The organism is Microcoleus sp. B3-A4 (genome assembly GCF_036705385.1).
Lineage (GTDB): Bacteria > Cyanobacteriota > Cyanobacteriia > Cyanobacteriales > Microcoleaceae > Microcoleus.
The window spans coordinates 1-85,284 of the sequence record NZ_JAUBUI010000020.1 but is presented as its reverse complement, the minus strand read 5'-3'; the positions used below and the strand labels follow the sequence as shown (position 1 = coordinate 85,284).

Sequence of the window (85,284 nt, the reverse complement as noted above, 5' to 3'; positions counted from 1 at the left end):
TATCCTCGAATGCAGGAACCTCGCTCTGTCTTGAAATCTAAACGGAGGGCGTGATTGAGACTTTTTCAGTGCCATTGGACTTCAGTCCTTATTGCATTGCCTTTACGAAAAATTTTTGCTCAATTCTGCATAAAGCCGCCAAAACCTGCGATATCAGAGTATCAACACGCAAAAACTGGACTATGACGAGACATGATACCCCCGTCGAACCCTTAGCAGGTTTAGTTCCTGTAGGGGCAAGTTTCAACTTGTTGCTTCCACCCACGGGTTGGGAACTCAAACCGATTTCCTTGACTTTGTTACTGTTGGCAGGTTACAGCGCTATTTTCCCTGGGATAATCGAATTATCTCGATGTCATCCGAACGTGCCAGTGAACACCGACGAACAGTTACGCCAACTTCTACAACTCTTGAAAGACTCGCCAGAGGCGAGTAAGGAACAAGAAAGACTCAAAAATAAATTGTGCCAACTCATTCCCCATTTGCCCGGAATTCGCAAGAATCGCGATGCCAATCCTAATATTGATTTTGACGGCGCAGTGAATGAGGCCTATGGGGGTTTTTTCAAAACGCTGCCGAGATTTTTTCGGGAAATTGACCTCGATAATATCGCTGATGATGCGTTGCAAACCAGAGTGGTTAAGCGGTTCAATACAATTGTTAAACGCAAAGTATATGACCAATACAGCAAGTTAGAGCGGCAGCCTTTTACGTTTAGTTTGGATGCTCCAACTAAGAGCAAAACAGGTGAAGAATTTGATTCTGAAGGAGCGGCTGATGATACTACGGTCATAGGAATTGAGCAACTGATTGAGCAAGAACAAGTTAAAAATAAGGATCGCATCGGCCGCAAACTATGGCAGTGTATTGAAGACGATCCGACGGGAGAACTGCGAAACAGTTATCCCAATGAAAAAATAGATAAGACTCAGCCAAACACTCCCGAAAATCGTCGCCCTCGACCGGATGCCAATTGTCACATATTGGCAGTGCGATTGCTGCTGAAAGACCCTCCTGATAAATTATCGGTAATTGCCAGAGAGTTAAATATTGACTATCAAACTCTCAACTCTCACTGGAAAAGAACAGGTTTTGAACTCGTCAAAGAGATTGGCAATAGAATTGCTAAAGAATGTGGATATCAACCGGAGGAATAATGGTGAATAGCATGGATACTTATTTGTTACAAATTCCTCTGGAGCAAACTGCCCGCAATTTAGCTCTGCAATTTGCTTCAGAGCAAGCTAATCCGCAAAAAGGCAAGCGGGTTTATTTCAATACCCTGGCGGTTTGGGCAGTTAACTATTTTTTGGAATGGATGGAAATGGAAACCGATATTGATGGCGGTGATAGTTGGAATCCAGCTATGCGGGCGGTTTTGGATGTCGGCGATTTGGTTTTGCCGGGGATTGGCAAGATAGAATGCTGTCCGATTCAGCTTGGAGAATCGGCGATTTCTCTGCCGGAAGTGCGAGGAAACCGCATTGCATATATCGTCGTTCAGTTTGCCGAACCTTTCGATAAGGTGAAACTTTTGGGCTTTATTCCGGCTGTGGAAATTCATGATGAAATTCAAGAGATTTCTCTAACTAATCTCAAACCCTTTGAGGAATTGTGGGATTATTTGGATCGAATTGAGTTGGCAATTCCGCTGTTGCAAGGTGAAATTGAAGAGTTGCTATCTGATTTGGGAGAAGATGACCCCGTACAAGCACAAGTTCGGGAGAATTTGCAAAACAAATCTATTTCGGAAATTGTGGCAATTTTGAATAAAGTTTTGCACAGTAGTGAGAAATCTGACTGGGGATATGAAGGAGGGAAGGCTTTAGCGGGAAGTGGTTCTAGCAGTGGAGGTTTGGGAAATAGAGATATATCTTTCTCTCGTGATAAATCTTCACCTGTTGAGAAAGCTTCAGATATTGAGGAGGATGTGAAAGCGGAACTGAATCTGATTGCTGAAGATTTGTTGGAGAAGTTAGCTGAGATTTGGGGAGATGATGATGACTTGTAGGGGTTCCCATCGACTGAATAAACCGGGTTTTTGACCACATCTGCGGGTTGAAACGAAATATTTTCGTCCATCAAATCCGGTTTCTGAGTTCCCACCGACTGAATAAACCGGGTTTTTGGCCACCTCTGCGGGTTGAAACGAAATATTTTCGTCCATCAAACCCGGTTTCTGGGCCCCCACAACTCAGCCCTAAAATTCATTACAATGAATCAATGGAAAATATCTAATTAAAAAGACATGACTCAAAATAATTTACTGTCTCGCATCTCAATAGACTCGCGCGTTGCTGATTTATGGTATGAAAGGCTAAATATGCCAGTCATGGAAACCAGTATCCACAAAGCTTGGGGATTTTCAACTTATTTTTTTCATACCCGGATAAGCAACGCCTCGATTACTACTCAAACCCCGATTTCAAGATTTGAGCTAACGCCTCCTTAGTCCCGATCGGATTGAGTGCAGCGCTGTTGATAAATTTGAGCCACTTTATCTGTAGGATTGCGGCGTAGGCACTCAGCAAATAATCGCTCAGCATCTCTAAGCTTTTGCCGATGATAGAGTACCAAAGCTTCTTCAAATAGCGTTCTCGTGGCTACCTTGCCCTCATAAGTCTCAGGCGGATCGGCATCGAAAACTTCAAACATCGATACCGCTTTTGATTTTCCCTTAACTTTTACGCGATCGATAAGACGGATAGCATACTGGTTAGAATCTGGCAAAGACTGGAAAGTGTGGTGACTAATTAACATCGAAATCCCATATTGTTTAGTCAAGCTTTCTATCCGCGAGGCTAAATTCACTGCATCGCTAATCACCGTGCTATCCATCCGGTTTTTTCCCCCAACCGTACCGAGTATTAAAGAACCTGTATTGATGCCAATGCCAATCTTAATCGGCACGTATCCAGAAGCGGTGCGATGTTGATTATATTCGGTAAGACGATGCAGCATATCAATTCCTGCTTTCACTGCATTATCTGCCTCACCACTAAATAGAGCCATAATTGCATCGCCAATATATTTATCAATAAACCCTTGATTTTCAGTAATAGCTGGCTCCATATGAGACAAATAGGAATTAATAAATGTGAAATTGTCTTGAGGGGTCATACTTTCCGATAAAGTTGTGAAGTCGCGAATATCGGAAAATAGTACCGACATTTCTTGTTGAACTTGGTCGCCTAATTTAACATCAATAATACTTTCTTTATCCAAGAATTGGAGGAATTGACGGGGGACAAAGCGCTCAAAAGCTTGGTTGAGTTCGGTGAGATTATTGTAGAAACGGGCATTTTCAATGGAAATTGCTGCCTGAGAGGAAAGCAGATTTAAGAGTTCTACGCGATCTGAAGTAAAAGCCTCTGTGGTTAGATTATTTTCTAAATAGATAATTCCTGCCAGTTTACCTTGATGTTGGAGAGGGAAGCACAAAATTGATTTAGGCTTATGTACTTTGATGTAGGGGGAATTAGCAAATTTAGAGTCATTAGCAGCATCGCTCAAGACTACACTTTCCCGCGTGCGAGCTACATAGTTAACAATTATATGAGAAATTAAAAGTTTATCCCCAGGTTCCCCTACAGACTTGATAGGGATTGACTGGAACACAGTCACGCTATCTTTATCTACAGATCCTTCAGCTTCAATTAGCAATTTCCCCTTAGTTTCCAGAATCAAAAAGCCCTTTTGCGCTCCGGCATTCTCAATAATAATCCGCATCAATTTTGCCAGTAATTTATCTAGCACAATTTCCTCAGATAGGGTTTGTGAAGCTTTCAATACTGTGGTAAAATCCAGCTCAAAAGAAGTGCTCCTTCCTGTTGTGGTAGGCGGCGTAGATAGCTTTGTGCTAAGTGTTCCCCTGTTCGAGGGCTTTCTTTGTAATAACTGAGGATAGCGCGTATCTAAATCGTTAACTTTAGCTGTTGCACCCCAGCGTTGGTAGCCATAGTGGGCTTCACTCATGTAGACTTTAGCAATCTTCTCTTTACCTTTAGCTAACCAAAACTTAGCTGCTAGTTCCGACGCTAGCGCTTCATTCTGCAAAAATTTATTTTCTCGGGCTGACTCGATCGCTTGGTCATACAAATCCTGCGCTTCCAGAGTATTGCCTGTAATACGCGCCAACTCAGCTTCGATTAGCAGACGTTGATGAAGGTAGGTACTCGGACAATGTTTACTCCAGAGTTTGAATTTCTCAAGATTGGATTTAATCTTCTCTACGTACTGTGCCTGTTTTTCACCATCAGCATAGTCATACCCAACTGATAAGGCTAGACATTGATGAAAATGGAAAGCCGGATTAATAAAAATCCCCGTCGCGCCTATCAAATATTTTTCGGCAGAGTTAGCATAGTCTATCGCTTTCTCGGAATCTGAATACCAGTTGGCTAAAGACAATTTACAGGCTAATTCTAAAAATACCGTGAATAAATCATTTTTTTCAAGGCAAGACTTAATGATCTCCTTGGCATTCGGCCATAAGGATTCATCAAGAACACTCCACTCCTCAACGGGTTCAGTCAAATTATAAATGGTCGCTTTAATCGCATAATAATATTGCACCATGTTGGGATCGACTTTTTTCAAGCCGGGTATAATCTTATCAATTTTTTCTGATAATTCTTTTAACGAATCAGTCCCCCAAAAACACATAAACAAAAAATTGATTGCACAATATCCTGCCCATTGATAGGCACCATTTTCTACACCGCTATAATAACCTCTCATTAAATGCTCTTTAGAGCGATCGAGATGTTCAGTGTAATGGGAAACAAATCCTCCCCACATATTCAAAATTAATGCTTCATAACGCTTCATTTGATACTTGTCATCGTTCAATCTCAAGGCTAAACTTCCAAATTTATAGGCGGCTTCAAAATCTTGCGCTACAAAGGCAAGAGTTAACGAATAATATACATACCCAACTGAAGAGTGAGGATTGTTCCCATAGGTGAGCGATAGCTCAATCATTTTTATGCCTAGTATGAACAGCAATCTAGACCCTAAAAAGTAAGATGGAGGTACACATTCTCTGAGGAGTACCATAGCAGCAAGTTTTTCAGGGTCTTGCATTTCAGGAAGGTCTATAAAATTTTCAATTTTCCTGGCAGCGATTGTCTCATTAGCATGATTCACTTCTGCTATAAGTTCATCTTCTTCAGGAAAAGCTTTCAAGGTGATTCCCAATAAATCGAGTGTCTGTACTCCCAGATATAAGGAGGATTCCAAATCATTTTTCATTCGATATAACGTCACTTTATATTCATTGACTTTACACCGACCCAACAAACTATTGATATGCTCAAGGGCTTCATCAAAAGTTGATAAAGCTTCGTCCCAGCTAGCATTCAAATATTCTATTTCACCTTTTTCAAGGTGATATGAAAATGTCAGGTGATAGTCTTCTTCCCAGCTATTAGGGGAGAAAAATTTCATCCCGTTCGTTATGTATAGTAATGCGGGTTGATAGGCTGAAGAGAATTTAGCTTTTCTTCCAGCGATTAGATTCAATCTAGCTAATTGTTCTTTTTCCGATTGGTCACTGAGCAATGATTCTCCTTGGTTGAGGTGATTGACTATATCAAAGATTCGTTCTTCTAACTCATCTTTTTCAAAAATTTTCAACAGAATGCCACCAATTTTTAAGTGAATTTCTTGTTTATCTTTTTCGTCAATCAGCGAGTAAGCTGCTTGCTGTACCCGGTCATGCAGGAATTTATAATCTTGAATTAACAGTTCTTCATCCAACTCGGATGTGGGCAAGATTAACCCGGACTGAACTGCTGCTGTTAGGTCTTTATAAACTTCCGATGTAGATCTTTCACTGATGATAGAAAGGGTGCTTAAGTCGAAATCAGCACCTACACAAGCTGCTAAGCGTAAAACTTGCTGTGTAACTGGAGGCAGTTTCTTCACCTTACCAATCATCAACTCCACCACATTGTCAGTAATGCCCTTAGCTTCAATGTTTGAAATATCCCACTGCCAGCCGTGACGTTCAAAATCAAAAGTTATCAGGTTTTCGGTATGTAGGGTTTTGAGAAACTCATAGACAAAGAAAGGATTGCCTCCAGTTTTATGCACTACCAACTCGGCCAAGGGTTTTACTGAAGAGGCATCACTGTGCAAAGTATCGGCAATTAACTGGCAAATATGCTTGCTATCTAAGGGAGCTAAGGTAATAAAGTTGATAGTTGCCCCAACATTCCGTAGCCCATCAAGAGTCATCATCAACGGATGAGTGGGGTTGACTTCGTTATCCCGATACGCCCCAATGAGAAACAGGTATTGCGTATCCGCATCCGTCATCATCAGTTCGATTAACTTGAGCGTTGCGGAGTCTGCCCACTGCAAATCGTCCAGAAAGATGACCAAGGGATGCTCTTTTGCACAAAATGCCCGAATGAAGTTTTGGAAAACCAGATTAAAGCGATTATGGGACTCAGCGGGGCTTAATTCCGGCACGAGTGGTTGCTTGCCTATAATCAATTCCACTTCGGGAATCACTTCAATAATCACTTGTCCATTGGAACCAAAAGCAGCAAGGAGTTTTTCTCGCCAAAGGTTTAGTTGTGCTTCGCTTTCGGTTAACAGTTGGCGCATCAATCCCTGAAAGGCACTGACAAAAGCTGAGTAGGGAATATTACGCTGAAACTGGTCAAATTTTCCCCAGATGAAATAGCCGCGCTTTTGAGTGATGGGTTTATGAACTTCTGCCACCAATACTGATTTACCGATGCCGGAATAACCTGCCACTAGCATCATTTCAGTTGTGCCTTGACTCACTCGGTCAAACGCTGTTAGTAAAGTTTTAACTTCTGAGTCTCGTCCGTAAAGCTTTTGGGGAATTTGAAACTTGTCGGAAATATCCTTAGAACCGAGAGGGAAATCTGCTATAGTCCCATGAGCTTGTAACTGAAAGAGACATTCTTCTAAATCAGCTTTGAGTCCCCAAGCACTTTGATATCGTTCCTCTGCCATTTTTGCCATCAGCTTCATGACAATATCCGAAACCGCTTTAGGACAAGGTTCTCCCCCTCTCCCTCTCTCCCCCTCTCCTCCTCCTAAAAGATGAGGGGGTATTGGCTGTTTGGCGATATGACAATGCACCAGTTCCAACGCATCGGTACTTTCAAAAGGTAACTGTCCCGTAAGTAGTTCGTAGAAGGTAACGCCGAGAGAGTAAAAGTCAGTGCGGTAATCTAAAGAACGATTCATTCGTCCCGTTTGCTCCGGTGATATATAGGCTAAAGTGCCTTCTAAAACATTGGGATTTTTCAGCGTAGGATTTTCGCGGGTTAATTGAGTGGAGATACCAAAGTCAATGATTTTGATAATTCCTGTTTCTGGGTTAAAGACAATGTTGGCAGGATTAATATCTTTGTGGATGACATTGGCAGCGTGAATAGTACCTAAAATCTCAGCCGTTCTGATAGCGATGTTGAAAAATTCTGGTAGGGGTGCAAAGCCATTCCTCTCTACACGGTAATTCATCAATTTTTTTAAGGATGATGCGCCAAAATCCTCTAAGATAATAACCAAAGTTCTTTGATACGGTTCTAAGGCATAAGGTTTAACCACACCATCTATGTCCAGATTGCGGGTGATTTCATATTCCTGCTTATATCGGGTTAGCTCAAAGGGCGTGGGATAGTCTTGTTTCAGAACTTTGAGAATTACTGTTTTGTGATCTTGTTCTCTAATTCCCCGATACACCAGGGAATTGGCACTTTCGTAAATTTGGGCTAAAACTTTAATTCCAGGAAGTCTAATCATGTTTGGCTCTCGATTTTTGGCAGTTATGAACATTACAGGCGATGGTCAACGACTGCTGATGGTACTCAATCGCCTTGGCCGAGTTGCCCAGGGAAGCGTAAACATTTCGCAGATTACCCAATGCTGACCCCTCACTTTAGCGGTTTTTAATCTGTCGCTAGATAATCAAGATCTGTTTACAAGACTCAAGGCTTCTTGAAATTGACTTGTCTGACCCTACTGAATTCGCTCCAACAACTTAGTATCGCAGGCAACAGGCTAGTATTTTTTCTAATATTCATCTAAGGATAGCCGAGCCCCCTGCCGATAGTATGGAGACTGACTCCTTCATTAACCAGTTCGGCCGCGTGCGCGTGTCTGTGTTCATGGATGGTACAGCTTAACTAGGTAGGCGGTGTAAAACCCAACTATGTAAACGATGGTAAAGTATCCTTAGCCCTAAGCGTGGCTGACTGAGCAATGTTTACATAAAGTTACATCGTTCAGTTTAATCCCGCCTACTTACTTATTCTGGGATTGTGTTACTGCGTCTGCCTTCTCAAGCGAAACCGCAAGATTGGCAAGGGGCAGTAGAAATATTAATTCGCGGATTGGATGCGGCAGAAGTTACGGGTAAATTGTGGATTATCCGAGGGCAACAGCTTTTGGAGTATCAAGCAATATCGGAAAATGAATCTGACTCAAAAATTTAAATAAAGGAGTGATGCAAAGTAACCCGGTTTGTACGCAAAGAATGTCCATGTTGATTCTGCGTTTGGTAATGAGAAAGGGGGTAGCCAACCCTGGTTTAGTATCATGAGTTTAACACTCATCATACCGAGGAGTTTTGCTAGAATACAGCGAATTAATTCCCTATCGGACTTTCGGCAAAACGCGCTATTTCATCCACATTAATCCGAGTTTATCTCCGGTTAAAAATCGGGTTCCGCAGCCAAAAGCTCGATCGACAAATCCATCTGTTCCTTCCCCCGCGCCAAAAAGCTTTCGCACTGCTGCCAACACTCCACAGCCACCCCAAACTGCTCGAAAACCTTCTCTAGAGGCAACTCTCCCGATTCCACCCGATCGATAATCGCTTCAATTCGATCGACCGTTTCCTCATAATTCCAGTCAGACTGGCGCAACTGCGAATCAATCATAACTTTTCTTCCGCATCCAATACTTCTACAATCTTAACTTTCAGCACGCCCCGACTCAACCTCACAGTCAATTCCTCTCCCAATTCCAAACCGTCAGTTGTGCGAACGATCGTACCATCACTTTGGATTACCGCCGCATAACCCCTTTGCAAAACGGCAGCCGGATTCAGTGCGGATAACTTTTCTTGCAATATTTCCAGTTTACCAGTTGCTTGCCGCAAAGTTCGGGATGTCGCAGGTAAGCGTTTTAATCGGTTTTGTAACAGTTGCAAATGCTCTTCTTCAGCCTGAAATCTGGCCCGCACAGCACTTGCTAAATTGACCATTCGCTGCTTGTGTTCAAAGTAAAGATCTGCTAAAATTGGTACAGCTTGAGCGGCCGCAGCAGTCGGAGTGTGGGCTCGTTTATCTGCTACTAAATCGGCGAGAGATTCATCTCTTTCGTGCCCGATACCAGTGATAATTGGAATCGCACAATTGGCGATCGCCCTGACAACTCTCTCATCATTAAAACAAGCCAAACTATCCGCAGAACCGCCACCACGGGCTAAAATTATCACATCAGCCCTACCGTCCCATTCTACACGGGCGATCGCCCGGACAATTTCCGCAACAGCCGATTCTCCCTCCACCTTTGTGTGCGACAGCAACACCCGCAAACCCGGATATCTTTGAGCTAGGGTGCGCTGAATGTCCCCCCAAGCAGCGCTGCTATCGGAAGCTACAACGGCGACAATTTGCGGGTGTGCGGGAATTTCGCGCTTTCTGGCGGGATCGAAGAAACCCTCCGCATCCAAGCGCGATCGTAACTGCTGTAACCGCAAAGCCTGCAATCCTTCCCCAGCCGGTAGCAATTCCACTACATTCAACTGGTACTCACCACGCTTGTTGTAAACCCGGATGCTTCCCAAAACGAGCAACTGTTCCCCTTTTACTGGGATTTGCACCAATTTTTGCCCCTGATTGTTCCAAGCCACGCAGCGAATCGCAGCACTTTTGTCAGGATCGGACAGAGTAAAATAGCAGGCTGTCGGGTATGGCGAAACGTTAGTCACCTCCCCTGTCAGCCAAACTGATCGCAAATAGCGATCGCCCTGCAACAAGTCTTGCAGGTATGATGTTAGTCCGGCAACAGATAAAGTTGTATCGGGAAGAATTGAACTCATCCAATTTTAGATTTTAGATTTTAGATTTTAGATTTAGGCTACTATCAATACTTCGGACAGTCTGTGATTGCCAAGCGTAAAATAAGGGTTTCAGGGCGATTGCAGAATCGACTTCGTAACGGAAAATCAAGGGTTTCCGACTAGGATCTCAAAATAGTCCGGACTATTGTAGTATATCTAAGGTAATTTATTTGTAGGCTGAGTCGGCGATCGTAAATTTAACTGCAAACAAACTCATGATATCAGATACAATGACTTCCATGAATGTGCTGCGCCAAGAGGCTGCGGCGATCGGCATTACTGAGGAAGAAGCCAGAAAATACGGCGACCTCCGACATAAAAGAACGTGGTCTTTGGCGATCGAACATCACCTCTCAATGCAAGATTTTGCCGATCAAATAGAAACCTCCTTCACAACTTCCGAACCCGATTCCTCCAGCGCACTCAACCACTCTCAGACTGCGGAGTCGAAAGACTATGGTATTCAGCTAACTGCGAACCTAGGCGAATCTAGAGTAACCAAGGAGAACCAAACAGCCTCTCTTGCTTCGCCACAACAGCAAGCAGTAGCAAGCGGGCGATCGCACGGTAATTCCGACCAGCGCAGCAACCTAAACCGAGGTTTTAAACAAGTAGTTCAAAATCATATTAAAGCATTAACAATTGCATCCGCCTCCCGCACAAATCTGCCCCATTCACAACTGGGCAATTGGGTTTGTCCTGAGTGTGGGGCGGAGGGCGAATTGGGTTGTTACCTTTGCGCCGGAGAAGGCGCTATAGGGGACATTGCAGCTATTGGCTGGACGCTAGCTTATATGGAAATGTTAGGCTGTTCTGCTCGCGAAATTGAACCTTTGAGAAAATTTTCGCCTTCATTGAATATTCTGGAATTGAACTTAAAAGTTTGTGTTGCTATCAAACAAAGTAGCGAAGTTTTAGCCAGGACGGAGAAATGGGTAATTAGTCATTAGTTATTAGTCATTAGTGATTAGTCATTAGTTATTAGTCATTGGTCATTAGTTATCAGTCATTAATTTCCTGAAAGCTCAACCAAATTAAGTATTGATTCTAGCTTTTTCAAAGCAACTTCCAACTCGTCATTAACAACTTGGAAATCGAATTCCCCTGCAGCTTCAATTTCCTCTTTAGCCCGCAGCAACCGACGGGCGATCGCACTTTCGGAATCTTGACCCCGACTCCGCAAGCGCCGTTCCAATTCTTCCCAAGAAGGAGGTAAAATAAAAATTCGCAGCGCCTCTGGAAAATTATTCCTAATTTGCCTAGCCCCTTCCAACTCTATTTCGAGGATTACCCATTTTCCCTCACCAATTCCTTGCTTGAGACCAAAATAAGGAGTACCGTAAAAATTACCGGCAAACTCGGCCCATTCCGCCAACTCTCCAGCCTCAACCATTTGTTCAAAGCGGCTGCGGCTGACAAAATAGTAGTGCTGTCCCTCAATTTCTCCCTCACGGGGCGATCGAGTTGTCACCGATACCGAAAGATACAATTCGGGATGGCGATTGAGGAGCGATCGTACTAAGGTGCCTTTCCCCACACCGCTAGGCCCTGTCAGAACAATTAATTTACCAGATTTCATCTTTAGAATAGAAACGTGTAACAATTTAAGTTTCCGCTTACTTTAGACTGTAAACGCTCAAATTGCAACTGACAAACCTCAATCATCCCGACCTTGACCGTCTTTGCTCACCACAAAACGATTAGCAACCGTTTCCGGCTGAATCGCCGAGAGGATGACGTGACTCGAATCTGTAATAATTACCGCTCTCGTGCGGCGGCCGTAAGTTGCGTCAACCAGTTGTCCCCGCTCCCGCGCATCAGTAATAATCCGCTTAATTGGCGCTGACTCGGGACTGACAATGGCAATCACTCGATTAGCAGACACAATGTTACCAAAACCGATATTAATTAATTGAATATCCATGAAAATCTTAATCTGTAGGTGAACGATTGACTATTAATCCTTACTTTTTATCATATAATATACAAAAATTTTTTTTGATAATTCTCAAATTAATCCCAAATAAGTTTTTTAGTTTTTACCTAAAAATTTTACCCTTTTGACGCCGAGTACCCCGTTCTTTATCAAAAATTTAAAAAAGACTCGCTGTTGCCACTCTATCTTAAAGATTCCGTAAAAGCATCGATTTTTAGTTGCAAATAAAAGCATTAGCTGTATCGAGAAAACAACCCGTAAATGTTGCGAAATATAAATTTAATCTCCGGAAGAGGGAATATTAAATATAATCAGTGATAAATGACAGTAAATATTCGCAAATCGAAGTCTATACTAACAGTATTAAGACTGATGCTGCTTTGATGAGCTTTCCAACCTAAACTAAAAGCTGCTGGCGATCGCACTTTCTGCCCGATTTTTCACCAAAAAATTGGGGATGATGTGCCAAACTACAGATGTTTATTGCATGATGTTCTACAATAAAATGGGTTTGTACTGAAAATTTTAGTTCTTTTAATACAAATAAAAAAAGTGTGGCTCCAATTATCAATTTTATAACAATAAAACTTACGCAAAAAGTTGTTTTACGCATGAATTATAGCGTGTTCCAGGTTTATGAAGTGTAGGGACAAAGGCTTTCGCGATGCCCCTACGGGTATCGAACGCTCTGTGGTGTAATTCATAAACCTGGAATCTTCTGGATAGCGGTAAGACTTCAGCCATACCGCACCCTAAACATACAGGAGATGCCTAAATATTGTCCAACAAAAAACAGGGATTAATGCAGATAAATTCACCCGCCTTAATCCCCACTTATTCCACACTAGATTAAGCCAGATTAAGCAGCAACTAAACCGCTGTGTCTCAACAAAGCTTTAGTGCTCGGTTCGCGTCCACGGAAAGTTTTAAACACTTCCATCGGGTGCAAACTGCCGCCCAATCCTAACACTGTATCTCGGAAGCGCTTACCTGTAGAGGCGATCGCACTTTCATCTTCCAAACCCGCTTCCTCAAACGCCGCAAAAGCATCAGCGCTGAGCACTTCCGCCCATTTATAACTGTAATACCCCGCCGCATAGCCACCCGCAAAAATGTGTCCGAAAGCGCACAAAAATGCGTCTTCTTCCAGAGGAGGCAAAACAGTGGTAGTTTTAGCGATGCGGTTGCGGACATCGGCTACAGTTTCGCTGCCGCCCGATCGATAGCGGTGGTGCAATTCGATGTCAACGCTGCTAAAATGTACTTGCCTGAGCATGACGCTGCCGCTCATGTAGTGGCGCGCTGCTAGCAGTTTTTGGTAGTAGTGTTCCGGCAAAGTTTCCCCGGTTTCGTAATGCTTTGCCATCCCGAACAAAGTGGCGCGATCGTAACACCAATTTTCCATAAATTGACTGGGCAATTCCACCGCATCCCACTCAACATTATTGATGCCCGAAGCCCCGGGATAGTCTACTGTTGTCAGCATATGCTGCAAACCGTGACCGAATTCGTGAAACAAAGTTTCGACTTCCAAGAAAGTCATTAAACTCGGTTTGCCGTCAACCGGAGGACTTTGGTTGCACACCAAATAAGCCACCGGCAACCGCGTAGTTGTTTTTCCTGCTTCCACAAATTTAGCGCGCACCACGCACTCGTCCATCCAAGCACCGCCGCGCTTTTCCTCGGGGCGGCTGTAGGGGTCTAAATAGAAATTGGCGATCGTATTTCCTGCTTCATCATCTATTTGGAAATAGCGCACATCTTTGTGCCAGACAGGAGTTTGACCGTCCGCCGCAGTTACTGTCACGCCGAACAGCCGCTTTACTAATCCAAATAAACCCTCTAATACCTGTGGCAAAGCAAAATAAGGCCGCAATTCTTCTGCACTAAAAGCAAACTTTTCTTCCCGGCGCCGTTCCGACCAAAAACCTACATCCCAGTGCTTCAAATCTCCAGCTTCCGCCGCGCCTTTTTCTGCCGCAAAATCTTTCAAATCTTTTAAATCTTTGACAGCAGCATCATAACTAGCCTGGCGCAATTCTTCTAATAAAGCTTCCACTGCTGCAACGTCGGGAGCCATTTTGCTCGCCAAGCTCAATTCGGCATAACTGCTAAACCCGAGCAAAGCAGCTTTTTCCTGGCGCAAAGCCAAAATGCGATCGGTCAACGGCCAGTTATTCAATTCTCCGCTACTTGCTCTGCCGATAAAAGCTTTGTACAACTTTTCGCGCAAGTCGCGGCGGGTGCTGTGCTGCATGAAAGGGCCGTAACTCGGAAAGTCTAAAGTAATCCGCCAAGGGCCGTTTTCGGCATCCGCATTTTCTTCGCCGGCGCTGCGAGCGGCTTGAGCTGCTAAACTCAACAAACTCGGCGGTAAACCGTCAATTTCGTCTTTGTTTGTGAGGGTGATGCTGAATGCTTTGGTAGCGTCGAGGACGTGATTGGAAAATTGGGTAGTAATTTCCGCCAATTCTAATTGAATGGCATTAAAACGCTCTTTTTGCTCGCCTTCTAAACCGACGCCGGAGAGTTGGGCGTCTCGGAGAGCGGCTTCGACAATTCGCTTTTGAGCTGACTCTAAGCTATCCCAATTTTCGCTGGCCCGCAGCGCTTTAAAAGCTTCATAAAGCGGTTTGCTTTGACTGAGCTTGCTCCAAAATTTTACTACTTCCGGCTGCACTGTTTCGTGAGCCGATCGCAGTTCCGGGCTATTTTTTACGCCCATCAAATGTCCGACAATGCTCCAGCTCCAATTTAAACGCTCTCCGAGTCGCTGCAATGGTTCTACTAAGCCGCTCCAAGTCGGCTCTACAGATGATTCTAAGTCAGCTAGCGAGGCTTCTAGTTCGGTCAGCAGTTGAGTAACAGCGGGGACTACGTGTTCTGGTTCGATCGCGTCAAATGGAGGCAATCCTTGACCGATTAGTAACGGGTTATCAGCAATAGTTACGGTTGCAGTCATTGATTTTTCTTGTAACAGGTTGAAAACAGGTGAAATAGACAGATTAGCTTTTCATTTTGTAACACAGTTGTCGAAAAATTTGGACTCGATCGGGCGTGAGTCGCAGAATCTCTGAGTCGAAAAATCTTCCTTCTGACTGATGACTAATGATTGCTTACTAATGACTAATGACTACTCTCTTGTATATGCTGCAACTCCTTGACAACCGAGATTAAGCGCTTGAGGTGAGGTTTGACAACTTCTTGCTGCTCGTGTTCCAAACGGTGGATTTGAGCTTGGACGATAGACAAATCCGCCGTTGATTGGTGCGCGGGAGCTTGCAGTTGGCTTTGCAAATTGGCCATGACTTTCTGGATTTCCAAAAATCGAGTATTTACTACTTCCCAGTCGTCTCGGGTGATAGAAGTTTCTGTCAAGCCTTGCGTCGCACTTTGCAGTTGCTCTATAGCCTGTTCCACAGCTTGGAGATTCGCCCGTTGATCGATCGATAAATCTTGCAGTTGTTCGCTCACCTGCTGGCGGACATCGAGCACAGCAGACGCCACGATTTCTTGCAAAGAAGCTACCGACTCTCCTAAACTCAGCAACTGTCGCTGAATGTCGAGAGAATCCTCAAAGCCTTCTGCCCTAGGCATTGCCGCCATTTGCTGGCGCAGCGCTGCAATATCTGCAGACAACTGCCTGCGTAATTTAACAATTACCGTCACCGCCGTTTTTTCGACTTTATTGACAGACTTTTGGACTTGGGCCATTTCCGAATGTTGATGCACCCGCACTTGCTGCTCGAAGCGATACCGGTTAGCAACATTCAGCGACAAAGCCAAAGTTAGGGGAGCCACCCCGTAAAAAGCTTGGCCCGACACTGCCACCGCCAGGGAACCCACACCAGAGGCCGCCAGAGAGGCGTACTCTGCCAGCTCCAGCCAGTGCCTTTGAGGAAAACTTGGTCTCAAGCGGTTTGCAACAGAGGGTTTTGGCTTCCGCACGGCTCTTTGGGTCATAGTATTTGCTCGTTGTGGGTAAGGTTGCGAGACTGGGTGGAGCATCGATTTCTATCCTTATTTTCAGTTATATGTTTTAGATTATTTCTCGGCACTCTTCTATTTTTACCTTTGTGAGTAAGTTAAGGATGACTGCCATATTATTATGTATTTGGGAGCCTGTGACGATCGCGCCCAATTCCGGCTGTTAAAAGGTTCGCCCCAACGCGCCCTCTATTTTACAGGAGTTAGGGTCATCGGGTTCGGGCGATCGACAATAGCTGTCCGGGCTAACTGAAAAATGCCTAAGACTATTTTAGATTTTAGATTTTAGATTAAAAGTTAACAAAAGGCGACCTACTGAGGACGATCGTCGTTTGGAGATTGTCGGGAGTTGCCTTTTTGTTCGCGCATTGGTATAATTCACTATTTCTCAATGGCCCGGAGCAAATTTACTGTAAAAATTGACCAATGAACTCAGAAAAACCCGGAATTGGCGATCGGCTAAAGTCTATTTTCAGTATCGCCATTTTTATCCTTCTCGTACTTGCAGTAGGCTTTTTAAGCCTTAATTTTATTTCAGCTCTCTATGCAAAACTTTCTTAAAATTAGTCCTGGACGCATGGGGTTCAGAAACCGGATTTTTTTACAAGAATACTTCGTCGCAGCCTGCTGACTCGGTAAAAAACCCGGTTTCTTTGGTATTTATGCGTCCAGGACTAATTTGGTTACAACCCTTTGATATATTGCTTCAGTACAGGTGGCAAAGTGTAAAGACTTTCCTGTTGTTCGATCAAGCAGCGCCGCGATAGAGATTGCAATGCGTTTAGCAAATCTGATGATGATATGTGTCCGTTTTGTACCAATTTCGCGAAGTTGACTGGCTGGTTTTCTGTCGCCAACAATGACATGACTTGTTTTTCGAGTTCGGAAGTGCGATCGAACTGCTGTTGTAAAACATCTTTCAAATCTTCGGGTAAGAATATGGTATCATCTATTAATAACTCTGTCGCGCCGATTCCCAACTCTTGAATCAAATTCGCCACGCTTTTTAACCATAACGGGTTGCCTTGGTAGCGGTGAATGAGCGCTTCGCAGTTATCGATTTCTGCTAATCCTTTATCTCGGAAAAATTCGGCGTTGCTGATTCACGGTATGAATCAACTTTTATGGGAAGTTACAAAACTAACCCTCCGAAGGTTTATAGCAATTGGGAAATCTGAATTCCTAGCTGTATTCAGCAACGCCAAAATCCCATCTCTTTTTCTCATCACAATCTTATCAATAGCCCCCCTTCCACTGCGACGATTTTACTGACAGGGATCGCCCATCACGCATCAAGAGCGATCGCCCCTAACACTAAATACCAAACACTGCAATGATTGTACTGGTACCGATGGCCCATCAAAACTCATAGCGATCGACACTCGTTACAATCAAAGTATCAATCATCGTGAGATGCCGCGATGACGATCAAAGAACTCCTCATCCAAGAAATCGATAGCACCCCTGACGAACTGCTTGCGGATCTTCTGAGTTTGGTACGATCGCTAAAATCCACTCCAAACCCCCAACTTAATACCTACGAACACCTGCTAGAGCGTATCGACTACCTCGAAGCTATCATCGGCATCCGCAAAGGACTCGAAAGCTTTGATCGAGGTGAAGGTATTCCAGCCGAGAGAGCCATGACAGCGCTACAGCACCAGTTCAACATCCCTCCTCGTCTATGAGTTCCTAGAAGTCAGTCACATTGACATTTTTGATTTTCGCCATTTTGCCCTAAATAGTAAAATAGACCAGTAAGCTAGGCAATTGCCAACCTCCCTCTTCTGCTTGAGAGTAGAATAGATATATGAAGTTTCAGTGGGACTCAAACAAAGCGATTAGTAATGCCAAAAAGCATGGTGTGTCTTTTGAAGAAGCTGTCACTGTCTTCGGAGATCCACTGGCTATTACAATTTCTGACCCTAACCACTCTGTAGGTGAGTTCCGTCTTTTAACGATCGGTCAGTCAAATTTACAGCGCCTTTTTGTTGTGTCCCATACAGAACGAGAAGGTGAAGTGCGTTTAATCAGCGCCCGTTTAGCCACCCGACAAGAGAGAAAAAGCTATGAGTCAGGAACCTGAAGTAACAATTAATGACGAGATGAGGCCTGAATACGATTTTTCAGGTGGTGTCCGTGGCAAATACTATGAAGCCTATATGAAATCAAGTAATGTTGTGATTCTCGATCCAGACGTAGCAGAAATATTTCGAGACTCAGCTTCTGTCAATGAAGCGTTGCGATTGCTGGCAAAAATTGCCAAGTCTGTCACTGTCTAGGTAGCGCACACAGCACAACAAATCAGATCCGAAAGTTTCCAGGTTATCTGTGGTTGCATAGGTGGAAAGCAAGGGGTGGTGCGATCGCCTCTAACACCAAATACCCAACACTGCGATGATTCTACCAAGATGGATCGCCCTTCACACCAAATACCCAATCGATGTCTGCGGTACAATCAAGGTAAAACTTATGATTAATCTTTCAAAAATTAACACCATCAACTGACTGCTGACTAACTAATGCAAAAACTTGCGGACTTGATATTCGCGACTTTCCGCGATCGCAATTTGCAAATCGCCCATTTTGGCATCCAACTCCTCGATTGTGCTTTGTGGTACAGACTTCCACTTCTCCCTAGTTTCCCAGCGAATCAACATCACCACCTCATTTTCCACCGGATCTACCCAAACTTCTTTGCCTAAAAAACCGTCGCAACTTTTTAGTCCCGCCGTCCAAACTTCCTGATCTCGCTGAATAAACGGCTCCCACTTTTCTTGAGGTACTTTAAATTTGAGCCACTCAATAACCATATTATTTCCTATTTGTAAACAGCTAATTAATCGTTGCCGATTGCAATTCTAATGATCAACTCTGTTCCCTCTCCCGGACGCGAAACACAGTGCAACTTACCGCCGTGCTTTTCTACTACTAAATGCTGGGATATTGCTAGACCCAAACCAGTGCTCGTGTCTGGAGATTTAGTGGTAAACAAAGGGTCAAAGATGCAGTCGAGGACTTCTTCAGTCATGCCAGGGCCGTTGTCACTAATGGCGATCGCAATTTCGTTTTCCCCTACCACGGAGGTCCGAATCCGAATTTCGGGATTGAATTTTTCAGAGTTCGACCTGCCTGAAGACAAGTAAGACTGATTTTGATTTTTACCATACTTTTCGTGATGTCTCCCCCCTTCTTCCAAAGCGTCGATCGCATTTGTCAACAAGTGCATGAACACTTGGTTTAAGTGTCCCGCATAGCAGTGAACTTGCGGCAAATCTCCGTACTCTTTAACTAGAGAAATCCCCGGCCGTCCCCCTTTAGCTTGCAGGCGATTTTGCAAGATCAGCAAAGTGCTGTCCAAACCTTCATGGATATCAGCAGGCTTCATTTGGGCTTCGTCGGTACGCGAGAACAACCGGAGCGATCGCACGACATCGCGAATCCTTTCCGAACCGACTTTCATTGAATTTAGCAGTTTTGGCAAGTCTTTTTTGATGAAGTCTAAGTCTAATTCTTCCATCAAGTCTTGAATTTCCGGCACGGGATGGGGATAATACTTTTGGTAAACGTCGATCGCTCGCAGCAGTTCTTGAATGTAGCCGGTGGCGTGGCTGACATTGCCGGAAATAAAACTAACTGGATTATTAATTTCGTGCGCTATTCCTGCTACCAACTGCCCCAGGGATGACATTTTTTCTGTTTGAATCAGTTGAGTTTGAGTTCGCTGCAAAATTAACAGCGTCTGCTCTAATTTAGCCGCTTGTTGTCGCAGGCGTTCTTCGGATTCTTGCAAAGCTAAAAGAGACTGTTTGCTGTCTGTAATATCCAATCCGACAAATACCGCCGCCGTACTGTTATGGTATTTTTGAGCGACAATTAGATAAGTTTTATTTTCTCCTCTGATGCTCGCTGTTACTTCTTGAGATGTCTTCTTTTTATGGTTGGCAAAAAAATCGTATACTAAATCGTTAAATTTGGGACTTGTATCTAAAAAACCTACTTTTTGACCGATAAATAGTTCGGCAGGCATTTTGTAAGCGCTAGCTAAATGTCGGTTTACTCCCAAGTAGCGCAAATCTGAACTTACCCAAGAAACTAATCCCGGCACGGCGTCCAAAACCGCTTGAAGTTGCTCTTTCGCCTCTAAAAGCGCTGATTCTGCTACTCGGCGAGCCGAAATGTCGCGGGCGATCGCGCAGCGGTATTCGCAGCCGCCGTATTCTATATAATTGACTTTAACTTCAACGGGAAAACTGGGGCCGTCTTTGGTTTTGTAACTGGTTTCAAAAGTGAGGTTGGTTTGCTGCTTCAGTTGAGCCCAGTGTTCTCGCCAATCCGATGCTGGCAACTGCGAATCGATGTCGCTAACCCTCATGTTTAGCAGTTCCGATTCCGAGTAGCCGAAAAGATGGCAAGCGGCTTTGTTTGCGTAGCAAATTTGACCGTCGGACGTAGTAAAAAAGATTGTATCAGCAGCATTTTCGAGGGCAATTTGAGTTAGTTGCGGTATAGTTTCTAACTGCTTGCTCTTGAGCTCGGACTGAAATTTATGAAAGCAATTAGTTTGAGCGGGAGCCTCAGCTATCTTAGACGCAAACAAAATCAAACCGCCGATCGCACCGTTGCTATTTGTCCAAGGCTGAAATACCCATTTTACCGACTCGCTGACAGAGCCGCTTGCGATTTTTCCTGATACAGATGCGATCGATCGCCCTGCCACAAACTCGCTGTATTGCAAAACTCCCGTCAAACAAGCCTGGGCATTTTGCTCCCAATATTCCGGGAGATTCGGGAAGAGTTCCCAATGAGATCGGCCGATGGCCTCGCCGTCGCCCAACCCGCAATCTGTTTCCCAGCGACGAGAAACCGACAGATAGCGCATTTCACAATCTACCATTGCCACGGCCTCGGCGGAGCGCTCCACAAACCGCCGAAATCGGTCTTTACTCTCGGACACGGCTGCCTCTGCGGGTTGTTGGGCGAGCGGGACAGTCCCGTCAACGTACCTTCCCAGTCCCTGACTTTTTTGCTGAACTGGCTTAGTGTGCACGGTTTGGGATTTCCTCCATAGCTGTCAAGTCTGAAAAATTCTGTTTGAGACCAAAAATGCTGTTTTCCCCTGATGTGCTCTCTCGGTAGATATCCCTAGAGGGTCTCACCCATCATTGATATCATTTTTGATGGGGATATGTCTATAGGCATTGCTATCAACTTAAGACCAAAGCTAGTGCCCGCTTGCTGTTTGACCATTAGGCATAGATCGCGCCCGCGCCCCCGAATAGTCGCAGGAGACTGGAGCGATCTCTTGCCTGCCCCGACTGTGCGGGGGCGCAAGAGGGCAGCGACACTAGGCCAAAAACGAGAGAGACAAAGGGTTTTAGGCGATTGTTGACACCCATGGTCTATAGGTACTCAAGAAAGTTTCCCCCAAACTTTGATATTCAGAAGATTTCCTGGTGATTGTTCGGTATTTTATACAAGTTCCCAAAAGAATGCAACTGTAGGCCCGCGCTCCAAATCATGAGCTTCCTCAGTCATTCCAAATTCTTTAATTGAAAATCCCACATCGAACATGGTTGAGATCGTGTAGCCAGTGCGATCGCCAGATAGCTTGAGAATGCAAGAGAGCGCTCAAACAAATTTGTGCGTAAATTCACTGGTAAAATCCACTCTCCCTTTGCGTAACATTGCAGGATCTAATCTTTCAGTGGTGTTGCAAGTCATCAAAATTACGAGTTTTTGCTGAAATTGAATGCCGTGTTCGTCGATGACGCTTTGATACAAAGTTCCATCCAGCAAACTCAAAATGTGTTCAGTTTTGTTAGTGCGTTGGGCTTCAGCAGTCGATCGATCTTGAGCCAAATTATCAGCCTCGTTGATAATAATACAAATCCGCTCTAAATAACTCGGAGGCACAAAATTTTCCACCGCATCGTGGTCTAAGATAAAAATCACATAACCCAGCGGCACTAAAATTTCCTTTGCTACCGCTTGCGTCCAAGCAGTTTTGCCCGTCCCCGGTTCGCCACTGACCAAAACAGCCAACTGATTTTGATCCAAAATTGCCTGCTGAACTGTATCGGTAAAACTTTGAACCTCCGCAGAAAAAGTGCGAATTGGGAACTGGCTGTGAACCTGTCCGACGCGGCTTTTGTACCCGCCCAGAATCACCGCTAAATTATAAGTTGCCTTGCTAACGAGCGGCGCCATATCTTGGCAAATTAGAGTGTAGCAGCGTCTTCCCCTGTCGTAGCTGTCAATTTGCAGCCAGCAGCCGAAGCGGGCCCAAGAAGCATACACAGTACCCAAAACTTCCAAGCGTTCCCAGCTAACAAACCGCTCCGGAGGATAAGAAAAATGTCGCTCCATAAAAGACTGGGTAATTGCATCCGGTTTTCCCAGCAAATCGAGAACTTTAAAAACAGTAATCTCTTGGAGTTTGTTGAGAACGTAGTCGATGGGAATGCTAGCGCGGCTGACAAATTGCACCACAGGCGTTTCGGTAACTAAAACGTCTTTGTAGCGGTAATCCGGGTAAACTGGCTGCGGAGTAATGTAATCCCAAAATTCATCAATTTCGTAGCGCGTATTTTCCGAGAATACATTTAACATATTTGCCCACCAAGTATATTGGTGTCGTCCCATTGCGTCGGCAATGTCGCTAGCTGCCCCTAAAGTTTTTTGAGCTAGTTCTAAGGGATCGCTAGATGCTAAATGTACCAGGTGTTCCCAATCTAATTGACGGTAAAAAGGTCGCCAACCCGATCCTAGCAGGCCTCTATTTGGAGAATTGTTTTGATGAAAATTGTTTTCGCGATCGCCCATATCTTCCGCACTCATTTTGCAAAACTCCTAGTTACTCTTATTTTACAGTTTTTGCGGTACACATTCTACAAAAAAAGTGAAAATTATCAACTTATTTTGAGATAAGCGGGCGGCACAAAATCTACTAACCAAACTTTGTTTGCCGAGCAGTAAAATGTATGACCGTCGCGTTGCATGGCTGCGGCATCTACAGTAAAGACTGCCGGGATGCCATGTCTTGCACCTACTTGGCGCGCCGTCTGGATATTCACGGACAAATGAACGTGATGCCGCGACATTTTCCTAATTCCTTGACTGAGAATAGACTCGACAACAGTGCTACCTGTTCCGTGATATAAAATATCTGGGGGAACAGCGGGTTCTAACTGCAAGTCAACCTCTACGCTGTGTCCTTGGTTAGCACGAATTAGAGTACCCGTTTCGTCAAATGAAAAGCGCTGCTTGTCGTTTTGTGCGACTACTTTTTTGAGTTCTACAAGCTGAACAGGAAAGTTATTTTTTTGGCACGCATCGAGGAGTTCGCTAACAGAAACCCAGCCACCGGAAGCGAGTTCAATGCCGATGCGCGATGGCGCGTGGCGCAGGTGTTTGCTGAGATATCGGCTGATTTTTACTAATCGAAAATCGTTCATAATTTTACTTTATTTATTGAGCTTTTAAATCCCCTATTACAAAATGTCACTAGCGGGTTGTATCGTTGAGTGGATGCGGGTTTGTTGAATCTGTTCGCACTGCCAGAGGGCGCTTGAGTGAACCCGCCTCTACAGGTTTTCGTAAAATGATTACCGGATGTAAAAAATGGTTTTACGCGCTAATTATGGCGGTAATCTGCGCCCTTCAGCACCTACATAATTAGGTTCTGCGTCCGGGAAAAAAAGTATTTGGTGTGCCATTTTTTAGGAGCTTTATCTTGTGATAATTATCAAAAACTTTGCCTTTTGCCGAATGCCTTCTACCTGGGAATAACTCCGCCAAAAATAGCAAAATTTAGATAGCGCCAGTGACATCCAGCGTCGGCAAAACCTGCTTCTGCAAGCCACTTTGTCTGCTCTTCCACAGAGGAGGGGATATCTTCTTCTCGATATTTTTTAAACCAGGCTGCATCGTCTTCTCCGTTAGCTTTCATGTACTGCCGCCACAACTGTTCGTATTGCTCAGTCAGCCGGGGAGTAGCACCTGTCACAATATCTCGAATTAGCAAGACTCCCCCTGGATTCATCGAGTGGAAAAGTTTGTGAAATAGCTGTTGTTTGCCTGCGCTGTCGAGGTGGTGGATTGCCAAGCCTGAAACTACTAAATCGTAACCGCTGCCGAAATCATCTTCGGCAAAGTTTCCTTGCTGCAAGGTCAGCCGTTCTCGGAAAGCGGACAAGTTAGCTTGGCAAGCTTTTAGCATATTTTGGGCGATGTCAAAGGCGAGGACTTTTGCTTGAGGAAATGCTTGCAGAATCATAGCCGACAGTATGCCAGTTCCCGCGCCTAAATCCAGAACTTTTATGTTACCATTAGTTTCAGAAGGGATTAACTGCAATATTACATCGTGTTGCTCGCGATAACGCGGAATAAGGCGAGGAATTAAGCCGTCATAATCAAAGGCTCTTTGTTCAAATTGCTCGCGTACAGCGTCTAAATTCACAGACTATTTTCCTCAAATTGTTAATAGTTGAGTGCGTCAATGCAGTTTGGCGGTTCTCTTCTCTGAAGGTATATTACATTTGATAATACAAAAAATATACAGAGCTGTCAAGATGTTGACGAAAATAATTGAAAATAAGTTATGGACGATCGCCAGACAGGGACTTTGTGCGCCCAAACCAGCCCCCCATTTGGGAACTGTCTAGCCCTGCACATATATCTCCTTCAGTGCAGATGAGGCAGAATGCCACAGACTCGAAAGCCTGCCGAAGACGAGACTTTGTGCCAGATACGAGGAGTAATTGTGAGAAAAAAGTTGACGGTTAAGATACCCGTTTCAAACAAGAATGCAACTGTCGGTGTGTGCTCCACACCCTAAATTTCTCAGTGATTACCCCTAGTAAAATATAAAAGATAAAAACGAATGAGCTAGCAGCCGACGATCGGCTAGATCTAAAAAATCAGTCCTCAGATTGACAAACTTTAGCCAACTATAAACAAAAATTGAGTTGACTCCCGAGTGGATGTGGTACCTGCCAATTTTTCAGGAATAAGAAGAGATACAAAATATTACACCCGTCGGTGCGGGAAAGAAAATTGTGATAATGAATCAGGATGCGAGTAGATTAGGTGTCAGCCGTCAGGGGAAAATAGAAGCCATGGAAATCCAACAACGGAGTAAGGATAAGCCCGATCGCCAGCAAAAAAACGTGTCCGATCGGCTCGATCAATTTTCTACCACAAAAGAGGTAGATTCATTGCTGCAAGAATGTTTAGATTTTAAAAGAGCGATCGGCCGATCGGCACTTGCGGTGAGAACTGACGCGCGAGGAATTATCAACTATGTCAGCGAACGAGTTTGCTCCATCTCCAACTATTCCCAGGCAGAACTAATCGGCAGCCACTTCGGCATCCTCCATTCGGAATATAAATCTTCGGAAATAATCAAAAATCTCCTATCAACTGTTGCCAAAGGTGAAGTTTGGCAAGGAGACATTAAGAATAAAGCCAAGAATGGAACTGATTATTGGGTGTACGCAGCAGTAGTTCCACTGTTGGACTGTAAGGGAAAACACTCTCAGTATTTGGCGATCGGATTCGACATCACCGATCGCAAAGCGGTTGAAGCAGCCCAAGCCGAAGCCAACCGGGCAAAAGACGAATTTCTGGCGATCGCCTCCCACGAACTGCGATCGCCCCTGAGCGCGATTTTGGGATGGACGCAGCTAGCTCGATCGCGCAATTTCAACGAAGCCACCACCCACCGCGCTTTGGAAATCATCGAGCGCAACGCCAAATTACAAAACCGGCAAATAGACAATCTCCTCGACCTCTCGCGGCTGCTGCGGGGGAAAGTGTGCCTGAACATCAGCCAAGTTGACCTCCCGTCGATCGTAGAATCTGTAATCGATACCCTCCGTCCCGAGGCCGAGGCTAAAAACATCCGCCTAGAAAAACATTTCGACCCCGCCGTAGACTACATTTTTGCAGATTCAGAACGCTTGCAACAAGTAGTCGCGAACCTCGTTAGCAACGCCATCAAATTCACCCCAGAATCGACATTAAACCCAGTTCAAGTGCGGCTCGAACCTAGTCCGTCCGGCGTCTTGATTCGGGTCAGCGACAGCGGTTGCGGCATCGACCCCAAATTTCTGCCGCACATCTTTGACTACTTCCGCCCCGCAGACAGCTTCCACAGCAAGGAACAGCACCGGCTTGGGCTGGGGCTCTCAATTGTGCGGCAGTTAGTGGAACTGCACGGGGGAAGTGTTTGGGCTTCGAGTCCCGGCCTCGGTCAGGGGGCGACCTTTGGGGTGTTGCTACCGAGCCCCAACAAAAATGCACCCGACGATCGCACTGCTGCGATCGCCCAAAGGGAAAGCAGACCCGGATCGGTTTCCAAACCCCTAGCGGGAAAGCAAGTCTTGGTAGTGGAAAGCAGCGCCGAGATCCGCCAATTTCTCAAAACAGGTCTCGAAGCATTTGGAGCCAAGGTAACAGCAGTGGGTAGCGCCGCCGAAGCGATGGCCGAGTTGCAACAGTCGCGGCCCGACGTGTTGGTGAGCGATATGGAGGTGTCGGGAGCCGACGGCTGCGATTTGATCCGCCGCATCAGAGCAATGGAAATGTCCGAGCACAGGGAACTGCTGCCGGCGGTGGCGCTGACGGGAGGCATCGAGGAAGAAGATTCGGCATCGGCGCTGGAGGCGGGGTTTCAGAGGCATTTGTCGAAGCCGGTGGAAGCGAATCAGTTGGTGAGCGCGATCGCCCAATTGGCTGGACTGACTGGATTCAGCTCCGGAGAGTGCGGCTCGGGAAATGTCCGGGGGAGCGCAACCGTGACCCCGCTGCCGGAACTTAAAAGTTCTGAGGACAAAAATAATGGGGAACAATTAACAACTGACAACAGAGAATTACCGCTGTTGCTGGTAGTAGAAGACAACAATTTTCTGGTGGCTTACCTCCAAACTTTATTAACTCCGTACTATCGAGTCGCCGTCGCGAGTGACGGAGTTGAAGGTTTAGAAAAAGCCAAAAGTTTGCAGCCTAATTTGATTGTGAGCGACCAAATCATGCCCAGGCAAAACGGGCTGGATTTGCTTAAGGAGATTCGGAACACGCCAGAATTGAAATCGACTCCGGTAATCTTTTTGACCGCGCGAGCTGGGATGGAATCTCGGATCGAAAGTTTGGATGCGGGTGCTGACGATTATATTTCAAAGCCTTTTGACGAGAGGGAATTGCTGGCAAGGGTGAGAAATTTGTTGCGATCGCATTCAGCCGAACAGCAGTTGGCGGAACTCAACCGTCAGTTGCTGCAGCAGAAAAAGCAGTTAGAAACTGTGAATCGAGCCTTGCATTATTTGGCAAATTACGACAGTTTGACTGAGGTAAGAAACCGCCACTCTTTTAATGAATACCTCGATACGGAATGGCGACGTTTGGCGAGGGAAGAAGCACCGCTGTCTTTAATTATGTGCGACATTGATTATTTCAAACTTTACAACGACACTTACGGTCACCAAGCGGGGGATGAATGTTTGCGGCAAGTGGCGGCGGTGATCCAGCATTCGGTAAAGCGAGCGGCAGATTTAGTAGCGCGTTACGGTGGAGAAGAATTTGTAGTAGTTTTGCCGAATACCGATATTGAAGGTGCCACTTGCGTAGCTGAAATGATCGCACAACAGGTGCGGGGTTTGCACATAGCTCACGCTAAGTCGGCTGTCAGCGAATATGTGACGCTGAGTTTGGGTGTAGCTTGCTGCATTCCGGAGGTGAGGTCGCAGCCGGGGGAACTAATTGCGATCGCCGATGAGTCGCTTTATCGGGCGAAAGAAGCAGGGCGCGATCGGGTTTCGGTTGCCACATTTCAAGGATAATATAATAGTTAAATCAACTTGTATGGTGTGTCAGAGAGCGATCGTTTCGATTTAAACAAGTTTTTTGGTTCAGACGCACCATACAAATGTGCTTGCAAAGTTGTGCGAATTCAAATTGCTATAAAATAGTTAAAGGAGGCCGTGCCATGACAGCAACCTTAGACAAACCAAAAAAAGACCAGCGCCTAATTCACTCCGGGATTGATTGGCAACAATTCAAGCTAATCGAGCAGGGATTTTGTGACTCCCCCGGCATCCGACTTTTTTATTTCAAAGGTCAGGTAGAAATCTTGGCTGTTTCGCAAGAACACGAATCTTTCAGCAGGACGATCGCAAGTTTGCTGATGGACTACTTTGTGGAAAAAGACATTGAATTTAACCCGTTGGGTAGCTTTACCCAAGAGAAGGGACAGGAAGTCTCAGTACAAGCTGATGAATCTTTTTTAATTGGCAAGTCAACAGGTATTACCCCCGATCTTGCCATCGAAGTAGTGTTTACCAGTGGGGGAGAAAGCAAATTGAATCGCTACCAAGCATTAGGAGTCCCCGAAGTTTGGTTTTGGGAAGACGGAGTATTTGGCCTGTATCATTTGCGATCGCACGGATATGAAAAAATTGACCAAAGCGAAGTTCTGCCCGGTTTAGACATCAACCTGCTGTCTCGCTGCTTGCTGATGGCTTCTAGGGTTGAAGCAGTTAAGGAGTTTCGGCGCGGGATTTCTGGGGTTTAGAAGAAAAGTGGCTTGGGCGATCGCTCCCCCATTTATAAATATATTGTTAGGATACAAGACTAATCTTTGTGTTCTTTCATTTGCTGGCGAATGGCTGCCTCAATCTTAGTATCGAAATCCGAATCTCCCACTTTTGTTATGATTGAATTAGACCGCTTTTTCCGCCTGTCTAAGTAGGCTTGCAGTGCAGCTTTATCCCCGCGATTTTTAAGAAAATAACGCTTCAATTCTCCATCAGACATTGCAGTATAATCTACTTTGCTCATTAAAATACCTCCCCATTTGGAGCAATTTCAATCTCAATTTCCTCGTCATATCCAGCCAATACGAACAAGTTTTTGCTTCTCTCGTCAACACAGACGAGGTGAATAGGTTGCAATGCCAAATAGGTTAAGTAATAACTGATTCGATACAAACCCTCTAGCTGCGCGTAGGTAGGCATCCAAACCTAAAACTTTCTCGAAACAGGCATCTATTGTAGCATTTCTGTTTCCTATCGCACTTTCACCTTCCAAGATAACGTCTGTAAGTGCAGCAAAGAGTTATGGAATTTTGTTTGTGGCTCTTGACAGCAATGTATTACGTATGTAGTATAAAGTGGCAGTAGAAAAGCTCGATCGATCGACACCAGCCAACAAAATTTAGAAAAAACCTATGCAACCCATCCGACAAGGCGACGTAATTCTCACCCCCGTACCGAAAATCGAAGGAGAAAAAAAATCTCACCTAACTCTCGCCGAAGGTGAAGTCACGGGACATTCTCACCAGATTATTGAGGGACAAGCTGAACTGTACGAAAAAGACGGCACTCTGTACTTGCGGGTGCTTTCACCGACAGCTTTATTGAGTCACGAAGAACACCATGCGATCGCAATTCCCGAAGGTAATTGGATGGTGCGAATTCAGCGCGAATATGAGCCGCAAGGTTGGAGGTATGTCGCAGACTAAGGTTAAAAAACTGACGCCTGAACAAGCAGCTTTGATTCCAGTTTATCGGGAAAAGTGGAGAGCCATCGCGCTTTCCACTGGCCCGATAAATCGCTCGCAAGCTGCGGAAACAATTAAAGCGACTTACCGTGCGATCGGCAAAAAAGCACCGGAAATCATTTTTGTCGATCGCCCCTACGAAGCTGCCGATCTAATCGTCAGTCGATTGGACAATCCCAGCAGCAAACTGCGGAGCGAATTTGAGAGAAAACTTCGCAGCCAGCTAGAAAAACAACTGCGACGTTATTTGGGGAGCCAACTAGAAATCGAACTGCAAAGCCAACTGCAAACTCAACTTTCAGCTCGACTTTATACTCAACTGCAAACGCAAATGTGGGAGGCGCACCGGAATTATTTAGCTGGCTTCATAGCAAGCCAATTGCCACCGGAAGAGGTGTTCAATGAGCCGAGTCGAGACTTTTACTGGCAAAGATTAGGAAGAGAACTATTCAGTAATTGCATTCAACCAGTATTGTGGGCTGCTTATGGCAGTTTGTTGGATTTTTGCATTTCGGTTCTAAATTTACCTCATTCCTACGCCAGAAATTGGATAGTTTTTCAATCGATAGTCCGGGATTGCGGCTTGATTTATCCCTATGACAAAGTTTGCATTGTCTGCTCCAAGCCGATCGTACTTTCCGTTGACAGCAACCACCGCTTGCACGCCGAAGGAACACCAGCGGTACAATTTGCCGACGGTGTTTCGATTTATGCCTATCACGGCGTGATTTTGCCCGAATGGTACGGCAGCCTGCACCCGCACCAGTGGCAGTCTAAGTGGGTGTTGAAGGAACAGAATGCGGAAGTTCGGCGCGCTTTAATTCAGGGAATTACTTACGATCGCATTTGTCAAGAATTAGCGGTTACAGAATTAGATATTTGGCAGGAATACACTCTATTAAGCATCGAGTTTGACGATGATTTTGATTGGGTGGGTAATGCAAAGCCAGTTTATTTGTTAAAAATGACTTGTCCAAGTACGGGACACATTCACGCTTTGCGAGTGCCGCCAAATGTGCGATCGGCTAAAGAAGCCATTCGCTGGGTAAATTGGGACATTGAGCCAGAGGAGTTTTCCGTACAAACATGAATTACTGAAATTTTACCAAACTGGAGTCTAAATTTATTATGCCAGAACAACCAGCATACCAACCAATTAATTTCACCCGCTTTGCCGACTGGTGCCGGCACAAAGATAGCCTTTCAGAATCGGCAAGGCATACAGTTGAGATGCTGTTAAAACGGGCAGGTACTTCTGACTACAATGAAGCGGACAAGGTACTTTCACGCCTCAGTAAATTGAATCTCAACAGTAATCAAATTAGTGATATAAATCCGCTGTCGGCACTCACCAATTTGACAGATCTGAATTTAGACAGCAATGAAATTACCGATATCACTGGGCTGTCGGCACTCACTAACCTGACAGAGCTGAATCTCTACAACAATCAAATTACAGACATTACTGGGCTGTCGGCACTCACCAATTTGACAGCTCTGAATTTGGGCCACAATCAAATTACCGATCTCACTGGGCTGTCGGCACTCACCCACCTGACATCTTTGAAGCTTGGCCACAATCAAATTACCGATCTCACTGGGCTGTCAACACTCACCAACCTGACCGAACTTTGGCTCTACAACAATCAAATTACAGACATTACTCTCCTGTCGGAACTAATCAATCTGACAAATCTGCATTTGGGCAACAATCAAATTACCGATATCACTGTGCTGTCGGCATTCACCAACCTGAACAAACTGGAACTCCACGATAATGAAATTACCGACATTACTTCGCTGTCGCGACTCACCAACCTGTACCAACTGCATTTGGGCAACAATCAAATTACCGAGATTACTTCGCTGTCGGGACTCACCAACCTGACAAACCTGGGTCTCTACAAAAATCCAATTACTGACTTAAATCTGTCGAGCGAACTTACACAGAAGTACCTGACCCTATCAACGGCGCCAATTGATTCTCAGAAAGCTACAGAAAGCGTGAAGAAAATCTATGCCGCTATTGGCCGATCAGCACCCCAAGTTATTGTTTGCAGCAGTCCGCAGATAGCTTCTTTAAAACTACTTCAACTCCTCAAAATCACCAGTCGATCGCACTATCAAACATTACTCTTAACGCCTGGTAATTTAGTATTGGGAAAGTCGGTGTTAGAGGATATATTTCAGGTGGAGGTAAAATTTTCTGGAGGGGGGTTGTGGGATGGTCTGGGGGACTTAATAAAAATACGAGAGCAGTCAGCAGATCGCATACTCAGGTCAGGATTTCCGCTAATGCGAAAAAATTACCGAGAACTGTGGAGAGCTAATTTCCGTCGTTCACCTCTTAACTATCTAGAGCCACTAACCTCTACGCATCTGGTGAAGGAAATCCATTTGACTGAATTTTTTATCTCGAAAGGTGGTGTCACTCTCGACCAGAAAGCACAAGAACTATTTCACTGCCAAAAACAGTTGTTGGAGCATTGCGGTTGGATCGTGCCGTTTGAGAAAATTTGCTTAGTTTGCGATCGCCCTCTGCACATCCGCTTTGACAGCGCCAACGAGCTACACGCTGAAGGAGAACCGGCGATCGCATTTGCGGACGGCTACAGTTTATACTTTCACCACGGCGTTAAGTTACCCAAAAAATACGGAAAAGTACACTCCGATTTGTGGCAAGCAGAATGGCTTTTATCGGAATCAAATGCCGAACTGCGTCGAGTATTAATTGAGAGGATTGGTTACGATCGCATTTGCCAACAATTGCAAGCAGTAAAATTAGATACTTGGCAAGAATACACGCTATTAAAAATCGATAACGCCGATGTCGAGCCGATTTATTTGTTAAAAATGACTTGTCCGAGTACGGGACACATTCACGCCTTACGAGTGCCGCCTGATGTGCGATCGGCTAAAGAAGCAATTCGCTGGGTAAATTGGGATATTGACCCAGAGGAGTTTTCCGTGCAAACCTGAGCAATACCAATTGTTAAAAGTCACAGATCCCCGCGCCGGACTTAGGATCAGTCGTTTCCCTACCCGATCATCTGTACTTCACTCAACGGAAAACCGCTATTTTGACAAAAACCTTAATTCATCCAACACTAATCAACGTCCCACTGTGTGCCAGTTGAAAGGGTGGAATGCACAAACCAGCGATCGCCCAAAAACGGTTAATAACATGAAGAAGAAGCCCACCCTCTATCCAAGGGTGGGCTCTGTTCATGCCAGCTTACCGACAGCTAGGCAATCGGGTCTCTTCGCTGGTAGACGTAAAAGCTCGGAAAAAGATCCGAACGTCCGAAAAAACTTCTCGCCCACCATAAAGCTTCAGCTTACCCAACCGGATCGGGAAAATTGCGCCCGCAGCGATGTTCCCCTGAAATTGGGGAAATGCTGAAGCTTTAATTTTTCCGCATTCCCCTGTTCAATCCCCCATCCCAAACCGATTAGGCATCGTGATCGTGTGCAAAGCGACGGAACAGGAAATCTAGGGCGTAGTTCCGCAAATTGTAGTATTCCGGATCTTCCATCATTTGAACCCGATCGCGCGGACGCGGAAAAGGAATCTCCAAAACTTCGCCAATTGTCGCCGATGGGCCATTAGTCATCATCACCAGTCGATCGGCCAAAAACAGCGCTTCATCAATATCGTGAGTAATCATCAACACCGTACAGCGGTGATCGTTCCAGATTTTCAGCAATTCTTCCTGCAATTCCTCCTTAGTAATTGCGTCCAGAGCACCAAAAGGTTCGTCTAAAATCAGCACTTTCGGGCGAATTGCCAAAGCGCGGGCGATCGAAACCCGCTGCTTCATCCCCCCCGAAATTTGCGGCGGTCTTTTCTCAGCAGCTTCTGTCAATCCCACCATCGCCAAATGCTCTTTGACGATCGCATTTTTTTCGACCTTCGACTTATTCGGAAATACAGAATTAACCGCCAAATAAACATTTTCAAACACCGTCCGCCAAGGCAGCAAAGCGTAACCCTGAAACACCACCATGCGATCGGGGCCTGGCTTCGTAATCCGCTGCCCGTTAATCGTCACACTACCGGAGCTTGGATGGCTAAAACCCGACACCATATTTAACAGTGTTGATTTGCCGCAGCCCGAGTGTCCGATCAGAGTAATAAACTCTCCCTCAGCTACATTCAGATTGACGTTTTCTAAAGCCCTGTAACCGTTTGGATATTCTTTGTAAACATTGTCCATCACCAAAAAAGGCTGGCGGCGATCGTTCTTAGACTTGATTTGGGTTTTGGTATTCGTCTGGTTGAGAGAAGTATTAAGCATAGGTTTGGGAAATTGTGAGTGGGTGATTGGCGAAGGAAGAATGAAGAGGCAATAGGGAAGAATGAAGAGGCAATTACTAACTATAATTAGCCGTTAACAATTAACAACTAACAATTAGCAATTACCATATTTTTATCCAACTAAAAACCGCTTTAAGCAGCTCGGCGGCCGGAATCGAGTACAACTTCAGCCATCGTGAAATCGCGTTTAATCGCCAGATTGTTGAGATAGCCGATCGGATCGTCAGCATTAAACACCGAGCCGTCAAACAAGCTGAGAGAACCGCGAGTGTAAGTAATATCAGCCATCCCCAGCTCTCGCGCCGCCGTGCTGAACGCACCGACTCGCACCACCCGCTCCAGAATTTCCACCCAGTTGCGCGGGAACACAGTATCACCCCAGCGCGCCATCTGCACCATGTGCCAGAGTTGTTCGGTGCGGCTTGGGCGATTCACCCCCTCTCCAGAAAACAAGTGGTGGGCGTATTCCCGCATCGGAGTATCGAGGTTGCAAGCAACAGATTTCGGGTCGCCGAGTTGGATGTAATTCTTGTCGGTGGCGACGTACTCCCTTCCCGCGACAATTTCCGAAACCTCGGCGGCGTGATTTGGATCGGCGCAATAGTTGCAAGCTTCCAGCAAAGCTTTGACTAGAGCAATGTGAGTGTTGGGATAAGCATTTGCCCAGTCTTCCCGCACCCCCAAAATTTTTCCCGGGTGCCCCGGCCACAGTTCCAAATCTGTCGCCACCGTAAAGCCGACTCCTTCCATCGAGGCCCGCAAGTTCCAAGGTTCGCCCACGCAGAAACCGTCAATCGTGCCACCCTGCAAGTCAACGATCATTTGAGCCGGTGGGATATTTTTCAGCAAGACATCGCGATCCGGGTCAATGCCGCCGGAAGCCAGCCAGTAACGCAGCAACAGGTTGTGCATCGAAGAAGGGTGCACGATCGCCATACGGTGCGTTTGCGCGGGCGTTCTCTGGAGCATTTGTTTAAAGTCTGCCAGAGTGTAGATCCCTTGGTCGTAAAAGCGCCTCGCGAGGGTAATTCCGTTGCCATTGCGGCTCATGGTGAGGGCTGTAACCGTCGGAATCGGCTTTTCTTGGTGGCCCCCCAAGCTCAACCACACCGCCATCCCAGAGGGCATTTGAGCTGCGTCTAAGTAACCTGCGGCGATGCCGTCTACGATGCCGCGCCAGCTTGTTTCCCGCACGAGGTGGACTTCATCGAGGCCGTGCTTGGCAAAAAAGCCTTTTTCTTTGGCGACAGCGAGGGGAGCGCAGGCTGCGAGGGGGACGAAGCCGAGTTCGAGGTTGACTTTTTCTAGGCCGTGGCGGGCGATCGCGGGTACTTTCCGCGCCCGCAGTTTTTTGACGCGCTTCTGCTGGTTGAGGAAGTAAATCATTTCGCTACGTAGAGCGTAGTAGCTGGGGTGTGAGACGACTTCCATGCGCTGGCGGGGGCGGGGGATGTCTACTTCGAGAATCCCGCCAATCTTCGATTCTGGGCCGTTGGTGAGCATGACGATGCGATCGCTCAGCAACACGGCCTCATCCACATCGTGCGTTACCATAAGGGCGCTGATTTGGTACTCTTGGCAAATTTCCATCAACTTTTCTTGCAAGTTGCCGCGAGTCAAAGCATCCAAAGCGCCGAAGGGTTCGTCTAAGAGTAAGAGTTTGGGGCGCAGGGCCAGAGCACGGGCGATCGCCACGCGCTGTTTTTGTCCGCCAGACAGCAGTGCGGGTTGCTTATCGGCGTGGGGCGTCAAGCCCACCATGTCGATGTGTTTTTGAATGATGTCGAGGCGTTCCGCCTTGGGTAAGCCTTTCATCACCGAATCTACGGCTAGGGTAATGTTTTCTCTGACCGTCCGCCACGGTAGCAGCGAATAGTTTTGGAATACTACCATGCGATCGGGGCCTGGCTGGGTGATTCTTTGCCCTTCAATTGTCACCAATCCTTCAGTGGGCAAATCCAAACCGGCCACCATATTTAGCAGGGTAGATTTGCCGCAGCCGGAGTGTCCAACTAATGAGATAAATTCGCCTTTTTTAATTTCCAGATCGATGCCTTTGAGAGCAACGTATGTGCCACCATCTGATAAATTAAATACTTTTTCGACTTGTTCTACTGCAATCAAAACAGACATGATTTTCTTGCCTTTTGTGTAGGTTTGCTATTTCGATAGATAATGTCGCTTTTAATCGAATCTAGATCCCCCTAAATCCCCCTTAAGAAGGGGGACTTTGATCCATTTCCGGTTCCCCCCTTCTTAAGGGGGGTTAGGGGGGATCTAGACTTGGATACAAACAAGAGAGACGGTCGGTTTTACGCGCTTGTTGTCACGCCTTGGGCAGAGCCTGGGAACGAGTAACTCACAAATCAAAACTACTTTCCTTGAGGGGGAGCTATTTTTTGCTGCAACCAAGCCATCATGCGATCGAGCAACAAACCAACAGCCCCAATGTAGAACACCGCTAACAAAATTTCGCTGATGTAGTTTTGCTGGTAAGCATTCCAAATAAAGAAGCCGATACCCGTAATCCCCGACATCACAATTTCCGCTGCAATAATCGCCAGCCAAGCCAAACCGATCGCAATTCTCAATCCTGTGAAGATATAAGGAAGCGCCGACGGAAACAAAATATTCATGTAATATTCCTGACGAGAAAGCTGCAGCACTTTCGCCACGTTGTTGTAGTCGTCGGGAATTTGGCGAACACCTTCAGCCGTGTTGATTAAAATCGGCCAAACTGAAGTGATAAAAATCACGAACAAAGCAGCAGGTTCGTTTTGTTGCAGTGCAGCCAGGGCTATCGGCACCCAAGCCAAAGGCGCGACCATCCGCAAAAACTGGAAAATCGGATCTAAAGCCCTGTTCAAGAAGGGATTCGTACCTACCACAACTCCCATGCTGATTCCCACAGCCGCCGCGAGAGTGTAGCCTTTTGCCACCCGTTCCAAACTAGCCAAAGTCTGCCAAAATAAGCCGACTCCGTAAGTTTTGGAGTTCATAAAAGGATACATCAACAATATCCGCGTCCGTTCGTCAGTCCAAACGCTGAGCGGCCCGGGCAGTTTGATCAGTCCCGTACTTGACAAGAACTGCCAAACTAACAAAAATCCAATTACTCCCAAAATTGGCGGCAAAATATTTGGGGAATTCTTCTTCCAAAATTCGCCCAATGCTCCTTGGGCATCGACTCCGCCTCTCCGATTTGTACTGACAGCCATCTTGTTAATCTCCTATGTTTCTGCTGTTTTTTCCGAGACTCAATTATGCGAAGCTAAGACCCCATCAGACTTTTTTAATTGCCAAGCTCTTAAGGTAAGCTTCGGGATTTTGCGGGTTAAACTCTTTGCCGTCAAAGAACTTCTCAATGCCGCGAGACGTACTTTTCGGAATGTCAGCATCAGCAACTCCGGCTAATTTAGCTGCTTTCTTCCAGATATCTTCGCGGTTGACTTTATCGATGAGTGTCTTTTTGTCTGCCAAGGTTTTTGTCGGCAGGAAACCCCAGCGAACGCTTTCGGTTAAGAACCACAAATCGTGACTCTTGTAGGGATAGGAAACGTTGCCGATGTCGTCTTTCCAGTACAGCGGACTGCTCTTGAAGTCGTTGATGTCTGGTTTGCCGTCGCCCATGACATACTTGCCTTGATAGGGAGGTGTCAAAACGGTGGGAGATACGTCAAAGAAGTTTCTTCCAGAAACAATGGCGACCAATTCGGCTCGGTGTTCGGGCTTGTCGCACCACTGCTGTGCCTCAATTAGTCCTGCGAGTAGGGCTTCGGTGGCTTTCGGGTGTTTTTCTACCCAGTCGCCACGAATTGCGAGATATTCCTCTGGATGTGCTTTCCAGATTTCGGAGGTGAGGGCCGACATGAAGCCGATGTTTTCTTTGACAATCCGCAGGGGCCAGGGGTCGCCGGTGCTGAAACCGTCCATGCTTCCGGTTTTCATGTTGGCCACGGTTTGGGCGGCCGGTACTGTTAGCAGTTCGACATCTGTGTCGGGATTGATGCCGTTAGCTGCTAGCCAATAGCGAATCCACAAGTCTTGGTTAACTTTGGGAAAAGTGTAGGCTGCTTTGAAGGGAGTACCTGCTTGTTTGAGGCCTTTGATGTAGTCTTGGGCCGCTTGATCTAGTTTAAGTCCGAGACCTTTGCCTTGGTGTTTGGTCGCGATCGCAATTCCATTTCCCTGAGTGTTCAATTGGGCCAGAACATACATCGGGATTCCGTCTCTGTTCTTGGTAATCAGGCCTTTACTAATTAGATAAGGCATCGGCATTTGCCACTGACCGCCGTCAATGCCACCGCCTGCAGATCCGATTTCTACGTTATCTCTTGCCGAACCCCAGTTTGCTTGCTTGGCAATCGTGACTTCGGTCATGCCGTATTTGGCAAAAAAGCCTTTTTCTTGGGCAATGATTAAAGGTGCTGCTTCGACGATCGGGATGTATCCCAATGTGATTTTAGTGCTTTCAATTCCTTCGACTCTTTTCTCGTTGGCAACAGCCACTACTGAGGTAGCTGCGGGTATCGCGCCGTCAGCACCGGCTGTTGCACCGGGTTCTGGGGGATTTCCCAAACAACCTTTGAGCAGTATTGAACCCAGGGCAGATGCACCTGCTTTGAGGATAAATTTACGCCGAGAAAGCGCAGAAAATTCATCGGAAAATCTTGTCATAGCCTAGCCTCGCTGCAATTCATAATCTTCTGTAACAACATTCACTGAAGGTTATCAACGCGCTTTTTTGCTGTTCGCTAATTGGGTTTAGCTAACTGTTTTGAGCGCTGGTTGGCAGGAGGGAGCAAAAGATTTATCGCTAGTATAAGTCTTTAAACTATCCCTGCTGATTTGACTTGTTTGATTAATATCGATATTTCGATCGGCCGAGTTATGTGAACTCACTTTTTGCAAGCCGCACGTTTCCTTGACTTGATAATTAACTCTACCGTACTCTTGCGGAAATTATAAAACAATTATTAAATTTGATTGATAAGCAAATCTTTTAGGAGCGCGCTATCGATAAGCAGGGCTGTTTCATTCTCTTGTAGGGCTGCCCCCCGTGGCTGCCCCAATCCCACCCAATGCTTAATATATCGTGGATAGGGAGGGTCGGCACGGAGGCACGACAAGAGTCAAAACGCTGGTTTTCCTGAGAATGAAACAGCTCTGTATCGATAAGGATGCGTTGGGAAGAGCGATCGGGTTTGCTTATCAAAACTGGTTCAAACCAAGACCTGCTGGGTGAAAGTTGTAACGAATGGCGATCGGGGGTCATTCCAATCTATTGTCAATAAGCGGCAAATATCGCCACCACCACACATTTACTTTGTTAATATATCTTTACTTTTTTTGAGTTGTTAATTGTAGTGAATAATACAGAAATAATTATTATTTTACGGTTGTGCTGTTTTCACACGGTTAACTGGTTTTCAGTGGTGGACTAAAATTGGCGCTTAATCGTAAGTGATTTACCGGATCTGATATGACGTGGGCTTTTAGGTTCGATTTCTGTAAAACAGAGAAACCGGGTTTCTTCAAGAAACCCGGTTTCTAAACACCCGAAATTACTAATCGATCGCAGTACCTACAAATTCGATTAGTTGGGCGGGTCAAAGCGGTTGACGGAGAGAGCAACACCGATCATCGGTAGGGCTACGCCGAAGCAAATCAGCCACTGATCCAGATTCATCGGAGCCGTCTCAAATATGCGATTGACAAACGGAGAGTTAGCAAAGATGATCTGCAAAATTATCGCCAGGACAATTCCCACACCGAGGGCGGGAGCGCCACTAACTTCTTCCTTAGAACCGCTAAATTTAGCAATCAAAGAAGGCAACAACTGGCTGAGACTCAACAGGTAAAAAATTCTCCCCATTACCAAAGCTTGAATCGCCATCGTGCGCGCCAGTTCCAAGGTTCCCCAAGGAGCTTGGCGTACCCATTCAAACATTCCGAAAATCAGAGTCCAGTTGTAAAGAGAAATAGCGATGATCCGCTTGATCCGATTTCCCGTGAGGAAAGCTTCGTTTACCGGTCGGGGCTGCTGTTTCATGACTCCCGCTGACTTGGGCTCGAAAGCCAGAGGCACAGTCATGGTGATCGAGTTGAGCATATTCAGCCAGAGAATTTGTAGCGACAAAATCGGCAATTCTCGACCGAGGAGCGTGCTGAGCAAAATTGTCATCGATTCTCCGCCGTTGACTGGGAGAATGAAGCTAATTGCTTTGAGCAGATTTTTGTAAACCGATCGCCCTTCTTCGACAGCAGATTCGATCGACGCAAAGTTATCATCGGTAAGAATCATGTCGGCGGCTTCCTTAGAAACCTCAGTACCGCTGCCCATCGCAATACCGATATCCGCTTGTTTGAGGGCTGGCGCGTCGTTAACGCCGTCTCCCGTCATCGCCACTATTTCGCCTTTTTGCTGCAAAGCTTCTACCAGGCGGAGTTTTTGTTCTGGGGCGACGCGGGCAAAAACTGAGCCGGCTTCTACGGCTTCGCCGAGTTCCTGCTTGCTCATTTCGGCGAGTTGAGCGCCGGTGTAGGCTACAAGTTCTCTGTGGTGTTTAGTTTTGCGGAATCCCATGCGACGGGCGATCGCCTTGGCTGTAGCGATGTGGTCGCCGGTAATCATTTTGACTTGGATGCCGGCGGTTTGACAAGCTTGGACGGCTGCGATCGCTTCTGCCCGCGGCGGGTCAATCATGCCTTGCAGTCCCAAGAAAATCAGCCCTGACTCCAAATCCGAGTGATCGACGGAATTTTGGCTTTGGGGTACTGGCTTTTTCGCTAAAGCCAAGACGCGCAAGCCTTGCTTTGCCATTTCATCCACTTGATGGTGAATTTGTGCGCGATCGACTTCTACCGGATTTCCTTGGGTATCGAGACTGGAACTGCAGCGGCCGAGAATTGATTCTACGGAACCTTTGACGTACAAAATTTTGCCACTGGGAGTTCGGTGCAGCGTCGCCATGTATTGAAACTGAGATTCAAAGGGAATTGAATCCAGCCGCTGCATTGACTTGGACAAAATTTGCTGGCTCAAATCAGCTTTTTTGCCCGCAGCAATTAACGCTCCTTCTGTCGGATCTCCGACGACAATCCAATTATCGTCTTTGAATTCCAACTGAGAGTCGTTGCAAAGGAGTCCAGCTTGCAAACATTCTTGCAAAGTTGGAGCTTGGCTGACAGTAATTGGCAGTTGGTTGAGTTGAATTTCACCTTCGGGGCTGTATCCCGTACCCGTAACCGAGTAGGATTCGCCGCCAGAATAGATTTCTTGCACCGTCATTTGGTTTTCCGTCAAAGTTCCGGTTTTGTCGGAACAGATGACTGTAGCGCCGCCGAGGGTTTCCACTGCGGGCAATTTGCGGACGATCGCGTGGCGATTTGCCATCCGGGAAACGCCTACGGCTAGGGTGACGGTAATGACGGCGGGTAAGCCTTCGGGAATTGCACCGACAATCAGGGCGACAGCGGGTTCGACTGCTTCTTTAAAGGCTGAAACTCCCGCAGGGACTGGCCGCCCCAATCTGACGGCGAAGGTCAAGGTTGCCATTCCCAACACGAATAGCAGCCAGTTTTGACTAAATTGGTTGAATTTGCGGGTTAAGGGGGTGGTGAGATCGATGTGCCGATCTAATAGTTGGGAGATTTTGCCGGTTTCGGTTTTATTGGCGATCGCAATTACGATGCCGCTAGCTTGGCCAAAAGTGACAAAACTGCCGGCATAGGCCATGTTATCCCGTTCTGCTAGTGGCGTTTCTTTTGGCAGAACTATATCTCCAGACTGTCCTAATTCTTTTTCGACAGCAACAGATTCCCCGGTGAGTCCCGATTCGTCGATTTGCAAGTCGCGGACTTTCACTAAGCGCAAGTCTGCCGGTACTTTGTCGCCGGAAGTCAGGATTACTAAGTCACCGACAACGAGTTCTTTGGAGGGAATTCTTAATTTTTTGCCACCCCGAATTACTGTGGCTTCGGTGGTGACAGCTTGGGCTAGGGCTTCAATTTTTTTCTCGGCTCCAGCTTCTTGGATGAAACTAATAGTAGCGTTGGTGGTTGTTACGCCCCAAATTACGCTAGCGTTTAGCCATTCTCCGATCACTGCTTTGATTAAACCTGCACTCAGCAAGATGATCAGGAGGGGTTGGTTAAATTGCAGGATAAATTTTAACCAGGCTGGTTTCGCTGCTTTAACCGTTAGTTCGTTGGGCCCGAATTTCTGTTGGCGATGGTTGGCTTCTGTCGGTTCTAAACCGCTTTCCAGGTTGGTTTCTAAGATAGTTGCAACCTTGGATATTTCTAGGTAGTGCCAATATTGCTCTGCTACGTCTACATCGTTGGCGGATCTTGATGGCATGATTCTTCCTGAATATTTGGGGTGTCTGACGAGCTTTGATCGCTCCTTAATAGGCACGCTCAATACAATTCATCGCTCGTTGGAGCGTGAATATATTGAGCGGCTTAATTGTTGGTTGATTACTTTAACGGGCTGTGACTTACATCTATATTACAACCGATGTGGCCGTTTGTGGCAAGAAATTTGGGGGATTTTTTCCGGCGCTAAATCTTGTTTGGGACTTGGTGGCTAAGGTGGGGAAAAGTCGATCGACTCCCTTGACATTTTGCAACTTTTAGGTTGGGTTGAAGACAGAGGGAAGAAGGCAGGAGGCAAAAGAAAAATCCTCCCACTCCCCCACTCTCTCCTCCTCCTCCGCTGCCCCACGGACGATCGCAGAGCGTGTTAAAACCTAGTTAAGCGACCATATTCTCAACTTATGGAAATAGTAGTGGCGCTGGTGCTGGGATCGGTGCTGTTAGTCTAGGAAATGCGGTTCGGGCGGGTGTTAGTTCGATCGTCCGTTACTGCTAAGGATTTGTTTAACGGGAGAAATTCGATCGCGCTGGCTGTAGCAATGCGATCGCCTGCGACCCTTTTAATTTGGATGCCGCAGGTTTGACAAGCTTGGACGGCTGCGAGATCAATTCATGACTCAAGGCTATCAATTGCTAGTTTGCTAGCCCAAAAGACTGAGCGCCACTTAGACAATTGAATTGAGATGTTGGACAGCATCATTCAATTGTTGAGTGGCTAATTTGGTTTGAGTAATACCACTAGCGGTTTCTTTTGCCGATTGGTTGAGGCTATTCATAGCATCGACTACTTGTTGAATAGCAACTGCTTGTTGTTGAGCAGTTAGAGAAATTTGTTGATTGTTCAATACGACATTATTAACAGCATTTGCCACTTCCGAGAAAGCTGCTGCGGTTTCTTGACTGATTTTGCTTCCTTCTTCTACTGTTTTAGTACCTTCCTTTGTCACCGTTACAGTGGAACTTATCGCATTCTTGATATCATCGACTATGCGGTTAATTTTCTCGGCTGATTTCTTACTTTTATCTGCTAGTTTGCGGATTTCTGTGGCTATGACAGTAAAACCTTTAGCGTTTTCACGCGCCCGGACTGCTTCTACTGAGGCATTAAGTGCCAGCATATTTGTTTGATTGGCTAAATCTGTGACATCAGTAGAGATATTGCCAATCTGATGGGTTTGTTGGCTCAATTGCAGAATTTGTGCCGCGATCGCCCCGACATTTTCTTTCAATATTATCATCGATTCCAGGGTTTGCTCCACTGCTAGGGTTCCCTTTTCAGCGATCTTTAAAGCTTGCCGTGCAGATTCAGCACCAGCTTGGGCTTGGTGGGCTGATTGTTGGGAAGCCGCGCCCAACTCATCCATTGTGATTGTAGTTTGATTTACAGAGCTAGATTGCTGTGCGGCTGTGCGTTCCTGCTGTTCAACTATGGCAGCAATCTCTGTGGAAGAACTGGCGATCGTATTTGCTACCTGATTGATTGGTCGGATAATTTTATTTGAAATGAATAATACAATAAATGAACCCAATACTACAGCAATAACCGTACCTCCTATAGAAACAATCGTCGCTAATTGCTCGGACTGTTTTGCTAATTTTGTTCGTTGAACCAGTAGAGTATCTTCTACCTTAAGCATTTCTGCCAGCTTATCCCTAATTTCATCCATAAATATCTTGCCTTTACCTGAAATCACCAAGGCTCTTAGCTCTGGTTCTTTCCCAGCCCTTTTCAGGGATATAGTTTGCGCTAATTCATCTAGTTTTTGCTGACCCAAGTTTTCAACTTGCTCCAACTTTTTAACTTGTTCAGGGTTATCTTTTATTAACTCTTTTGTATCATTTACTGTTTTATAAAAGGCGACTGTACCCTTTTTGTAAGGTTCTAAAAATTCCTCCTTACCACCGAAGATAAAGCCCCGCTGTCCTGTTTCAGCATCCAATAAATCTTTTTCTATGGCTTGCAAATTTGTCTTGACTACATAAGTGTGCGTTTGCCACTCAATCGCTTCGGCTAAATTATCCATACTCAATTTAGTGGCAAATCCGATGCTAATCATTAACAAAAAAATCGACCCGAAGCCCAACGGAACTACTTTACTCAGCCGAAAAATATTTTCTGACATTTCTATTTTTACTCCTTGATTAGTTATTTACTTTGGCAAAACAGATAGTGTGAAAAATGATTCCTTGCGTAAGTCATATTAAAATAAGTTGCTAATTATGTCCTATAGATTGATTCACCCTCTCCCCAACCCCTCTCCCACCTCCCCCTGCCCCTCCTAAAAGAGGAGGGGGGAAAAGGAAAAAATTTTATAGAGGGGCGAGAAGCTTTAATCCTGCTCTTGCTCCCCTTATCCCCTAGTGCACAGTTGCGAGCTGGGGGATGAGGGGGAATAACTAGCAACTTGCGTTATTAGTCTATTTCTTTACGCAGATCTCCGTCGATGTTAGTAGGGTTTTTCACTAGCGACTCTAGGGGCGGGTTTAATGGGGAATATAATAAATATTATTACTTGAGATCCACAGAAAACCAGCCTCTACCCACTAACTTAGACAATTGAATTGAGATTTTGGGCTGCATCGTTCAATTGTTGAGTGCCTAATTTGGTTTGAGTAATACCACTAGCGGTTTCTTTTGCCGCTAGGTTGAGGCTGTTCATCGCCTCCACTACTTGTTGAATAGCAACTGCTTGTTGTTGAGCAGTTAGAGAAATTTGTTGATTGTTCAATACCACATTATTAACAGCAGTTGCTACTTCCGAGAAAGCTGCTGCTGTTTGTTGACTGATTTTGGTTCCTTCTTCTACTGTTTTAGTACCTTCCTGTGTCACCGTTACGGTGGAATTGATCGCATTCTTGATATCATCGACTAGGCGGTTAATTTTCTCGGCTGATTTCTTACTTTTATCTGCTAGTTTGCGGATTTCTGTGGCTATGACAGTAAAACCTTTGGCGTTTTCGCCCGCCCGGACTGCTTCTACTGAGGCATTAAGTGCCAGCATATTTGTTTGATTGGCTAAATCTGTGACATCAGTAGAGATATTGCCAATCTGATGGGTTTGTTGGCTCAATTGCAGAATTTGTGCCGCGATCGCCCCGACATTTTCTTTCAATATTGTCATCGATTCGATGGTTTGCTCCACTGCTAGGGTTCCCTTTTCAGTGATCTTTAAAGCTTGCCGTGCAGATTCAGCACCCGCTTGGGCTTGGTGGGCTGATTGTTGGGAAGCCGCGCCCAACTCATCCATTGTGATTGTAGTTTGATTTACAGAGCTAGATTGCTGTGCGGCTGTGCGTTCCTGCTGTTCAACTGTGGCCGCAATCTGTGTGGAAGAATTAACAATCATATTGACTGACTGATTCATTTTCTCTGCAATGCCTGAAGCAATCCACCGAGCGATCGCAAGTGCCGTAAGTGCAGCTAAAGCAGTGCTTAAAATCACGACCGTAGTCAGGAACTGCAAAGCTTGAATTTGCTGTTTTTGTCTGTCAAGCAAAATCTCTTGTTGGGTGCTTTCAAAATCCTTAGCTATAGCATCAACCTGACGAAGCTTTGGTACAATTTGTGTCTTCCACAAGTTAAGTCCATCGTCTCGCTTACCTTGATCGACCAAAGAAAAGGCTTGTCTATAGCCTTGGTCTATCTGATCTTGTAATACATTCATTTCATCTAGCCGCTGGAGCTGCTTCGGGTTTTGAACCCGCTTAAGTAGATCCTGATAGAAGTAGTCAAAGCTGTTTACCTGTTCATTGTATTCAGTAAAGAAACCACTCTCTTGTGCCAAAAAATAGCCACGAGCAGCTTTCTGCATACCTGAAAATCCCAGTTCAAGATCTTTTAAACCTATAACAATAGCATGAGAATTATTTAAAATTTTTGCTTTGTTTTCTACTTTTTTAGCATTAAAAAAAACCAAAGTAGCTGCTCCAACTGAGAGCAAAATCGGTATGGAATATCCCCACAGAATACGCTCTTTTAATTTTGTGGCTTTGAAGTTAATCATCTTAAATTTTTCCTATTATTACAAAAAAAATAAATTAATCGCCTTCAAAGCAAGGGGAACTGCATATCCGAGTAACATTCGGTTTCTCAAATTTAAATTGGCAAACATGGCAAAATCTCCTGTTGGGTTAGGTAGCTGAACTATCTGATTGTCAACCATTGATTCACACTCATCAAGAAAAATCTGGTAAAACTTAATATAGAGCAAGCTATGCAGATCAAATTCTTTAGAATTGATGGTTGTTTCGCCTGCTTCGATTTTGGATAAATCCTGTTTATTCGATTGTAGCCGGAATTCAGGAACCCAACCCAAACATCGTCAAATTCTCTCTCCCACTCTTCCTCTGTCCCACTCTTCCTCTCTCCTACTATTGATTGGGGTTCAAGTCGAGCGCATAAATGTTACAACCTAGTTAAGCAACAAAATTTTGAGTTCATGGAAATAGTAGTGACGCTGGTGCTGGGTTCGGTGCTGTTTGTCTGGGGAATGGGGTTCGGGCGGGTGTTAGTTCGATCTGGAGTGACGGCTAATGATTTGTTTAAGGGCAGAAATTCGATCGCCCTGCTGTTTTTGGGTTTTTATATTGCTTTGCTGCTACTGGCTCTAAATATGCCTCAAATGCCTGTTTTGCCGATCGAGTGGCGCTTTCACGGGATGCGAGTTACTTGGACTTTGCTACGAGTGATGTTGATGGGAGTCTGCGGTATTGGCTTTAGTATAAGTTGGTTGACAGCGCGAGCGCAAGTAATCGCAGTAATTTTAATTTGCTTGTTGGGATTGGGAGGATTTACTAGCGCTGAAAACTATTTTATGGCGCCAATTTACGGTGATTTAATAGATAATTTGCAGCCAAACGGTGTGTATCGACAAACATCTAACAGCAGTTGCGCCCCGGCGGCGCTAGCAACAGTGTTAAGGCGTTGGGGAATCGATGCGACGGAATCGAGTGTAGCGCGTTTTGCCGGGACGAGTCGCTTGGGAACTTCCATGCCCCAGTTAATTATAGCAGCAAGAGCTTTGGGCGTAAATGCGATCGAACTAACGCCAACTTGGGAGCAAATTCAGCAAATTAATCGCCCCGGAGTGCTAGCAGTTTGGCTGTTCGACGGCCCTCGGAAGCTACCCCACGCGGTCGCTTTGCTGGGAATGAATGACAGTGTAGCTGCCATTGGCGACCCGGCGCGGGGCAGGATTTTCTATTTAGATAGGGAAACTTTTGCCTACATTTGGCGAGAGGAATACGTGCCGATTTTCCGGTCTGCAAATATCTTGTTAAGCGATCGGCAAGCTATTGACTATTTGAGTAAATTAGGATATAATAGCGGCGATTTAAAAGCAGATATCGAGCGCTTTCAAACAGATAAAAAATTAAAAGTCAGCGGCAACTTAGACCGGATGACTGAGTTAATGTTGAGCGGCAATTTTTTGGAAGGAGTCCCCCGATTGGATGGAAAATAGTTATGGGAAATCATCAAGCCCAGAGGCACTACCCTATTTTTAGAGTCGATCGCACCTTGGTCACGCCTCACCGTTTTTGACAATTGGGAACAGTTGAACCGCTCTTTTTAGCAGGGTAAGAGCATCTCAATCATGCTTGACAAAAGCATTTGAGAATCTGCATCATATAGTCATTGTTCATCGCAGCCCGTTTTCTTTTTTGTCGCAAGCTACGCTGGAGAGTTGTTTCTTTGTTGACAGCATTCAACGCCATCCGTCTGACCAGAGCCAAGTTTTGAGGGCTATTTAACGAACGAATACGGCATTTATCTTCATTGAACGTCACATCTAAACTCCAATGAACTTGATTCTCAATGCCCCAATGTTTACGAATAGCACGACCATTTAGCTGGGCATCTACTGGTAACGAACTTAGGTAAAACTGTACCTCATAAGTGGTTTTATTCCAAAGATGACGAACTCTTTCGACAATTACAATAGTGCGTAGATTTGCCCACTGTTCTTGTTTGTAAAGTCCTCCGAGTTGGGCAACTGGTACTGCCCAAACTTTTCGGCTTTCGACGCGATGATGTCCCTTTTCGGTTCGGGAGTCATAACTGATTTCAATTCCCACGAATTGCTGAGTTCTTGCGGTCTCAAACCAGTTTTTTACTTGAGTGTAAAGAGTGGGATGATTGCTTTTTAATGCTACGACATAATCAGCTTTTTTCTGGCTAATAAGTCGGATAATTTCGGTTTGAGTTCCCATCGCATCGATGGTGATAATCGCTCCCGCAATGTCGATTAATTCCAGTAAGGCAGGAATCGCGGTGATTTCATTGGAATGGTCTTCAACTTTGACTTGCCCCAGTACCAAACGTTGTTCGCTTGCCCAAGCTGTGACTAAATGTAGGTTTTTTAAACCTTTTTCAGGCGTCATAAGAACCTCGCAAACTTTTGCCATCAATCGGGATGATTTCTTGGAAAACTGCACCCATGATTTGCTGAAGCCATTGGGATAACTTCTGTTCTAAAGCTTTCGGGTTTAGCTTTTCAAAGACCCGACGAAATGTATCATCGCTGGGGATTCCATTGGGTAACTCTAAAAATTCCTCCAACCATTTCTGCTTGCTAACCCCATAATTTTCTATGTCTTCCCACCCATCAGCTCCGGCGATGACAGCTAATATGGTAATTACAAGAATGTCTTTGAGTAGGTGTTGTTTGGTTCGCTCAACTCTCGGGTCTGGTAAGTCATCAAAATATGTTGAGAAGCTCGCTTGTAAGTCTTGGACGGAGATGGGTTGGGACCCGTTTGGCCCCGGTTCTGATTTTTTCGTACATACCACAGAAGCGAATCCTTTTTCCATTGACTTATCCTCACCAGTCGTGACGAAAGATGCAGCAACATTATAGAACCGCTGCTGACTGAATGCCTATGTCTAGATATTGCGCTTTTTGTCAAGTACAATATATACCTAATTAGATGAGCTTACCCTGCTCTTTTTAGGCTCAGACAGCTTGACTTCCCATCCAGGTAAATTCCACCAATTAACTCGCTTATTCGGCTGAATCCAGAAGTTTAGTTGCACGATCTTGCCATCCTCAAATCTGAGTATGGGAAACGTAGGATAACTGGTATCATCGGTTTCGCGATAAGTGCGTCCCAGGTAATTTAGGCAGGTCGTTAATCCCTCAGTAATTCCCAATTCTTCCACTCCCGTTCCCTTCAATTTGGCATCATCGTAGCTGAAAGAACCGTTGAATGAATTGCCCGCTAACCCGCCTTTGGTAACAGTGATGGTGAAATCGTAGGTTACGGGAACTGCGTAGGCTTGGGTTGCAGTTACAACTGTGCTCAGAAGAGTCGTGGCGATCGCCACCGAGAGTTTTGAAATTGCTTGCACACTCGCCTCCCGAAAAAGAACAACACTATAAATTTCGCTTTCAGTCATCGGGAAACTCCTTGATTACACTTCTCTAGTAAGTGATTTTTCGGATATGATATCATACGTAATCCGTTAAATGCGATCGCAGCCGACTTCCAAGCGAACAAAAATTACCGCCTCTGCTTGATCGTATATACTTTTTTTCACTGAAAACCCCAAGAGAAAACACTCGTCTTTAATCGCCCAGAATTAACTCGGTAGATTGAACAATATTCATTCCCGCCGCCGCAAATCTTTGAAAAGCTGCATCTGCTTGTTCCGTAAAATCCACAACACCCGGAACAACCACAGGCGAAGTGCAATCTTCCAGCAAATAAACCTTCTTTGCCAAATTCGGATCTCTCGCCAAAATTTCCGTTAACAAATCATCAATTGTCCAAGCAACGCAGTGACTTTTGGCTTGTCCGGCAATAATTACTGCATCAAAATCGAGTAATTTATCAATAAACTTAGCATTCTTTTCCGCAATCGGATTGCCGTCGAATCCATCTAAAACTTCCGGCCGCAAAACCGAATAGTTTTCTGTCAGTGGATTCCCGCCTTTGATTTCAAAAAGTGCTTGGCTGTCGCGGGCTATAGTATGAAAAAATATTGCTTCTTCCACCGCAGAAACCAGCGCGTGTCCGATGCCACCCAGCATCGAGTGATAGGGCCAAATTGTCAGGGGATATTTTCCATCGTCGCTGAGTTTTTTGACGTAGTGGCACGCCTGTTTTTCCAGTGCTGAAAAATTGCCCCCGATGATGCTGTGGGCGACGGCTGGATTGACTTTCCAAATGCCTTTTTGGACATCTTCGAGTGTAATAGAAGTGGCGGCTGGTAGGGGGTGCTCGCCTGCTTCGTCGATCCAAAAGATTGGATGAAAAATTTGCATGGCGGTGTGGGTGTCCATTGTCGGCGCAATGGTTGTAATTGCATTTAAATTGCGGTAAATAAATTCGCACAGCCGCAGGTTGTCATCAACTGCACCGCTACCGGAACGTCCGCCGACAAATAATTCAAATTCGGGCAAACAAAAAGTATTTTGGGCATCGATTATCAGCAAACAAATGCGGTTTGTGTCCCTTGCCGCTGGCTGGATGTTGTGCTGTTTTGCCCAATCTTTGGCTTGGGCGGCGCGTTCTCGGTAGGGGACTCGCCAGACTTCGCCTACTTTTTTCTGGTCGAAATGTTCGGGGATTGGGAGTTGGGCTTTGGGTGTCATGACCTCTCGCTTGTAGGGTAGTTTACAGTAATAATTTAAGTTCGGAGTATAATGCTGATAAATATTTGCAGGTGAATCATGGCTAAAGAACGAATCCAAGATTATGCTAGGGTAAAATTTAAACGCATAGTGTTGTTTTTGTCGATCGCACTTTTGCTCGCTCTCTTAATTGTAGCAACTAGATCTGCCTACGTTCAAGATGTTTTGAGAACTCTGTTAATGCGGATCGAAGATTTAGGGTGGTGGGGGCCAGTGGCTTTTGTAGCTACTTACAACTTGGCTACTGTGCTGTTTGTACCGGGTTCGGTACTGACGCTGGGAGGGGGGGCGATTTTTGGTTTGTGGTGGGGTTCTGTTTACGTTTTTGCGGCGTCCACTTTAGGTGCTGTATTTGCTTTTGCGATCGGGCGCTATTTGTGTCGCGATCGCGTGGTAAAATATATGGAATCTTACCCCAAGTTTAAAGCTCTCGATCGCGCAGTTTCCCAACAAGGATTAAAAATAGTTTTTTTGACTCGTCTTTGTCCTTTATTTCCTTTCAATTTATTGAATTACGCTCTGGGAATTACTCAGGTTTCTTTGAAAGATTACGTGCTGGGTTCCTTGGGCATGATACCGGGTACAATTATGTACGTTTACTCCGGTTCTTTGGTGGGTAATATTGCGGCGATAGGCGCGATATGTCAGTCAACAAATCCCCAAACAGAAGCAGCAAAATGGTCGCTCAATATCCTCGGTTTTCTGGCTACTGTTGCGGTAACTGTTTTTCTCACTAGGATAGCCAGCAAAGCTTTGGAAGAAAGTATTTAATTAGGAGGATTTGCGAATGCCGGAGTCAAAAGTCGAGCGCGTAACTGTCCCCCCGATGGACGAACACAACCAGAAATTAGTCTCCTATTTGCATCCGCCCGATTGGGTAAATCCGCAGCCGGCTAGCAGTTATAATTTAGTAGTAATTGGCGCTGGGCCCGCCGGATTAATTGTGGCTGCGGGTGCTGCAGGTTTGGGCGCGAAAGTTGCTTTGATTGAAAAACATTTAATGGGCGGCGACTGTTTGAATGTCGGTTGCGTACCCTCAAAAGCTTTAATTCGATCGTCTCGTATTGTCGGCGATATCTCGGAAGCAAGTAAATTTGGTGTTAACGTTTCTGACAGTGTAGAAGTGGATTTTGCTGCTGTGATGGAACGGCTGCGCCGCATCAGGGCCGGAATTAGCGATGTTGATTCGGTTCAACGATATCAGCACAAATTAGGAGTTGATGTTTTTTTAGGTTCCGGTCGTTTTACTAGCAATAATACAGTAGAAGTTGCAGGTCAAACTCTCCGCTTTAAAAAAGCAGTAATTGCCACAGGTGCAAGGGCGCTACAACCACAAATTCCCGGCTTGCAGGAAGCTGGATATCTGACAAATGAAACGGTCTTTAACCTCACAGAAAGACCTCAGCGTTTGGCAGTAATTGGGGCAGGGCCGATCGGCTGCGAATTGGCTCAAGCCTTTCGGCGGCTGGGTTCGGAAGTCGTATTGCTGCACAAAAATGCTCAGATTTTAGATAAGGAAGATGCGGATGCTGCTAAAATCGTGCAGGAGGCTTTTATACGCGAAGAAATTCAACTAATACTAGAATCCCAAATAGAGCGCGTTGAGAAAACAAATGCAGGCAAAGTAATTTATTATAAATCTCAAGGTAAGGAAGCATCGGTAACAGTAGATGAAATTATTGTGAGTACAGGGCGATCGCCCAACGTCGAAGGATTGAATCTGGAGGCTGTCGGCGTCGAATACGATACACAAACAGGCGTATTTGTCAACGACAATTTGCAAACTACTAATCCCCGCATTTATGCCGCTGGCGATATTTGCATGAAACATAAATTTACTCACGCTGCTGATTTTGCCGCAAGGATGGTGATTCAAAACACTCTATTTTTCGGACGCAAAAAGCTCAGCGCTTTGACGATACCTTGGTGTACTTACACAAACCCGGAAATTGCCCGCGTCGGAATTGGGGAACACGAGGCTAAGGAAAAAGGCATTGATATCGATACATTTTTAATTCCTTTCAGTCAAGTCGATCGGGCAATTATTGACGGCGAAGAGGAAGGATTTGTGAAAATTCACGTCAAGAAAGGCAGCGAAAAAATATTAGGTGCAACTATTGTAGCGCGACACGCTGGAGATATGATCGGCGAGATTACTTTGGCAATGGTTAACAATATTGGTTTGGGAAAAATTGCTAGCACAATTCACCCGTATCCGACACAAGCTGATGCAATTCGGAAAGCGGGAGATGCTTACAATCGCACTCGTTTGACTCCGTTTGTGAAAAATTTGTTTAACCGCTGGCTGGCTTGGACGCGATAAGTAAATAATCTCAAATCTGTTGTTAGCATCGGAGTTATTCCTATCTCTCTTCTCTTTATCTGCGTGAATCAGCGTCTATCCCTTGTCATCTGCGGTTAATACATTCTCTTTTTTTTACCGCAGATGAGGGCAGATAAACACAGATTAACGCAGATGAATTAGATAAATTCCGGGTTACTTTGAGTGTAGCATTAGGAGTTGGGAGAGCGCCCGCGCCAACAAACCCTGCCTTAAAAATCCCCTTCATCTACTTGGAATACCGTCAATCCCAAGCTTCTCCACATATCAACAACTTGCTGGCGATCGTCCAACACAAACTTAACATTATATTTTCCTTGAATATGTTGCCGATAGAACTCCTCTTTAATAATCGAATCCTTCCTCATATCTCCGGTTTTCCGCATATAAAGACTGGCATAATTAACCTCATACTGCTGCAACCATTTTTCAGTTTGAGGCTGACAGTCATCCGTCCTGCCCGACACTACAATGATATTAACGCTGGACTGCCACTTGCGAACGGTATCTAAGACGGGCTGATTGGGCAAATCGCGATCGCACGTTGAAGCATCAAAAGGATTTCTGCCATTGAGAAGTGCCAGCGTACCGTCCATATCCACAATAATTGCATCCGGCAAATCCGGGTTATATTCCGGCGGCGCAACGGGAACACGCACGTACTTATTGTACATCTTCATAATCACATCTTTGCCCACCGAATTAAGCCTTTTCAAATCCCGTTTAATACATTCCTCTACCGGAACTTGGAGAAAAGAATCATTAACTTCCACAACAGCTTTACCTTTAACCAACTCCTTGATATGCTCGATGTGAGGGCCAAAATTAGTATCATCAACAATGACGTGTTTGCCACTTTCCAAAGCCATCAAAATAATCGTATCTCTCAATTTCACAATAAACTTTTCATTTGACGGCGACCAATGAGAAGCGTGAGCCATTTCTCTGAGCAAATCTTTATTGCTACGCACCCACTTTGCAGGTTCAGACAGCAGCAATTCCCTAGCAAATTGAGATTTTCCCGAAGCAGGCAAACCAACAAGTACAATAACTCTTTTCATGGTAAGTAGAAGGAAGAAGGAAGTTCGGCAACGGATTCTGTAACGGATGTCAGGAAGAAGGAAGAAGGAATAATGCTCATACAGCAAGCTTTTTAGCCACCTGTATCTTAGGTTTAATTAGGTGCATTTACTTCTTTATTCTGTCACCTAAATATAATGTTAATTTTCGTTTGTAGTGAGGATTTGAGTCCTCATTCAAGAAACGACTGTAGTCGTTACTACAAACCTAGATGGATGTAATCTAAACCCAATAGCTCCTCTATTTTATGGATCGTAACATCACGGAGAGCTTCTTTCACTCCCGCAACTCTTCGGGCCCGCAAAGAAAACAAAATCCCGGAATACGGCAAATGTTTCACAGCTAATGCAAAATCTTTCTGAACTTCGATATGTTCGTGCTGTCGGTAAGCTTCCTCGATTTCTTCAACCAAAGATTGATATTTGTCTTTAACTTTTTGATACAACTCACTCCACTCAGGAAAATAAGCTAAAAACTCTTCTCCTTCATTAGTTAAAACAATTTCTATCAGGCGGCGGGTCGAAAACCCTTCGCGGAGATGGGAAATCGCGACATATTGCGGAGACTTAACTTTAACTCTGTTGAAGTTAGCATCGCAGATAATATACCCTTCCGAATCCATCGGATCTAAATGTTGAGCCGCTTCTATAACTTCTTTCCAGCTAGTTAAAGGATAGGAAGCGACCAATTCCCAGCCATATTTATTGGCCCACAGACTCGGGTCTGTTTCTACCAGCGTTTGAGTGTTGCGAACCCCGTGCAGCACGATTTGATTGTTTTGTTGCTGGACAACTATTCTATTGTAAGGCGTCATCAACTCAAATATAAAACACTGGTCGGTTTCTTTTGGCAATTGATATCCCAATTCTTGCCAGACTTTCCCAAAAAGTTCCGCAAAGCTGAACCCAAAACCATTAACTTCGCCGGCGGCGTCGGGAGTGCCGCTAGATTGCACTCTCCATTCTCCTTTATAAAAATACATTACAGTCAGAGAACCGTCTAGTTTTTGATAAACTTTGGCATTTCTCCAATCAATTGCAGCGGCGTGAATTTCTCCGTAATTAAAAAATTTGTTGTAGGGATAAGAAACTATCTGCCAATTTTGAGATGAATCTAAAATAATGCCTCGGCACTGCTGGACTATCTTTTCGCCTAGAGGAGATTCTATCTGGGAGTATTTCAGACAGACTAAATCGGGATATTGGCGGTGGCGGGTAACTTTGATATGATAAGTTTCGGACAAAGTTTCCAATCCGTGCTGGCGCAAATACTCTTGCAGTTCCACGATCGACTCCTAAATTGCTCGCTTTCTCTATATTATATATGACTTCATATTCTGGCAACCTTGTCAAGATAGTAAAAAAACATTTTTCCCGGAAAAGCGAGTGTTAATTTGGTATTTTGAATTAGGGTTGTACATAGGTGAATGCGGTTTGCCGCCCAACTAAACTCTTGGAATATTAAGGAAAAAGACCGTGAAGAAGAAATTATTACTTTTGGCTACTTCTGCTTGTGTATTGACTGCTTTAGTACCTCCCTCGGTTGTTTTTGGATCTTCGCCATTGTCGATGCGACAATCGGGAACAACACAAATTGCTCAAGGAGGTGCTGCGTTTCCGGTAAATGAAATTTTGCGAAAGTTAAAAGGAAAAACGCAAGTGCCTATTTTTATCCCCAACAGGATTCCGGTTCCGCAAAAAATGTACTATCCCACTACAGCAGAAGCAAACAGCTATAGTATTTCAATCGAGTATAAAGCAGATTGCGGCGGTACGACAGTTTGCACTTTTGGGTCAATTCAAGGTGAAAAAGGCGGGGAGTTTCCTACAAAACTAGAAGGGGTAACTAAGACGTTAAAAAATGTCAAACTTGCGGGCGGAGTGAAAGGAGTTTATCATAACGGTTGCGGGGCTTACTGCACAGCAACTCTGCAGTGGAAAACTCAGGGTTTTATGTATACCGTCGCCATTAAGAACGGACGAGAATCTGATTTAATTTTAATAGGAAATTCTGCTATTCAAGCTGGGAAGCGTTAAGTTTAGCAGTCGGAGAGGCACAACTTCTATATGTAGGGTGCGTAAGGGCGCACCTTACCGTTATTACATGATATATCTTAACTCGCACTCGCCCCTTAGAAGATGCTATTGTTTTTTTTGCGCTGAGCTACTTAGGGGGAAATCAGGATGAGGGGAAGATGGCTATTTGCGGCGATTTTTGCTTGTGTGGTGACTGCTTTTACGATTCCCTTCGGGATAGCTTCGCTTCACGCACCTTTGACACCAAACTCAGCGTTAGCAAGGACTGAACTCCCGATTACAGAAATCCGCTGGTTTAATTATTCCCCTGAAGATAGCTGGCAACCGATACAATTTATTGTGCCCGATCGCAACACTGCAAAATCTGCCGGCAGCCGCAAGTTGCGGTTGTACGATGTTCATATTGCCAAGATGTTTGAGATTTCTCATTTTCTGTGCAATCGCGATCGTGCTTCTGAAGGTTATAATTGGTCTTATCAAGCGGAAAATGGCAATATTGAGATGGGACGCTTCAAAATTAGCTGCAATCTCGCCCGTTCCATAGCGCCAGCTTACGGCTTAGGGAAACCACAAATTACAGTGATTCGCCGCCACTTCAACCTGAAAAACGGTCGCCCTTCTTTTGCGGTAGAGAAATACTCGATTCCCACTTTTAACATTGCTAAAAATAGAGTTGTGCAGTGGAGGGATTTTGTGCAAAAGTTTCCCCCAATTCCCGATAAGTCAGCAAACCAAGCTAACAGTATTTTTCCTGCGAGTAACATTTCTAGGCAAATCAAAGGCAAAACGCGAGTGCCTGTTTTTCTTCCGAGCATACTTCCTTTATCTAACACTCAGCAAGTTGATTTTGATGTGCAAGCAGGTTCCCACGGTTACATTGTGGGAATGTATTTAGGCAAAGGATGCCGCGCAGGAGCCTGTTATTTCGGCACAATCGAAGCTAAAAGAAATCAACCGTTTTCCCCTCCTTCGCAATTGCCACAGGATACTTACAGAAGCGTTGAATTGGCCGGCGGATTCAGGGGGATTTATTTCAATAATTGCGGTGCTTACTGCACTGCTTTTGTTGAGTGGCAAAGGCTGGGGGTGCTGTACCGAGTCACAAGGAAAAACGCACGGCAGCAAGAAGTTGTCCAGATAGCAAATTCTGCACTTCAAGCAGGGCAACGTTAAATTTTGCTGGGAAATGGAAAAGGTACGCGCGATCGAAGCTATCTTCCCGCAGGAGTTCCCGAAGGGTAGGGAATCGCCCTTTTTCACTCCTCATAAACTTTATTCTGGACAAACTGAATGGTCGCGGTCAAACCAAATGATGTAGTAAACAGACTGAACGCGGAACCCAAAGATCCGTTTTTTCTCATCAATTCGCATTTCGGATAACCTCTCATCTTCAGGAATATTGTCAGGCAAAGTCGGATGAATGTTAATCAACTTATAACCAGTTCCCACTGATTCACCTCGTTTTTTTGATCCGTGACCTTTGATTTGACCCCAAGTATATTTCTAAATTTTCTTGAGTCCTTCAATTAGGTCAGTGATTTCTGATGATGTCCAGTCAGACAAAAGCCAACGATTCTTATCTGCATAGGTAAATCTGAAGCTAGGATGCTCATCATCTGTACTGCTTGGTCGATTTAAGTGAGTTGCTTGCTCTGGAATTCTACTTTGTTGCTTTTTTTGAGATGGCTTCGGTATTTGACTTTTTTTCCCCACTTACGCCTCCACCAAAGGTGCATAGCAGGATTTCATATCCTCGTGGAAGATGATTTTAGTTGATGTTTCGGCGGGTTCTAATCCCTTGCGGGCGTTGAGCCAAGGTGTCTCTGATTGCGTCAATTCTGCAAGATGTTTAGCACTTAATTCTCCATAAGCATTCCAAACTTCTTCGAGTACCTCGATTTCATCTTCATCAAATTCTTCTTCAAAATTATCTGGAGCTGGAATATCGCTATATTTGTAAGCTTTGTACTCATCCCAAACATCGCGGACAATGGGGCCGGAAACCCAAGCTTCAATATCTTGATCAAATAGCGGCTGGCTTCTAAAGACTAAACTCCAAGCTTGTGCATAATACACGAGCTTTTGCAGTTTCAGAGGAGAAATGGTATCGCCTGCTTCTCGATCGACACGAGATAAAAAGTAACGAGCTACCTCAAGAGCACTTTTCATAGTTTTAGGATTTGAGTAATTTGACAAATTGACTTTTGATGCTAAGCTATTTGGTGGCTTTAGAAGTACGATCGCAACTTCGATCGCCCTTTTCCCCTCGCCACTACATTTTTCTATCCAAATATCGCAACTTTTGAGCTAATTTTTTCTCGCTGCAGCTAAGCTAACTCCTCATGTCAACCAGGTTCATCCGGCTTGACCCTAGGTAAATCTTACATCGCCGGCAGCCTTTGCTTCGGAATGTCGATCGCCCCCGTGCAAGCGACGCCCAATGCTGGATGGGAAACATCATCAAGGCTTACGGCTACTGGCGGTCATACGATTTTAGATTTTAGATTGGCAATGGCTTATTATGTAAAGGTTTGGAGCTTGCCTACCGTTGCATCCTTTTTTCACACAGGCGGTCAAAACCTGGTATTTCTATTTTATCGCCCGAATTATCCCAACCAGCAATTAAAGTCCCCACCTGCGGTACGCTAGATCAGGTGAATATATTGGCTGATTTCAAGCTATCCTCCGATCGATCTTATGTCCCCAACCACATCTGCCCCTTCCCGAACCGTTCGCATCGGTTCCCGCAAAAGCCAACTCGCTCTCGTGCAAACCCACTGGGTGCAAGAACAGCTACAGAAACACTTCCCGGAACACACTTTTGAAGTCCACACCATGTCCACCCAAGGGGACATAATTCTTGATGTCGCCCTCGCTAAAATTGGCGATAAAGGACTTTTCACCAAAGAATTAGAAACGGGGATGATTAACAATGAAACGGACTTTGCCGTTCATTCCCTCAAAGATTTGCCTACCAATTTGCCCGAAGGTTTAATTTTAGGATGCGTCACCGAACGGGAAAATCCCGCTGACGCCTTGGTAGTTCACTCCAAGCACAAAGACAAGCAACTCGACACCCTCCCAGAAGGTGCAGTAATCGGCACTTCTTCCCTGCGGCGGCTAGCTCAACTGCGGCACCATTTCCCTCATTTTGAATTTAAAGATATTCGCGGCAATCTCAATACTAGACTCGCTAAATTAGATGAGGGCGGTTACGACGCGATTATTTTAGCAGTTGCCGGCCTCGAAAGATTGGGAATGGGCGATCGCATCCACCAAATTATCCCTGCTGAAATCTCCCTTCACGCCGTCGGACAAGGTGCTTTGGGCATCGAATGCCGCGCTGGAGATACAGAAATCATGGCCGTGATTAAAGCTCTCGAACACTCGGAAACTGCCCAAAGATGTTATGCCGAACGCGCATTTCTGCGGGAATTAGAAGGTGGCTGTCAAGTGCCGATCGGCGTCAATACCAAAATAGAAAACGGTCAATTAACCTTAACCGGAATGGTATCGAGTCTCGACGGCAAGCGATTCGTCAAAGATAGTGTTTCCGGCGCCGCCGAGACTGCTGAAATGATCGGAATTGACCTCGCTCACCGACTGCGCCAACAGGGAGCTAGTGAAATTTTGGAGGAAATATTTGTTCAAGTTCAACGTGGTTCCTAAAACCGATCCGCATCTCTGTGTCAATGCTTTTAGACGCGATATATCGCCTTTTGTAAAATAAAAATAACAGGCGGTTTGCTTTGGCAAAACAGGTAGAGTAGCAGTCTGGTTGTAGATTTTTGATGGGATTTTAGGTAAGACTTGCGCGGTAGATTTCAAAAATATCTGACTAATTTAGGACACTCCGCACGGGTGTTAAGCAACCCGGTTTCTGGTGTAAGTCTCGCTGTATAGCCCAAGATTTATAGTAAAAACCGGTTTTTTTTCGTAAGTCGTATAATTCTTAACCTACCCATCCACAATCTACAATCAAACATCCAAAATTAATCAGCAATTTATTTCAGGTAAAAGCCCAATATGAGCGCTAGAGAAATTCAATTAAAGCTGGAATTGAAAAAGGTTCAGCAACTGTATAGCAAAATGCAGGCAGACCAACAAGCTTTGCAGAAGCAAGTGAAAGAGTTCAAAACTCAAGCAGGAAATTTGTCGGATGTAGTCGAGCAAGTCTTGCCGTCGGTAGTGTCAATTTACGTCATGGATTGGGATACAGAAGAAGAGATTTCTTCTGGAAGCGGGTTCTTTGTATCGCCGGACATAATTGTCACGAACTATCACGTTGTAGAAGATATTGCCGATCAAGATTACTTCTATGAAGAAGATGAAATCGAACAGGTTTTAGTCGAAACTCACGACGGAAAATTGAGATTGGCCGAGGTGGTGTTTACTGGTAATGCTGAAGAAGATTTAGCATTACTCTTAATTAGCGATTTTACCTTCGACCCGAAAACAGGGGAACAAGTGGATTCTCCCCAAGAATATCCTCCCCTAGAGTTGTCTTTTGATGTGAAAGTGGGAGATAGAGTAATTGCTGTGGGCAATCCTTTGGGGCAGTATGCTTCAACTGTAACTCAAGGTATTGTGAGTGCAATTCGCGAACCCGAGGAATATGAAGAAGGCGACGACGAAGATGATGTTGCTGAGGTGAAGGTGTTGCAAACTGATGCGGCGATTAATCCGGGCAATTCCGGCGGGCCGCTGATTAATATGGCAGGTCAAGTGGTTGGGGTGAATACGTGGGGATGGGAAGATGCTGATAATATTAATTTGGCGATCGCCTCTGAAGCTTTGGATGATTTTCTAGCGGGATTTGAGGAGACTTTTGAGGACAATTCTCAGAATTAGTCGGGAGTTATCGGGAGAGCATATCATATTTGTAAAAACACTTCTTGTGGCTCCTTCCTTCTTCTTCTTTCTTCCTGCCTCCTGTCTCCTGTCTCCTGCCTCAAAACTGCAATTTCTAGCTTGGCTGCTTTCATTGAGATGCTCCCGTTGTCCGTAATATGTGATTCGGGCGTTGGCGAAGCCCTCGAAGAGGATCGCTCTTTTTATCAGAGGGGAGGAAAAAGGCGATCGCTATTTCCTTAATTACATACTGATGGCTTTGCGTGCAGTTTTACTAATGCGTAAAGGTGAGCAGAGTGCATACAATTTTTGATGTTTACCGTCCCTCAGAAAGTGACAGATAAATTTGATTAGATCGTGAAAATTCTCGCGGGAAGAGAGTACGGGCGATTGCTCTTTTTTTCACCGCACAGCGACGCGGATGGAAAAAGGGCGATCGCATACTTGAGTAAACTGCGATCGCTACAGCAACTTAGATTTATACTTGTTTTTGGACGGCGCGTTAATATTGTGTCGCTCGCCATTTAAACTTAATCTAGACTAACAATTTCAAGGAACACAAAAAAATAATGCGTATTTTATTTGTATCCGCCGAAGCAGCACCCCTCGCCAAAGTTGGCGGTATGGGCGATGTCGTCGGCGCTTTGCCTAAATTTTTGCGGCGCATGGGACACGATGTCCGCATCTTCATGCCCTACTACGGTTTCATCCCCGACAAAATGGACGTTCCCAAAAAACCTGTTTGGGATGGGTCTGCCATGTTCCAAAGCTTCTCGGTCTTTGAAAGTGTTTTGCCGGGAACCGATGTACCTTTATACTTATTACAACATCCATCTTTCTTGCCGCGCCGCGTTTACGGCGGTTTAGATGAAGATTGGAGGTTCACTTTCTTTGCCAATGCTGCGGCTGAATTTGCCTGGAATCATTGGAAGCCCCAAATTATCCACTGTCATGACTGGCATACGGGGATGATACCTGTTTGGATGAGCCAAGACCCGGATATCAGCACGGTTTTTACTATTCACAATTTAGCTTATCAAGGGCCGTGGCGCTGGCGTTTGGAGCAGATGACTTGGTGTCCTTGGTATATGCAAGGTCACAATACAATGGCTGCCGCAGTACAGTTTGCCGATCGAGTAAATACTGTTTCGCCGACTTACGCCGAACAAATCAAAACCCCAGCTTATGGGGAAACTTTGGAAGGTTTGCTGTCTTACATCGGCGGTAAAGTATCGGGCATTTTGAACGGAATTGATACAGAATCTTACAACCCCGCCACTGACAAGTACCTCCATCAACAATTTAGTGTTGATACTATTGAAAAGCGCCCCGCTAATAAAATTGCGCTGCAAGAAGAAGTCGGTTTGGAAGTGAATAAAAATGCTTTTTTGATCGGCATGGTGACAAGGCTGGTAGAACAGAAGGGATTAGATTTGATAATTCAAATGCTCGATCTGTTCATGGCCTATACCGACGCTCAATTTATTGTACTCGGAACGGGCGATCGCTACTACGAAACCCAACTCTGGCAAATGACAGCCCGCTATCCCGGCCGGATGTCCACCCAACTACTTTACAACGAGGCCCTCTCCCGGCGCGTTTACGCAGGCTGCGACAGCTTCCTGATGCCGAGCCGTTTCGAGCCTTGCGGCATCAGCCAAATGCTCGCCCTCCGCTACGGGTGCGTGCCAATGGTTCGCCGCACCGGCGGTTTAGTCGATACCGTTTCCCACAACAACCCGATCGACAATACTGGTACAGGTTACTGTTTCGATCGCTACGAACCCCTTGATTTGTTCACCTGCATGATCAGAACTTGGGAAGGTTTCCGCTACAAAGATAAGTGGAGAGAACTGCAACAGCGCGGCATGAGAGAAGATTTTAGCTGGGATATTTCGGCCCGGAAATACATCAACTTGTACAGCGATATTTTGGGACTGCCACCCGAAGAAACCGCACCGCAACAAGAGCCGGAATTGAGCGTTGGCAAGGGTTAATTTTAGTAAGGTGCGTCAGTCGGTGTTTGATTCAAATGAATCGAAGGGCGATCGGCTGACACAGCTTACAGCTTAGTAAGGTGCATCAGTCGGTGTTTAATTCAATTTAATCGATCGACTGACTACTGACAAATTAATCAACAAATAAATCGAGAGGTAAATGACCGTAAGTTCCGCTAACTCCACCTTCTGAGGAAGATTGGCACGACACCAAAACGCCCCGGTAAGTTCCGGGATAGCCGTCAACATAATACGAACCCTTCAAAGTATTGAACTTAATATAAACCGAACCAGCAAAGGCCGAGACAGCATTGGGATCTAAAACAGCTTGATATCCCAAAGCTTTTAAATAAGCTTCTAAAGCTAAAAATCCCTCATCCGTCGAAGAAGCACACACTCCCAACATTTGATAATCCGACAAACTTGCTACCAGCAAAATCGCTTGACGGAGGGCTTTTTTTTCGAGGGGCGATGCTACAGATTGCATATCCAGACAAGTGAAATCTTTGAGGATTTGCTGTGCTTCTTCAACAGTTAGAGTAGTCGGGTTGTGAGTAGACATGAATTGCTCTGATATTTCCCAAAATTACGATCGACCATCGGGCACTCGTCAACGAATTTCTGTGATTGCAACCCTCAATCGACGGCGGTAACACTTACGCAAGTCTTGATTATAGCCCATTGTGTGCTTTGGCAATCAATTCGGGCGATCGTCTTCGAGGGCTTCGCCAACGCCCGTATCGCACAAAAAAGCTAGTAGTTTTTACCCATGTTTTCAAGTTTAGATCAGTCCGGGTTTTTTCAGCTTTGCTAGGGCATCTTCTGCCGCATTTTTCTCAGCATCTTGTTTGCGACGACCCCTGCCAACACCGTACATTTTACCGCTGACATACACTTCAGCAGTGAACTCTTTGGCATGATCCGGGCCTTCCTCATCAATGATTGAATATTCGGGGTTTTGACCGAATTTTGCCAGAGCCCACTCCTGAAATCGATTTTTAGAGTCTACAAGGTTTTTTTGCCCAGCATCGGACTGAGGGTAAATCATACTATCAGCAACTGGAATAAACAGCTTTTTAACAAAGGCGCGGACAGGTGTAATGGTTGAGTCGAGATAGTACGCACCAATAATCGCTTCAAAAGTATCGCAAAGCAAAGAGGGATTTTGGCGACCTTTATCTTGTTCTGCCCCTTTTCCCAGGCGCATTAACTTGCCTATACCTAGTTGCTCAGCAAACTTTGCTAGCTGATTCTGATCGACTAATCCAGAGCGCAACCGAGTTAATTGAGCTTCGCTAAAATCTTCATAGCGCTTGTACAAGACTTCGCCAACTAGATAACCTAGCAGGGCGTCGCCGAGGAATTCGAGTCGCTCGTTGTGTTCGCCTGCTTCTGGGTGTTCGTTAACGTAGGAACGGTGAGTGAGCGCGCGAATGAGGAGTGATTCATTTTTAAATTTTGGAAGTTTGTACATTTTTATGTCTTGACTTGCTGGGAAATTAATAGCATCGAAAACGTCTCTATATTAGCCGGACTTTTTTTAGTGCGACTTCAGCAGCACGTTTTTCAGCTTCTTTTTTACTGCGACCGCTACCTTGACCGTATACTTGTCCATTTATACGCACTTCCACAGTAAATTCTTTAGCGTGATCTGGCCCTGCCTCCTGGATTGTGATGTATTGAGGGGTAATTGGCCCGATCTTCTGGTGTACACATTCCTGAAGCTGATTTTTCGGGTCTCCAGGAATGTTAGAGTCCGGTTCTGACCCAGAAGAAATAAGTTCTTCCACTACTGGCGTAAATAGCGGTTCTACAAAATCCCGGACAGCCTCAATGCCAGAATCGAGAAAGTACGCGCCGATAACAGCTTCAAAAGTGTTACTAAGCAGCGTGTTCTTCGTTCTTCCTCCACTTGTTACTTCACCGTTGCTTAACCGCATCCATTTGCCAATGTCGAACTCGCTCGCAAACTTCGCTAACTGTGCCTTATCTACTAACGCAGAACGTATGCGAGTCAGTTCACCCTCACTTTTATTTGAATAATCACGATAGAGATACTCAGCGCTCAGGAAAGTTAACAAGGCATCACCGAGAAACTCTAGTAGCTCGTTGTCTTCACTTGCTTCTTTCGGATTTTCAAAAAGAAATGATCGGTGAGTAAGTGCCTGATTTAACAGAGAAGCATCCTGAAAATTTAGTGTTTGTAGTAATTCTGCTAAACTTGCTCTACAGCGAGATTCTTCAGCAGAAGAACTTTTAGTTTCGTGACGAGTTTGCTCTTGAGCAACAAGAAGTCGCATGACATCTTGTTTTTGCTTTTCTACTTCTTTAATATCTGCCTCAGAGGCAGATATAGCTTTAAGTAGTTTTGCAATACTGCCGAGAGCGCGATAGGTGTCTTCACTGGAAAATGAGGAATTGTGCGCCCAATTATTGCGGACTTCTATAAGTTCAATCACTAGAGCATTTTCAAAAGGAGTTAGATGCCTTTTGAAGACATTATCCCACTGCTTTGACATGACTGATAACAGGGTCAAAACATCTTCACGGAGAATATTATCTATTATTTTTCTTTTGGGTATTTTATTGTTGACCAAGCAATCTTGAGCCTTTGCCAGCCAGCGCTCTCCGTAAAATGCTTGCATTTGTTGTTCCACATAAGGGTACAATCTCTGACAGAGAAAGTTTAAAGCATTGCCAACTCGTTCGTTATTGTTCATAGCCATCTTTGTTATTTCCTTCTCTCGATCGCTTAGGGTAGATTATGGTTTTTTATTTCCGGGTCAAACCCGGTTGATTTGAAAAACCGGGTTTGTGAATTGAGATGTTACCTATAGACAATTACCCCTTACCCAGTTTGGAGGGTAGAGACTGTTTCCGCGAGACTGGTTGCATGAAAGACAAGCAAGTCGTAGATTTTCTAGACTGTCAGATCCACCCCGGCTTCTGGGCCGCAAGTGTTCGATAGTCAGTTGATTTTCTGGAAGACATTTACCGCACCACCAACAGTTATGACCATAATCATCGATAAGCTTTTGCTTCTTGTTATGCTTCTGCTTTAGATTCATTTCGGTTTCCTTGTGCTTGTTGTTTACAACTGCGTTGAAACATCAGTGATCCAGCACATAAGGAGTGTTGCTTAAGGATTGGCAAGAGATGAATATTCCCAAATAAATAAGATTTAAAAGTAGGGATTAATGCTACTTCTAATTTACTTATCTTATGTGGATAATTTTCTATCTGGAAATTCATAAATGAGAACAACTCACACTAAGCAAACACTTTTTAGGTGACGCTCGGTGTGAGCTGATGTCTCATCTACCGTATATGTAAAGATTCTTATATGTATACATCTATATGAGATTAATAAACAACTGCAATAGATATTTAGATAAATACTTAGCAATGTTATTTACTAATCACATATTGAAGCATATGTATAAAAAAAGATACATATACGATAGGTGAGACAGCAGCCCACGCTCGGCACTGGAATTTTGATGACCCAATTATGTCGCTCAAGCCTAGCAGACAGCCAAGCTCGATGTCAATCTCCCCCTCCCCGCGAGCACCTCTGGCTGCAGGCCCATCCCGCTTATCTCCGGCATTTGAACAGTAAATGTAAAAATATGTTGCAAACTTGGTAATGCTGTGTTAAGTTTAGTTACCGAAGGTTGAAATTAAACGAGGTTTCTGGTCATGGAAAACAAAGACGCAAAGTTGGGCTTTACTGAGTTCGCTGAAACCTGGAACGGCCGTTTGGCAATGTTGGGCTTCGTTATCGGTCTAGCTACCGAATTCCTCACCGGTCAAGGCATTCTCTCTCAAATCGGTTTAATGTAATCAGCTTAACTGCATACAATAGCTGAAATTCAGTCGGGCGATCGACCCCATCACAAGTACAAAAGCCCCCCCGCTAATAAGTCCCCTTCGCTTCACACGGCAGGGGCTTTTGTATTTTTATTAAAAAATCCAACAAATGACACAATCAAAAATCTTTTCCGTCTCAATATTTATCGCGAGACTAACTCCAGCCAACTAAGCAATTCCTACCGAATTTAAAATCTTCAGTTTAGGAGTCAAAGCCTGATGTTTCACCAAACCGTCTCCTTTGTGAGTTCCCGCACTGTTACCTAAAATCATCTCCGACAGATCCGGCATTTCCTGCCAGCAGTGCGAGCAGAACCAATAAACGCGATTGTGGCGAGCGTGGCGGAGCAATTTAGAGGAGCAACAAGGGCAACTATTCATGATATTTTAAACCTTCTTTCAGATAATGCAGCGATAACCGAATCATTACAAAGATTGACGAGTGCCGGTGCATCTCAACTTCAGACACCAAAATAAAAAATCTCTTTCACTCACAACTTTGAGCGTTTCGCAAGTAGAACTTTTGGAGACCCAACAGCAACACCACAATCAGAAGCTGAACGCTCCAAGGAGCCCAAGAGAAACCCCAAATAAAACAACCCAGCCCGGCCCAAGCTACAAGAACAAAAATATCTTGAGAGGTTTGCCAGTAAATCCAGACTGCTGTCAGAGAAACTATTAGTAGCAAAATGTAAGCTGAGGGCATAGTCGTCTTCTCCCAATGTGTCTGCCAACAGTCAGGAGCGATCCCTGACCTTCTGTTTTAACTTAAAACTAAAACCTGAAGAACTTATGAAGACGAGCCAGTTGTTACAAAAAGTAAAATAACCCTGCCAGCTTATATTTTCCCGATAAATCAGTAAGAATACTGAGCTTATGGCTGAGGCCGAATCCGGTTAAATGAACGCCCTAGAAATAGGGACTTAGGCATCACCTATTTGTGTCAATTTCACCTCAAAGATCGGCAGGGTTGAAACGCCTCTGCGGGACTGCGGTTTTTAGTCTTAAGCTGACAGGACGAAAGGTACGGCGCCTAAGTCGCTACATATATCCTGTCCGATGGCCCCGATTGGATCTAAGGAACCATACCAAAGAAACCAAGTTTTTTTAGCTCTCTTTGCCTGCAAAACTACTGCTTAAAAAGCTGCACAATTCAAGGCGGGCGATCGATCTATTCTTGCTCCCAGCCCAAAGCCTCAGCGACCTGAGCCGCCAAAAACATCGGTTCAAAAGGCTTAGCAATCACGCTCACCACCCCCAAATCCGCGAACATCCGCCTGTCCCCAGCCAGAGCCTTAGCTGTCAATAAAATTACCGGAATGTGCTGCGTCGCCTTATTAGCTTGTAACTGTAGAAAAGTAGTAGGCCCGTCTTGATCGGGCATCATCACGTCCAATAGAATAGCATCAGGCTGTTCGGCAAGAGCCTTAGCAACGCCCTCGCGGCCCGAACTTGCTGTCAGGACTTCCCAGCCCCCCACCACCTCAAGACTGACTTGAGCTACTTCCCGAATATCTTCCGCATCGTCAATAACCAAGATGCGCTTGGCAGTCAAAATTAACATTTTTTTAGGAATGAGAACTGATCACAGATTAGAGGCGAAATGTGAATATTTTGTAAAGCGAATTTTCTTACCTGATCGGACTTTACAGTAAATTTTCAAAACTGTATAGCAGATGTTGAAGAAAGAAGGAAAAAGGAAGACCTAAGTTGCCATCGACAGGCAGGGTTTCAACTAAGAACGTCCTAACCGTCTGGCGCGGTTGCTGTAAAATATCCCACCCAAAAAAAGCCGCTTTTCGACCTCAAATCCCGCTTTTTGCCTGCTGTGCCCAAACAGCAGAAGAGGCTGAGATTGTTTGATCGAGTCATCGACAAACAATCTGCACAAAATCAGTAACTTTGGGTACACCTGGGTAGAAATTAACTTTCAGTTGCAAGCCCCTCCCTGAGAAGTGGCAGACTTAAGAAAAAAGTGCTGCCCTCCCCCAAAACGCTCTCCACCCACATCCGCCCCCCGTGCTGCTGCACGATACTGCGACAAATAGCCAGCCCCAAACCAGTACCTCCCTTCTGGCGAGAATCAGAAGCATCAACCTGTTGAAAGCGTTCAAAGACCATCTCCAGTTTGTCTGGCGGAATACCCCGCCCTTGGTCTTTCACAGCAATCACGATGTACCACGAGCTCGGAACTAGCAAGTGCGGAGGCGCGGTGGCAGAGTCAGGAGACAACAAAGACGGAGACGACACCGACTTGTGCGCTGCTTTTTCTGCCAAATCCAGATTGTGGGTCAACTCCCCGCTCAGCCAAACCGTCGCGCCAGAAGGAGAAAATTTTATAGCATTACTGAGTAAATTTGTCAAGGCTTGAATTAGCCGATCGGGAACAGCTTGCAATTGCGCCCCCACAGGCTTCACCGACAGAGTAACTCCCGCCTGCTGAGCCATTCCCTGCATCTCGTCAGCCGCCTGCAACATCAGGTCAGCCACATTGCAAGTTTGTTTGACGGCAGTGCTGTAACTTGACTCCATCCGCTCTAAATCTAGGATGTCGTTGACCAAGCGCACCAACCGGTCAGTGTTAGTGACAGCAATCTCCAGCATCCGCTTGGCTTTCTGGGGGTAAGCGTCAAGCAGGCCGCTGTTGAGGAGGCCGAGAGCGCCGTGAATCGAAGTCATGGGCGTCCGCAGTTCGTGGCTGACAACAGAGATGAATTCATCTTTCATGCGCTCGACGGCAAGCCGCTCCGTGATATCTTTAAAAGTCACTACAGCTCCAATAATTTCGCCTTCTTCTCGCATCGGAGCGACAACGTACTCAACCGGAAAACTGCTCCCGTCTCGCCGCCAAAAAACCTCATCGGTGACGCGCCGCGCCTCTCCGTCTTCCAAGGTGGCTAAAATTTGAGAACTTACCCGGTTTCGCAGCAGTTTGCCCGCCTGCTGTGCGGCGCAGTTTGGGACAAGTTCAGAGCCTGAATTGATATCTGTTGCAGGTGACAGTTGCTCGATCGCCCTTGAGCATTCTTCCTGTGAACGGTGTAAGCTTTCATAGAGTGGTCGATCGATCAATTGCTTCGATTCACACCCAGCCATTCTCACCGCCGCAGGATTGACAAAAGTTACTTTTCCCTCTTTGTTCAACCCACAAATTCCTTCTCCTGCGGAGAACAAAATCATTTCTGTTTGGTGGCGGAGTTGTTCAAAGGCTTTTTCGACTCGCTTGCTGTCGCTGATGTCGCGAGAGATTGTCGAAACCCCTGTTACCGCTCCAGTGGCGTCTTTAATCGGAGAAATCGTCAGGGACACATCTATCTGTTGACCGTCTTTCCGCAAGTGCACGGTTTCGTAATGGTCGATGCTGGCTCCCGCCCTAATATTTTCCAATATTTGAGGCATTTCCTTGGGGCGTTCGGGTATGGCTAAAATCTCGATCGACTGCCCCTTGATTTCCGAGGCACAGTAGCCGTAAATCTTCTCTGCTCCTGCGTTCCAGCTCTGAATTGTCCCGGCGAGGGTTTTGCCTACGATGCCGTCGTCGGAAGACTCTACAATCGATGTCAAGCGCACGAGTTCGTCTCTAGTTTGCTTGTGTTCGGTAATGTCGCGACCCAAAATCACTATACTTTTGCGTCTGCCGTCGGGGTGAAATACAGGTACTTTAATCACATCGTAGATTTTCACAGTACCGTCCGATCGGGGAATCACTTCTTCTCCCCTAGAAAGCTCACCTTTTTCCCACGCTTCTCTATCGCTCACCTCGCAGGCCTGTAGGGGTTCGCGGTAAAAACTGCTGAGTTCTCCTAGCTGAGAATCCTTGAGGCCGCGGTAGTCTATCTTTTCTAGCTCGAACACTTCCAATAGGGCTTGATTTGCCTCCTGCCACCTGCCCTCGCCATCTTTGAAGCAGACAATATCTGGCATGGCATTGATCAGCGAGTCGAGATAGGAATTTTCTCGCAGTGCAGTTTCTACCTCGGCCCGCTTGGCGATTTCCCGTTGCAGGTTTTCGTTTGCCGTTTGCAGCGAGTCCTTTAACAAACTTTCTGTAAAAGTTCTTTCTTTAATTACTTCCTGAAGTCTGTGGAGTTCTAGCGACAGCCGCCTGCGGGCCAACAAATTTTCTACCCGCAAGTGCAGTTGGGCGGGTTCGACGGGACTTACTATCAAATCGTCTATTGTGCGTTCGAGTTGTTTTGCCTGCTGCGAAAAGGGCTGCTCAAAAAGAGCAGGCGTTTGGGATTTACTAACAAGCAAGAACGGTAAAAATATCGGCTCGGCGGCAGCTTTTAATGATTCTACCAGCGGCCCGATGCGATATAAATTTGCCTCGTCGAGAATGCACAAGTCAAAAGCGATTTGGGGAAAGGGAAAGTCGGAGTTTGGATCTAAACCGCGATCGAGTGCGCTCACCTCATGCTCGGTGTTGAGGTGGGCGAGTGGCAAATTAAGTTGTTGGTGGCGATCGACCAAGAGTAAAATGCGGCTCATTAGTGTGTTAATTTCCCCATGACTAATGATATGATGTACGGTAAATCAACCATTATACGGTTTGTAGTGAGGACTTCAGTTCTCTTGTTTATGAGGACTGAAGTCGTCACTACAAACAAATTTTATAGCCCTATATCGACCGGACGATATCGAAAGGATAAAGGCATTAGGCAGCCAGAGTAGAAGCCCATATGCAATAAAAGTTGATAATTATTTAATTGTTTGTTCGTTCACAAAATGACTGATGACTGTTGACTAATTCAGTTAGGGGGGCGGGTTTATAGGTATTTGGGTTTGCTGTTCTATTTTGTTTGTTAAACCCGCCCCTACAGCCTAATGACTAATGACTGATGACTAATGACTTTTTACGGCATTCCGATCGCAATCAAAGCATCTTCCGGCATACAGGTAGAGTAACGCTCCCCTTCCGATAAAACTGCAATCAGCCTCACCTGCCAGTCGGGCATAATCTGCAAATCCGCCCAGGGCACTGCTATCTCCAAACATTTATCCAATCCCACTTGGGCCCGGGTGAGGCGCGGCTGCCACTCATCGCCCTCTCCTGCTTCGTGAAACGCAATCGATTTCGTCAGCAAATTAATCTCTAACTGATGGTGGAATCGGTAGTTTAGCGGTGCTTCGTCGGGCAAACCCGACAGCGGAATCACACTGTTATTCATCGTGCGATCGGGATAAAACCAGAACAAATTTAACTCAGGAGGGCAATCAATTCCCGGCCGCACCCCTGCCTTAAAGTCGGCGCGAATGTAAAAATTCAAGTGGTCAACCCCGTACCAAAGCCGCTGAATTGCCGAACTCCGGTGCATCGTACCCCTTGCTCCCCCAACTTCAATCCGGCCGGCTTTGTCCCAATCCTGTTCGTTGCCGATACCGTCAATCACCGGGTGAATAAAGCTCAGCGGCAGGTGGTCGCCTTGAACCTCGTGCACCTCTACTTGTCGCCGCACTTCCGGGGGTACGGGCTCGCCGAGAGCTTCGTAAATCCCCGCTACGTGTTCGCGAAATAGCTGGTCGAACATGGCATCTTGGTTCGACGTGTGGCCTTCGCCAAACCACCAGAACCAGTCGGAACCTTCGGCCGCATAAAGCGCTTCCCAAGCTTCTGGGTTGCTTTCTTCTGTGGCCTCTGGATGGTTTGCCAGCATTTGTCTGGCGGGCCCTAATATGTCCCAAGCGCGATTTTTCGCGGGATCGCCGATCCAAGTTGTGAGGGAACCGTCCACCCAGGAACCGGTGTGCAGTTGGGCTGCGGGAATTGTTTCGGTTGCTGGGAATTGGTCGAGAAATTCTGAGACTGTGACTAATTTTATATCTGGATTATCGCTGAGAGTTTGATAGAGGGATTCTAAGAACGGTTTGCCGTCTTGGGGATAGAATTCCCAGCAATTTTCGCCGTCTAGGGCGATCGTAACTAACCAGGGATTTTCTAAAGCGGTTTGGCCGTCGGACTGTCGGTGTTTGAGAGTTCTGCCGATCGCTTCTAAGTGTCCCACTAAATCTGATGCTGCTTTTTCCGGTTCCATCGAACCGTAGGTAAACCCGATCAAATCGGACAATCTGTGGTCTCTAAATACTATAGCTAAATCGCCGTCAGGAGTTTCTAAACGGTAAGGGCGATATAAGAATTCTGGTTCGTAGACATTCCCTGTCGCGTCGCGGTTGAAAAAGTGTTTAATTGTCCACCCCAATACTGCTTCGTCCGAGACTATCCATTTAAAGCCTTGTTTGGCAATGTAGGGCAAAATTTCCGGGCTGACTGCTTGTTCCGACGGCCACAAACCGCGCGGTTGGCAATCAAACCGATCTTCATACATTTCCCAGGCTTTTCTCAGGTGTCGGGGAATATCTTCTTCCCACTGAAACCTGTGTTGTGGCAGGGTCATGTTTGGAATGGCTATGCGGCCGCCATTAGTGTCGGCAAGCAGCGGTAAAATCGGGTGGGTGTAGGGGGTTGTGGAGACTTCCAACTGTCCCTCAGCTTGCATTTTACGGTGCTGGGGAATGATGCGCGCGAGGATTTCTTTTTGTTTTGAGTAGATGTTTTTTCTGTCTACCAAACTAAAATTTTGTCCTTGTTTCAGCCACCCTGCAATCTCGGGGTCGTCCCAAAACAGCGGGTCAATCCAAGCTAAATTGTGCCAGGCCAACAAGTCGCTAAAATCCTGCAATTTCCAGTTTCCCAAACACCACTGAATGCCTTTTTCTTGCCGCTGAGTGTAGAGTTGAGCGTAGCGGGGGTGTGGCTGAATCAGGGTGTGGTAATTGGCGTCAAAGAAGTGTTCTAAAATGAACTCTTGTTCTTCGATATTTAAAGTTTCTGTTGGCTTTAATGTCACCGCCAAGTAAGGGTCTAATGCTCTGTCTGCGATGCAGTCTTCTATCTGTAAAATCAAGGAAGGAACCAAGTTTACAGTTTGATGCAGGTTGGGATATTTTGCCAGCATTAGCACTAAATCCAAGTAGTCTTTGACTCCGTGCAAGCGCACCCAAGGCAGTCGGTACTGGGCTGCTCCTGCGCTACCTGATACTCGGGATTTGTAGAGTGGTTGGTGTTGGTGCCAAATGAAGGCTACATAAAGGGGGTGAGACATTGAATTTGGTAATTGGTAATTGGTAATTGGTAATTGGTAATTAAATTTGGTAATTGGTAATTAAATTTGGTAATTGGTAATTAAATTTGGTAATTGGTAACAGTCAACAGTCAACTGGTAATAGGTAACAGTCAACTGTCAACTGTCAAACGTCAACTGGTAACAGTCAACTGCCAACTGCCAACTGCCAACTGACTAATTACATTACCTGTTCGACTTCGGCAATTTCTGGGATAGCCTCGCGCAGGCGACGTTCAATGCCCATTCTCAGAGTCATTGTGGAACTCGGGCAAGAGCCACAAGCTCCTTGCAGTCTCAGGTGTACCACTGGGCCGTCAATTTCTACGAGTTCGACGTTGCCACCGTCGGATATCAGGTAGGGGCGCATTTCATCGAGAACTGTTTCGACGTTATCTCTGGTTAGTGCTAGTGTCATATTTCGCCTCTGTGATGATTTCTTGCAGTTGATGAAAGTTCGATTTGACTCAAGGACAGCATTCTCAACCGCGCGAGATTTAAGAAACCGGGTTTCTTGAAAAAAGACTTGCGTACTCAGATGAGCTGGCTGCAGGAAACCCGGTTTCTGTCACGCTGATGCTCGATCAGAGTTCGCTCTCTCGTTCGATCGTAGCGTTACTTGCTGCCAAATCAAGTTGATTCTGATACGTTATCCAAAAAAACCCGTTTTATTTAAGAAATTGGGTTTTCGATCGCGCTACACTACTGCTGGTTCTAGCAGTTTGACGTTGGAGTAGTTGAACTCGGTTGTTGTCAGTTGACCTTTTTCTTTTGCTCGAACTACTTGCTTTGTCATGACATAATAGTCGCCTATCTTCTCAAAGGTATCTTCAAATTCGAGTTCTCTGATGATTTCGTCTGTTTGGGGGTTGCGGAAAACGGCATCGTAGTGGGTGGCCAAAGAACCTTCGGGTGTCTCTAAGCTTTTGTGCGTGTCAATTACGAAAGCCATGCGGCCCATCACCCGGCTGACTTGACAAATTGAGAGACCTCGGATTTTATAATTCGATCCCATTGAGTCGCCTTGCACCAAGATGTCCACAGCGTCAGTGCTGTCCTTCTCGCCTAGGGTAAAGGTATTTTTGCCGTGAGATTTTTCAAATGTCGAGCGTTTGCGGTGGGTGACAATATCGCGCATTTGGGTGTAGACGCTTTGCTGCACTTCCTCATCTTCAATGCCGCTGACTTCCACGCTCATGTCGGGTTTGATGGAAACATGACCCGTATATACTTCGTCGCCCTGTTTGAGTTCAATATCGGCACTGTAACCGGGAAAATTGGCATCCCAGGTATAGCGGTGTTCGTAAGCAGCGCGAAACAAATCGCGAGCGTTGGCTTGCTCTGTCATAAATCCCTCTTTCTCTTGACACCCATCTAGTTTAGCTTAACCGCGAGAAGCCCCACATTCACTGGGTAGGGGAGTTACCCGCACTCCTGGCGAGCACTTGTTGGGGGTGCTGCTGGGCTGGCAATTAGGGCGCAACAAGAATTTACTTTCTCTATCGGTTGCTATGATTTGAAGATAAAGTCCCAAAATGCCTGGTTATTGAGAGCGCGATGGGTCGATCGCCAGACACCAGTCTTAGTTATGGGTTATGTTGAAAAAACTTGTGTCCGCTTTTTAGGGGTTGCACCCGCAGGCAACTATTAGATTCCCCCCTTAATAAAATGCTAGAAACTGTCTACAAACACTTAGAAACATTGCAGGAACAAGCTAGGGAATTGCCACAGCCGCAACAGGCAGTTTTCACAAAAATTTTGGAAGATTTATCAAATTCTCTACAGGAAATGGCAGGCAGTCGCTTGTTTGAAAGCGCAACAAATAACGCGGCCAAGCTGGTTGAAAGTGAAAAAAATAATCGCCTCTTGGAACGCACTGTGGCCCAGCAAGTAGGGCAAATCAGACAGCTACGAGAGCAGTTGGAAAAACAAATCAGCCAGCATCGCAGGGACACTCAAGCATTAACTAAAAGTGAAGCAAAACTGCAAGCTATGCTGCGTAATTCTCCCGATCTAATTAGCATTGTTGGCTCGGATGGGCGAGTTCGATACCACAGCGGAGCTCTACAGCGGCTTTTGGGTTACAACCCAGAAGAAAGAATTGGCAAATTTCACGGCGAGTTAATCCATCCAGACGATTTGCTGGCTTGGCAGACGTATTTTGGTAAGTTGTTAGAATCTCCAGGAATTGGGGGGGCAATCGAATATCGGAAACGCCACGCTGACGGTTCTTGGATCTACATGGAGTCGATAGGTAACAGTTTGCTTTACGATTCTAGCGTGCAGGGAATTATAATTAATTCGCGGGAAATAGGGGAACGAAAGCAAGCGGAAATTGCCGTCCGAGAGTCGGAGATCCACTACAGAGTTATGTCGCAAATTACTTCGGATTTTGCCTATTCTTTTAAAGGACTGCCCGACGGCAAGTTCGCCTGCGAGTGGGCGACAGAAGCTTTTGAGCGCTGCACGGGGATCGTTCCTGAAGAATTAGAGTCGTTTGGTTGGTGGAACTCCGAAGTCGTTCATCCCGACGACAGGGAAATGTTAATTAAACAATTAGAAGGCTGTACTTTCAGCCGCACTGGAGCTAATGAGTATCGCATTATTAATCAAAAAGGCGAGGTGCGCTGGGTGCGGGACTACTGGCAAGTGGTGTGGGACAAAACTGCTGAACGGGTTGTCCGTTTGTGGGGCGCTTGTCAGGAAATTACCGATCGCAAGCAAGTAGAATTGAAACTGCAACTCGTTAACCAAGTTTTGCAAGCCCAGATAGCATCGGCGCCGCTGGCGATTAACTGTACCAGCAATGACGGCAATACCGTTGTTTGGAACCGCGCCGCCGAACAACTTTTTGGCTGGACTGCGGCTGAGGTTTTAGGGAAACCTTTACCGAATATTCCTGAAGGCCAAAAGCAAGATTTTTACGCGCTGCTAAAGTCTGCGTCTAATGGCAAACCGCAAAACGGTTTGGAAATATCTTTGTTGAAAAAAGACGGTAGTTCGATCGATGTTTGGCTTTGGGCCGCACGGGTGCGAGATGCGGGCGGCCAGACTGTCGGCAGTATCAACATATTTTCCGATCTTTCAGAACGCAAGCGCATAGAGGAAGAGCGCCAAAAACTAGCAGCGATGAAAGATATGGAGGAACCTTTTTGGGCGCGCTATGTCAGCCCTCCAAAAACTCCGAAAAAAAAGGGCAGTGGGTAATTCTATCAAGCACAAGTTAAAATCATTAAAAGGGCGAAAGTGCAATCTTATGCTTGCAATATCCTTTCCGATCAAATAACCTATTTGATGGGAGTCGTTCGAGCAGACATAATATGATAAATACACCGGGCTACTACGTGCAGTAGTTGCTATTGTGTACTGTGTAAAACTATAATTCCCTAAAAATAATTGATGAACCAGCTACCGAATTTAGTGAGGGAATCTATCGATAAAGTGTCAGCTTTTTCCAGGGTAAAACTTGTGGGCGCGGTAAATATTAGACTTGCTAAATACGCCACTAGAAGGTTTACTGATGCCCAGGTTTATCCTGACTCCTGAAATTGGCTAACTCTGCGTGAGTTTGGCAAGCTTCACTTAACTCAATGTAATCTAAGATATTGGAAATTACCTTAGAAAGGTGGATAGCCGAACGGTGAGCTTCTTGGATAAAATCTCTCTCCTCTACCGGATCGTCAGCTTGATCGTCTATGGTTAGTTGTAGATAACCGATGATGTGATTTAGGGGAGTGCGGAGCTCGTGGGACGCCTTCAACAAAAATTGCTTTTTGAGCTGGGATAGTCCTTGTACTCGCTTGCTGCGCTCTTGATAGAGGGTGGCGAGGGCGATCGCACTTCCTACTTGCTCGGCAAGTTCTTGTGCGAATTCGATCTGCGATTGAGTCCAAGGTCGATCGCTCTTACCCTTCCGCGACGATCGGCCCTTGGACTGATGCAAGCTAATTATGCCGTTAGCTTGCTGTTGATAAGCCGTAGCCACCACTAGCAGCGACTGCGGCCCAAAAGGGTCATTGGCTGCAAAGGACTCTACTACCACCGGTTCGAGGGTGGCTATAGCTTGAATGAAATGAGGTGCTGCTGTGAGGGAAATTTCCATTCCCAGCATGGGTAAAAATGGTTTTTGGCAGTATTCAGCAGCTACTTTGACTTGCAGGCTAGAACTTTCATAGGGACAAATGATGCAGCGGCTGACGCCTAGTGTTTCTCCCAGACTGTTAACTGTTTGCTGCCAGATGCTATCGAGATCCAAGGTTCGACGAATCTTTCTGCCAATTTGGAGTAAAAGTTTTTGCGATTGAGGTGATATTTGCTGATTCATAGCAACCCTTTTTCTAATAGACTGGCAAAAGTTTACCATTCTGCCAACAGAGCAGGAATTTACTGAATTTGCCAGCCTGCCGCTGGCCGACTTAGGGATTACGTAATTCTACTTAAATCTTCCCACACGCCGTTAAACATTACTAAGTAGTTTCGGTGTCTTTACAAGATCTTTATGGTTTTCCCAGAGAACTGAGAGCGTCCAGTATGCTTAATAATCCTTTACAGTAGGGGGTTGGGAAGCTGAATCAGTCGTATAAGCTGGCATTAAGTTTTTGTAAAGCTGGCGGTGTGCGCGGGTTTACTCGGATCTGTGAGATCCCGGCGCACAAATAAAGATGAGCTTTGTTATCCGTACCCCCCGGATTCCATTGATGCGAATTCTGGGTGGGGTCGGAAGTGGCGGGGGCGATCGATCTCAGTTGCAAGCACCCAAGGAGGGAGATTGGCGATGGACAAAAGTTAAAATTGATACAGGGACGATCGAACTGTGTTGTAAGATAATTATCAATTATCGATGACCTTTATTCACGAAACGGAACTCACAGATACACGAATATAGCGATTTTTATAAGTAACGTACAGTTTGGTAATTGGTAAGAAAGCTGGCGAGTACCTCACGAAAGTTTAGAACCGCTATAGCTGTTTTTTTCCTGATTCCTGATTGTCTCTTGCTTCTTGCTTCTTGCTGATTCCTTCAACGTCCAGATAATCGATTACCGATGATTGACGGCCGATGATTAATTTTTAAATAGTGGTTCTTGATAAAGCGGCACCGTAAAAGTAACAGTCGCTCCCAGCCCTTCCCCCATACTGTAAAAATTTACTGTACCCCCCATTGCTTCTACCAGTTTTTGAGAAATAGCCAATCCCAAACCTGTGCCGCCGTATTGCCTGGTACGAGCGCCGTCCACCTGAAAAAACGACTCAAATAATTTATCCTGCTTGTCGAGAGAAACGCCAATGCCAGTATCAGCAACTCTGATTTTCACCATTCCGGGGAACTGCTGGTTGTGAACTGTCACCTTTTTCTTAATAACCTCGGCACTGATGCGAATTCCCCCTTCCCCGGTAAATTTAATCGCATTGCCCGTGAGGTTCAAGATTACCTGAAGCAGGCGTTGGTAGTTGCCGTACACAATAATCTCGTCCTCCACAGGGGGTTTTTGGATTTGAAATTGCAATCGCTTTTGCTCGACTTGAACCCGTGTAAAATTCTCAACTTGTTGCAACAGTTCACCGAGTTTGACGGGAGCGAGGTCTAACTCCATTTTGCCAGCTTCGATTTTAGCGACATCCAAAATATCGTTAATCACATTGAACAAATGTACTGCTGATCGGTAAGCTTCTTCGATAAATTGGTGCGCTTCTTCGGGGTCATCTGCCATGCCGTCCATAAGCAGTTTTAGGAAGCCAAGGATGCCGTTGAGGGGGGTGCGGAGTTCGTGAGAAGTATTAGCAAGAAATTGACTTTTAAGTTGGGAAAGAGCCACGGCTTCGGCGCGGGCCTGTTCTAATTCTTGGTAAAGTGTAGCGTGGGCGATCGCACTGCCGACTTGAGCGACTAACTCGCGGGCGAATTCGAGTTCGACATGACTCCATTTCGGGGAACTGCCGCAGCGGTGCAAACATATCAGTGCATTGGGTTGGTCTTCATAGGAGGTAGCTGCTACGAGTACGGAATGGCGGTGGAAGGGATCGGCGGCGGGGGAGGCGTAATCGACTGCTACTGGTTTTAAGGTGGCTAAAGTTTGAATCCACCCTGGCTGTTCGGCTGCGCGCAGTTCTAATCCCAGCATAGAAGAGTAAGCTTCTTGGCGGTACTCAGCTACTACTTTAAAAGTTTTCGATTGGAGATTTTCGATTTGAGCTGCAGAAAGCGGGGGCGAGAGGTCGCTAGCTATTGACTGTTGTAATTCGGCTGCTGCGGTCGATTTTTGCTGATTTTCCGAGGCAAGGAATGGGGAGGTTTCGAGATTTTCGCTGTCTTTTTTGTAGGAACAGATGATGCAGCGACTCGCGTTCAAAACTTGACCCAAGCTGTTAACAGTTTGCTGCCAAATTGTGTCTAAATCGAGGGTTTTGTGCAGGTTTTGAGCGATTTGGGAGATGACTTTACGGTCGATTTCCGAGTAGGGAGGGAGCGATCGAGCGGGGATACGGCTCGCTGGAAGCGACATTAGTTGGCGGGCGTCCCAAGGGGACGGCAAAGCTCGATAGAGCATGAATTCTGGGGAGTCGGGCCGTTTGTCTGTGGGTTTGTCAGACAGCAGCCTTCCCATAACTAAGACTTTTGCAGCTTTGCCGTTTGAGTCGATCACCGGAGTGAGTGTCAAATCGAAGAGAAAATATTGTCCGGCGTGGCAAAATGGATAGCTGAACCTTTGGGGTACGAGGGTTTCGAGTACCCGCCGCAGGATATCGAGATAAGGCGCAGGGGCGAGGGGTTGCAGGGTTTCGCTGAGAGGGCGATCGACAATTTGTTCTGCTGTAAGGTTGTACTGCTCGGCTTTTTGCCAGTAAAAAGATAGATATCGACCAGAGGCGTCTTGGGTAAATACTAATTCTGCCCCTAACTCTTGAAAAAAAACTGTAGAGGCGAGGCTCGATCGCCGGAAATCTGTGTTAGAGTCCATCAGAGTAGGGGATGAAAGTAGTTCGGATTTCGGAGTATTGAGTTTTTAATAATGAACTCAAAACTTCCCATTTTTTGGGACTTCTACTGTTAATTTGTGAGTTATTAATTAAAAAGTTGTTGGCTTTTTAATTAAAACATTAATAGCTCAAAACTCACAACTGGCAAAAAAATTAGGCTTCTACTGTTGACTTTTGAGTGATTAATCAACTCATCAAATATTAATTCTTTAATTCTGAACTCAACTCACAACTCAAAACTATTCGTTCTCAGCCGTTTTGGGTAATTTAAAGATAAAATTTAAGATTGAGAAATTAGGAATCTGCACCGATTAACTATCTAGTGTGAAAATTACGCCAAAATATGAGGCTGCGAACAACTCTAGTCAGGGAATGGCTCACGCATTTTTTCCCTCACCTGAAATAGTTCCGAGGTTGTGATTTAGCCGAGTTCACTCGCCCACCACCTGTAGCTTTAGCCACGAAATCTGCAGGAGATCGCCCCCGCGATCTAAATTTCACAGCCCGCAGATTTGCGCGCGCCGCCTGGGGCGAGATCGCCTCAGTCGTTCCACTCACCGCGTGGCGGGACTGGGGGGTTGCGACGCAAACCCAGAGCCAGTTCGTCTTCGCGGCGCTCGCCTCTGAGCCACTGCTTGATTGCTGTTTCAATGACTTTGCTGGGGTCATTCGTCAAGTGCTTAATTTGGTCTAGCAGTTCAGAATCGATATGGATAGACAGTTCGACTTTTTCTGACGAACTGTGGGAAGGTATTCTTGATTCGCTCATAGTTTAAAAATCCTAGTTTTAATTCTTAAGTTTCAATTCTTTTGATGACAACCGACTGGACTAGATATTGGAAGTCCCTGATTTGCACCCAACCTTTCCTCAACCGCTTAACCGCTTTCTGTACAATGAGAGAGAGAAAAGTTTTTTCCTTTTGGGTGTCCGGGCTCGTTTGGACACTTGAAAGGCTAATAACTGATACTCTTGAGGTTTGCCTCAGTTGTGGTTTCATCTCAATCCCCAGTAAGAGGTTGAAGTAAGCACTCTACTCTTGCTTGTGTGATCATACAACAAAAAGTATCCTTTGCCGATTAGCTCTTCGATAAAAAACATGACTAACGTCCCTGTATCTCGCATTCGTAATTTTTCGATTATTGCTCACATCGACCACGGAAAATCCACCTTGGCCGATCGCCTGTTGCAGGCGACTGGGACTGTGCAAGCACGGGAGATGAAGGAGCAGTTTTTAGACAATATGGAGCTCGAACGCGAACGCGGCATTACGATCAAGCTGCAAGCGGCTCGGATGAATTACACTGCCAAGGACGGTCAGGAGTACGTGCTCAACCTGATCGACACTCCCGGACACGTGGATTTTTCTTACGAGGTGTCGCGATCGCTCGCTGCTTGCGAAGGGGCGCTGCTGGTGGTAGACGCATCTCAAGGCGTAGAAGCACAAACCTTGGCAAATGTCTACCTTGCCTTGGGAAATAATTTGGAAATTATTCCAGTTTTAAATAAAATTGACCTGCCGGGGGCAGAACCGGAACGGGTAAAAGGGGAAATTGAAGAAATTATCGGTCTGGACTGTAGCGGGGCGATTGAGGCTTCGGCTAAGGAAGGAATTGGTATAGATGAGATTTTGGAGTCGATCGTCGAATTGGTGCCGCCGCCGCAGGATACTGTTGACAAACCGCTGCGGGCGCTAATTTTTGATAGTTATTACGACCCTTATCGCGGGGTAATTGTGTATTTCCGGGTGATGGACGGAAGTGTCAAAAAGGGCGATCGAGTTTTGTTGATGGTTTCGGGTAAGGAATATGTCATCGATGAATTGGGCATCCTTTCACCGACTCAAGTTCAAGTAGACGAACTGCACGCCGGGGAAGTGGGTTATCTGGGCGCGGCAATTAAAGCAGTAGCTGATGCTCGCGTCGGCGATACGATTACTTTGGTCAAAAAGCCTGCACCGGAGCCTTGGCCGGGTTATACAGAGGCAAAGCCGATGGTTTTTTGCGGCTTGTTCCCGATCGATGCTGACCAATTTCCCGATTTGCGGGAAGCTTTAGAAAAACTCGAACTCAACGATGCGGCGCTTTCTTACGAACCGGAAACTTCGAGTGCGATGGGATTTGGTTTCCGCTGCGGTTTCTTGGGTTTGCTGCACATGGAAATTGTGCAAGAAAGACTGGAGAGAGAATACAATTTGGATTTGATTGTTACGGCTCCTTCTGTGGTTTATCAAATCACAACAATTAAAGGGGAAGTGTTAACAATCGACAATCCCAGCCACTTGCCAGAGCCTCAGTATCGCGAGAAAATTGAGGAACCTTATGTGCGGGTAGAAATGCTGTCGCCAGAAACTTATGTGGGCGCGCTGATGGAACTGTCTCAAAGTCGGCGGGGCATTTTTATGGATATGAAGTATCTGAGTCAAGGCCGAACTACGCTGGTTTACGAGTTGCCTTTGGCGGAAGTGGTGACTGACTTTTTCGATCAGATGAAATCGCGATCGCGCGGCTATGCGAGCATGGAGTATCACATAATTGGCTACCGCGAAAATCCGTTGGTGAAAATGGACATTTTAATTAATGGCGATCCGGTTGATGCTTTGGCGATGATCGTACACCGGGATAAGGCTTATAATGTGGGCCGCGGATTGACTGAAAAACTCAAGGAGTTGATTCCCCGCCATCAATTTAAGGTTCCCATTCAAGCGACTATTGGCGCGAAGGTGATTGCTTCGGAACACATTCCGGCTTTGCGGAAGGATGTGTTGGCGAAGTGTTACGGCGGTGATATTTCGCGGAAGAAAAAGTTGCTGCAAAAGCAGGCGAAGGGTAAGAAGCGGATGAAGTCTGTGGGTACTGTGGATGTGCCGCAGGAGGCTTTTATGGCTGTGCTGAAGCTCGAGCGAGATTCGTAATCTGTGTGGTTTTTTGTCAGGAACAGGCAAGATGCCTGTTCCACAAAGAGTCTGTTTTTTTGTAGTTGTTTGCAGTCATCTAGAACAAGCAAGATGTCTGTTCCACAAAGAGTTTGTTTTCTTGTGGGATGGGCATCTTGCCCGTCCCTGTGGAAGCTCAGAAACGGGGTTTTTTTACGAAATACTTCGTTACACACGGTAAATTCGGTAAAAAACCCGGTTTCTTTGTCGGAGTGCGTCCAGCACTGTTTAAACCCAGATAAATATAAAGAGTTAGGGAAGTTAGATTAAGACCGATTCCCTACGGGATAACTACGCTTCACGCACTTTTGGACATGAAGGGCGATCGCACTTCCATCAAAAGCATGACACGACTACACGCGAAACTCTTTTACCAATCCAAGAGCATAATCTACGGCTGCTTTTACAGCCCTTGAAGCCTTGGGGGAAATTGCATCTTCGAGTAAGCTATCAATGTGCTTTAAAAGTTCACTTTCAAAGTCAATCCAGAAAAGAGTCTTATTGTTGTTCAACCATAGTAAGGCTGTTCTATTACCCGTATATTGGAGAGAACGCCAAGACACCCCGGGATTATCATTTCCCTGTTTTTGAGAGGATTTATCATTAATTTCATACCCAATTCTTGTTCTTCCTTGAGCATCCTTATAAGTCCGAATAGTAACATCATCCTGTGGAATGGGAGGAAGATGCTCGTATATTTCTTTAGTAACAGCATCAATCCCTGGAGTGAGAGAAATGATTGTTTGCCACACCGATTTATTCTTTTCCCATCTGGCAGTATCTACAACCGCCGGAGTAATTTCTATTAAACCTACACCAAACTGACGCAAATAATCACCTGAATCCCCCAGCTTACCAACAGGTAAACGGTGAGTTTCATCCAGAAAAACTGCGACTTTTTCTCTAGGCTTACCATCTTTGTTTTTGGGTAAATTCGGCCCAACTCCCAAAACTTGACTTAGCAAGGAATCCCAGAAAAGAACGCCAACTATCTCTGAACTAGGCTTGTTTAGGGGCTGGCTAACAATCACCAGTGAGCGCTTGTAGAGTATGTCATCAATTGTTACAGCGGTTCCCGCTGTTATGAGGTACAATTAAGAATAATAAAATATCATTGTGTAATCAAAGCTAATGAAAGCATATTCACTCGAT

The 85,284-nt window shown here is 45.6% G+C and carries 69 protein-coding genes and 3 pseudogenes; 26 read left to right on the top strand and 46 right to left on the bottom strand.

All coding sequences use genetic code 11. The features are described 5' to 3' along the window. Positions 1 to 182 precede the first annotated feature (182 nt). On the top strand, positions 183 to 1,157 hold the full coding sequence (locus QUB33_RS11320; RefSeq protein WP_333350393.1) for a hypothetical protein: 975 nt from the start codon (positions 183 to 185) through the stop codon (positions 1,155 to 1,157). Next, positions 1,157 to 2,011: a DUF1822 family protein gene (locus tag QUB33_RS11315; RefSeq protein ID WP_333350391.1), complete on the top strand. Its 855-nt coding sequence runs from the start codon at positions 1,157 to 1,159 to the stop codon at positions 2,009 to 2,011. The genes QUB33_RS11320 and QUB33_RS11315 overlap by 1 nt, the downstream gene beginning before the upstream one ends. Positions 2,012 to 2,448: 437 nt before the next feature. Here QUB33_RS11315 and QUB33_RS11310 read toward each other — a convergent pair whose 3' ends face one another. Then, a complete protein-coding gene (locus QUB33_RS11310; RefSeq protein ID WP_333350389.1) occupies positions 2,449 to 7,788 on the bottom strand; it encodes an AAA family ATPase in 5,340 nt (1,779 codons plus the stop codon). A 518-nt stretch (positions 7,789 to 8,306) separates the two neighbouring features. Here QUB33_RS11310 and QUB33_RS11305 point away from each other — a divergent pair. Then, positions 8,307 to 8,480 (top strand): hypothetical protein, encoded by a 174-nt coding sequence (locus tag QUB33_RS11305; RefSeq protein ID WP_333350387.1) that lies wholly within the window; start codon positions 8,307 to 8,309, stop codon positions 8,478 to 8,480. Between the two features lie 219 nt (positions 8,481 to 8,699). Here QUB33_RS11305 and xseB read toward each other — a convergent pair whose 3' ends face one another. Together xseB and xseA are read right to left on the bottom strand one after the other, a co-directional pair. Further along, a complete protein-coding gene (gene xseB, locus QUB33_RS11300; protein ID WP_333350385.1) occupies positions 8,700 to 8,927 on the bottom strand; it encodes an exodeoxyribonuclease VII small subunit in 228 nt (75 codons plus the stop codon). Then, positions 8,924 to 10,093, bottom strand: a complete 1,170-nt coding sequence (xseA, locus tag QUB33_RS11295; protein WP_333350383.1) for an exodeoxyribonuclease VII large subunit — start codon at positions 10,091 to 10,093, stop codon at positions 8,924 to 8,926. Before xseA ends, xseB begins: the two co-directional genes overlap by 4 nt. 236 nt (positions 10,094 to 10,329) lie before the next feature. On the opposite strand from xseA, the gene QUB33_RS11290 reads away from it, so the two are divergent. Then, positions 10,330 to 11,064 carry a hypothetical protein gene (locus QUB33_RS11290; protein WP_333350381.1) on the top strand — a complete coding sequence of 245 codons (735 nt, stop codon included), beginning with the start codon at positions 10,330 to 10,332 and terminating at the stop codon, positions 11,062 to 11,064. A 59-nt stretch (positions 11,065 to 11,123) separates the two neighbouring features. Here the strand turns inward: QUB33_RS11290 and gmk are convergent, their stop codons facing one another. The 5 genes from gmk to QUB33_RS11265 all read right to left on the bottom strand — a co-directional run bounded on the left by gmk (position 11,124) and on the right by QUB33_RS11265 (position 17,038). Beyond that, a complete protein-coding gene (gene gmk / locus QUB33_RS11285) occupies positions 11,124 to 11,693 on the bottom strand; it encodes a guanylate kinase (protein WP_333350379.1) in 570 nt (189 codons plus the stop codon). 78 nt (positions 11,694 to 11,771) lie between these two features. Then, entirely contained in the window at positions 11,772 to 12,038 is a 267-nt protein-coding gene (gene remA, locus QUB33_RS11280; RefSeq protein ID WP_333046047.1) for an extracellular matrix/biofilm regulator RemA, read from the bottom strand. An 871-nt stretch (positions 12,039 to 12,909) separates the two neighbouring features. After that, complete coding sequence (locus QUB33_RS11275) at positions 12,910 to 15,012, bottom strand: M3 family metallopeptidase (protein ID WP_333350377.1); 2,103 nt, start codon at positions 15,010 to 15,012, stop codon at positions 12,910 to 12,912. Between the two features lie 164 nt (positions 15,013 to 15,176). Beyond that, complete coding sequence (locus QUB33_RS11270) at positions 15,177 to 16,013, bottom strand: hypothetical protein (RefSeq protein ID WP_333350375.1); 837 nt, start codon at positions 16,011 to 16,013, stop codon at positions 15,177 to 15,179. A gap of 707 nt (positions 16,014 to 16,720) precedes the next feature. After that, positions 16,721 to 17,038 carry a hypothetical protein gene (locus QUB33_RS11265; RefSeq protein ID WP_445299519.1) on the bottom strand — a complete coding sequence of 106 codons (318 nt, stop codon included), beginning with the start codon at positions 17,036 to 17,038 and terminating at the stop codon, positions 16,721 to 16,723. Positions 17,039 to 17,458: 420 nt separating this feature from the next. Here QUB33_RS11265 and QUB33_RS11260 point away from each other — a divergent pair, with 420 nt between their 5' ends. The 3 genes from QUB33_RS11260 to QUB33_RS11250 all read left to right on the top strand — a co-directional run bounded on the left by QUB33_RS11260 (position 17,459) and on the right by QUB33_RS11250 (position 18,319). Then, on the top strand, positions 17,459 to 17,725 hold the full coding sequence (locus QUB33_RS11260; RefSeq protein ID WP_333350373.1) for a hypothetical protein: 267 nt from the start codon (positions 17,459 to 17,461) through the stop codon (positions 17,723 to 17,725). A 122-nt stretch (positions 17,726 to 17,847) separates the two neighbouring features. Further along, positions 17,848 to 18,123: a BrnT family toxin gene (locus tag QUB33_RS11255; protein ID WP_194011534.1), complete on the top strand. Its 276-nt coding sequence runs from the start codon at positions 17,848 to 17,850 to the stop codon at positions 18,121 to 18,123. Further along, positions 18,107 to 18,319, top strand: coding sequence for a hypothetical protein (locus tag QUB33_RS11250; protein WP_106147613.1), 213 nt, complete (start codon positions 18,107 to 18,109; stop codon positions 18,317 to 18,319). The genes QUB33_RS11255 and QUB33_RS11250 overlap by 17 nt, the downstream gene beginning before the upstream one ends. Positions 18,320 to 18,556: 237 nt before the next feature. Here the strand turns inward: QUB33_RS11250 and QUB33_RS11245 are convergent, their stop codons facing one another. From QUB33_RS11245 to QUB33_RS11225, 5 genes are all read right to left on the bottom strand, one after another. After that, positions 18,557 to 18,850, bottom strand: coding sequence for a TIGR03792 family protein (locus QUB33_RS11245; protein ID WP_333350371.1), 294 nt, complete (start codon positions 18,848 to 18,850; stop codon positions 18,557 to 18,559). A gap of 26 nt (positions 18,851 to 18,876) precedes the next feature. Beyond that, positions 18,877 to 21,087 carry a PAS domain S-box protein gene (locus QUB33_RS11240; protein WP_333350369.1) on the bottom strand — a complete coding sequence of 737 codons (2,211 nt, stop codon included), beginning with the start codon at positions 21,085 to 21,087 and terminating at the stop codon, positions 18,877 to 18,879. 581 nt (positions 21,088 to 21,668) lie between these two features. Beyond that, the gene (locus QUB33_RS11235) at positions 21,669 to 22,877 is read right to left on the bottom strand and encodes an AAA family ATPase (protein WP_333350367.1); all 1,209 of its coding nucleotides are present in this window, start codon (positions 22,875 to 22,877) and stop codon (positions 21,669 to 21,671) included. A 71-nt stretch (positions 22,878 to 22,948) separates the two neighbouring features. Next, complete coding sequence (locus QUB33_RS11230) at positions 22,949 to 23,494, bottom strand: RNA 2'-phosphotransferase (protein ID WP_333350365.1); 546 nt, start codon at positions 23,492 to 23,494, stop codon at positions 22,949 to 22,951. Positions 23,495 to 23,814: 320 nt separating this feature from the next. Beyond that, complete coding sequence (locus QUB33_RS11225; protein WP_333350363.1) at positions 23,815 to 24,498, bottom strand: class I SAM-dependent methyltransferase; 684 nt, start codon at positions 24,496 to 24,498, stop codon at positions 23,815 to 23,817. A gap of 658 nt (positions 24,499 to 25,156) precedes the next feature. Here QUB33_RS11225 and QUB33_RS11220 point away from each other — a divergent pair. Together QUB33_RS11220 and QUB33_RS11215 are read left to right on the top strand one after the other, a co-directional pair. Beyond that, a complete protein-coding gene (locus QUB33_RS11220) occupies positions 25,157 to 27,877 on the top strand; it encodes a diguanylate cyclase (protein ID WP_333350361.1) in 2,721 nt (906 codons plus the stop codon). Between the two features lie 146 nt (positions 27,878 to 28,023). Further along, the gene (locus QUB33_RS11215) at positions 28,024 to 28,608 is read left to right on the top strand and encodes a Uma2 family endonuclease (protein WP_333350359.1); all 585 of its coding nucleotides are present in this window, start codon (positions 28,024 to 28,026) and stop codon (positions 28,606 to 28,608) included. A 59-nt stretch (positions 28,609 to 28,667) separates the two neighbouring features. On the opposite strand, the gene QUB33_RS11210 is transcribed toward QUB33_RS11215, so the two are convergent. Beyond that, positions 28,668 to 28,874 carry a DUF6887 family protein gene (locus tag QUB33_RS11210; RefSeq protein ID WP_333350357.1) on the bottom strand — a complete coding sequence of 69 codons (207 nt, stop codon included), beginning with the start codon at positions 28,872 to 28,874 and terminating at the stop codon, positions 28,668 to 28,670. Beyond that, on the bottom strand, positions 28,874 to 29,050 hold the full coding sequence (locus tag QUB33_RS11205) for a DUF6888 family protein (protein ID WP_333046144.1): 177 nt from the start codon (positions 29,048 to 29,050) through the stop codon (positions 28,874 to 28,876). The genes QUB33_RS11210 and QUB33_RS11205 overlap by 1 nt, the downstream gene beginning before the upstream one ends. A gap of 212 nt (positions 29,051 to 29,262) precedes the next feature. On the opposite strand from QUB33_RS11205, the gene QUB33_RS11200 reads away from it, so the two are divergent. From QUB33_RS11200 to QUB33_RS29650, 4 genes and pseudogenes are all read left to right on the top strand, one after another. Next, positions 29,263 to 29,556 carry a hypothetical protein gene (locus tag QUB33_RS11200; protein WP_333350355.1) on the top strand — a complete coding sequence of 98 codons (294 nt, stop codon included), beginning with the start codon at positions 29,263 to 29,265 and terminating at the stop codon, positions 29,554 to 29,556. Next, complete coding sequence (locus tag QUB33_RS11195) at positions 29,543 to 30,685, top strand: DUF6745 domain-containing protein (RefSeq protein WP_333350353.1); 1,143 nt, start codon at positions 29,543 to 29,545, stop codon at positions 30,683 to 30,685. The genes QUB33_RS11200 and QUB33_RS11195 overlap by 14 nt, the downstream gene beginning before the upstream one ends. Positions 30,686 to 30,723: 38 nt before the next feature. Beyond that, positions 30,724 to 31,455, top strand: a pseudogene (locus QUB33_RS29655) (leucine-rich repeat domain-containing protein); the annotation flags it as partial. Between the two features lie 519 nt (positions 31,456 to 31,974). Then, positions 31,975 to 32,574, top strand: a pseudogene (locus tag QUB33_RS29650) (DUF6745 domain-containing protein); the annotation flags it as partial. 473 nt (positions 32,575 to 33,047) lie between these two features. Here the strand turns inward: QUB33_RS29650 and QUB33_RS11185 are convergent. From QUB33_RS11185 to QUB33_RS11150, 8 genes are all read right to left on the bottom strand, one after another. Then, positions 33,048 to 33,893 (bottom strand): nitrate ABC transporter ATP-binding protein, encoded by an 846-nt coding sequence (locus QUB33_RS11185; RefSeq protein WP_333350349.1) that lies wholly within the window; start codon positions 33,891 to 33,893, stop codon positions 33,048 to 33,050. 152 nt (positions 33,894 to 34,045) lie between these two features. Further along, complete coding sequence (locus QUB33_RS11180) at positions 34,046 to 36,046, bottom strand: nitrate ABC transporter ATP-binding protein (protein WP_333350347.1); 2,001 nt, start codon at positions 36,044 to 36,046, stop codon at positions 34,046 to 34,048. A 239-nt stretch (positions 36,047 to 36,285) separates the two neighbouring features. Then, on the bottom strand, positions 36,286 to 37,131 hold the full coding sequence (gene ntrB, locus QUB33_RS11175; RefSeq protein WP_333350345.1) for a nitrate ABC transporter permease: 846 nt from the start codon (positions 37,129 to 37,131) through the stop codon (positions 36,286 to 36,288). A 64-nt stretch (positions 37,132 to 37,195) separates the two neighbouring features. After that, positions 37,196 to 38,590: a CmpA/NrtA family ABC transporter substrate-binding protein gene (locus QUB33_RS11170; protein WP_333350343.1), complete on the bottom strand. Its 1,395-nt coding sequence runs from the start codon at positions 38,588 to 38,590 to the stop codon at positions 37,196 to 37,198. A gap of 919 nt (positions 38,591 to 39,509) precedes the next feature. After that, a complete protein-coding gene (locus QUB33_RS11165) occupies positions 39,510 to 42,275 on the bottom strand; it encodes an HAD-IC family P-type ATPase (RefSeq protein ID WP_333350341.1) in 2,766 nt (921 codons plus the stop codon). A gap of 682 nt (positions 42,276 to 42,957) precedes the next feature. Continuing rightward, positions 42,958 to 44,415, bottom strand: coding sequence for a CHASE3 domain-containing protein (locus tag QUB33_RS11160; protein WP_333350339.1), 1,458 nt, complete (start codon positions 44,413 to 44,415; stop codon positions 42,958 to 42,960). A 426-nt stretch (positions 44,416 to 44,841) separates the two neighbouring features. Next, a complete protein-coding gene (locus tag QUB33_RS11155; protein WP_333350337.1) occupies positions 44,842 to 46,296 on the bottom strand; it encodes a methyl-accepting chemotaxis protein in 1,455 nt (484 codons plus the stop codon). Positions 46,297 to 46,314: 18 nt separating this feature from the next. Continuing rightward, positions 46,315 to 46,455: a hypothetical protein gene (locus tag QUB33_RS11150; RefSeq protein WP_333350335.1), complete on the bottom strand. Its 141-nt coding sequence runs from the start codon at positions 46,453 to 46,455 to the stop codon at positions 46,315 to 46,317. Between the two features lie 276 nt (positions 46,456 to 46,731). Between QUB33_RS11150 and QUB33_RS11145 the strand changes: the two genes are divergently transcribed. Beyond that, positions 46,732 to 47,754: a cysteine peptidase family C39 domain-containing protein gene (locus QUB33_RS11145; protein WP_333350332.1), complete on the top strand. Its 1,023-nt coding sequence runs from the start codon at positions 46,732 to 46,734 to the stop codon at positions 47,752 to 47,754. Positions 47,755 to 47,884: 130 nt separating this feature from the next. On the opposite strand, the pseudogene QUB33_RS11140 reads toward QUB33_RS11145, so the two are convergent. The 3 genes and pseudogenes from QUB33_RS11140 to QUB33_RS11130 all read right to left on the bottom strand — a co-directional run bounded on the left by QUB33_RS11140 (position 47,885) and on the right by QUB33_RS11130 (position 50,886). Next, positions 47,885 to 49,103 (bottom strand): annotated as a pseudogene (locus QUB33_RS11140) (ISAs1 family transposase). A 108-nt stretch (positions 49,104 to 49,211) separates the two neighbouring features. After that, positions 49,212 to 49,688 (bottom strand): hypothetical protein, encoded by a 477-nt coding sequence (locus QUB33_RS11135; RefSeq protein ID WP_333350330.1) that lies wholly within the window; start codon positions 49,686 to 49,688, stop codon positions 49,212 to 49,214. 169 nt (positions 49,689 to 49,857) lie between these two features. Next, positions 49,858 to 50,886 (bottom strand): isochorismatase, encoded by a 1,029-nt coding sequence (locus QUB33_RS11130; RefSeq protein WP_333350328.1) that lies wholly within the window; start codon positions 50,884 to 50,886, stop codon positions 49,858 to 49,860. A 78-nt stretch (positions 50,887 to 50,964) separates the two neighbouring features. Here QUB33_RS11130 and QUB33_RS11125 point away from each other — a divergent pair, with 78 nt between their 5' ends. Together QUB33_RS11125 and QUB33_RS11120 are read left to right on the top strand one after the other, a co-directional pair. Then, entirely contained in the window at positions 50,965 to 51,696 is a 732-nt protein-coding gene (locus QUB33_RS11125) for a TVP38/TMEM64 family protein (protein ID WP_333350326.1), read from the top strand. Positions 51,697 to 51,712: 16 nt separating this feature from the next. Further along, positions 51,713 to 53,248: a mercuric reductase gene (locus QUB33_RS11120; RefSeq protein WP_333350324.1), complete on the top strand. Its 1,536-nt coding sequence runs from the start codon at positions 51,713 to 51,715 to the stop codon at positions 53,246 to 53,248. Between the two features lie 230 nt (positions 53,249 to 53,478). On the opposite strand, the gene QUB33_RS11115 is transcribed toward QUB33_RS11120, so the two are convergent. Beyond that, positions 53,479 to 54,327 carry a phosphatase domain-containing protein gene (locus tag QUB33_RS11115; protein ID WP_333350322.1) on the bottom strand — a complete coding sequence of 283 codons (849 nt, stop codon included), beginning with the start codon at positions 54,325 to 54,327 and terminating at the stop codon, positions 53,479 to 53,481. A gap of 218 nt (positions 54,328 to 54,545) precedes the next feature. Further along, the gene (locus QUB33_RS11110; RefSeq protein ID WP_333350320.1) at positions 54,546 to 55,631 is read right to left on the bottom strand and encodes an RNA ligase; all 1,086 of its coding nucleotides are present in this window, start codon (positions 55,629 to 55,631) and stop codon (positions 54,546 to 54,548) included. Between the two features lie 190 nt (positions 55,632 to 55,821). Between QUB33_RS11110 and QUB33_RS11105 the strand changes: the two genes are divergently transcribed. Both QUB33_RS11105 and QUB33_RS11100 read left to right on the top strand, forming a co-directional pair. Continuing rightward, complete coding sequence (locus QUB33_RS11105) at positions 55,822 to 56,382, top strand: hypothetical protein (RefSeq protein WP_333350318.1); 561 nt, start codon at positions 55,822 to 55,824, stop codon at positions 56,380 to 56,382. A gap of 147 nt (positions 56,383 to 56,529) precedes the next feature. Further along, positions 56,530 to 57,555, top strand: a complete 1,026-nt coding sequence (locus QUB33_RS11100) for a hypothetical protein (RefSeq protein WP_333350316.1) — start codon at positions 56,530 to 56,532, stop codon at positions 57,553 to 57,555. A gap of 99 nt (positions 57,556 to 57,654) precedes the next feature. On the opposite strand, the gene QUB33_RS11095 is transcribed toward QUB33_RS11100, so the two are convergent. From QUB33_RS11095 to QUB33_RS11085, 3 genes are read right to left on the bottom strand one after another with little or no spacing between them, the layout of a single operon-like run. Next, positions 57,655 to 57,831, bottom strand: coding sequence for a hypothetical protein (locus QUB33_RS11095; protein WP_333350314.1), 177 nt, complete (start codon positions 57,829 to 57,831; stop codon positions 57,655 to 57,657). A 54-nt stretch (positions 57,832 to 57,885) separates the two neighbouring features. Further along, the gene (locus tag QUB33_RS11090; protein WP_333350312.1) at positions 57,886 to 58,095 is read right to left on the bottom strand and encodes a hypothetical protein; all 210 of its coding nucleotides are present in this window, start codon (positions 58,093 to 58,095) and stop codon (positions 57,886 to 57,888) included. After that, complete coding sequence (locus tag QUB33_RS11085) at positions 58,096 to 58,551, bottom strand: type II toxin-antitoxin system antitoxin SocA domain-containing protein (RefSeq protein ID WP_333350310.1); 456 nt, start codon at positions 58,549 to 58,551, stop codon at positions 58,096 to 58,098. Between the two features lie 195 nt (positions 58,552 to 58,746). On the opposite strand from QUB33_RS11085, the gene QUB33_RS11080 reads away from it, so the two are divergent. The 5 genes from QUB33_RS11080 (at position 58,747) to glgA (ending at position 63,230) form a co-directional block, all read left to right on the top strand. After that, complete coding sequence (locus tag QUB33_RS11080; RefSeq protein WP_333350308.1) at positions 58,747 to 59,031, top strand: hypothetical protein; 285 nt, start codon at positions 58,747 to 58,749, stop codon at positions 59,029 to 59,031. Between the two features lie 48 nt (positions 59,032 to 59,079). Beyond that, positions 59,080 to 60,051: a hydroxymethylbilane synthase gene (hemC, locus tag QUB33_RS11075; protein WP_333350305.1), complete on the top strand. Its 972-nt coding sequence runs from the start codon at positions 59,080 to 59,082 to the stop codon at positions 60,049 to 60,051. A gap of 357 nt (positions 60,052 to 60,408) precedes the next feature. Further along, positions 60,409 to 61,233: a trypsin-like peptidase domain-containing protein gene (locus QUB33_RS11070; protein WP_333350303.1), complete on the top strand. Its 825-nt coding sequence runs from the start codon at positions 60,409 to 60,411 to the stop codon at positions 61,231 to 61,233. A 357-nt stretch (positions 61,234 to 61,590) separates the two neighbouring features. Beyond that, positions 61,591 to 61,761: a hypothetical protein gene (locus tag QUB33_RS11065; protein WP_333350301.1), complete on the top strand. Its 171-nt coding sequence runs from the start codon at positions 61,591 to 61,593 to the stop codon at positions 61,759 to 61,761. A 41-nt stretch (positions 61,762 to 61,802) separates the two neighbouring features. Beyond that, on the top strand, positions 61,803 to 63,230 hold the full coding sequence (gene glgA, locus QUB33_RS11060; protein WP_333350299.1) for a glycogen synthase GlgA: 1,428 nt from the start codon (positions 61,803 to 61,805) through the stop codon (positions 63,228 to 63,230). Positions 63,231 to 63,363: 133 nt separating this feature from the next. Here glgA and QUB33_RS11055 read toward each other — a convergent pair whose 3' ends face one another. From QUB33_RS11055 to QUB33_RS11040, 4 genes are all read right to left on the bottom strand, one after another. Next, positions 63,364 to 63,792 (bottom strand): DUF1824 family protein, encoded by a 429-nt coding sequence (locus QUB33_RS11055; RefSeq protein WP_333350297.1) that lies wholly within the window; start codon positions 63,790 to 63,792, stop codon positions 63,364 to 63,366. A gap of 219 nt (positions 63,793 to 64,011) precedes the next feature. After that, the gene (gene rnc / locus QUB33_RS11050; RefSeq protein ID WP_333350295.1) at positions 64,012 to 64,704 is read right to left on the bottom strand and encodes a ribonuclease III; all 693 of its coding nucleotides are present in this window, start codon (positions 64,702 to 64,704) and stop codon (positions 64,012 to 64,014) included. Between the two features lie 46 nt (positions 64,705 to 64,750). Continuing rightward, entirely contained in the window at positions 64,751 to 65,956 is a 1,206-nt protein-coding gene (gene rnc / locus QUB33_RS11045; RefSeq protein WP_333350293.1) for a ribonuclease III, read from the bottom strand. Between the two features lie 105 nt (positions 65,957 to 66,061). Further along, a complete protein-coding gene (locus QUB33_RS11040; RefSeq protein ID WP_333297715.1) occupies positions 66,062 to 66,298 on the bottom strand; it encodes an HNH endonuclease in 237 nt (78 codons plus the stop codon). 631 nt (positions 66,299 to 66,929) lie between these two features. On the opposite strand from QUB33_RS11040, the gene QUB33_RS11035 reads away from it, so the two are divergent. Further along, positions 66,930 to 67,073 carry a chlorophyll a/b-binding protein gene (locus QUB33_RS11035; RefSeq protein WP_006632525.1) on the top strand — a complete coding sequence of 48 codons (144 nt, stop codon included), beginning with the start codon at positions 66,930 to 66,932 and terminating at the stop codon, positions 67,071 to 67,073. 195 nt (positions 67,074 to 67,268) lie between these two features. Here the strand turns inward: QUB33_RS11035 and QUB33_RS11030 are convergent, their stop codons facing one another. The 7 genes from QUB33_RS11030 to QUB33_RS11000 form a co-directional block, all read right to left on the bottom strand. Continuing rightward, a complete protein-coding gene (locus QUB33_RS11030; protein ID WP_333350290.1) occupies positions 67,269 to 67,481 on the bottom strand; it encodes a hypothetical protein in 213 nt (70 codons plus the stop codon). Between the two features lie 106 nt (positions 67,482 to 67,587). Beyond that, the gene (locus QUB33_RS11025) at positions 67,588 to 67,806 is read right to left on the bottom strand and encodes a hypothetical protein (RefSeq protein ID WP_333350288.1); all 219 of its coding nucleotides are present in this window, start codon (positions 67,804 to 67,806) and stop codon (positions 67,588 to 67,590) included. Between the two features lie 465 nt (positions 67,807 to 68,271). Beyond that, positions 68,272 to 68,664, bottom strand: a complete 393-nt coding sequence (locus QUB33_RS11020; RefSeq protein WP_006632522.1) for a response regulator — start codon at positions 68,662 to 68,664, stop codon at positions 68,272 to 68,274. 359 nt (positions 68,665 to 69,023) lie between these two features. Beyond that, positions 69,024 to 71,591 (bottom strand): PAS domain S-box protein, encoded by a 2,568-nt coding sequence (locus QUB33_RS11015; RefSeq protein ID WP_333350287.1) that lies wholly within the window; start codon positions 71,589 to 71,591, stop codon positions 69,024 to 69,026. 365 nt (positions 71,592 to 71,956) lie between these two features. Next, complete coding sequence (locus QUB33_RS11010; protein ID WP_333350284.1) at positions 71,957 to 74,203, bottom strand: glycoside hydrolase; 2,247 nt, start codon at positions 74,201 to 74,203, stop codon at positions 71,957 to 71,959. 199 nt (positions 74,204 to 74,402) lie between these two features. After that, a complete protein-coding gene (locus QUB33_RS11005; protein WP_006632519.1) occupies positions 74,403 to 74,639 on the bottom strand; it encodes a NifU family protein in 237 nt (78 codons plus the stop codon). A 279-nt stretch (positions 74,640 to 74,918) separates the two neighbouring features. Further along, on the bottom strand, positions 74,919 to 75,569 hold the full coding sequence (locus QUB33_RS11000; protein WP_333350282.1) for a DUF3386 domain-containing protein: 651 nt from the start codon (positions 75,567 to 75,569) through the stop codon (positions 74,919 to 74,921). 320 nt (positions 75,570 to 75,889) lie between these two features. Here QUB33_RS11000 and QUB33_RS10995 point away from each other — a divergent pair, with 320 nt between their 5' ends. Continuing rightward, positions 75,890 to 77,428, top strand: a complete 1,539-nt coding sequence (locus QUB33_RS10995; RefSeq protein ID WP_333350279.1) for a PAS domain S-box protein — start codon at positions 75,890 to 75,892, stop codon at positions 77,426 to 77,428. 307 nt (positions 77,429 to 77,735) lie between these two features. Here the strand turns inward: QUB33_RS10995 and QUB33_RS10990 are convergent, their stop codons facing one another. From QUB33_RS10990 to QUB33_RS10980, 3 genes are all read right to left on the bottom strand, one after another. Next, positions 77,736 to 78,545 carry a GAF domain-containing protein gene (locus QUB33_RS10990; RefSeq protein ID WP_333350277.1) on the bottom strand — a complete coding sequence of 270 codons (810 nt, stop codon included), beginning with the start codon at positions 78,543 to 78,545 and terminating at the stop codon, positions 77,736 to 77,738. A gap of 739 nt (positions 78,546 to 79,284) precedes the next feature. Beyond that, a complete protein-coding gene (locus QUB33_RS10985; RefSeq protein ID WP_333350275.1) occupies positions 79,285 to 81,180 on the bottom strand; it encodes an ATP-binding protein in 1,896 nt (631 codons plus the stop codon). Positions 81,181 to 81,740: 560 nt separating this feature from the next. Continuing rightward, entirely contained in the window at positions 81,741 to 81,968 is a 228-nt protein-coding gene (locus QUB33_RS10980) for a type II toxin-antitoxin system CcdA family antitoxin (RefSeq protein ID WP_006632513.1), read from the bottom strand. A 328-nt stretch (positions 81,969 to 82,296) separates the two neighbouring features. On the opposite strand from QUB33_RS10980, the gene lepA reads away from it, so the two are divergent. Beyond that, positions 82,297 to 84,111, top strand: a complete 1,815-nt coding sequence (gene lepA, locus QUB33_RS10975; RefSeq protein ID WP_333350273.1) for a translation elongation factor 4 — start codon at positions 82,297 to 82,299, stop codon at positions 84,109 to 84,111. Positions 84,112 to 84,485: 374 nt separating this feature from the next. Here lepA and QUB33_RS10970 read toward each other — a convergent pair whose 3' ends face one another. After that, the gene (locus tag QUB33_RS10970; protein ID WP_333350271.1) at positions 84,486 to 85,226 is read right to left on the bottom strand and encodes a hypothetical protein; all 741 of its coding nucleotides are present in this window, start codon (positions 85,224 to 85,226) and stop codon (positions 84,486 to 84,488) included. Between the last annotated feature and the right edge of the window lie 58 nt (positions 85,227 to 85,284).

Coding starts and splice junctions, on each gene's coding strand:
- QUB33_RS11035 (WP_006632525.1), top strand. CDS start 66,930: ATGGAAAACAAAGACGCAAAGTTGGGCTTTACTGAGTTCGCTGAAACC.
- xseB (WP_333350385.1), bottom strand. CDS start 8,927: ATGATTGATTCGCAGTTGCGCCAGTCTGACTGGAATTATGAGGAAACG.
- QUB33_RS11020 (WP_006632522.1), bottom strand. CDS start 68,664: ATGTTAATTTTGACTGCCAAGCGCATCTTGGTTATTGACGATGCGGAA.
- QUB33_RS11215 (WP_333350359.1), top strand. CDS start 28,024: ATGACAGCAACCTTAGACAAACCAAAAAAAGACCAGCGCCTAATTCAC.
- gmk (WP_333350379.1), bottom strand. CDS start 11,693: ATGAAATCTGGTAAATTAATTGTTCTGACAGGGCCTAGCGGTGTGGGG.
- QUB33_RS11160 (WP_333350339.1), bottom strand. CDS start 44,415: ATGTCAGAAAATATTTTTCGGCTGAGTAAAGTAGTTCCGTTGGGCTTC.
- QUB33_RS11170 (WP_333350343.1), bottom strand. CDS start 38,590: ATGACAAGATTTTCCGATGAATTTTCTGCGCTTTCTCGGCGTAAATTT.
- xseA (WP_333350383.1), bottom strand. CDS start 10,093: ATGAGTTCAATTCTTCCCGATACAACTTTATCTGTTGCCGGACTAACA.
- QUB33_RS11310 (WP_333350389.1), bottom strand. CDS start 7,788: ATGATTAGACTTCCTGGAATTAAAGTTTTAGCCCAAATTTACGAAAGT.
- QUB33_RS11015 (WP_333350287.1), bottom strand. CDS start 71,591: ATGAGCCGCATTTTACTCTTGGTCGATCGCCACCAACAACTTAATTTG.
- QUB33_RS11055 (WP_333350297.1), bottom strand. CDS start 63,792: ATGTCTACTCACAACCCGACTACTCTAACTGTTGAAGAAGCACAGCAA.
- QUB33_RS11235 (WP_333350367.1), bottom strand. CDS start 22,877: ATGAGTGCGGAAGATATGGGCGATCGCGAAAACAATTTTCATCAAAAC.
- QUB33_RS11185 (WP_333350349.1), bottom strand. CDS start 33,893: ATGCTTAATACTTCTCTCAACCAGACGAATACCAAAACCCAAATCAAG.
- QUB33_RS11165 (WP_333350341.1), bottom strand. CDS start 42,275: ATGCCATCAAGATCCGCCAACGATGTAGACGTAGCAGAGCAATATTGG.
- rnc (WP_333350295.1), bottom strand. CDS start 64,704: ATGTACAAACTTCCAAAATTTAAAAATGAATCACTCCTCATTCGCGCG.
- QUB33_RS10990 (WP_333350277.1), bottom strand. CDS start 78,545: ATGAATCAGCAAATATCACCTCAATCGCAAAAACTTTTACTCCAAATT.
- QUB33_RS11200 (WP_333350355.1), top strand. CDS start 29,263: ATGCAACCCATCCGACAAGGCGACGTAATTCTCACCCCCGTACCGAAA.
- QUB33_RS11270 (WP_333350375.1), bottom strand. CDS start 16,013: ATGACCCAAAGAGCCGTGCGGAAGCCAAAACCCTCTGTTGCAAACCGC.
- QUB33_RS11205 (WP_333046144.1), bottom strand. CDS start 29,050: ATGCCTACCTACGCGCAGCTAGAGGGTTTGTATCGAATCAGTTATTAC.
- QUB33_RS11145 (WP_333350332.1), top strand. CDS start 46,732: ATGGAAATAGTAGTGACGCTGGTGCTGGGTTCGGTGCTGTTTGTCTGG.
- QUB33_RS11120 (WP_333350324.1), top strand. CDS start 51,713: ATGCCGGAGTCAAAAGTCGAGCGCGTAACTGTCCCCCCGATGGACGAA.
- ntrB (WP_333350345.1), bottom strand. CDS start 37,131: ATGGCTGTCAGTACAAATCGGAGAGGCGGAGTCGATGCCCAAGGAGCA.
- QUB33_RS11125 (WP_333350326.1), top strand. CDS start 50,965: ATGGCTAAAGAACGAATCCAAGATTATGCTAGGGTAAAATTTAAACGC.
- hemC (WP_333350305.1), top strand. CDS start 59,080: ATGTCCCCAACCACATCTGCCCCTTCCCGAACCGTTCGCATCGGTTCC.
- QUB33_RS11030 (WP_333350290.1), bottom strand. CDS start 67,481: ATGAATAGTTGCCCTTGTTGCTCCTCTAAATTGCTCCGCCACGCTCGC.
- QUB33_RS10980 (WP_006632513.1), bottom strand. CDS start 81,968: ATGAGCGAATCAAGAATACCTTCCCACAGTTCGTCAGAAAAAGTCGAA.
- QUB33_RS11155 (WP_333350337.1), bottom strand. CDS start 46,296: ATGATTAACTTCAAAGCCACAAAATTAAAAGAGCGTATTCTGTGGGGA.
- QUB33_RS11070 (WP_333350303.1), top strand. CDS start 60,409: ATGAGCGCTAGAGAAATTCAATTAAAGCTGGAATTGAAAAAGGTTCAG.
- QUB33_RS11130 (WP_333350328.1), bottom strand. CDS start 50,886: ATGACACCCAAAGCCCAACTCCCAATCCCCGAACATTTCGACCAGAAA.
- QUB33_RS11260 (WP_333350373.1), top strand. CDS start 17,459: ATGACGATCAAAGAACTCCTCATCCAAGAAATCGATAGCACCCCTGAC.
- QUB33_RS11135 (WP_333350330.1), bottom strand. CDS start 49,688: ATGACTGAAAGCGAAATTTATAGTGTTGTTCTTTTTCGGGAGGCGAGT.
- QUB33_RS11040 (WP_333297715.1), bottom strand. CDS start 66,298: ATGAATCTAAAGCAGAAGCATAACAAGAAGCAAAAGCTTATCGATGAT.
- QUB33_RS11180 (WP_333350347.1), bottom strand. CDS start 36,046: ATGTCTGTTTTGATTGCAGTAGAACAAGTCGAAAAAGTATTTAATTTA.
- QUB33_RS11320 (WP_333350393.1), top strand. CDS start 183: ATGACGAGACATGATACCCCCGTCGAACCCTTAGCAGGTTTAGTTCCT.
- QUB33_RS11245 (WP_333350371.1), bottom strand. CDS start 18,850: ATGGTTATTGAGTGGCTCAAATTTAAAGTACCTCAAGAAAAGTGGGAG.
- QUB33_RS11250 (WP_106147613.1), top strand. CDS start 18,107: ATGAGTCAGGAACCTGAAGTAACAATTAATGACGAGATGAGGCCTGAA.
- QUB33_RS11210 (WP_333350357.1), bottom strand. CDS start 28,874: ATGAGCAAAGTAGATTATACTGCAATGTCTGATGGAGAATTGAAGCGT.
- QUB33_RS11315 (WP_333350391.1), top strand. CDS start 1,157: ATGGTGAATAGCATGGATACTTATTTGTTACAAATTCCTCTGGAGCAA.
- QUB33_RS11290 (WP_333350381.1), top strand. CDS start 10,330: ATGATATCAGATACAATGACTTCCATGAATGTGCTGCGCCAAGAGGCT.
- QUB33_RS11230 (WP_333350365.1), bottom strand. CDS start 23,494: ATGAACGATTTTCGATTAGTAAAAATCAGCCGATATCTCAGCAAACAC.
- QUB33_RS11255 (WP_194011534.1), top strand. CDS start 17,848: ATGAAGTTTCAGTGGGACTCAAACAAAGCGATTAGTAATGCCAAAAAG.
- QUB33_RS11025 (WP_333350288.1), bottom strand. CDS start 67,806: ATGCCCTCAGCTTACATTTTGCTACTAATAGTTTCTCTGACAGCAGTC.
- QUB33_RS10985 (WP_333350275.1), bottom strand. CDS start 81,180: ATGGACTCTAACACAGATTTCCGGCGATCGAGCCTCGCCTCTACAGTT.
- lepA (WP_333350273.1), top strand. CDS start 82,297: ATGACTAACGTCCCTGTATCTCGCATTCGTAATTTTTCGATTATTGCT.
- rnc (WP_333350293.1), bottom strand. CDS start 65,956: ATGGCTATGAACAATAACGAACGAGTTGGCAATGCTTTAAACTTTCTC.
- QUB33_RS10995 (WP_333350279.1), top strand. CDS start 75,890: ATGCTAGAAACTGTCTACAAACACTTAGAAACATTGCAGGAACAAGCT.
- glgA (WP_333350299.1), top strand. CDS start 61,803: ATGCGTATTTTATTTGTATCCGCCGAAGCAGCACCCCTCGCCAAAGTT.
- remA (WP_333046047.1), bottom strand. CDS start 12,038: ATGGATATTCAATTAATTAATATCGGTTTTGGTAACATTGTGTCTGCT.
- QUB33_RS11275 (WP_333350377.1), bottom strand. CDS start 15,012: ATGACTGCAACCGTAACTATTGCTGATAACCCGTTACTAATCGGTCAA.
- QUB33_RS11100 (WP_333350316.1), top strand. CDS start 56,530: ATGAGGGGAAGATGGCTATTTGCGGCGATTTTTGCTTGTGTGGTGACT.
- QUB33_RS11085 (WP_333350310.1), bottom strand. CDS start 58,551: ATGAAAAGTGCTCTTGAGGTAGCTCGTTACTTTTTATCTCGTGTCGAT.
- QUB33_RS11005 (WP_006632519.1), bottom strand. CDS start 74,639: ATGACACTAGCACTAACCAGAGATAACGTCGAAACAGTTCTCGATGAA.
- QUB33_RS11000 (WP_333350282.1), bottom strand. CDS start 75,569: ATGACAGAGCAAGCCAACGCTCGCGATTTGTTTCGCGCTGCTTACGAA.
- QUB33_RS11010 (WP_333350284.1), bottom strand. CDS start 74,203: ATGTCTCACCCCCTTTATGTAGCCTTCATTTGGCACCAACACCAACCA.
- QUB33_RS11220 (WP_333350361.1), top strand. CDS start 25,157: ATGGAAATCCAACAACGGAGTAAGGATAAGCCCGATCGCCAGCAAAAA.
- QUB33_RS11150 (WP_333350335.1), bottom strand. CDS start 46,455: ATGGTTGACAATCAGATAGTTCAGCTACCTAACCCAACAGGAGATTTT.
- QUB33_RS11115 (WP_333350322.1), bottom strand. CDS start 54,327: ATGAAAAGAGTTATTGTACTTGTTGGTTTGCCTGCTTCGGGAAAATCT.
- QUB33_RS11195 (WP_333350353.1), top strand. CDS start 29,543: ATGTCGCAGACTAAGGTTAAAAAACTGACGCCTGAACAAGCAGCTTTG.